Source organism: Metabacillus litoralis, assembly GCF_007994985.1.
Classification (GTDB): domain Bacteria; phylum Bacillota; class Bacilli; order Bacillales; family Bacillaceae; genus Metabacillus; species Metabacillus litoralis.
Genome location: NZ_VOQF01000001.1, coordinates 288,358 through 403,700 on the forward strand (window position 1 = coordinate 288,358; position 115,343 = coordinate 403,700).

At 32.9% G+C, this 115,343-nt stretch carries 114 protein-coding genes, 1 pseudogene and 2 riboswitches (2 of these 117 only partly in view); of the genes and pseudogenes, 26 read left to right on the forward strand and 89 right to left on the reverse strand.

Going from position 1 to position 115,343, the window contains the following annotated elements; genetic code table 11:
• Positions 1 to 1,514, reverse strand: partial view of a spore germination protein gene (locus tag FS935_RS01580; RefSeq protein ID WP_146945770.1) — the 5' portion only. It extends 70 nt beyond the left edge of the window; the window shows 1,514 of its 1,584 coding nt (coding positions 1-1,514); it begins with the start codon at positions 1,512 to 1,514; its stop codon lies off the left edge, out of view.
• A gap of 165 nt (positions 1,515 to 1,679) precedes the next feature.
• On the opposite strand from FS935_RS01580, the gene FS935_RS01585 reads away from it, so the two are divergent.
• Complete coding sequence (locus FS935_RS01585; RefSeq protein ID WP_240050783.1) at positions 1,680 to 2,840, forward strand: GerAB/ArcD/ProY family transporter; 1,161 nt, start codon at positions 1,680 to 1,682, stop codon at positions 2,838 to 2,840.
• A gap of 326 nt (positions 2,841 to 3,166) precedes the next feature.
• Here FS935_RS01585 and FS935_RS01590 read toward each other — a convergent pair whose 3' ends face one another.
• The 9 genes and pseudogenes from FS935_RS01590 to FS935_RS01625 all read right to left on the reverse strand — a co-directional run bounded on the left by FS935_RS01590 (position 3,167) and on the right by FS935_RS01625 (position 10,010).
• Complete coding sequence (locus FS935_RS01590; RefSeq protein ID WP_146945771.1) at positions 3,167 to 3,454, reverse strand: hypothetical protein; 288 nt, start codon at positions 3,452 to 3,454, stop codon at positions 3,167 to 3,169.
• A gap of 37 nt (positions 3,455 to 3,491) precedes the next feature.
• On the reverse strand, positions 3,492 to 4,532 hold the full coding sequence (locus FS935_RS01595) for a serine hydrolase domain-containing protein (RefSeq protein ID WP_146945772.1): 1,041 nt from the start codon (positions 4,530 to 4,532) through the stop codon (positions 3,492 to 3,494).
• Between the two features lie 889 nt (positions 4,533 to 5,421).
• Complete coding sequence (locus FS935_RS01600) at positions 5,422 to 6,126, reverse strand: hypothetical protein (protein ID WP_146945773.1); 705 nt, start codon at positions 6,124 to 6,126, stop codon at positions 5,422 to 5,424.
• Positions 6,127 to 6,174: 48 nt separating this feature from the next.
• Positions 6,175 to 6,726 (reverse strand): GNAT family N-acetyltransferase, encoded by a 552-nt coding sequence (locus tag FS935_RS01605; RefSeq protein ID WP_158638500.1) that lies wholly within the window; start codon positions 6,724 to 6,726, stop codon positions 6,175 to 6,177.
• Between the two features lie 157 nt (positions 6,727 to 6,883).
• A pseudogene (locus FS935_RS01610) lies at positions 6,884 to 7,204 on the reverse strand (DUF3997 domain-containing protein); the annotation flags it as partial.
• 164 nt (positions 7,205 to 7,368) lie between these two features.
• On the reverse strand, positions 7,369 to 7,530 hold the full coding sequence (locus tag FS935_RS23560) for a hypothetical protein (protein WP_168714452.1): 162 nt from the start codon (positions 7,528 to 7,530) through the stop codon (positions 7,369 to 7,371).
• 65 nt (positions 7,531 to 7,595) lie between these two features.
• Entirely contained in the window at positions 7,596 to 7,898 is a 303-nt protein-coding gene (locus FS935_RS01615) for a hypothetical protein (RefSeq protein WP_146945776.1), read from the reverse strand.
• A gap of 223 nt (positions 7,899 to 8,121) precedes the next feature.
• Positions 8,122 to 9,078, reverse strand: a complete 957-nt coding sequence (locus FS935_RS01620; protein WP_146945777.1) for a DUF2705 family protein — start codon at positions 9,076 to 9,078, stop codon at positions 8,122 to 8,124.
• Positions 9,075 to 10,010, reverse strand: a complete 936-nt coding sequence (locus FS935_RS01625; protein WP_146945778.1) for an ABC transporter ATP-binding protein — start codon at positions 10,008 to 10,010, stop codon at positions 9,075 to 9,077. Before FS935_RS01625 ends, FS935_RS01620 begins: the two co-directional genes overlap by 4 nt.
• A gap of 601 nt (positions 10,011 to 10,611) precedes the next feature.
• Here FS935_RS01625 and FS935_RS01630 point away from each other — a divergent pair.
• Complete coding sequence (locus FS935_RS01630) at positions 10,612 to 10,863, forward strand: SunI/YnzG family protein (protein WP_146945779.1); 252 nt, start codon at positions 10,612 to 10,614, stop codon at positions 10,861 to 10,863.
• A 424-nt stretch (positions 10,864 to 11,287) separates the two neighbouring features.
• Here FS935_RS01630 and FS935_RS01635 read toward each other — a convergent pair whose 3' ends face one another.
• From FS935_RS01635 to FS935_RS01660, 6 genes are all read right to left on the reverse strand, one after another.
• A complete protein-coding gene (locus FS935_RS01635) occupies positions 11,288 to 11,743 on the reverse strand; it encodes a GNAT family N-acetyltransferase (RefSeq protein WP_146945780.1) in 456 nt (151 codons plus the stop codon).
• An 82-nt stretch (positions 11,744 to 11,825) separates the two neighbouring features.
• Entirely contained in the window at positions 11,826 to 12,620 is a 795-nt protein-coding gene (locus FS935_RS01640) for a phosphotransferase (RefSeq protein WP_146945781.1), read from the reverse strand.
• Positions 12,621 to 12,658: 38 nt separating this feature from the next.
• Entirely contained in the window at positions 12,659 to 13,537 is an 879-nt protein-coding gene (locus FS935_RS01645; protein WP_146945782.1) for an alpha/beta fold hydrolase, read from the reverse strand.
• A gap of 232 nt (positions 13,538 to 13,769) precedes the next feature.
• Entirely contained in the window at positions 13,770 to 14,141 is a 372-nt protein-coding gene (locus tag FS935_RS01650) for a hypothetical protein (protein ID WP_146945783.1), read from the reverse strand.
• Between the two features lie 20 nt (positions 14,142 to 14,161).
• Positions 14,162 to 14,965 carry a GNAT family N-acetyltransferase gene (locus FS935_RS01655; RefSeq protein ID WP_146945784.1) on the reverse strand — a complete coding sequence of 268 codons (804 nt, stop codon included), beginning with the start codon at positions 14,963 to 14,965 and terminating at the stop codon, positions 14,162 to 14,164.
• Between the two features lie 164 nt (positions 14,966 to 15,129).
• Complete coding sequence (locus FS935_RS01660) at positions 15,130 to 16,137, reverse strand: DUF3231 family protein (RefSeq protein ID WP_158638501.1); 1,008 nt, start codon at positions 16,135 to 16,137, stop codon at positions 15,130 to 15,132.
• Positions 16,138 to 16,347: 210 nt separating this feature from the next.
• On the opposite strand from FS935_RS01660, the gene FS935_RS01665 reads away from it, so the two are divergent.
• Both FS935_RS01665 and FS935_RS01670 read left to right on the forward strand, forming a co-directional pair.
• Positions 16,348 to 17,367, forward strand: coding sequence for an STAS domain-containing protein (locus FS935_RS01665; protein WP_146945786.1), 1,020 nt, complete (start codon positions 16,348 to 16,350; stop codon positions 17,365 to 17,367).
• 286 nt (positions 17,368 to 17,653) lie between these two features.
• Positions 17,654 to 17,920 carry a hypothetical protein gene (locus FS935_RS01670; protein WP_158638502.1) on the forward strand — a complete coding sequence of 89 codons (267 nt, stop codon included), beginning with the start codon at positions 17,654 to 17,656 and terminating at the stop codon, positions 17,918 to 17,920.
• Positions 17,921 to 18,163: 243 nt separating this feature from the next.
• Here the strand turns inward: FS935_RS01670 and FS935_RS01675 are convergent, their stop codons facing one another.
• From FS935_RS01675 to dcuS, 5 genes are all read right to left on the reverse strand, one after another.
• Positions 18,164 to 19,066 (reverse strand): AEC family transporter, encoded by a 903-nt coding sequence (locus FS935_RS01675; RefSeq protein ID WP_146945788.1) that lies wholly within the window; start codon positions 19,064 to 19,066, stop codon positions 18,164 to 18,166.
• A gap of 310 nt (positions 19,067 to 19,376) precedes the next feature.
• Positions 19,377 to 20,171, reverse strand: coding sequence for a fumarylacetoacetate hydrolase family protein (locus FS935_RS01680; protein WP_146945789.1), 795 nt, complete (start codon positions 20,169 to 20,171; stop codon positions 19,377 to 19,379).
• A gap of 98 nt (positions 20,172 to 20,269) precedes the next feature.
• Entirely contained in the window at positions 20,270 to 21,610 is a 1,341-nt protein-coding gene (locus tag FS935_RS01685) for a 2-hydroxycarboxylate transporter family protein (protein ID WP_146945790.1), read from the reverse strand.
• 925 nt (positions 21,611 to 22,535) lie between these two features.
• Entirely contained in the window at positions 22,536 to 23,249 is a 714-nt protein-coding gene (locus FS935_RS01690) for a response regulator (RefSeq protein WP_146945791.1), read from the reverse strand.
• On the reverse strand, positions 23,242 to 24,846 hold the full coding sequence (gene dcuS / locus FS935_RS01695; RefSeq protein ID WP_338036891.1) for a DcuS/MalK family sensor histidine kinase: 1,605 nt from the start codon (positions 24,844 to 24,846) through the stop codon (positions 23,242 to 23,244). The genes FS935_RS01690 and dcuS overlap by 8 nt, the downstream gene beginning before the upstream one ends.
• Positions 24,847 to 25,020: 174 nt before the next feature.
• On the opposite strand from dcuS, the gene FS935_RS01700 reads away from it, so the two are divergent.
• Positions 25,021 to 25,812, forward strand: coding sequence for an SDR family oxidoreductase (locus tag FS935_RS01700; protein ID WP_146945793.1), 792 nt, complete (start codon positions 25,021 to 25,023; stop codon positions 25,810 to 25,812).
• A gap of 262 nt (positions 25,813 to 26,074) precedes the next feature.
• Positions 26,075 to 26,866: a histidinol-phosphatase HisJ family protein gene (locus tag FS935_RS01705; RefSeq protein ID WP_146945794.1), complete on the forward strand. Its 792-nt coding sequence runs from the start codon at positions 26,075 to 26,077 to the stop codon at positions 26,864 to 26,866.
• 127 nt (positions 26,867 to 26,993) lie between these two features.
• Here FS935_RS01705 and FS935_RS01710 read toward each other — a convergent pair whose 3' ends face one another.
• The 3 genes from FS935_RS01710 to FS935_RS01720 all read right to left on the reverse strand — a co-directional run bounded on the left by FS935_RS01710 (position 26,994) and on the right by FS935_RS01720 (position 32,006).
• The gene (locus FS935_RS01710; RefSeq protein ID WP_146945795.1) at positions 26,994 to 27,377 is read right to left on the reverse strand and encodes a MazG nucleotide pyrophosphohydrolase domain-containing protein; all 384 of its coding nucleotides are present in this window, start codon (positions 27,375 to 27,377) and stop codon (positions 26,994 to 26,996) included.
• Between the two features lie 64 nt (positions 27,378 to 27,441).
• Positions 27,442 to 28,215 (reverse strand): hypothetical protein, encoded by a 774-nt coding sequence (locus tag FS935_RS01715; RefSeq protein ID WP_146945796.1) that lies wholly within the window; start codon positions 28,213 to 28,215, stop codon positions 27,442 to 27,444.
• Entirely contained in the window at positions 28,212 to 32,006 is a 3,795-nt protein-coding gene (locus FS935_RS01720; protein ID WP_146945797.1) for a DEAD/DEAH box helicase, read from the reverse strand. Before FS935_RS01720 ends, FS935_RS01715 begins: the two co-directional genes overlap by 4 nt.
• A 458-nt stretch (positions 32,007 to 32,464) precedes the next feature.
• Here FS935_RS01720 and FS935_RS01725 point away from each other — a divergent pair, with 458 nt between their 5' ends.
• A complete protein-coding gene (locus FS935_RS01725; protein ID WP_146945798.1) occupies positions 32,465 to 33,316 on the forward strand; it encodes a DegV family protein in 852 nt (283 codons plus the stop codon).
• Between the two features lie 39 nt (positions 33,317 to 33,355).
• Here FS935_RS01725 and FS935_RS01730 read toward each other — a convergent pair whose 3' ends face one another.
• Positions 33,356 to 34,129 (reverse strand): halocarboxylic acid dehydrogenase DehI family protein, encoded by a 774-nt coding sequence (locus FS935_RS01730; protein ID WP_240050785.1) that lies wholly within the window; start codon positions 34,127 to 34,129, stop codon positions 33,356 to 33,358.
• 438 nt (positions 34,130 to 34,567) lie between these two features.
• On the opposite strand from FS935_RS01730, the gene FS935_RS24135 reads away from it, so the two are divergent.
• From FS935_RS24135 to FS935_RS01745, 3 genes are all read left to right on the forward strand, one after another.
• On the forward strand, positions 34,568 to 34,723 hold the full coding sequence (locus FS935_RS24135; RefSeq protein WP_275669563.1) for an ATP-binding protein: 156 nt from the start codon (positions 34,568 to 34,570) through the stop codon (positions 34,721 to 34,723).
• A 289-nt stretch (positions 34,724 to 35,012) separates the two neighbouring features.
• Positions 35,013 to 35,111 carry a YjcZ family sporulation protein gene (locus tag FS935_RS01740; RefSeq protein WP_146945800.1) on the forward strand — a complete coding sequence of 33 codons (99 nt, stop codon included), beginning with the start codon at positions 35,013 to 35,015 and terminating at the stop codon, positions 35,109 to 35,111.
• Between the two features lie 210 nt (positions 35,112 to 35,321).
• A complete protein-coding gene (locus FS935_RS01745; protein WP_146945801.1) occupies positions 35,322 to 36,641 on the forward strand; it encodes a sensor domain-containing protein in 1,320 nt (439 codons plus the stop codon).
• Positions 36,642 to 36,861: 220 nt separating this feature from the next.
• Here the strand turns inward: FS935_RS01745 and FS935_RS01750 are convergent, their stop codons facing one another.
• Positions 36,862 to 38,211, reverse strand: coding sequence for an L-cystine transporter (locus FS935_RS01750; RefSeq protein WP_146946312.1), 1,350 nt, complete (start codon positions 38,209 to 38,211; stop codon positions 36,862 to 36,864).
• Positions 38,212 to 38,518: 307 nt separating this feature from the next.
• On the opposite strand from FS935_RS01750, the gene FS935_RS01755 reads away from it, so the two are divergent.
• On the forward strand, positions 38,519 to 38,725 hold the full coding sequence (locus tag FS935_RS01755) for an aspartyl-phosphate phosphatase Spo0E family protein (protein WP_146945802.1): 207 nt from the start codon (positions 38,519 to 38,521) through the stop codon (positions 38,723 to 38,725).
• A gap of 58 nt (positions 38,726 to 38,783) precedes the next feature.
• Here FS935_RS01755 and nikE read toward each other — a convergent pair whose 3' ends face one another.
• The 5 genes from nikE to nikA are packed head-to-tail and all read right to left on the reverse strand — an operon-like array spanning position 38,784 to position 43,848.
• Positions 38,784 to 39,599, reverse strand: coding sequence for a nickel import ATP-binding protein NikE (gene nikE / locus FS935_RS01760; RefSeq protein ID WP_146945803.1), 816 nt, complete (start codon positions 39,597 to 39,599; stop codon positions 38,784 to 38,786).
• A 29-nt stretch (positions 39,600 to 39,628) separates the two neighbouring features.
• Positions 39,629 to 40,456: a nickel import ATP-binding protein NikD gene (gene nikD, locus FS935_RS01765; protein ID WP_146946313.1), complete on the reverse strand. Its 828-nt coding sequence runs from the start codon at positions 40,454 to 40,456 to the stop codon at positions 39,629 to 39,631.
• Positions 40,457 to 40,471: 15 nt separating this feature from the next.
• Complete coding sequence (gene nikC / locus FS935_RS01770; RefSeq protein WP_146945804.1) at positions 40,472 to 41,305, reverse strand: nickel ABC transporter permease subunit NikC; 834 nt, start codon at positions 41,303 to 41,305, stop codon at positions 40,472 to 40,474.
• The gene (gene nikB / locus FS935_RS01775) at positions 41,302 to 42,246 is read right to left on the reverse strand and encodes a nickel ABC transporter permease subunit NikB (protein WP_146945805.1); all 945 of its coding nucleotides are present in this window, start codon (positions 42,244 to 42,246) and stop codon (positions 41,302 to 41,304) included. The genes nikC and nikB overlap by 4 nt, the downstream gene beginning before the upstream one ends.
• Positions 42,247 to 42,264: 18 nt before the next feature.
• Entirely contained in the window at positions 42,265 to 43,848 is a 1,584-nt protein-coding gene (gene nikA / locus FS935_RS01780; protein ID WP_146946314.1) for a nickel ABC transporter substrate-binding protein, read from the reverse strand.
• 440 nt (positions 43,849 to 44,288) lie between these two features.
• Here nikA and FS935_RS01785 point away from each other — a divergent pair, with 440 nt between their 5' ends.
• A complete protein-coding gene (locus FS935_RS01785) occupies positions 44,289 to 45,350 on the forward strand; it encodes an NAD(P)/FAD-dependent oxidoreductase (protein ID WP_439116614.1) in 1,062 nt (353 codons plus the stop codon).
• Positions 45,351 to 45,570: 220 nt separating this feature from the next.
• On the opposite strand, the gene FS935_RS01790 is transcribed toward FS935_RS01785, so the two are convergent.
• From FS935_RS01790 to msrB, 7 genes are all read right to left on the reverse strand, one after another.
• Positions 45,571 to 46,995, reverse strand: coding sequence for a dihydrolipoyl dehydrogenase family protein (locus tag FS935_RS01790; protein WP_146945807.1), 1,425 nt, complete (start codon positions 46,993 to 46,995; stop codon positions 45,571 to 45,573).
• Positions 46,996 to 47,010: 15 nt separating this feature from the next.
• Complete coding sequence (locus FS935_RS01795) at positions 47,011 to 47,595, reverse strand: CDP-alcohol phosphatidyltransferase family protein (RefSeq protein WP_146945808.1); 585 nt, start codon at positions 47,593 to 47,595, stop codon at positions 47,011 to 47,013.
• Positions 47,596 to 47,605: 10 nt separating this feature from the next.
• On the reverse strand, positions 47,606 to 48,262 hold the full coding sequence (locus tag FS935_RS01800) for a TVP38/TMEM64 family protein (RefSeq protein WP_146945809.1): 657 nt from the start codon (positions 48,260 to 48,262) through the stop codon (positions 47,606 to 47,608).
• Positions 48,263 to 48,276: 14 nt separating this feature from the next.
• Complete coding sequence (locus tag FS935_RS01805; protein ID WP_146945810.1) at positions 48,277 to 49,221, reverse strand: ABC transporter ATP-binding protein; 945 nt, start codon at positions 49,219 to 49,221, stop codon at positions 48,277 to 48,279.
• A 1-nt stretch (position 49,222) separates the two neighbouring features.
• Positions 49,223 to 50,893 (reverse strand): ABC transporter permease subunit, encoded by a 1,671-nt coding sequence (locus FS935_RS01810; RefSeq protein ID WP_146945811.1) that lies wholly within the window; start codon positions 50,891 to 50,893, stop codon positions 49,223 to 49,225.
• The gene (locus FS935_RS01815; protein ID WP_146945812.1) at positions 50,871 to 52,118 is read right to left on the reverse strand and encodes an ABC transporter substrate-binding protein; all 1,248 of its coding nucleotides are present in this window, start codon (positions 52,116 to 52,118) and stop codon (positions 50,871 to 50,873) included. The genes FS935_RS01810 and FS935_RS01815 overlap by 23 nt, the downstream gene beginning before the upstream one ends.
• 606 nt (positions 52,119 to 52,724) lie before the next feature.
• A complete protein-coding gene (gene msrB, locus FS935_RS01820) occupies positions 52,725 to 53,849 on the reverse strand; it encodes a peptide-methionine (R)-S-oxide reductase MsrB (RefSeq protein ID WP_146945813.1) in 1,125 nt (374 codons plus the stop codon).
• Between the two features lie 211 nt (positions 53,850 to 54,060).
• Between msrB and FS935_RS01825 the strand changes: the two genes are divergently transcribed.
• Positions 54,061 to 55,341, forward strand: coding sequence for an MFS transporter (locus tag FS935_RS01825; protein ID WP_146945814.1), 1,281 nt, complete (start codon positions 54,061 to 54,063; stop codon positions 55,339 to 55,341).
• Between the two features lie 127 nt (positions 55,342 to 55,468).
• Here the strand turns inward: FS935_RS01825 and FS935_RS01830 are convergent, their stop codons facing one another.
• The 7 genes from FS935_RS01830 to FS935_RS01860 form a co-directional block, all read right to left on the reverse strand.
• Positions 55,469 to 56,212 carry an ABC transporter permease gene (locus FS935_RS01830; RefSeq protein WP_146945815.1) on the reverse strand — a complete coding sequence of 248 codons (744 nt, stop codon included), beginning with the start codon at positions 56,210 to 56,212 and terminating at the stop codon, positions 55,469 to 55,471.
• 15 nt (positions 56,213 to 56,227) lie between these two features.
• Complete coding sequence (locus FS935_RS01835) at positions 56,228 to 56,947, reverse strand: ABC transporter ATP-binding protein (protein WP_146945816.1); 720 nt, start codon at positions 56,945 to 56,947, stop codon at positions 56,228 to 56,230.
• Positions 56,948 to 57,355: 408 nt separating this feature from the next.
• Positions 57,356 to 57,757 carry a hypothetical protein gene (locus FS935_RS01840; RefSeq protein ID WP_146945817.1) on the reverse strand — a complete coding sequence of 134 codons (402 nt, stop codon included), beginning with the start codon at positions 57,755 to 57,757 and terminating at the stop codon, positions 57,356 to 57,358.
• Positions 57,758 to 57,881: 124 nt separating this feature from the next.
• Positions 57,882 to 59,105, reverse strand: coding sequence for a sensor histidine kinase (locus tag FS935_RS01845; protein ID WP_146945818.1), 1,224 nt, complete (start codon positions 59,103 to 59,105; stop codon positions 57,882 to 57,884).
• A gap of 78 nt (positions 59,106 to 59,183) precedes the next feature.
• Complete coding sequence (locus FS935_RS01850; protein ID WP_146945819.1) at positions 59,184 to 59,909, reverse strand: response regulator transcription factor; 726 nt, start codon at positions 59,907 to 59,909, stop codon at positions 59,184 to 59,186.
• Between the two features lie 176 nt (positions 59,910 to 60,085).
• Complete coding sequence (locus tag FS935_RS01855) at positions 60,086 to 60,304, reverse strand: YozQ family protein (protein WP_146945820.1); 219 nt, start codon at positions 60,302 to 60,304, stop codon at positions 60,086 to 60,088.
• Positions 60,305 to 60,615: 311 nt separating this feature from the next.
• Entirely contained in the window at positions 60,616 to 60,879 is a 264-nt protein-coding gene (locus tag FS935_RS01860; protein WP_158638503.1) for a hypothetical protein, read from the reverse strand.
• 108 nt (positions 60,880 to 60,987) lie between these two features.
• On the opposite strand from FS935_RS01860, the gene FS935_RS01865 reads away from it, so the two are divergent.
• Together FS935_RS01865 and FS935_RS01870 are read left to right on the forward strand one after the other, a co-directional pair.
• On the forward strand, positions 60,988 to 61,686 hold the full coding sequence (locus tag FS935_RS01865; RefSeq protein ID WP_146945822.1) for a DUF421 domain-containing protein: 699 nt from the start codon (positions 60,988 to 60,990) through the stop codon (positions 61,684 to 61,686).
• 22 nt (positions 61,687 to 61,708) lie between these two features.
• Positions 61,709 to 61,933 carry a hypothetical protein gene (locus FS935_RS01870; RefSeq protein WP_146945823.1) on the forward strand — a complete coding sequence of 75 codons (225 nt, stop codon included), beginning with the start codon at positions 61,709 to 61,711 and terminating at the stop codon, positions 61,931 to 61,933.
• Between the two features lie 268 nt (positions 61,934 to 62,201).
• Here FS935_RS01870 and FS935_RS23565 read toward each other — a convergent pair whose 3' ends face one another.
• The 4 genes from FS935_RS23565 to FS935_RS01885 all read right to left on the reverse strand — a co-directional run bounded on the left by FS935_RS23565 (position 62,202) and on the right by FS935_RS01885 (position 64,426).
• Positions 62,202 to 62,369, reverse strand: a complete 168-nt coding sequence (locus FS935_RS23565; protein ID WP_168714453.1) for a hypothetical protein — start codon at positions 62,367 to 62,369, stop codon at positions 62,202 to 62,204.
• 30 nt (positions 62,370 to 62,399) lie between these two features.
• Positions 62,400 to 62,693, reverse strand: coding sequence for a spore coat protein (locus tag FS935_RS01875; protein ID WP_146945824.1), 294 nt, complete (start codon positions 62,691 to 62,693; stop codon positions 62,400 to 62,402).
• Positions 62,694 to 62,706: 13 nt separating this feature from the next.
• A complete protein-coding gene (locus tag FS935_RS01880) occupies positions 62,707 to 62,910 on the reverse strand; it encodes a hypothetical protein (RefSeq protein ID WP_146945825.1) in 204 nt (67 codons plus the stop codon).
• Positions 62,911 to 63,376: 466 nt separating this feature from the next.
• Positions 63,377 to 64,426 carry an LLM class flavin-dependent oxidoreductase gene (locus tag FS935_RS01885; RefSeq protein ID WP_146945826.1) on the reverse strand — a complete coding sequence of 350 codons (1,050 nt, stop codon included), beginning with the start codon at positions 64,424 to 64,426 and terminating at the stop codon, positions 63,377 to 63,379.
• 239 nt (positions 64,427 to 64,665) lie between these two features.
• On the opposite strand from FS935_RS01885, the gene FS935_RS01890 reads away from it, so the two are divergent.
• Together FS935_RS01890 and FS935_RS01895 are read left to right on the forward strand one after the other, a co-directional pair.
• A complete protein-coding gene (locus tag FS935_RS01890) occupies positions 64,666 to 65,478 on the forward strand; it encodes an alpha/beta fold hydrolase (RefSeq protein ID WP_146945827.1) in 813 nt (270 codons plus the stop codon).
• Between the two features lie 34 nt (positions 65,479 to 65,512).
• Positions 65,513 to 66,724, forward strand: a complete 1,212-nt coding sequence (locus FS935_RS01895) for a SpoIIE family protein phosphatase (RefSeq protein ID WP_146945828.1) — start codon at positions 65,513 to 65,515, stop codon at positions 66,722 to 66,724.
• A 59-nt stretch (positions 66,725 to 66,783) separates the two neighbouring features.
• Here the strand turns inward: FS935_RS01895 and FS935_RS01900 are convergent, their stop codons facing one another.
• From FS935_RS01900 to FS935_RS01920, 5 genes are all read right to left on the reverse strand, one after another.
• Positions 66,784 to 67,785: an LLM class flavin-dependent oxidoreductase gene (locus FS935_RS01900; protein WP_146946315.1), complete on the reverse strand. Its 1,002-nt coding sequence runs from the start codon at positions 67,783 to 67,785 to the stop codon at positions 66,784 to 66,786.
• Positions 67,786 to 67,875: 90 nt separating this feature from the next.
• The gene (locus FS935_RS01905; protein WP_146945829.1) at positions 67,876 to 68,637 is read right to left on the reverse strand and encodes an NRDE family protein; all 762 of its coding nucleotides are present in this window, start codon (positions 68,635 to 68,637) and stop codon (positions 67,876 to 67,878) included.
• Positions 68,638 to 69,210: 573 nt separating this feature from the next.
• Positions 69,211 to 70,410 (reverse strand): phosphoglycerate dehydrogenase, encoded by a 1,200-nt coding sequence (locus FS935_RS01910; RefSeq protein WP_146945830.1) that lies wholly within the window; start codon positions 70,408 to 70,410, stop codon positions 69,211 to 69,213.
• A gap of 135 nt (positions 70,411 to 70,545) precedes the next feature.
• A riboswitch (ZMP/ZTP riboswitch) is annotated at positions 70,546 to 70,624 on the reverse strand.
• Positions 70,625 to 70,915: 291 nt separating this feature from the next.
• The gene (locus tag FS935_RS01915) at positions 70,916 to 71,413 is read right to left on the reverse strand and encodes a hypothetical protein (protein ID WP_146945831.1); all 498 of its coding nucleotides are present in this window, start codon (positions 71,411 to 71,413) and stop codon (positions 70,916 to 70,918) included.
• A 77-nt stretch (positions 71,414 to 71,490) separates the two neighbouring features.
• The gene (locus FS935_RS01920) at positions 71,491 to 71,769 is read right to left on the reverse strand and encodes a hypothetical protein (RefSeq protein WP_146945832.1); all 279 of its coding nucleotides are present in this window, start codon (positions 71,767 to 71,769) and stop codon (positions 71,491 to 71,493) included.
• Positions 71,770 to 72,148: 379 nt separating this feature from the next.
• On the opposite strand from FS935_RS01920, the gene hpf reads away from it, so the two are divergent.
• Complete coding sequence (gene hpf / locus FS935_RS01925; RefSeq protein ID WP_146945833.1) at positions 72,149 to 72,511, forward strand: ribosome hibernation-promoting factor, HPF/YfiA family; 363 nt, start codon at positions 72,149 to 72,151, stop codon at positions 72,509 to 72,511.
• Positions 72,512 to 72,744: 233 nt separating this feature from the next.
• On the opposite strand, the gene FS935_RS01930 is transcribed toward hpf, so the two are convergent.
• Both FS935_RS01930 and FS935_RS01935 read right to left on the reverse strand, forming a co-directional pair.
• Complete coding sequence (locus FS935_RS01930) at positions 72,745 to 73,026, reverse strand: hypothetical protein (protein WP_146945834.1); 282 nt, start codon at positions 73,024 to 73,026, stop codon at positions 72,745 to 72,747.
• A gap of 257 nt (positions 73,027 to 73,283) precedes the next feature.
• Complete coding sequence (locus tag FS935_RS01935) at positions 73,284 to 74,390, reverse strand: HD-GYP domain-containing protein (protein WP_146945835.1); 1,107 nt, start codon at positions 74,388 to 74,390, stop codon at positions 73,284 to 73,286.
• A 1,205-nt stretch (positions 74,391 to 75,595) separates the two neighbouring features.
• Between FS935_RS01935 and FS935_RS01945 the strand changes: the two genes are divergently transcribed.
• Positions 75,596 to 76,792 carry an L-lactate MFS transporter gene (locus tag FS935_RS01945; protein ID WP_146945837.1) on the forward strand — a complete coding sequence of 399 codons (1,197 nt, stop codon included), beginning with the start codon at positions 75,596 to 75,598 and terminating at the stop codon, positions 76,790 to 76,792.
• Between the two features lie 208 nt (positions 76,793 to 77,000).
• The gene (locus FS935_RS01950; RefSeq protein WP_146945838.1) at positions 77,001 to 78,479 is read left to right on the forward strand and encodes a methyl-accepting chemotaxis protein; all 1,479 of its coding nucleotides are present in this window, start codon (positions 77,001 to 77,003) and stop codon (positions 78,477 to 78,479) included.
• 87 nt (positions 78,480 to 78,566) lie between these two features.
• Here FS935_RS01950 and FS935_RS01955 read toward each other — a convergent pair whose 3' ends face one another.
• The 6 genes from FS935_RS01955 to FS935_RS01980 all read right to left on the reverse strand — a co-directional run bounded on the left by FS935_RS01955 (position 78,567) and on the right by FS935_RS01980 (position 83,816).
• Entirely contained in the window at positions 78,567 to 79,010 is a 444-nt protein-coding gene (locus FS935_RS01955) for a YhfM domain-containing protein (protein ID WP_146945839.1), read from the reverse strand.
• A gap of 256 nt (positions 79,011 to 79,266) precedes the next feature.
• The gene (locus FS935_RS01960; RefSeq protein WP_146945840.1) at positions 79,267 to 79,872 is read right to left on the reverse strand and encodes a cell wall hydrolase; all 606 of its coding nucleotides are present in this window, start codon (positions 79,870 to 79,872) and stop codon (positions 79,267 to 79,269) included.
• Between the two features lie 131 nt (positions 79,873 to 80,003).
• Positions 80,004 to 80,579 carry a hypothetical protein gene (locus FS935_RS01965; protein WP_158638504.1) on the reverse strand — a complete coding sequence of 192 codons (576 nt, stop codon included), beginning with the start codon at positions 80,577 to 80,579 and terminating at the stop codon, positions 80,004 to 80,006.
• A 294-nt stretch (positions 80,580 to 80,873) separates the two neighbouring features.
• Complete coding sequence (locus tag FS935_RS01970; protein WP_146945842.1) at positions 80,874 to 82,259, reverse strand: TrkH family potassium uptake protein; 1,386 nt, start codon at positions 82,257 to 82,259, stop codon at positions 80,874 to 80,876.
• Between the two features lie 199 nt (positions 82,260 to 82,458).
• On the reverse strand, positions 82,459 to 83,178 hold the full coding sequence (locus FS935_RS01975; RefSeq protein WP_146945843.1) for a DUF2161 domain-containing phosphodiesterase: 720 nt from the start codon (positions 83,176 to 83,178) through the stop codon (positions 82,459 to 82,461).
• A 65-nt stretch (positions 83,179 to 83,243) separates the two neighbouring features.
• Entirely contained in the window at positions 83,244 to 83,816 is a 573-nt protein-coding gene (locus FS935_RS01980; RefSeq protein WP_146945844.1) for a maltose acetyltransferase domain-containing protein, read from the reverse strand.
• A 142-nt stretch (positions 83,817 to 83,958) separates the two neighbouring features.
• Here FS935_RS01980 and FS935_RS01985 point away from each other — a divergent pair, with 142 nt between their 5' ends.
• Positions 83,959 to 84,339 (forward strand): GtrA family protein, encoded by a 381-nt coding sequence (locus tag FS935_RS01985; RefSeq protein ID WP_146945845.1) that lies wholly within the window; start codon positions 83,959 to 83,961, stop codon positions 84,337 to 84,339.
• Positions 84,340 to 84,362: 23 nt separating this feature from the next.
• Here the strand turns inward: FS935_RS01985 and FS935_RS01990 are convergent, their stop codons facing one another.
• From FS935_RS01990 to FS935_RS02010, 5 genes are all read right to left on the reverse strand, one after another.
• Positions 84,363 to 84,809 (reverse strand): hypothetical protein, encoded by a 447-nt coding sequence (locus tag FS935_RS01990; protein ID WP_146945846.1) that lies wholly within the window; start codon positions 84,807 to 84,809, stop codon positions 84,363 to 84,365.
• A 170-nt stretch (positions 84,810 to 84,979) separates the two neighbouring features.
• Complete coding sequence (locus FS935_RS01995) at positions 84,980 to 85,201, reverse strand: spore germination protein (protein WP_240050788.1); 222 nt, start codon at positions 85,199 to 85,201, stop codon at positions 84,980 to 84,982.
• A gap of 214 nt (positions 85,202 to 85,415) precedes the next feature.
• Positions 85,416 to 87,134: an assimilatory sulfite reductase (NADPH) hemoprotein subunit gene (gene cysI, locus FS935_RS02000; protein WP_146945847.1), complete on the reverse strand. Its 1,719-nt coding sequence runs from the start codon at positions 87,132 to 87,134 to the stop codon at positions 85,416 to 85,418.
• Positions 87,135 to 87,158: 24 nt separating this feature from the next.
• On the reverse strand, positions 87,159 to 88,985 hold the full coding sequence (locus FS935_RS02005; protein ID WP_146945848.1) for an assimilatory sulfite reductase (NADPH) flavoprotein subunit: 1,827 nt from the start codon (positions 88,983 to 88,985) through the stop codon (positions 87,159 to 87,161).
• A gap of 680 nt (positions 88,986 to 89,665) precedes the next feature.
• Positions 89,666 to 90,643: a ring-cleaving dioxygenase gene (locus FS935_RS02010; RefSeq protein ID WP_146945849.1), complete on the reverse strand. Its 978-nt coding sequence runs from the start codon at positions 90,641 to 90,643 to the stop codon at positions 89,666 to 89,668.
• A 202-nt stretch (positions 90,644 to 90,845) separates the two neighbouring features.
• Between FS935_RS02010 and FS935_RS02015 the strand changes: the two genes are divergently transcribed.
• Positions 90,846 to 91,007 (forward strand): DUF1540 domain-containing protein, encoded by a 162-nt coding sequence (locus FS935_RS02015; protein WP_146945850.1) that lies wholly within the window; start codon positions 90,846 to 90,848, stop codon positions 91,005 to 91,007.
• 119 nt (positions 91,008 to 91,126) lie between these two features.
• Here FS935_RS02015 and FS935_RS02020 read toward each other — a convergent pair whose 3' ends face one another.
• On the reverse strand, positions 91,127 to 91,705 hold the full coding sequence (locus FS935_RS02020; protein WP_240050789.1) for a helix-turn-helix domain-containing protein: 579 nt from the start codon (positions 91,703 to 91,705) through the stop codon (positions 91,127 to 91,129).
• Positions 91,706 to 91,917: 212 nt separating this feature from the next.
• Here FS935_RS02020 and FS935_RS02025 point away from each other — a divergent pair, with 212 nt between their 5' ends.
• The gene (locus tag FS935_RS02025; RefSeq protein WP_146945852.1) at positions 91,918 to 92,919 is read left to right on the forward strand and encodes a DMT family transporter; all 1,002 of its coding nucleotides are present in this window, start codon (positions 91,918 to 91,920) and stop codon (positions 92,917 to 92,919) included.
• Positions 92,920 to 92,978: 59 nt separating this feature from the next.
• On the opposite strand, the gene FS935_RS02030 is transcribed toward FS935_RS02025, so the two are convergent.
• Positions 92,979 to 93,491, reverse strand: a complete 513-nt coding sequence (locus FS935_RS02030) for a CBO0543 family protein (protein WP_146945853.1) — start codon at positions 93,489 to 93,491, stop codon at positions 92,979 to 92,981.
• Between the two features lie 149 nt (positions 93,492 to 93,640).
• Positions 93,641 to 94,516, reverse strand: a complete 876-nt coding sequence (locus FS935_RS02035; RefSeq protein WP_146945854.1) for a LysR family transcriptional regulator — start codon at positions 94,514 to 94,516, stop codon at positions 93,641 to 93,643.
• 276 nt (positions 94,517 to 94,792) lie between these two features.
• On the opposite strand from FS935_RS02035, the gene FS935_RS02040 reads away from it, so the two are divergent.
• Complete coding sequence (locus tag FS935_RS02040; protein ID WP_146945855.1) at positions 94,793 to 95,569, forward strand: class I SAM-dependent methyltransferase; 777 nt, start codon at positions 94,793 to 94,795, stop codon at positions 95,567 to 95,569.
• Positions 95,570 to 95,716: 147 nt separating this feature from the next.
• Here FS935_RS02040 and FS935_RS02045 read toward each other — a convergent pair whose 3' ends face one another.
• From FS935_RS02045 to FS935_RS02105, 13 genes are all read right to left on the reverse strand, one after another.
• A complete protein-coding gene (locus FS935_RS02045; protein ID WP_158638505.1) occupies positions 95,717 to 96,745 on the reverse strand; it encodes a GGDEF domain-containing protein in 1,029 nt (342 codons plus the stop codon).
• Between the two features lie 53 nt (positions 96,746 to 96,798).
• Positions 96,799 to 96,887: riboswitch (cyclic di-GMP riboswitch) on the reverse strand.
• 103 nt (positions 96,888 to 96,990) lie between these two features.
• Complete coding sequence (locus FS935_RS02050) at positions 96,991 to 97,593, reverse strand: dienelactone hydrolase family protein (RefSeq protein WP_146945857.1); 603 nt, start codon at positions 97,591 to 97,593, stop codon at positions 96,991 to 96,993.
• 24 nt (positions 97,594 to 97,617) lie between these two features.
• Positions 97,618 to 98,121 (reverse strand): GNAT family N-acetyltransferase, encoded by a 504-nt coding sequence (locus FS935_RS02055; RefSeq protein ID WP_146945858.1) that lies wholly within the window; start codon positions 98,119 to 98,121, stop codon positions 97,618 to 97,620.
• Positions 98,122 to 98,505: 384 nt separating this feature from the next.
• Positions 98,506 to 98,820 (reverse strand): YnfA family protein, encoded by a 315-nt coding sequence (locus tag FS935_RS02060; protein ID WP_146945859.1) that lies wholly within the window; start codon positions 98,818 to 98,820, stop codon positions 98,506 to 98,508.
• A gap of 70 nt (positions 98,821 to 98,890) precedes the next feature.
• Positions 98,891 to 99,367, reverse strand: a complete 477-nt coding sequence (locus tag FS935_RS02065; RefSeq protein WP_146945860.1) for a 2-thiouracil desulfurase family protein — start codon at positions 99,365 to 99,367, stop codon at positions 98,891 to 98,893.
• A gap of 44 nt (positions 99,368 to 99,411) precedes the next feature.
• Positions 99,412 to 99,642: a DUF3953 domain-containing protein gene (locus FS935_RS23815; RefSeq protein ID WP_240050810.1), complete on the reverse strand. Its 231-nt coding sequence runs from the start codon at positions 99,640 to 99,642 to the stop codon at positions 99,412 to 99,414.
• Between the two features lie 16 nt (positions 99,643 to 99,658).
• Complete coding sequence (locus tag FS935_RS02075) at positions 99,659 to 100,183, reverse strand: hypothetical protein (protein ID WP_146945861.1); 525 nt, start codon at positions 100,181 to 100,183, stop codon at positions 99,659 to 99,661.
• Positions 100,180 to 101,667 (reverse strand): FAD-binding oxidoreductase, encoded by a 1,488-nt coding sequence (locus FS935_RS02080; RefSeq protein WP_146945862.1) that lies wholly within the window; start codon positions 101,665 to 101,667, stop codon positions 100,180 to 100,182. Before FS935_RS02080 ends, FS935_RS02075 begins: the two co-directional genes overlap by 4 nt.
• 464 nt (positions 101,668 to 102,131) lie before the next feature.
• Complete coding sequence (locus tag FS935_RS02085) at positions 102,132 to 103,625, reverse strand: aldehyde dehydrogenase family protein (protein WP_146945863.1); 1,494 nt, start codon at positions 103,623 to 103,625, stop codon at positions 102,132 to 102,134.
• Positions 103,626 to 103,765: 140 nt separating this feature from the next.
• On the reverse strand, positions 103,766 to 104,779 hold the full coding sequence (gene adhP, locus FS935_RS02090) for an alcohol dehydrogenase AdhP (protein ID WP_146946318.1): 1,014 nt from the start codon (positions 104,777 to 104,779) through the stop codon (positions 103,766 to 103,768).
• A gap of 221 nt (positions 104,780 to 105,000) precedes the next feature.
• Positions 105,001 to 106,482 (reverse strand): sigma-54-dependent transcriptional regulator, encoded by a 1,482-nt coding sequence (locus tag FS935_RS02095; RefSeq protein WP_146945864.1) that lies wholly within the window; start codon positions 106,480 to 106,482, stop codon positions 105,001 to 105,003.
• Entirely contained in the window at positions 106,479 to 108,128 is a 1,650-nt protein-coding gene (locus FS935_RS02100) for a sensor histidine kinase (protein WP_146945865.1), read from the reverse strand. Before FS935_RS02100 ends, FS935_RS02095 begins: the two co-directional genes overlap by 4 nt.
• A gap of 18 nt (positions 108,129 to 108,146) precedes the next feature.
• Entirely contained in the window at positions 108,147 to 109,295 is a 1,149-nt protein-coding gene (locus FS935_RS02105; protein ID WP_146945866.1) for an iron-containing alcohol dehydrogenase, read from the reverse strand.
• Positions 109,296 to 109,690: 395 nt separating this feature from the next.
• Here FS935_RS02105 and FS935_RS02110 point away from each other — a divergent pair, with 395 nt between their 5' ends.
• Positions 109,691 to 109,882: an alpha/beta-type small acid-soluble spore protein gene (locus FS935_RS02110; RefSeq protein ID WP_146945867.1), complete on the forward strand. Its 192-nt coding sequence runs from the start codon at positions 109,691 to 109,693 to the stop codon at positions 109,880 to 109,882.
• Between the two features lie 167 nt (positions 109,883 to 110,049).
• Here FS935_RS02110 and FS935_RS02115 read toward each other — a convergent pair whose 3' ends face one another.
• The 6 genes from FS935_RS02115 to FS935_RS02140 form a co-directional block, all read right to left on the reverse strand.
• Complete coding sequence (locus FS935_RS02115) at positions 110,050 to 110,346, reverse strand: 4a-hydroxytetrahydrobiopterin dehydratase (RefSeq protein WP_146945868.1); 297 nt, start codon at positions 110,344 to 110,346, stop codon at positions 110,050 to 110,052.
• A gap of 161 nt (positions 110,347 to 110,507) precedes the next feature.
• Positions 110,508 to 111,752 (reverse strand): phenylacetate--CoA ligase family protein, encoded by a 1,245-nt coding sequence (locus FS935_RS02120; protein WP_146945869.1) that lies wholly within the window; start codon positions 111,750 to 111,752, stop codon positions 110,508 to 110,510.
• A gap of 41 nt (positions 111,753 to 111,793) precedes the next feature.
• Positions 111,794 to 113,131 carry a phenylacetate--CoA ligase family protein gene (locus FS935_RS02125; protein ID WP_146945870.1) on the reverse strand — a complete coding sequence of 446 codons (1,338 nt, stop codon included), beginning with the start codon at positions 113,129 to 113,131 and terminating at the stop codon, positions 111,794 to 111,796.
• Between the two features lie 165 nt (positions 113,132 to 113,296).
• The gene (locus FS935_RS02130) at positions 113,297 to 113,773 is read right to left on the reverse strand and encodes a hypothetical protein (protein ID WP_158638506.1); all 477 of its coding nucleotides are present in this window, start codon (positions 113,771 to 113,773) and stop codon (positions 113,297 to 113,299) included.
• 203 nt (positions 113,774 to 113,976) lie between these two features.
• Positions 113,977 to 114,231, reverse strand: coding sequence for a spore coat protein (locus tag FS935_RS02135; protein ID WP_146945872.1), 255 nt, complete (start codon positions 114,229 to 114,231; stop codon positions 113,977 to 113,979).
• Between the two features lie 12 nt (positions 114,232 to 114,243).
• Positions 114,244 to 114,429, reverse strand: a complete 186-nt coding sequence (locus FS935_RS02140) for a spore coat protein (protein ID WP_146945873.1) — start codon at positions 114,427 to 114,429, stop codon at positions 114,244 to 114,246.
• A gap of 248 nt (positions 114,430 to 114,677) precedes the next feature.
• On the opposite strand from FS935_RS02140, the gene FS935_RS02145 reads away from it, so the two are divergent.
• On the forward strand, positions 114,678 to 115,343 hold the 5' portion of the coding sequence (locus FS935_RS02145; protein ID WP_158638507.1) for an ATP-binding protein. The gene runs 564 nt beyond the window's last position; only the first 666 of its 1,230 coding nucleotides appear in the window; its start codon is at positions 114,678 to 114,680; its stop codon lies off the right edge, out of view.

The window sequence follows — 115,343 nt, forward strand, 5'->3', positions numbered from 1 at the left end:
CGTGTTTTTAAGCCCCAATGTGGAAAACGCAATAGTGAATCCTTTTGATCTTGAAGAATAAATGGCCCGAAAGGACTCATATATGGAATCCCAAATGAACGCAAACTACATAAATGTAAAATTAGTGCAATAAAAGCTGCTGTAATCCCAAATAATCCAAAGGATGCAGCAAGTCCCATAAATAAAAATCGGAGCATTCTTATAGAAATACTCATATTGTGAGCTGGGATAACAAAACTAGCAATGGCTGTTATCGCCACAACTATAATCATTGCAGCAGATATGAAACCTGCTTCAACAGCTGCAGTTCCAATAACTAACGTACCAACTATTGAAATCGCTTGACCAACTGACTTAGGCATTCTTATGCCACCTTCTCTCAAAATCTCAAAGGTTACTTCCATTAAGATCGCTTCCACAAAAGCAGGAAAAGGAACACCTTCCCTCTGTGAAGCTAAACTAATAAGAAGTGGAGTTGGTATCATTTCTTGATGGTAAGTAGTGATCGCGACAAAAAAAGATGGAGCTAATAAAGCAATGAAAAAGCATATGATTCGGAGAAATCGTATAAGTGTACTAAAATCCCACCGTTCGTAATGGTCTTCAGCAGCATGAAAGAACTCAATAAATAGTGAAGGAACTAAAAGGACAAAAGGTGTTCCATTTACTAAAATCGCTACACGACCTTCCAAAAGTCCTGCTGAAACAACATCAGGTCTTTCGGTATTATACATCGTAGGAAATGGAGAAAATGTTTTATCTTGAATAGATTCTTCAATATAATTACTTTCCAAGATCCCATCAATTTTTATTTGACTAAGGCGTTCTCTTACTTCTTTTAAGACCTTTTCATTAACAATCCCATTAATATACATAATTGATACAGGTGTTTGTGTAACTCTTCCAATTTTTTTTGTTTCTATCCAAAGATCTGGACTATTGATTTTACGACGAATCAATGCGGTATTCGTTCGTAATGTTTCCGTAAAGCCTTCCTTAGGTCCTCTTACGACAGATTCTTGAGTAGGTTCTGTGACGCTTCTATCATTCCCACCACTTATCCCTATAGTGAGCCCCTTGGTAACTCCGTCGATCAGGATAATAACATGTCCGGAAAATAAAGACGAATACAAGTTCTCATAATCCTCTAGATCTTTAATACTCCCTACTGCAACAGCTGAATCTTTAATAGAACCTAACAGATCACTCTTAGATGTATGGAGTGCATCATTGTGAAAATCAAACATTAAAGTTTCTATTATAAATTCATTTATTTGTTGGGTATCAACAAGACCATCAATATATATTATTCCAGATGATATATTTCCTTCTTGCCCTACTTTTACCTTTCTGATGATCACATCATCACTTTCACCTAGCGCTTCATTAATTAACTCTATATTTTTTTCTAAAGAAGAATACAGTGAATTTTTTATGGTTTCTTCCTTATTATCTGTAACCAATGATTTATAATCTTTTTCTGCCTTTTTAAAAAAACTTTTAAAAAGTTGCATCAACTCTCACCTTACTCTTTCATCTAAAAGACCAATATTTGCTATATATAATTTTATTGTTTGTTTTAATAACAAGATTATTCTTACTAACTACATTTAAATAGAATTTCAAGAAATTAATACATGCTCAGACCTAATTAAGAATTAAAGTATACGTTTGGGGTAATGATAAATTTATTCATAGTTTCAGCAATAGATGGTATGGAAAATATCGTTAAGGAGAAAGTGATGGATTATAGAAGGCAACAAATTAGTATTCACCAATTTACTGTATTACTTATTATTTATATTGTCGGAGATGCCATTTTAATCTTACCATCTATCATCGCAGCAGAAGCAAAAAAAGATGCATGGATAGCGGCTATTTTTAGTTTATTTATTGGAATGATTATTGTTTATTTCATATATGGTGTAAGTAAACTTTATCCTAATTTAACCATAATTGAATACAATAAAAAGGTGATGGGAAAGGTTATCGGAAGTTTGATTTCATTATTCTATTTATCTTATTCTTTTTTATATGCAGCGGTTGCTTTAAGAGAAGTTGGAGATTTTTTAACAACTGAAATATTACCCGACACACCTATTGAGGCTATACATATTTTATTTGCACTAATTGTCATTATGGCGACCCGACTTGGTTTGGAAAATATTGCACGATGTTTAGAAATTTTATATCCATATGTATTTCTGCTATTCTTCATTCTTGTAATATCTTTAATTCCTCAAATCAATTTCGAAAATGTTCAGCCAGTTTTAGAAGATGGCTTTAAACCCGTTGCTCGTGCTTCGTTAACATTCATCACCTACCCTTTTGTTGAACTTGTTATATTTATGATGTTTTTACCCTACATCAATGAAAAAGCTAGAATAAAGAAGTACTTTTTTGGGGGAGCTTTAATTGGAGGTCTTATTTTAGTTCTCTTTACAACCTTAACGATACTTGTTCTCGGATATGAACAGACATCAAGATATATGTATCCTGGTTATTCATTAGCGAAGAAAATTAATGTTGGCGCTTTTTTTTCAAGAGTAGAAGTGATCCTTGCAGGTATTTGGTTTATTACGATATTCCTTAGAATTACGATTTATTTTTATTTTACCTGTCTTGGTTTAGCTCAAGTATTAAATCTTAAAGATTACCGACCATTTGTATATCCGCTCGGAATGATTATGGTTGTCCTGTCGATTAGTATTTCACCAAACATCGTATACATAAGCGAGATGAGTTCAATCTGGCCTTTTTATGACTTAACTATTGGTGTGTTCTTGCCATTGTTATTGGTTTTAATAACTTTTATTAGGAAAAAGTCAAATAGTTTTTAACTTGTTTCTTAAGCTGTCAGAAATTCTTCAAATATACAAGGCTATTTTCGCAAACCTTGTTGCTTTTAAATATACGAGAAATCAGCACAGTATTAAGTCTAGTGGCATCTTTTCTTCATAAATAGTAGCTTTATATGCGAAAATACACTGTTTCTACTGTATATTTTGGTTACAAAGCAACAATCTTTCAGAAAAGAGCCATTTACAAACATTCTAAAAACTATCCAGCTAGTTATTGGTATTGTCAAACCGTTAATTGTTTTTAACGCTTTATCATCGATATTTAGTTTCTTTAAAAGTCTATCGGTAATAAACTTTAAACAGACTTATTTTTTCTTAATAGCTAATATAACAATAAAGTTAATCAAACAACCAAATATCAGTGAAAAAGAGAAATATACACTTATAATTCCGACACTGAAACCACCGTCAATCACATTAAAGAAAGCAAGAAGTAATGGTAAGATAAAAACTAAAATAGCCAAAACAATAAGTATAATAGTTGGTAGAAACTTTTTTGAATATGAAATTTTCATTGTCCAGTATACGGATGCTACAATGATGATTAGTGGTAACAAAAATGAAATGAAGATATTTAAGATTGATGTATCCAAGGAAAAATTCCCCCTTTTATTTCTAATTAGACACTATTTATAAAATAAGTGACCTATATATCTCTCCTATAATCCCCTCCAATTGATGAACTCCTAATTCTGAATTTGTCATAATAACGGCACCTCTACCTAAATATGGATTAGCAAACATCATACATTGGAACCCTACTCCCCAACCCAAAGAAGAAATTTCTAATTTTTTATCTGATCCTTCTAGAAACACACCTAGTCCAGTCCAGCTTTTATTATTTTGAGCTGTGATTAACTCTTTTGCTAGACTCTCTGATATACCAATGTCACTTTTCCCTTTTAAAGCATTCATGAGTTCGAGTACTAGCTTAGCTAAATCTAAAGAAGTGGTCCATAATCCTGAAGCTGCCGGATAAGGATAAATAGGATATTTCCCATCTACCACTTCACCCTTTTTGTTATGTCCACAAGAGAAGTTCTTTTTATTTATTTCTACTATTTTTGTTGTGTTTAAATAGCTGCTTTCCATTTTTAATGGAATGAAAATTAGCTCATTCACTACTAGATAAAAAGGTTTCTTTGTCACATCTTCAATTAGTTGCTGAATAATACAAAAACCAGCATCAGAGTAATGAAAATCGCTTTCCGGCTCATACCCTACGTCAATTCTAATCTTACAATAAGGTGTTTTTCCTGATAATAACTCAACCATTGAGGGTATATCTTCATATGAATTCTTTTTAGAAAAACTTCCTTCAGGGTCCAAAATTCCAGATTGATGACTAAGTAAATTTCTTAACGTTACTTTTTTACTTTTTGTATATTCATTATCAACCACTTTCCAACCTACCAGTTTTTCATTTACATTTTCATCTAAATTGAGAAGTTCTTCCTCAACTAACTTAATTACTACTATTCCTGTTAAAAATTTGCTAATGGAACATGCACTAAAAATGGAATGTTCAGTGACTTTTTGATCACTTTCCACCTCTAATAATCCATAGCTTTCTGCACCTGTAATTTGACTGTTTTCAATTGTAGCGATACTTAGACCGCTAACATTATAATGTTTCATTCGAGACTCAATATTGATATTTTTAATGTACATTTTCTTCCCCTATCTCAATTGATAGATAAATTATAACACGAATGTATGTTCTTTTGTATGTATTTGGAAATAAAAAAAAGACCAGGTATGAAAAATACCTGATATCATCTTCTTAAAATATCACCTTAAAGCTTAAAAAACTGCAGAACCCAAAATTTTTAATGTAACAATTAAGAGTTGGAATAGTTGAAGAACTGGCTAAGACTTATGAAAGAAGAAATAAAACTAATGCGATTGTTAAACCAAGACTAATCCCTACATCCTTTGTGACTTTATCATTGCTATTCATCCTTTCCCTGATTGTTATCAGCTTTCCGAGAATCACTAATAAAAACGGGATGATCACTAAGGTCTTTGAAAGAATTGGACTAACAATAGTCAAATCTGATATCAGTGGGATAAATGTCAGAAAAATTATGAAGAGTAAGGCTATTATATAGAAAGAGTATTTCAAGTGATAAATTTTGATTTTGGAATACCTCCTAATTTACAAATTTGAACATTGTCTCATATCTAAAATGTTATTTTTATAGTTTTTAATGTACTAAACTTTTAGGTTGATTGTAGCGAAAGGTGCGAAACTCCTGCGGGAGAAGCTCACCGCACTTTCCAAGGGAAAATCGTTCATTGAAAAAGCCGGTAATTTGGCTTTTAAATATCTTCCCCGCGGAAAGCGAGCATCCTGTAGGGCAGATCAGCCTCCGCTAAAACTTTTTAAATAACTGCAAAGTTTATGGAATAAACTTATTTCTAATATTCACTATTACCAATTTTAACATATATTGATTACAGTATTTAATACTATTATTTGATAGAAAATTCTCTTCAATCCGCGAAAGTACTCATTATTAACTCTAAGCAGGTAAAGTATTTGAATTCATCTATCATTCTATTTATTCTTAAAATAATAAGAATGTAAAATTAAAGCGACAATATGTTCTTGATTTGATTGTTTACTATCGATTACTTTAACATTACTCATCAAATTGTTCTGTTTTAAAGTTGCAAATAATTCTTCGTTATTAGTTAATGAAATCTTAGAAGTAAGAGTTGATGCAGATGAGGAGTATTCTATTTCATTAAATTTATATGTAATTGCTTCTTTTAATTTTGTTGTGTTAGTAACGTTAATTTGTGTAGTTGCATTCCCGATTTGTTTTCCATTTTTATAAATCTTCCACTGATCTTGATTAGATAGCCTTTTTTCACGGTACCAACGAACATCATAATTAGTTTGATCAATTTCGATATCTAAACATAAATACCAATTTTCACCGAAAATATCACCAAAAACATATTGCCATTTCTGTGGAAAATATCGTTTTATGTACCCTCTTTTGACTGTTGCCTCATAAAGTGGCTTTTTAATGAGCAATGATTTTTGCAAACTATAAAAAGACCAGCCAGCAATGTCTTTAGGAAAATAGGAACGTTCTTTATCCGCTAATTTTTTACTAATAAGAAACATAACTACCGCAGCAATTGGAAGTAAAAAAATCATAGTAAACGATAATGGCTCAAATGCACCATATATAAGGTATCGAGCTAGTGCTGTAAATAGTAACAAAACAAATAGTAATAGTAGCTCAAGCATGACATTTCACCTCGATCATAAATATCATTTTAAAACACGCTAATACTTCTAATTTCTTGCTTCACGAAATGATAGCCGGTGAAATGTATTAAAATACACAAATAACTCCTCACCAGTAACTTTTTTCGAATTTGTAATGAGTGGTATATACATAGCATGGTAGGTTTCCAGTACCCAAATGTAATGATGAATATACTCGGTTATCAAAAAACCACACGATCTCCAAAAATGGATACGTTTTTTATTTTCTTCTGTTTCTGCTGCCTCAGTTTCAACAATTAATTTATGAAACCCCTCAGCACTAGCTCTATCTCTAAGGTATTGAACAAATTGTTTACCAAGTCCTTGACCACGTTTGTTCCCTGTTATCGCTAAATAATCAATGATCATAATACGATTAGATGATAGTTTCCCTGTAAGTGCCATACCTACCGCTTCAGAATGGTTGTATCCCACATGAAGCTCAGCGAGACTTTGATTTAGCATATTTTTTATTACTTTAATCGGCTTTGCACCCTTATCTCCAAATGCCTCGAAATAAATCGGACTAACATCATGCCAGATTTCATCATTCCAAGAACAAACTGTTTTAATGTTCATCAAGATTACTCCTAACTTCTTAAAAATATAAGTATTTTTACCAAAGCTGGTATCGTAAACTTTGTTACGTCTAGACATATGAAGAAAACAGCACTGCAGAAAGTATAAGGTTAAATAGAAACAATCATTTAGAAAAGAGTATTTACTTCAAAACCGATTACCTTATCTCTTCAATTTTCCTCAAAACTAATTCTTCAGAAATACCTAACTCTTGCTTTTTTTCGATAAACATTGCTTTATTATAAGGACCGTACACTTCTCTAGAATCACATTTTAAAATCCAATAATAACTTTCACTTTTGTTAACAATTTGTATATCATTTTCGCCTTCCGGGTCATTCTTTAATCGAAATTGCTTTGCTAGTATATAATGATCATCCCAAGCCACTTCAGTTACTTTAGGTGGAATAACATAGCTTCCCCACATGTTTTCATTTTCTTTAGGTGCTATAAAAACTTGATCAGCTGATGTTCTTACAACAGAAAATTCAGGTCAACATTGTAATCTGAGATTCCTGGACAACCTGTTAGTATAAGTAACAGTAATGGTAAAAGTATAAAATAATAAATCGTTCGTTTTTTCACCTTCAACTCACCATTTTACCCATAGTTTATTATCATATTTTAGGCATTCTAAATTAGTTATTTATGTTGATTTTTTGTTAAAAAGTAACTACTACTTCCCATTATAAATCCCCCAAGAATACTTAATAATATACCGATAACAATCCAATGAGTTGATAAATATATACCTGACATCAACATCACTATTCCTATAATTGACAAAGCAATTGTTTTGTACATGACAATCCTCCACACAATTTTATTCTACTTAACTATTATACAAAACTAGTAAAAACAGACTTGATTTAGTTAAATAACCACTTCCCAAAGATTTCGTACCAAATATTCTCTATAGAAACCAAAATGATAACTGCTAATACAAAAGCTGAGGTCGATAGAAGTAACTTTACACGCAGTCTTGTTTTGAAATTTTTATATAAATTCCCAATTATACTTGCAATTAAAAGTACTAAAGGAATACTTATACAAATGACCAATAAATCATCAAGAGTAAATGGACTACCCATGTAGGAATCTGCAAAATAGTTAAGAAATAAAATAATGATAAATAATATGAGTTGATAACCACTAAATTTCAACCAGTTCATTTAAAAGCTCCATTCAAAATTCTTTACAATCATAAAATATAGATATAGACATTAATTTGCATCGTTAATGTAAACCAACTTAAAACTCACGCCTAATTTTAACATAATCTACTAAATCTTTAGTCTAAGATTTAAACAAAAAACAATCCCTTTAGATTTGTGTTGACCATCCAAAGGGATTTTCTTTTATGAGAGTGAGATTTTAAATAATACTTTACTATCTTTAATAAGAAACATCTTTCTTTTGAAAAAAGTAAAATGTTAATGTTAAGAAAATGATAAAGTAAACAGATAATATTGTTAGTGAAAACCCAAGTGTTGCTCCTTCAAACAATGGCAGTGATTCAGAAATATAGCCTCTAAGATCAAGATGCGGAAATAATATAAATTTCAACCATTGGTTTTTTTCAACAAATGATTGGATAAGTAAATTTAAAGTAGATGATGCAAATAAGATAAATATAGATACACCAACTGCAATTGATTGATTTTTAAATAAAGTGCTTAACATAAACGCTAATGTTGTAATAACCAAGAATCCAGGGATCCAATAAACAAACATATTAACTACATAATCTCCAACTATGATAGGTGTAAATTCAAAGGATGCTGGATCAATAATTTTATCAGTATAAGCACCATTACCAAAGAGCAATGTACCTATTAAAAAGCTTGATGCTAGTAATATGAGAATTAATAACCCTGCATATATAACAGAAACAATATATTTAGATAATAATATTTTCCATCTCTTATAAGGTCTAATAAGTAATTGTTTAATTGTTCCATCTGCAAACTCAGACGATACCGAGGAACTGCATACAATTACAACGAATAATGTAATAAACGATGTTAAAAGAGTTGTCCAATCTGCCATATATGTCCAGTTTGTACTTAAATTAGGATTCATATTAGCATCTAAAAGTTGTGTATTGTAGGCAATATTCTCCATCAGCATTGTTTTTTCTTCTTCATCAATATTTTCATCTTTTAATGCTTTCTCATTTTCTTGTATATTTGTCGTTAATTCTTCTTTCCAGTTTTCATTTGTATTTTCACCATTTATCTTCATTTCAATAAATGCCGTTCCGATTACTGCGATTAATATAAAGACGATGAATAAATAGGTAGACACCTTTTGGAATATTTTCATCCATTCATTTTTTAGTAAAGAGATCATACTGACTTCCTCATTTCTTGCTCAGTTATTTCAAAGAATTTATCTTCGAGTGACTTTTTCGTAACGTTTATTTCATAAACAGCTATATTATTTTTTATGAATGAACTGTTTATAGCAGCTGTTTCTTCACGTGTTGCTGACAAAGTAATTATATGCTGATCTTGTTTCAAAATTGGAGACGTAGTGAATTCTTCTTTAAGAATGTTCACTGCTGTTTCTACATCACTAACAGTAAAAACAACTTCATTGATCGCATCGACTATTTCTTCCGCTTTAGAATTTTCTTCATCATAAATGAGATGACCTTTTTCAATAATGGCAAATCGATCACACATTAATTGCATTTCTGATAAAAGATGTGAAGAAATTAAAATACCTACTCCTTCACTAGCTAATAATTTTAAATGATCTCGAAATTCACGAATTCCTTGAGGATCTAGTCCATTTGTTGGTTCATCAAAAATTAATAAAGCTGGTTTATGTAATATTGCTTGTGCCACACCAAGTCTTTGACGCATACCTAATGAGTAGGTTTTTACTTTTTTGTCAATGGCATGATCTAATTTTACTAATTTCACCACTTCATCTATTCGTTCAGGGGAAATCTTACTTGATGACATACGAGCATAGTGAAGAAGGTTTTTTCTACCTGTCATATATTTATAGAATTCAGGATTTTCTACAATTGCCCCTAATTGACTCATTGCTTTTTCAAAATCTTTATCAAGATCAAACCCATTTATCATGACTGATCCACCTGTACGATTAATTAGACCAGTAATCATCCGAATAATCGTCGTTTTCCCAGCTCCATTCGGACCAAGAAGACCAAAAATCTCATTTTTTTTAATCGTAAAATCCACATTATTAACAACGACAGTTTTCCCTATTTTTTTAGTTAAGGATTGTACTTTTAAAACAGCTTCAGACATAAATACATACCTACCTCTAGTTTATTTAAATGCTTTTATTCCATCTTCACTTATTTATCTTTTTATTATCGTAACTTTTTCATTTCTACTATGTTCTACAATATTGGTCAAATATCAAACTAGTAGATTAATAGTTTGGCCACACAGTATTCCCTAAAACCACAAGGGTAATATTACCATACCAACTATAAATTTCCAACCCTTAAAATTATTTCTGGATAACTCTTGCGATGTGTGGGGACTGTCCCTCAGTCTGGTAAAGGGTTAAAGTCTAGTGAAGAGTGATTTGTCGATTTTTGAAGAATCGATGATAAATCAGAAAAATCGAAGATAATTTCAAAAAATCGATGATAAATTCAAAGAATCGATGATAATTTTAAAAAATCGAAGATAAATTTTTTTATGTTCCTAAATACAAAGCTTAAAGTGCTATCAATCTCACCAGACAACGTGTTTTTTAATGTACCATCATCGATTATATGAAAATTCCAAATAATAATGAAATTGGACAATAATAAATCCAAATAAATGAAACTTTTTCATTGTACTTTCGTATTAGTTAAATAAAAATAGTACTTTTTTAATATTAGGAGCTGAAATTATGTTAGGGATAAGTGTAACAAAATCGTATGATACCGTTATAGTTAAATGGCAGCTATCAAAAGTGGAAATTGCTGTAGCTGATATTCTTGATGTATGTTTAGATGATACATATGGTGGTGAAGAAAAAGGTGCTATTCGTATTGGCACTCCATATGGAACAACTGATCGTGTTGTGATTAAAACAAAGATAAAAACCTATATTCTTTATACGACGAATCCTATCTCAATAAAAAACAAAATACTATCTTAGTAGATTAACTCAAGTAGTTATATTTCAGTGATAGTTTTGATTTAACATAATTTTACGTTTTCCACTAGTAGAGCTTACAAACTGACAATCAATTGAATGAGCGATTAAGAGGGAAAGTGTTTATAAAATGAGAAAGAAACAATTAAAAAATTGAAGTATCGAAGTGGGTAACATTTTACGAGGGAGCTGTGTAGATGTTTTAGCAAACGTTCTTTCATTAGCAGAACAAAAGATTATTACATATGACATACACTATAGTGACATATTGAATTACAATAATGAATAGAGCCATTTATTATGACGCATGAAACTATTTATAGTTCATCTTCTATTCAGTTAAATTAAATAAAACACTTGGATTAGCAAGTGTTTATCTTAAATTAGTTATAATTTGTTTCATTTCATGGATTTCACATTATAAAAATCACAGTTCTTTCTTCATAAATACGCTGTTTGGATCTTCAACATAATCTGAAAAGGGCTTACAATATTGAAATCCGAAACTTTCATATAACCTCTTAGCGGGCTCAAATGCATCCATTGATCCAGTTTCTAGACTTAACCTTTTGTAACCACGCTCTTTTGCTATATCTACCATGTGTTGAAGAAGTCTTTTTGCCACTCCTTTTCTAAGATGTGCTGAAGAAGTACGCATTGACTTGATTTCCGCATGTTGAGGATCAAGTTCTTTAAGAGCTCCACAGCCTAGTAAATCATTCCCCTCCCACGCACTCCAAAATGTTATGTCAGGTTTTTTTAATTGGGATAAATCTAATGCATGGATACTTTCTGGTGGAGAATGCTCCGTCATACCTTGAAGATGTTCGCTAATTAAAACTGCCACTTCATTTCCAGATAAATCATCAATTTTTATTTCCATAAAGACCACTCCAATTTCTTTCACTTTTTATCATTATGTAGTAAAGAATGATATATTTCCTTTTCCTTTTATGAATCTAGCCTTAAACCCACTCTTTTCCATGCTCACGTATGAATTTGATATCGTTTTGATAATGTTCAAGGTGTCCTTCATGTACCATCTTCTGAAAAGCAAGGTCACCTTCATCGGCTTTTCTTTTTATTGTTTTACATAGTCCTTCTAATCGAAGTAGAACCATTTCCAAATAATTTTCTTTGTCAATACCATCACCGTAGGATTCAAAAAAAGATGTAACTCTTTTCTTGATAAGGTTTGCATGCTGTGTTGATTGATAATGAATTTTCTCACCTGTTTCAGAAAGAGAAAATCTACTTAAAGGAATACAAGTATAAAGTGTATAAGCAATATCCCACAATCTAGGACCAGGCCCAGCAACATCAAAATCAATAATACCTACTGGCGTTCCGTTTTTAAAAATAAGATTGTACATCGCGAAATCATTATGACACAAAACCTCAAGTGGTTTAGGGGTGTTATCTATTGAATGCCAGCTATCATCAAAGGGAAAATCACATACAGAATCATGATACCTTCGTAGCATTTTTGCTATTTCTATTAAGTTATCATCAGACCACATATATTTCTTTAAAGGATAATGACCCGCTTCACCTTCAATAAAGGTTAAAACTTCTCTACCTTTTTCATCAATGCCCAGAAATTTTGGTGCAGCATCAAAGCCTTTGTTTTCTAAATGCTTTAATAGCTTATGAATGTTGGGACTGTCCGCCTTCATTTCTCGCCTAACAGTATCTCCCGATCGATAAACATTCGAAACATTTCCTCCTGCTAGCTTTTCTTCGTTTTTTTGGTTTGACACTAACTTCACCACCTTACTATTAGGTTTTCAAAATTATATTAATAATGTAATTTAAGAAATTCGTTTATTTTAATATTTATTTCTTCTACATGACCTTCTGATGGAAAATGCCCCATTTCATAGGTGATACATTCTTGTAAATTTGGAATAATCTCTTTTGCTACTTTGTTTACTTTATTTTCAGGAAAGAAAACATCATTTTTTCCTGCTATAACTAATGTTGGTGATTTATAATTTACTAGTTCATGCTTTTCAGTTAACTTTGGCATGTCTTGCTCTAATTTGACATACTTAAATACATCACCAATAATTTTCTTATCCATTTCCTTCATACTATGATCTGACATCACACCAGAAATTTTATCAAGATACTTATTGGATGAAGTGATAGTAAAGAGGATTAACGGAGTTAATATTTCTTTCATCATTTTCATTTTCGATCCTAAACGTAACCCTGCTGGTGAAACTAATATTGAACAATCAATTTTTTCCGGCATATATGTAGCTAATCTTAATATGATTCCTGCTCCATAAGAGGGTCCAACAAATGCACAGCTTTTTATAGAGAAATAATTCATTAATTCCTCAATCCATCGAGCAAAGCTATGATCTTTTGCTGAAATTCTATTTTCATCACTAAACCCTGGATGACCAATCGTATCTGGTGCATACACTCTATAATTTTCTGTCAAGGATGTAAACCAAGATAATGTCATTGGATTAATGCAGTTGCCCCCTTGGAAGATAAAGATTGGTTTCCCTTCCTTTGGACCAGCTACAAGTACATGTGTTTTTCCATAGCTTGTGTCAACATACACCCTCTCGACCTCAAAGTTAAAGGATTTAATATATTGATCGTAGTGTTGAAGAATCTCTTTTTTACCTATATGACTTTTATAAATCGTTTCTTGACCCATAATCCACCTCTAAATTTATTTAAACTCATTAAAGTAGACATATTAAACTATGAAAAAGTTTCAAGTTTTTTAAATTTACACTTAGTAAATACAGCTGAAATAAAAGCTAGATGAATCAGTAATGTTGCACTATTAACATCTCGGTCCATATTTTCTATACTATATATATTACTTTTAGCCTTCTAAGTTACTAATAATCGTTATTAATCAAATCAAATAAAATGTCTATTAATTATTTAACCCGACTATTTTCTTCTATGAAATCTATAGCTTCTTCAACATCATATGTTTTTAACTTCATTTTTTTCATTTCTCCACCATATTCAAATATAAAAACTACGGGTGCCTTTTGAATGTCATAATCAGGATATTTATCAATTGCTGATTTTAAATCGGTGATATATTCCACCTCCATAACAGAATACTCATTGCTCCCAAAATGACCAAACTTGCCACTTATGTTATTTTCCCCTTCTATAACTAGAATGGAATACTTGACATTTTCGTTTTCTTTAGAGGAGCAGCCTACTACCGTCAACATAGTAAAGATAGAGCCTAATACTAACCAAAGCTTCATAAATCTGATTCGTTTAAGGTTTATCATTTACACTCCCCCTGTTATCACTATTCTAATCCCTCATAACGAATCATTGTCCATAGCCCAATATCAGTAAAGCCTAATCGTTTATAAATTTTCCCTGCTGCTGGATTGTCGTAAAATAAACAAAGTGATTTCCCCTCTGCTAGTAATTCACTACATAGCTTTTCCATACATAGAGTTGCATAGCCTCTCCGTTCAAAGCCAGGTTTGGTTCCCACACCAACAATCATGGCAGATTGAGAATTTTCGGCTGTTGTAGATGCTGATGCAACCATTTCTCCTTCTTCATTTCGAACAATATAAGTACGTCCAGTTTTATATTTTTCGGCTCGTTCTCTTGACTCAATACTAAAATTCCCTAAAGCAAATTCAGGTATGGAACATAACATTTCAATATTTTCCTGATATTCTAAGGGCATTAAATAGGTTGCTTTTTTTATTTTTTCATCATCTACTTTGTAACTTAAACCTGTACATTTTGCGTAATATGTTTCACTATGTTTTCTAACACTGCGATTTATGTACCCCTTTATAGGCTCAACAACATGCTTTAAACCACTAAGCTCAAATCGAGTAGAATGATGATTGATGATTTCTGCAAAACCTTTTACATCATAATCTTTCTCACTAAATGGAATAAAATTTTTGTCATATCTTAATAAAATAGCAATCAATTCGTCATCTTGAAATTGTCCCCAAATTTCTTGAATGTCTGAATCATAACCATACGCTTCAATATCACCTAAAATAAATAAATTTTCTGCTGGTTTATGGCCAATAAGCATCATTACTGATTCATGATCTTCTTTATTTAACCTACGTATCATTTTATTTCTCCCTCTCTACTATAAATTCCAATCTTTTTTTATTATACATAGTAGAGATAGTAAGATGGGGAAAAAATGTATTTTTAAGAAATAAGCATTAAAAAAGGTCCCTACCCATGAGTAAGAAACCTTTGAAATAGCTTTTTTTATTTTCCTAAGAAGTACTAATTTTGCTTGATTATTTTTTGACGATCAACTGTATGAGGTGGTTTCTCCATCCATCCATGTGTAATCATGATTTCAGTTCCATCGTTTGCATAATTCCCGATCTCTCCAATAAATCGAACATAATGTAACCCTATATCTCTTCTTGGACTTCCTCCTAAAGAAGTTCCATAATTACCTAACGAAAGAGCGTTCATTGTTAATATTAATTGAAGCATTAATTTGTCCGAAAAAGGTGATACTGTAGATTCAGGTACACTGCCATCCCATGTTTGCGGTGAAGCTGTATTATCGTTTTTCAACACCGCTGCAAGGATTTCTATATGCTTCTTTCCTATCTCCAGTCCTTTAGAAAGATATTTTTTCACTTCTTTTGATGTAGCAACTTGTGCAAATCCCATTAAAAACGACGTACCCACTGCATTAGATTCAATATTTGTAGCAAGATGAGTGATCTCAATAGCAGTTAAAGGACGCTTTTCTCCTAAAAATCCTGCTAGAAAATTTTCTTTTTCAACATATTCATTTTTTGTTGGATATGCTATATAAGGAGAACGCACAAATATACCCTTCTTCAATAAAAGATCAGCTGCTTTATCAAAAAGTGTCGCTGACTCAAAAAGGTAAGAACGAAATAAATCACGAATATCTTTTCTAGCTGAAGTACTATGTGCCAATGAATAGGTAACCTCACCAGTTCTCCCCATGAATTCAATATATCTGCACAAAAAAGAATCAGAATAAAGACGCGGAGCATTTACATTTACATCTGAATCAGAAAATCCATAAGGAACAGGTATTTTTTCATTTTCAAAAATTGATTTTATTTGCATAATATTTTTATTAGATAAGTCAAATGCGTACTTGATCACTTCTTTGATTTCTACATCTTCTACGATAGATAAGCCATATTTTAAGAAACATTTTGAAGCAGTATTTTCAATAAAACTACTCCATAACATTCCTAATTCTGACGATGTTAATTTTTGTGTTTGTTTTTCTGTCATAAATAAAATTCCTTCCATTGTCGATCTTATTAACTATTATTAACATTTAAGTAAAAATTATGTAAAATACAATTTCATTTTTCATACGAATAAAGGTTTCATTTAGCGCTTCAGATTTATAATTGAATTGTAATGGATTTCTAAAAACATTTTATACATATAATAGTAAAATAGTAAAAATTAAGCTACTAAAAGGTGGGTACCTTTCTTATGGAGAAAGAAACAAAGATTAATGTAGACGGTTTACAATTTGATTGGAATATAGAGAAAGGCATCTTTCAGTTTGAAGGTCAAGACGCTGTCCTTTTTTGGATCTCAACTGCAATGAAGTCCTTTTTTGATACTATTGAAGAAATATCAGGAATTGAGGCATCAAGCTTAGTTTTTGAAACATCAGGATTTCGCCAAGGCTTAGTTGTTGGAGAGTATTTTGAAAAAATGAAGGAATTAAGTGTTGAGGAAGCCGCGAAGTCCATTACGAGTACATACGCTTCTGCTGGATGGGGGCAAATAGAAATTAAAGAATTGAACTATGAAACAAAAACACTAACAGCATACTTAAAGGATACGTGGGAATATAAAATCAATGTGGCACAAGGAAAAGATTATGGAAGTAACTTTCTATCTGCCCATTTTGCAGGAATTTTTTCAGGTTTATTAGGAACTAGTATATGGTATGAAGTTATTGAACAACAAATTGAAGGCCATGACCATACTATTATTAATTATTTTCCTTCCAATGTAACGATCACACATAATATACACCAGCTTGCGAGAAAAAAAGAATCAGAGCAAATACACCAATTAGAAGAACTTGTTGACGAGAAAACAAGAGAACTAAAAGATTTAATTAAAAAACTATCATCACCGATCATTCCAGTATTAGAAGGAATAGTTGTCGTTCCATTAATTGGTACATATGAAATAGATCGATCAGAAGAGCTTATTACCAATACATTAAACAACTTACCATCACACAAAGCAAACTACCTTATTCTTGATTTAACAGGACTTGATAAGGATATGAGTGAACACACTGCAAGCTTAATTGAAAATATTTGTTCTGCTTCCTCGCTTATTGGAACAAAAACAATACTTGTTGGCATTACACCCGAATTAAGTTTAGTCATTACTAAATCTACTATTAACTTTTCCAAGTTTGATTGCTTTCAATCATTACAGCATGGCATACATTTTGCACTTGGACAGATGGGAAGAAAGATATTATAAAGTTTAATGAAGGACCTTTTAATAGAGGTGCTTCTTTTTTTGAGTAGTTTTTTATGCAGTACCCTTCCAAAAGGTAGTCAGAAATAATCTAGTATGTAGCTTTAGAAGCTAATAACTTCTATGAATTGAAAAATTTAATAAGAAAAACTAGTAATTAGTATGTACCTTGCCCACTCCTTTCTACTTGTATATGAATAGAATACTAGCAAAGAGAGGAAAGGTAGAATTAATAGATTCCAAAATACACTTATCCCTCTCTTTAATTTAAACAAGGGAGATGATTATATTGGGTAAAAAGAAATATGATGACAAGAAAAGTTATGGAAAATGTTATTGCTGGGGTTACAAAAAATTTGATTTTGATTTCGACTGCAAAAAAGAAACTAAAAAGTACGACTACAAAAAGCACGACAAATACAATTATCACTATAAAAAAGAAGATAAACATAAAAAATGCTATCACGGATATAAAAAGCATGATAAGCATCATGGTTGGGAATATAAAAAATATGATAAATATTATGAGAAACACCATTGCTGTAAAAAGTACTAAGCCGTAACTTAAAGTCGAATATACTATTTAATAGAATAAAAGCTTTAACGAATTAGCATATGTTTTTTTATCCCAAAAATTCCAGAATCTCATATCTGTGTTAGATTTAAAAAAAGTCCTTCTGATACATCTGCAGCGTGAAGGACTTTTCACCATTCATAGAAGCTATAGTAATTAAATTGAAAAACAAGGTTAATTCGGAACCTATACATACACTATTTTTTGAAGCGTTCCTTTTATCTATTACAAAAACAACATCAACATAATAGGAACAGTCACAATGCTAAGTAAAGTTGTAATCAATGTACTATAAGAAACTAAATCAGGCTCAGTGTCGAATTGCACAGCATACATTGTTGTATTAGCAGCTGTCGGCATCGCTGATAATATAATTAACACCTGCGCAAGCATTCCATCAATTGATAATAAAGTGATAATTAGATAAGCAACAATCGGTGAAATAACAACTCTCATCATAATGATAAAGCTGATATCTTTAAGTCTTACATTTTTCTTTGTTATTGTAGCAAGCTGCATTCCTAGTACAAGCATGATTGTTGGAATTGTTGCATCAGCAATAAGGTCTGTTGCTTGCATGATAAATTCTGGAATACGAATTGAAGCTAGTTGGAATAATAATCCTGCAATAGAGCCATAAATAATAGGCATTTTTACAATAGTCAATACCGATTCTTTTATACTTCTATTTGCACTACTTCCTCTACCTGCATAATAAAGGCCTATGGTATTCATTAAGAACGACTGAATCACCATCATAATGACAGCATAATCAAAGCCAACCTCTCCAAAAGCAAACAAGATAACCGGCACACCATAATTTCCACTATTCATAAAAACACCTGATAATATGAAGGCTGCCCCTTTTGATAGATCTTCTCCTACAATTTTTATATAAATAAAAACAATGATAATCAAAAGAAAGCAGAGTAGTGAACAAAAAATCAAAATATAGAAATAATCTATGGTGAGCTCATTGCTATAAAATGTTCTGAATGCTAAAAAAGGATACATTAAATAAAGTGCTGAAACCGATATAGATTTTCGATCAAAGCCGATTATTTTTTGACCTATATATCCTACTGCAAAAATGATAAATGCTGGTAAAACGATTAAAATAAAGTTCATATCCACAAACTCCAATAGTTGATCTCTTTTTTTCTACTATACATTAATAAACTAAGAAAAGCCCGAAAAGCTATCTAGCGCTTAATCTGATTACCTTCCCTTGTTGATGAGTAAAACATTTCAATCTTGTTACCCGGATATACTGAGCGCGGAAGTTTGATAAATTTCTTTTTACAACAACAAAAAAAGAAAAAGCATTGAGGCATTTCCCCAATACTTATATTTTCACATATAAAGAAATTAACAGAAGTAGGAACTAAATTAGGCTTTGATTAAATGTATCGAATCGCTAAAATTTTTCATTTTATTCCTATTTAACATAATTAGTTAGCTTACCAATCTTCTCTACTTCAACAATGACTGTGTCTCCAGATCTCATTGGACAGCTGCCTGAAGGTGAACCAGTAGCTAAAACATCTCCTGGTTCGAGTGTCATGACTTGTGAAACCCAACTGATTAGATAAGGTATTGAAAGGGACATTTGATTCGTATTTCCGTCTTGGACCACTTTTCCGTTTAATGTTGTCTTGATACTTAAGCTTGAAGGATCTATTCCTGTAACAATATAAGGACCTAATGGACCAAATGTATCAAAGCCTTTACCTCTAGTAAACTGAGGATCTGATTTAGTAAGGTCTCTTGCTGTTACATCATTAAAAATCGTACAACCAAAAACATAATCCAACGCTTCTTCTTCTTTTATATTTTTACCACGTTTTCCAATAATAAGGGCAACTTCCCCCTCCAATTCTACCTGTTTGGTTAGGTGTGTGGATGGAAGAATGATTTCACCTTGATCTGGAATAAGCGAAGAAGGTGGTTTTAAAAACAGAAAAGGTTCAGCAAGATTAGCTTTTCCACCAGTTTCAGTCGCGTGTTCAGCATATGTCCAACCAAAATTCACAATTTTTGAAGGTGCAACTGGAGCTAAGATTTTCACTTCATTATATTTAATCCTTACTCCATCATAATTTAGTTCATTGTTAACTAGATCTGTAAAGTTACTGCACAGTTCTATAATTTCATCTTCCTCAACAAATCCATAATAAATGTGTTCGTGATACTGGTAGCGAACGATTGTTTTTGCTTGCTGCAGTGTTTTCATTTCTACAAAAACCCCTTTGATTACATGATAAACCATCGTTATTTTTATTTATGATTAGGAATGTTTTCCGTTAATTCCTGGAACTTTTATCAAGCTATTTAAGTAACTAACGGAATAAGCAATCCTACTAGTAATAATATCAATGCACCGCCTAAACGTGAAGATATTTGTGCAAAAGGCATAAGCTCCATTCGTTTTGAAGCAGAAAGAACAGCAACATCACCAGTACCTCCCATGTTCGCCATACATAATCCTGCTGTAATCGCCGCTTCGATTGGGTAAAAGCCTACAAGTCTCCCTAATAAACCTGCACCGATAACTGCTCCTAATACTACAGCAAATACAGTTAAAATATATTGTAATGTTAGAGCTTCCAAAACAGTCGCTAAATCTGTATAAGCTACACCAATACCGAATAATAAGGCAAACGTCCAATTACTAGCAACAAACTGATACCACTGACTTGCACCCTCAACAACTGAAGATGGAATCACATTTGCTATCTTAGAGATCGCAACAATAATAATCATGATTGCATAGGCATGTAATGGGATGAAAGAAGCTAACAGTGCTCCAACTGTGAAAAAGGTTAAAGCAGCAAGCATACCTGCACCCATTTTTTTAATATCATATGTCATTTTTGGTTTTTCATAATTAAATCCTTGTATTAACTGACCATTACCTGTTAAAGAAGGAAACCTAGTTCCTAACCGATCTAATAAACTTGCTAAAACGATGGCAAATACATTTCCAAGTGCTAATGCTGGAACAAGCATTGAAATATAATAGCTAGGTTCATTTCCAAGTAATTCAGAATAAATTTGACTCATCGGAACAGCACCTGCTCCCATTCCTCCACCCATAATCGGCATGGCCATGACGAGGATTGCTTCTTGAACTGTAAATCCAACGAAAGAACCAACGATACCAGTTAGCAATATAGCTCCTAAAATCGCTCCCCCAATTGGGATAAAATAGCGTAAACCAACTTTTAGAAGAATTTTAGAATTCATTCCTAAGATACTACCTGTAATCAGTGCAGCAATATAGAAATCTAAAAAGCCACCTGTTTTCATAAAATCTGTAACTGTTGTTGTAATGGTTTCAGGTAATAATCCACTATAGACCATATAAGCTGAGCCAAAAATGGCCACAATTGCTCCACCGCCAAGGAAGGTTTTGACGATTGGTAAACGATCTCCTACCCAACCAAATACTTCGCCTAAAACAATCATAACAAGTAAGGCTCCTATCATCCCACCAGGAAGATTACCTGTATACATACTTGTTAATGTGATGACTGCAAACAATAAAAACCAAGCAATTGGTATATTAAAAATATTCATATTATTTTCTGCTAGTGATTGAACTCTTAAATTTTTTGGTTTTTTTGTCTTATCTTCATTTTCGTTTGAATACTGTTTTGCTGGTTGTGACATAATTACTCCTCCTTTTATAGATCCAATAGATTAAGCACCTAACTTTTCACAGACAAACAAGTCTTAACTTTCAAAAGCACTTCTTCTCTGTAATCGTTTTCATTTTATATTTCTATCTTATTTAATTTTCAAAAAATTTAATAGATTATAAAATTAATGCATTTCTTTTGTAATTAAAAAAAGTAAAAAAAGAGGTTGTGATATTCGTGTTTAAGCTAATGATAAACCCGAATTATTAGGTGATATTCAATTATTTATTCGCTTAATAGTTCGGACTTTTATTTGCTATCATCATAGATTTTTTTAGAACTAGTGGAATGAAGCGGAAAACACTATGGCACCTAATTAGAATAGAGGAAAGGCTGAGACCTAAGCAGGAGTAGCCGAGGAGACTGGACTTCCTCCCCTGCGAATCTTGTGTCTGCAGAGAAATGAAACAGATTTTTTACTATCTAATAATTTATTAATCAATTGTCTTGTGTTTTCAGTTCCAATATAAAAATAACTCTAAACAGCTAAAAACAATTAACTAATAAATGAGTTGTTTTTTCTAAGAATATTTCTTTAGAAGCACACTATAGTGGAATGGAGCGGAAGACACTTGACTCCTGCGGGCGCAGAGGAAAGGTCGAGACCTCGCAGGCGTAGCTGAGGAGGCTTGACTTCCTCCCCGCGGAAAGCAAGTGTCTGCAGCGAAATGAAACGGATATTTTGCTACCAACATTAACTAACTATCTCACATTGTCTATTTCCTAATCTAACAATAGCTAAAAACAGTGATAAACAAGTAACTAATAAATGAGTATTTTTTTCAACATTATATCTATATGAAGTAAACCATAGTGGAATGGAGCGAAAGACACTTGACTCCTGCGGGCGCAGAGGAAAGGTCGAGACCTCGCAGGCGTAGCTTATTGTCCTAGTCTCATTTGATCTTATTTCTATATTCCATTAACACATCATCATTACCTTCATAAGTGTAATGATATACAGGTCTGCCAATTCCATACATTAACGTTTCTCTTAAAAAACCAATTTCTGATAAAAATAATAAATACTTTCGAACAGAAACTCGAGATATATTCGTGTACTCTGCAACATCATCAGTAGAAAATGAGATTAATTTTTTAGATGTATCAACAATTACATTCAATGTACTTAGTGTTAATCCTTTTGGTAAAGAACGATCTTCTTTTAGTGTCGAGTACTGTGGTTTTAATAATTGATTATCAAGCATTTGTTGATTTAAAGTATCATTTTTATGAAACAGATCAAATTTTTCTTTATATCTGAGAAGAGCTTGCTTGAACCTCTCAAATTCAAAGGGCTTTATTAAATAATCAATCACACCTAATCGTAATGCTGACTGAATTTTATCTACGTCTGAAGCTGCGGTAATTAAGATAACGTCTATGGATAATTCTTTTTCTCTAATACTACTAAGCAATTCCAGCCCATTTTGGCCAGGCATATAAACATCCAACAATATTAAGTCAATGCTATCAGATTGCATAACAGTAATAGCTTCTCCCACTGTATTGGCGATTTGAACTAAGGAAAAGCCCTCTATCTTACTAAGATATCTCTTGTTAAATTCCGCAACCATCGGATCATCTTCTACAATTAATACGTTAATCATGTTTTTTCACATCTTTCCTTGACACATATTCTACTGCAACCTTAAAGGTTGTTCCCTTTTCACTTGTGATTACGTTAAGTTTTCCATTTAATTTTTCAATGCTTTGTTTTGTTAAATAAAGTCCAATCCCTCTATTTGTACCTTTTGTTGAAAAACCTTTCTTGAAAATTGAATCCTGGTTCGTTTCTGTGATACCAGGCCCTGTATCTGATACTTCTATATGCAACATATCTCCTTCTTCTTTTAGCTTCAATTCTATTTTCTTTTCTTTGCTAGTTGATAGAGCTTCTATTGCATTATCAATTAAGTTTCCGATAATTGTAATTAACTCTTGGCTACTTTCTATGCTAAGTGGACGAGAAAACTCAGTATCATTAATCACTTTTAATTCTACTTTCTCTTCTCTGGCATAGCTTAGTTTACCAAGGATAAATCCAGCTAAAACAGGATCCTTAATAGAATTCGTGACCATTGCCACTTCTTGATTTTGATGATCAATAATCTGACGAATAAACGACTTTAATTCATCATAAGCTTCTAACTGAACCATTCCAAAGATCACATGAAGACGATTCATGAATTCATGTGATTGTGCACGAAGCGTTTCTACGTATGTTTGAATTCCTGTTAATTGATTTGCTAGTTGATTTACTTCTGTTTTATCTCTAAACGTTGAAATCGCACCTACTATTTTATTGTTAACAATCAGTGGTTCTCGATTAGCTAAAATGGACATACCTTTTATTAATTGTTCTACATCACGCTCTGATTCTCCAGTTTTAATAACCCGTTCAATTGTCGAATTTGACATATAATCTGAAATCTTCATTCCTACAGGGTTCTTCTCCAATCCTGCTTTTTCAAATAAAGCTAGAGCTGATTTATTTACTAATGTAATCGTTAAATTTTCATCTACAGCTAAAACCCCTTCATGAACAGACTGCAGCATCGTACTTCGCTCTTGAAGCAGCTTTGAGATCGCATACGGTTCTAACCCGAATAACATTCTTTTTATATATTTAGCTAATAAAAATGCTCCTAAGATCCCGACTAAAATGCCAAAAACAGAGCCGATGATAATATTCCGATGATTTTGTGTAAGAGACAATTGAACATCCTCTAAGGAAATACCAACAGCTACAGCTCCAATTTGATTGTCATTTGTATCATAAACTGGTGTAAATGCTCGTAATGAGTCACCGAGAGTTCCTTTCGACTTAGAAATATATTCTCTACCTTGAAGAACCTCTTTCTCATCTCCACCAACAAACTTCTTCCCTATCAAATTAGGGTTAGGGTGTGATTGTCGAACTCCCTCCATATTCATTACAACCACAAACATCATATCTGTTATTTCTTGTACTTCTAACGTATAGTCCTGAACTTCCTCTGTATTACCTTTTAAAAGCAAATGATCTTTGACAATCTTTGATTCTGCAACTGTTCTTGATACAATTTGTGCCTTTTCCTCTTGATTATCTATAATTCTTTCACTCGTTGTAAAATTAATCAATAAATCAGTAATTAACAATGATAACAACACAACTACACAACCAAAAATCGTAATAATGAAACTTAAACTAAATGGTCTTTTCAACAAAAAAATCACCTCATTCATATCAAGGATTATAGCAGAAGTTGAGGATTTATGGTTTTTTATCAGATAGATTCATACAATCACTTTGTTCGTTGATTATGCTCATAAACACTGTTTATCTTTACAAATTCTTGTGAAAGATAGTAAAAATATCACAGTTGGAGAGGATTAACTATGTTAAACAATCATAACCTTAAAGAAAAAGTAGCAGTCATTACAGGTGCAGGCTCAGGAATAGGACGTGCAGCTGCACTTCGCTTAGTGAGCGAAGGAGCAAATGTATGTTTGCTAGACATTCATGAAAATGATTTGAATACGGTAAAAAAGCAAATTGAGCAAGAAGGAGGCAATAGTATTGCTCAAAAATGTGATATTACTTCACCAACAGAAATACAAAAAGGAATGAAAGCTGCAAAAAACCATTGGGGAAAAATTGATATTGTGTTTGCTAATGCTGGGATAGCTGGTGAATTATCTCCGATAGAAACGATGGAAGAAAATGATTGGGACAAAACTATTAACACCAATCTAAGAGGTACTTTTTTAACGGTTAAATATGCCATTCCTTACATGAAAGATCATGGAGGTAGCATTATTATCACAAGCTCTGTTAGTGGAAGTCGCATTTTCTCCCAAGCCGGATTTAGTGCATATAGTACCTCAAAAGCTGGACAGCTTGCATTTATGAAAATGGCTGCATTAGAATTAGCCAACTATAAAATTCGTGTGAATGCGATTTGTCCTGGTGCAATAAAAACAAACATCCAACAGTCAATCCATCACTCATCTGATGTCAAGAATATTGAAATTCCTATCGTTTTTCCAAAAGGAGATCAACCTCTTGAACATGGACCAGGAACATCAGAGCAAGTTGCTCATTTAGTTACCTTTTTAGCATCTGACTTATCTTCACATATAACAGGAACAGAAATTTTTATTGATGGTGCAGAATCTTTACTGAAATAAAAAATGTTTACTTTGGTTGTATATGATTTTGTTGTGAAGTACAAAACCATTTAATTTACTAGTGGGATCAAACTCTCCATCAAAGAAACACTCCACGAGTAAAAACTCGGAAGTGTTTCTTTGATTGTACTAAACAATATTAGGCAAATAAGATTCCAACATAACATTCTTCATTTTGGAGATTAAAATAACTCCCTAGCATTGCATTTTTTATAAATAGTAGGAATAATAGATTAATAACCTACACTTAGGGAGGCATATTATGTATCTAATGGATTACCATCATCATACAAATCATTCTTTTGACTCAAAAGCTATTATGGAAGAGGTTTGTATGAAGGCGATCGAAAAGCAAATAAAAGAAATTTGCTTTACCGAGCATTTCTCTGTTAATCACCTAGCTCCGACATATGGGCACATGGATTTTGAAAAATACTTGAAGGATATAAACGATTGCAAAGATAAATTTCAAGATTACTTAACAATAAAAGCTGGTATTGAACTTTGTGAACCACATCTTTTAATGGAAAAATATAATGAAACTCTTCAACCACTTAACTTAGATTTCATTTTAGGATCAATTCATAATATAAATAACCAAAAATTACGATTGGTTCTCAAAGAACATGAGCAGCATGCGTATCAGCTTTATTTTGAAGAGCTTTACAAGATGGTGTGCCTAGCTGATATCGATGTTATTGCTCACTTAGATTTGATGAAGCGATATGCATTTAAAGAATATGGTAGCTATCAAATAGACGATCATCTTGAAATAATCGAACAGATTTTGAAGAAAGCCATTGACAGAAATATTGGAATTGAGATAAATACATCAGGTCTTAGCTGGGATTTTAACACACCACTACCTTCTATAGAAATAATTAAATTATATAGAAATTTAGGCGGTGAAATCTTAACAATCGGGTCAGATTCTCACAAAGCTACCTCTGTTGGATCTTATCTTGATACTGCTTATGAAATGGCAAAAGAATGTGGATTTAACTATATTTATTCTTTCGAAAAAAGAGAAGCTAAACCAATAAAATTAGTTTGATGAGTTTAACTCTTGAAGCATTTTTTATCAGCTATTAGTAAAAATAAAAACCCATCCCAAACATCGCTATAACAACGTTTGGGATGGGTTCTGTTTTGTTACTTATATAGCTTTTTTATATCTTTTTCTATTTATTCACCAAGCCAACATCTTTATTTTTTCTTTTTTTAACTTCGTCCATTTTATTATAAAAACTATCCTCTAAATCGATCTCAAAATAATTAGCAAACTTAGTCATATACGCTAAACAATCAGCTAATTCTTTTCCTAAATCTTCTTTAATAGAAGCTTTCGCCATCTCAAATGCTTTATCTTCATCTATACCATTATTTATAGCTGTATTTGTATTATTAAATGCTTTACGTAGTTCCTCTGCTATTTCCGCGACCTCCGTTGTTAATAACATATAATTATTTAATAAAGAAGCTTTCGTTCTCTCATAATCATCTGTTTTAATTTGCCAATTCATTTCATCTTGAAATTGTTTAGAGTACTCTTGAAGCTTTTTCACGTGCCTGTCACCACCCGGTTTTTGTTGAATTTTGTCAGAAGTTCAAACTAAGAGAAATATACTTTTACTTAGCAATTTCCTCTAGCTCTTCTGCTTTCCATTTTTCCCTCCATTCGACCATTTCCTTGTCTTCAATTTCTTTTTCTAGCTGCTCATCCCAGCGTTGTAGCTCTGTATTCCATACTCGTGCAAAGAATATGTCTTGTTCTTTATTGTACAATTGAAATTCTACGCAAGGTATGTGTTCAACTTTTTGCTCGGAGAAATTGGTCAAAACAGCCACTTCTGTTTGAAAGCCATCTTCTTCTATCACTTCTTCCTTTTCTTTTAGCACGTCTAATAATCTCGCTTCGGTCATTTTCTCCGAAGCTTCTTGCTTTGCATAACGGAAATCTGGAAAATCTCCAGTGGTTTCAATAGTTGCTGAGGTTTCAGGCCAAAACTCATCATGAGTGACACTGTATGAAACAGTTGTTGATTCTTCATCCATTTCTTCTGCAATGATTCCATCCTTAAGCTGTTTTTGGCCTTTTAATGTTAATCTATAAACCTGCTTTTCTAGTTTAATCAAGCCCATCCTCTGCATTTTCTTTAGTAAATCTTCAATAAACAGCTCTTCTACTAAAAGTAGTTCAGACAAATTAGCTGCTCGTCGGATTTCAGCTTGCTCAAAAGTGTGCAGCATCATTTTCATAAGAATGTCCATTTTAGATCTTTTTTCTCGCTTAAATGTTACATCATATGTGATGAGGGGTAAATGCCAGGTAACTGAGTTTTTTATAGTATTAGCTGGGTTTTCAAGTAAGGTCTTTTCCAGGTGCTTTTTTAATTTATTCATGATAAACTCACCTCTTTAAGTGTTCGTAGTCCATCTTGTTTTTTTGCCGCTTCTAATACATGGTTATACATCAATCTAGTATCTCGATGCTTTGTAGACTCGGTAAACATCTTTGTACTGCCAATCAGCACAAGTAGCTCTCTTGCTCTTGATAAAGCAACATTTAATCTGCGATAATCTTTAGCAAAGCCTATATCATCTTTTTTATTATCATGATTTCGCACCATACTTAACAAAATCACATCCATTTCCATCCCTTGAAATCTGTCAACTGTACCTGTGCGCACTGTTAAATTTGTTAAGCGCAGCTCCTGAGAAATCATCCGATCAATTCTCTTTACTTGTTCACCGTAAAAGCTTATAACACCAATGCTTTTCTTTTCTTCAGCATTCATTCTTCCCGCTTGCTTTGCTTCTCTTACCGCCTCATCTACTTCCTTGAGTAGTTCACCAATCTTAATTAATTCAGCAGGGTTATAGAGACTTTTTCCACCCTTCATTCTTTCTTCAAAAAACGAAGGTTCGTTAGGTATATCCAGCCATAGTAAATGATTTCCCCTCTTAATTAATGGCGATTCAAGACGATGATCTCGGTCTTTATCAGAATCTACTAACCCACATTGAAGTTGTTCATTTTCTTGCTCATAAAACTGAGATATCGTGGTCATAATGTTTTCATGCATACGATATTGTATCGCTAGCATCGTTTTATTGTTATTTGGTAGATTTTTAAACAAACGTTCAAATAACGACTCTTTTAACAGATTTTTCAATTCTGCTTTTCCTTCAAAGTCACTACTATCTTCAGCCATTTCCTGTAAAGTCTCCTCTAACGTATCATTTCCTAAAAGAGGTGGAAGCTGGTGATGATCACCAACTAAAATAATTTTCTTTCCCTTAAGCATTGGTAAAAGTAGCTCAGGTGGAGTTGCTTTTGATACTTCATCGATGATGACAACATCAAAGATTGGAAAGCTTTCAATAAAATCTTTACGTGCAGAAGCTACACATGTTGTTCCTATCACATTTGAATGCTTCACATAAAGCTTTCGAATTTCGTTTAAATCATGGTCATTAGCATCTTTTAACATGGATAGCCACTTGCCTTGGATAGATTGAAATAAAGGAAGCTTCTGCTTTTCTTGTTTTAAAGATTCTCGTTTAAAAGAAACACTTGCTAAACTTTTTAAAACATTTTCGTGCTCTTTTTCAGGTTCAGTTGAAAGTATTTCCTCTAAAGGTGTTCTTTCTTTTTCCCTATTAGTAAGGCTATTCTTCAATTCTAGTAATTTAGCTTGAATTTCTGTTTCATTTTTCTCTGCTTCTTGCATATCTAATACTTTTTTCTCTTGTGTTTGTTGATTTTGTTCAACGCGAAGCTTTGTTATATCATATTGCTCTTTCTTCTTTTGTAGCTCTAGTGCTTTTGTTTCGTTTTGTTGAAGAAGCTCTTTTGCATTTGGAATGATTTCTGCTGTTTCGCTCATTTTCTTTTGCTCTATTTTTAGAGAAGAAAGCTTTGTGTTTTGCTCGTCCATCACACTTTTCCACTTTTGATGTGTTTGTTTAGTTTCAATTAATCGATCCTGAAGCTGTTGTATTAGTTCCTGCTTCAGCTTTTGAAGTAATTGCTGTGCTAATTTTATATAAAAATCATATGATTTTAGCTGTTCAGCGCTTTTCCAAACAAATAGTCTTCTACTATATAAACCCTCCAAAATGATCCCAAGTCTTTGTGGAAGGATGTTAAGGTTTTCTTTTAAATCAATTCTCAAAGACTCTAAAAACTGATCAATTTCAGCAGCTGAAGTTGAAACTGCTTTCACATTCTTCACTCTTTGTTGTATTTGATTTATTGTGATATTTTGGCGCTGTAAAAGCTTTTCAACATGTGTAATCGCACGATTTAACGTATCATTATAGGTTTTTAGCTTTTCAATTTTACTTATTTTTCCACGGATATTATCAATTTCTTCAATACAAAGTTGAACTTGTTGAGTTCGATTCATATTTTGTTCTAAAATAATCCATTTTAAGTTATCAACTTTTTTAACGCTTGTTATTCTTTCAATTACTGCATCAATCTTTTTCATTACTTCTTTTGAGTTCCCAAATTCAGATGTTACTTGTTTGATCGTTTGCATTTTTTCTGAAATTTCGTCTTCAAGATTTTGCAGTGTGACACTTTTTCGCAATTTCACTATTTCTCGCTGAATATCATCGCTTTCTTTTTCTATCAAGCTACTATCCTGTTCTTTAGCTAAATACATTTCATCTTTTTCAATAGAGTCAGTAAGAGATTGTATTGATTTTTTAAGTTCCTGGAAATAGTTCTGCACACGCTCTTTGTGCTGTTCAACATCTTGTATGTCACTTTGAAGCTTATCAATGATAGATAGTAATTCGTTATATTGTTCAGTAGCTTTCTCTTTTGTTTCCAGCTCTTCTTCTATATTTTTTAGAGCTTGCTCTAGACGCTCTTGTTCTCTTTCATTTGCTGCCGCTTCTTCCTCGATATCAATTTCTCGTTGTTTACGAGTTTCAAATTGAGTTGAAACTTCCTGTAGTGTGTGTTCTTTCCAGTATTGTCCAACATTTTCTTCTATGAACTTCTTACCTTCTTCTTCGATACTTTCTGTACGTCCGACACGAAGAATTCTGATATCTTTGTTTACTAATAACCGACCTAATGCATTGTCAACAGCCAAATTTGACTGTGAAGCCACCAGTGTTCTTAATCCGGCCCTTGCATTTTGCAAACAAATCTCAGAAATTACTGTTGTTTTCCCTGTACCAGGAGGTCCTTGAATAACATATAGATCTTCTGCAGACATAGCTCCAATGACCGCTTCTTGCTGAAAATCATTCAAACGATTATGAAATTGAAGATTTTCTTTTCTCTTCACTTCTTTCACAGGTGGTTTGTTTTCAAATAAAAGCCGTTCAAGCTCAGGGTTCGCAGCAAGACCATTTTCTAATGTTTTAAATCCTTGTCTTAGTCTTTTCACCTGACTTAATGCTGCAAAATTACTAAAGGTTACTTCGTTTGATAAATTCTCAAGCTTCTGTTTTCGAGCTTGTTCTTCCATATAACCGTGTAATTCTACTTCAACAGTAGCTTGAGATTTATTCACTTTTAGTACCTTGCCAATATCCTTATCAATGCCTTTAAGCTTTACACTTAAATCCTTAATTGATTTCCATTCTTTTTCCTTAAGCTGGCATCCTGTAATTGTGACACGAGTAAAATTTTCATTATAAAGTAGTTTTGAATACCTAGATGTCATATCAGGAATATCAGCAGCTCGTTCTTGAATTTTCAAATATCCTTCCCAGCTTGCAATACGCTTTTTCACATACATTGAACTTTCCTGAGCAACAGGCATGCTGGAAATTAAATTCAACAATTCAATTGGTACTGAATCACTTCGATCTGAATTATAGTCAAAATCAAGATTTATTGCACTTCGCCAATTAGAATGCAATGGTATATGAGCTGCTCTTGTTGTTATGTTTGTTACAACAAAATGATCTTGCTTAACAATGCAATGCATGACAATCGCTAAATTCTTGGATTGTTCAGCAAGGTTTACATTTGTTACATTATCAAAAAACAATGCAATTGAAACAATGCGATCTGCCGACTGCGGATACTTTTCTATATATATGTGAAACGATTTCTCCAATAAAAAAAACGATCGCTCATCAAACCCGAGCTCCCGCATCTTTTCCTTCGCTTTATTCGTCAAAGTTATCGGACATCGATATGTTGATTGTAGAGTTTTTACCATGAATCCACCTGCTTTTTAAGTAACAGTAGTACGATTTATTTTATAAAATACGATTTTCAATAGATATTTGATTGGAGGTTAAGATATATAAAGAGTTTTATAACTGAATTATAGCATACAAGTAATAGGACTATTTGGGGAAACATCGTTAAATCATCCTAATTATAGAAGTAATTGAAGTTAAAGTAAGTGATGGAAGAAATCCCCCATCCAATTAAGACTATTTATAAAACTGGACGCAAAAAAAACAGCTAGCCTTATTAAATTGAGTAGCTGAAGGCAGAACTCTTTCACCGAAACAATCAATAGTAATAATAAAACATAAAATTGTCATCATTTTTTATCCATCTTTATGTTTCTAATTTTCCAATAACAACCTTTTTCATGTATAGTTAAGAAGAAGTTTTTAATTCATAACACAAAAAGTGACAGCATTTTATTATCAAGGGGGTAATATAGTGAGCAAAATTATTTTATCTACTGAAAGTGGAGCGGATTTACCAGAGGATTTAGTTAACAAACATTCTGTTAAAGTGGTACCCATGCATGTAATTATGGATGATAAAGATTATTTAGATGGCTCATTACCCGTTCAAGATATTTATGATTATTATGAGCGTACAAAGAAGATACCCTCAACAACTGCGACAAATGTTTATGAATACCAAACTTTTTTCACAAAGATAAAAGCCGAGTTTCCTAATTGCGTTATTATACATATTGGATATACATCTAGAGCATCTTCTTCTTTTCAAAATGCATTAATCGCAGCAGAAGATTTTGATAATCTATTCCTCATCGATGCTTTAAATGTGACTGGTGGCTTAGCAGCAGTTGTGCTTCATGCTGTTTCTTTATTAAAGCAGGAGCCTAAAATAAAACCAGAGTTTTTAATTGAACAAATTGAGAAAATCGTTCCTAAAACAAGACTTGCCTTTGTGCCAGGAAGCTTAGAATTTTTAAAAGCTGGTGGACGAGTAAGTAATATGGCTTATCTTGGAGGAGCTTTATTTAAAATAAAACCAAGAATAGAACTTATTGAAGGAAAGCTCATTTCAACAAAAAAATATCGCGGACAAATGAATGTTGTGGCAGAAAAACTTATTGAAGATTTTTTAAAAGAATACAAAATCGATCGAAAACAGCTTTATTTTCAATATTCCATTGGACTAGATGATTCGATCAAAACAAGGATGAATGATATTGCCCAAAAACAAGGTTTCAACAATATCACATGGATTCAAGCTGGAGCAATGATTTCAACTCATGCTGGACCAGGGGGCTTTGGTATTGCCGGAATAGAGGAATAAAAAATAAACCTAGTTGGGACATTACATCCCGCTAGGTTTTTACTGTATCATTTTTCTCATGTACTCTACCTCAAGTATTAAACCAGACAAAAAGTTCTGAAACATCGAGAGCAAACCCATTATTCCTGACAATTGTGTTGAAGTATAAACATTTGCTAATGACTCAATTTTCACAGTAACAGGATAAGGCATTTTCTGATGTACAAGATCCACTGAAGCATTTAGTAATTTAGACTTTAAAACAGAATATTCATCACCTCGAATATAAGTCTTCAAGTGCATCCAAGATACTGATAAAAATTGTGGATAATTGGCTAGTGCACGAAAATCACTTGCAACATCAAATGAGTGATGTTCTTTTGCTATATCAAGTAAAATTTGCTGTGTATCATAAGGAGCATCAGGAATATGCACTAAATTAATTTGCGGCATTCCTTTTATCACACCTGGTTGTATCATTCCCGTTACATTAGATTTCCCTATAATTGGACGATTACTTATGCTTTCAACCCAAGCACTTGCTATTAGCACCAATTTGGGATTTACATAATGAAAAACAGATAGCATTTTTTTAATCTTGTTTAAAGTTACAAGTGGATATTTCTTTGTAAAATCATACCTAGATATATTTGTTATATTTAGAAATCGTAGCTCATTGGAAGCAGCTTCAACATTTATTGCAAGCATATTTGGTCTCACCTGCTGCCAAGCATATGATAAAAATTCCGGATAATGTGCTAATGCCCGAAAAATAAAATTAACGATTGGTACTTTTAATACATATTTGATGTCTTCATAAACTTCTTTTATCAATCCATATGCTTGATGTTCAAAAACCTCTGGAATTCCCTATTGCATACCTTCACTTCTCCCCTATTTGTAATAAGTATGTAGAAGTCTACAATGAATGAATTTTATTTTGTGTTATATGATAAAAGCTTTTTTAGCATACTTAACACTTTTAACATGTATTTATTGGTCCTAATTTTCTTCCTTCCTTTCATTCTAAACATATACACGATGAAGGACATAAACATGGAAAAGCCTAAGTAAAAGGTCGTCATAAAGTCGTTGATGGACTTTTTCCAGGGGAAATTCCTATCAAATGTCCGTCATTGAGCTGAAGGACATGATTACCTATTTTATTAATGATAATGAACTTATCTTAAACTTTAAAAAACAAAGCTAAAAAACCGGTTAGAATCTCAATTAAAGCACTATGGAAAGTATAAATAATTAATTATTTATGAAATTGCTTACCTTCCAAATGACAAAGAAGATGCCAATCTACTTTGTCATTTAGTTGATTTAAGATGTGAAAAGAAAAGTACTATTTTAACTACAAATATTTACTTTAAAGAATGGGATGCGGTATTCCAGGATCCAGATAATCAAAGGCAATATTAGATTGTGTTCTTCACCATTCAACAGTCGTAAATATTGTTGGACCTTCTTTCAGAATTAAAGATCCTTAGAAAAAAGAAGATGTTGATTAATTTTTGTACAACATTCATAAACGATCAAAATTGTACATCGTTATCTTGACACATTTTAACACGAACTCTTTATTTCACTACTTATATCTGAACTAGTAAACCCTAATCCTATAGGAAAATACCCCAATATCCCCTATTACATGAACATATTTATTCCTTCTACATAGAGTAGTAGTGTAGAGCTAAGGAGGTGTTAAACAATGTCAGGTTATGCAGGCGGTAGCTTCGCGTTGATCGTTGTATTGTTTATCCTACTGATTATTGTTGGGTCAGCAGGTTTCTTCACACCAACTTACTAATTTTCATTCGTGAGAAATGCAAGTTACCTTAACTTGCATTTCTCTTTTTCATTTTATAAAGGTTTCCATTTCTATTGGTCATAGGCTTGTGATTACTTCACTATACTTCCCGCTAGTTGAAAATGATATGTTTAACAATCTTAATCACTCTATTATTTTACAAATGATTACTGTAAAATAGAATGATCTAGTTAGGAAAAAGGAGAACATATGGAACTTATTCAACAGCTATCTACCCTTACATCAAATGAACCGCAACTACGATTACTTATTGATATGATCCCCGAATTTATCGTCTTAAAAGATGGTGATGGTCGTTGGCTTGTTACGAATAAATTAGTGCTTACTTCTTATGAAATGGGTGAGGATTATTCTTACCATGGAAAAACAGATTCTGAACTAGCAGAGATTTTCCCAAAAAATCGAGATAATTTTATGTATAATGTTGAAACAGATAAAATGGCTTGGGATAAAGGTCAAACGATACAATTCGAAAAATCCTTTCACACTCCTGATGGTATACTTCGGACTTGGGAAGTTATTAAAACACCGATATTTGATAAAGATGGCAACAGGAGCCATTTAATGATCGTTAGTAGAGAAATTACAGCTCGAAAAAAAGCAGAAAAGGCATTAAAGTTAAGTGAGTTCAATTACCGTTTAATCGCAGAAAACATGAGAGATGTACTTATCACAATTGATCATGAAGGTATCATTACATTTCTATCTCCTTCTTTTGAAAAAGTAACAGGCTACTCAATTCATGATTATATGAATCATAAAGCTATTACACTTATGGAATATATTCATCAAAATGATTATGAGTATATCAAAAAATTCTATCAGGACTTAATTTATCATGGAAAGAAATTCAACAGTAATTTTGAGTATCAATTTCGAAAAAAAGATGGGCGATATATTTGGCTTGAAGCAAATGTAAATACCATTTATAACTCGGAAGGAAAATTTGAAAAATTAATTATTGTTGCAAGAGATATCATTCAACGCAAAAAATACCAAACACAGCTTGAAGCAATGGCTTATTATGATCATTTGACAGATATACCTAATCGTCGTCTATTCATGAATACACTTTCACTTGAACTCGAGAAAGCTGCAAGCTCTAATCAAGTATTAGCTTTAATGTATTTAGATATAGATTTTTTTAAAGAAGTGAATGATCGAAATGGGCATGAATTTGGTGATCAGCTACTCATACAGCTTACGAAAAGAATTCAACATACTCTAAGAGAATCAGATTTATTGGCTCGAATTGGTGGAGATGAATTTGTTGTTATCCTTCCCAATCTGTCTAGTGAAGATCAAGCCAAGATTATCGGAGAAAGAATTGTAAATAGATTAAAAGAGCCTTGGCATATTGAAGAGCAAATTTTCCAAACAACTTCTTCAATAGGAATCGCCATGTATCCTAAAGATGGAACTACACCACAAATGTTGATTCGCCGTTCTGATGAAGCTTTATATAACGCAAAAGCAAAAGGAAGAGCACTAGTCGAATTCTATCAATAATATCTAAGAATCTAACACACTTCCAGCCCATTATATAGAGAGAGGCTATTTTTTTCGATTTTTAAGGAAGTGTTGAATTTTATTATGAAATATTGTCTCTAACGATACCCACACGAACAAGTCTTTATTTAGGATAAACAATTAAGAAAAGCATTTCCTGCCCACTTATGACCAGAAAATGCTTTTCCAACGAGACTTTATATGAAACTTTAAATCTAATTTATTCTACAACACTACGACTTTGATCATTATATATGGTCGGATCTAATTCTTTCGTCGCTTTACTTGTGACAATACCTGCTGTCATACTACCACTTACATTTAGTGCTGTACGACCCATATCAATTAATGGTTCTACCGAAATTAATAATCCTGCTAAGCCAACAGGCAGATTTAAAGCTGACAATACGATTAAAGCTGCAAATGTTGCACCCCCACCAACTCCTGCAACTCCGAAAGAGCTAATAGCAACAACGGCTACCAATGTTAAAAGAAATGATGGTGAAAATATGTCTATACCAACTGTTGGTGCAATCATAATCGCTAGCATTGCAGGATATATTCCCGCACAACCATTTTGACCAATTGTTAATCCAAATGAGCCTGCAAAATTGGCTATTCCTTCTGGAACACCTAAATTATTCGTTTGTGCTTTAATATTTAGAGGTAAAGTTCCGGCGCTTGTTCTTGATGTAAAGGCGAAAGCAAGAACAGGAAATGACTTCTTCACATAAGTAATAGGATTTTGACCAACAATTGCTAAAATAAGTAAGTGAATAATAAACATAGCGATTAAAGCGACATAAGACGCCAACACAAACTTTCCTAATTTCCAAATAGCCGAATAATCACTAGTTGCAGTAACCTTTGTCATTAACGCTAAAACTCCATATGGTGTAAGCCTCAAGATCAATGTTACTACACGCATAATAATTTTATAAAATGTCTCAACAAGATCAGCAAATTTTTCTGCATATTGAGGTTCTTTTCGTTTTACACCCAGAAAAGCCATACCTATGATAGCTGCAAAAATAACGATTGATATTGTTGATGTTGGTCTAGCACCAGTTAAATCCAAAAAAGGATTAGTAGGAATAAGTGATAAAATTTGTTGAGGTATTGTTAGATTTTCCACTGTCCCCACTTGTTCTTCTAATTGAGCTGCTCTCCCCATTTCAGCTTCCCCTTGCTCAATTTGAATAGCTTCTAAATTAAATAACATTGCAGAAGATATCCCGACAACTGCAGCTATTGCTGTTGTTCCAATCAATGTACCTAGCACCCATCCACTTATTTTACCGATATTATTTGTCATCTTAAGTTTTGTAAAAGCTGATAAAATCGAAATAAATACAAGTGGCATGACAATCATTTTCAAGAAAGATACATAACCAGTTCCAACTATGTTAAACCATTCAACAGATGTTACAACAACCTCTGAACCAGTTCCATATATAAGTTGTAGCACGATCCCAAAGATGATACCTACGCCTAAGCCAATAAATACTCTCTTTGAAAAAGAAACATGCTTTTTCTGCAAAGTATATAAACCAATAATAAGTCCAAGCATGATGATGATATTAATAATTGTAAATATGGACACTCCTAACACTTCCTTCTTAAAAAATCAGTATTTCGGAATATTACCATCTTAATTCCTATAAGTAAAGTAGGATTAACTGAGAAATAAATAGTTTATATTATTCGTATAATCCTAATTTTCTAACTCTTCTTCATGTTTAGCTTTATTATAATTATTCATTCAGATTACTAGTGTCCAAATTATAAAAAAAGCACAAAATCGTTTACATCTCTGGTTTTATTTGGTAATATAATACTCTGAATCCAATTATCTTTAACTTGAAGGAGTTTTAAAGGTGAATAGTACGATCTCTAAATACTCTACTAATAAAACTGAATTGATAAACAAAATTAACTTTCATAAGCATGAATTAATAGCAGTAGGAAAATCACTCGGATTAAACCACCCTTTAACCATTTCTCAAAGTCAAAAATTAGATCAATTAATCTATCAATATCAAAGAATTATGACTATTTCTAGTGAAGATAATCTATCAAAGTAAAAAAGAATCCATCTTGAAAAATTCAAAATGGATTCTTTACTCTCATGTTAAGTAATTTTTAATGATTACTTCTAATTGTACGATACCTCGGATGCTCCGCTAATATCGAATTCCTCATTTCTTTTACAACATGATGCTCTGAACTAAAAAATTGATTTTTCGTATCGTAGAACTCGACTAACTTCCCTTTATCTAAAATACCTATTGTATCACTAATCGTATAAGCAGCTTTTATATCATGAGTAATAAAAAAATAGGATAATCCAAACTCATCCTTTAGCTCCATAAGTAGATCAAGAATTAAATTTTTATTAACCATATCGAGGCTACTAACAGATTCATCTAACACAATCAGTTTAGGCTTTAATGAAATAGCTCTTGCTATATTGATTCTCTGCAATTGACCACCGCTAAATTGATGGGGGTATTTTTTTAAGTCAGTTTCATTTAATCCTACTCTTTCCAATAAATGAATAATGGTTCGCTTTTGCTCAGCAACTGTTAGCTTCTCATAATTCTCCAATGGTTCTGCAATGATATGTTCTGCTGTTAAACGGGGATTTACGGAAGAATAAGAGTCCTGGAAAACAACCTGAAGATCTCGACGAATTTTATGGCGAATTTGCTTATCTGCCGTATAAAAATTATGTCCTTGAAAAAGAACTTTTCCGCTTTCTGGCTTTTCTAACCCCAGAATTACTTTTGCTAATGTACTCTTACCAGCCCCACTTGAACCAAGCATTCCGAAACAAGTTCCTTCATCTATAGAAAAAGTAATATTATCCAGAACTTTTTGCGACTCATTTTTCTTCCAATTAAAAAAATTTCGAGATCTATAGCTATGAGATATTTCTTTCACTTGTAATAAACTCATTTATTCACCCCTATAAAAGTCCAGCAGCATTAAGATAAATGATTAAATTGTTCTTCAACTTGCAGTATTGGCCGAGCTTCTAATAATGTTTTTGTGTAGGCATGCTTGGGATTGTCAAATAACTGAAAAACATCGGCTTTTTCGACAATTCTACCACTTTGCATAACAGCTACTTCATCTGCCATCTCTGATATCACACCAAGATCATGAGAGATTAATAAAATGGCAGATCCATGTTCGGCTCGAATTTTATCTAAGTGAAAAAGTACTGTTTTCTGGTTTTTCACATCTAGTGCTGTTGTTGGTTCATCAGCAATGATCACAGCTGGATGTGTACAAGCAGCAATAGCAATCATAACCCGCTGAAGCATTCCACCACTTAATTGAAAAGGATATGATTTTAATAGCTTAGCAGGTTCAGGTAAATTAACATCATGCATAGCCTCAATTGCAATTTCTGTTGCTTTTTTTTTACTACATGATATATGAGATCGGATCGTTTCTATAAATTGATGACCAATCGTTAAAACAGGTGTAAAAGCATTCATCGGGTTTTGCATAATAAAGGCAATGTCCTTACCACGAATTTTCCTCATCTGTTTAGGGTCCAATCCGTTTAATTCTTGTCCATTCAATTTAATGCTTCCTTCAATTGTTGTTGTTTTTTTATCAAGCAACTGAAGAATAGACATACTTGTCACAGTTTTACCGCATCCACTTTCTCCAACTAGACCAAGTACACCTCCCTGCTTCACATCAAAATTGATATTTTGAACAAGTGTAAGTACATCTCTTTTAGTAGAAACCTTCACTTGCAAATCCCTAACTTCTAGGACACTCGATTGGTTTATTTCCAACATGATCATTCCTTTTTAAGATCTTCGTTTCACTCCATATTTCTCTGACAATGCTTCACCTAATAAATTGAACGTAACAATGACAAGCATAATGATTAGACCAGGGTATATCATTAATTCTGGATTTGTCCGAATATATGTTTTTCCTTCGTGAATCATTGCTCCCCATTCTGGTGTTGGAGCCTGAACACCAAGTCCTAGAAATGACATAGCAGATATGTCCATAATCGCCCAACCCATTTCTAATGTTCCCATAACAGCAAGCGGAGGAAGTACATTTGGAACAATATGTTTTCGAATAATTTTCCAGCCTGAGGATCCACTTATTTTTGCAGCTGCAATAAAGTTTTGCTCTTTCAAACTTAGAACCATTCCCCTAAACATTCTTGCATAATAAACCCACTGCACTAGCATGATCGCTACTATAACTTGCTTAAGACCAGGCCCAAAGATTCCTACAAGTCCTAAGATAAGAATTAGACTTGGAAAGGCCATCACTCCATCACAAAATCTCATCAGCAAATGATCAATTAAACCACCTTTATAACCAGAAAAAGTACCGATAATTAAACCAATAACTATTGAGGAAATAAAAATAAGCATCGCAAAGCCTAATGAAATGCGTGCTCCATATAATATACGTGACAACGTACACCTTCCAAGATGATCTGTACCTAGTGGATAATCCCAAGAAGGAGGCTGTAATTTAAGAGCTAAATTTACAGCAATTGGATCGTTTGGCACGATCCATGGTGCAATAAAAGCAATGATAAAAAGCATACTTAAAATAATCGTACAGATGGGAATAATTTTTTGATTTATGAATATCTGACGTATATTTCTTATCATTGCTTGTACCCTTCTTTCCTAGAAATACGCGGATCTATATACATTTGAATCAAGTCAACAAGTAAATTACTAATAATAAATAAACTTGCACCAATAAGAACATAGCATTGGATAACAGGTATATCACGATTGAAAATAGCATCTATAAAATAACGTCCAAATCCAGGCCATGAGAAAACTGCTTCAACGATGATTGTACCAGTAAGTAATTTCCCTAGATTCATTCCCAGTCCAGTAATCATTGGCGAGATCGCAATTCTCAAAACATGCTTCGCCATAATACTTTTCTCACTAATTCCTCGTGTGCGAGCATAAAGAACATATGGTTCCTCTAAATTTTCAAGAACACTAGCACGTAACAATCTCGTATAAATCGCAATCAATGGGAAAGCAAGTGTTACCGATGGAAGAACAAGATGCTGCCAAGTTCCTATTCCCTCAACCGGAAAAAGATCAAGTTTCACAGAAAAGAACAAAATCAGAAGATATCCTAACCAAAAAGATGGAATAGATGCCCCTAAAAAGGCAAGAACTCGACTAAAGTGATCAATTGCGGTATTTTTCTTTACTCCAGCAAGAAAACCTAGAGGAATACTAACAAATACTGCAATAAATAAACTTCCTAGAGCTAGTTGAATCGTAGCTGGTATCCGAGAGATAACCTCATCCCAAACAGGCTTATTCGAAACATAAGATATGCCAAAATCAAATTGGCATATCTTTTTAATAGAATTTAGATATTGGATAAAAAATGGTTGATCTAAACCAAACTCCTGTCGTTTCTGTGCCAGATTCTCATCTGTCGGTTGAATATGGGCAGCCGTTAGATAGGCCTCAGCCGGGTCGACCGGTGAAAGGTGTATCATCCCAGTTGTAAGAAGTGTTGCTAAAAGAAAAACCGGAATAATAGATAATATTCTTTTCAAAATAAAGGTGCCCATAAAAAACCTCCTGCTACCTTACTCCTTAATGCTAATTCCTGTAAATGGATGTTCATCACGATTAGCAGGGAAAGTGAAATTTGTCACTTCTTTTTGATGAATTGCTATTTTCTTAATATATGAGATCGGGATAATTGCTCCCTGATCTTGTATTGATGTCAAAATCGATGAGTAAAGCTTTTGTCTCTCATTCTCATCTGTTGTTTGCGTAAGCATAGAAATTTGTTGCAATAAGTCTTCCTTATTTGGATACGCTGAAATAGCTTCATTAAATCCAAATCCTTCTGATGCGACAATATTTAAGAATGTATGTGGATCATAAGGTGCTCCGTAGTTACTAAAGAAATTTATATCAAATTTATTATCTTTAAATCGTTGAACTTGCTCTGCTAGTTCAACACCAACAATGTTTAATTTAACACCAATTGCTGCCCACTCTGATTGAAGAGCTTCTGCCATTGTTTTCTGAATCATTTCTGCTGAATCATACATTAACTCAATTTCCAGTAGCTGTCCATCTTTTTCGCGTACTTCTTGACCATCAGAAAGCTTCCACCCTGCCTCGTCTAACAGGGATTTTGCTTTCTCTACATTATAATCAACTACTGCTGCATCAATATCTTTCGTATACGGAAGATTTGTTGGTAAAATATAGTCTGCTTTTTCTTCATAACCAGACGTAACTCCTTCAACTAATGCTTCTTTATTAAAAGCGTAATGTAATGCTTGACGTACTTTTTCATCGGAAAGCTGTTTCTTCTTTGAATTGATCACAAGCTGTCTTGTTGCAACTGGCTCTGAAATACTAGTTTCATATTTTCCAGTTGAATCTAACTGTTTAAACGCATCTAAGCTAATTGTACCTTCTCCATAAATAAGATCGATCTCACCTTTTTCAAATGCAAGAACTCTTGTTTCAGCATCAGGAATAACTTTCACTTTAATGCTTTCCTCTTCTGGGAGTTCACCCCAATAATTTTCATTACGTTTGAAAGTAGCATATTCGTCTACTTTGTACTCATCCAATATCCAAGGACCTGTTCCAACTGGTTTGGCAACACCTTTTGATGTATCACCATCTTCAGGAAAACCTGCTTCTCCTAAGAAACGAACTGGTCGTACAACTGCCAACTCCTGAATTGTAGGATAATATGGCTCTGTTAATGTTAATTTGAACGTAAATTCATCAACTGCTTCTGTTTTTTCTATTTTTGAAAGAAAACCTAACCAACCATGCATATCAATCTTATTTAAAATTGTATCAAAGTTTCTTTTTACAATTTCGGCATTAAAGCCAGTTCCATCTGAAAACTTTACATTTTCCCGCAAATGAAATGTATATTCTTTTCCATCCCCCGAAATGTCCCAAGACTCTGCTAAATGAGGTTTTAGCTCTCCACCTTCTTGGTAGCTTACTAACGGTTCATACACCATTGACTGAGCAAATAATTGGGATGGATTATAAACATGTGGATTCATTTCCCCTACGTCTCTAGGCCAAGCAAATGTAAGCATGTTGCTGTTCTCTTTATTCTCTGAAGATTTAACATCATTGCTACTAGTATTCGTACATCCAAGTAATATTGTTGATAAAATAAACATGAATGTTAATAGAATAATCGTTTTCTGTTTATGTAATCTATTAAACAATTTTTCTTCCCCCTACATCTTATTGATAATCATTTTCAATGATAATTGTAGTGTCGAAAGTTGTCAATATTATAATAGGAATTTTCTTTAAATTATGCTCTTTTCTAATAGATTGCTGCTATTTAACATCTAGATCTATTGGAAACAGTGTTTTATCGCATTAAAGGGCGATTTGTAGAAGAAAAGATGCCACTAGACTTTATACAGAGTTGTTATCATAAGGATTCTAAAAACAACAAAATTTACGAAAACAGCCTTTAATTACAACAATATTCTCCTATGATTTACTTTCATTTTTCTTTCTTGATCTGTTTAAAAATTTTTATCGATTATTTAACAATCATAAGGGTATGTATTACTATAATAGAAAGATAAGAACAGGAGTGATCATTTTGAGTCATATTTTACTAGTTGGTGGTGGTCATGCCCATCTTACAATTCTTCGATCACTACTTAACGAAAAGATTTCACACAAAATTACTCTTATTTCCGCATCTACCTATCAATATTATTCTGGTATGTTTTCAGGATTTACTGAAGGAATATATCAAGAGGATGAAATCCGTATAAATTTACAACAGCTTTGTGAACGTGCATCAATCGAGTTTATTGAGGACACTATTGATAAAATTGATCCAATTACAAAAACTGTGATCGGAAAATCTGGTACAACTTATACCTTTGATCTTATTTCATTTGATATTGGTTCCAAATCAAAAGCTTTTAATCAGAATACGATCAAGCCCAATTACCTGTTTACTGAAGAAATTTCAATGTTCCGTTCTTCAGAAGCACCAACTGTTGTTGGTGGAGGTGCCGCTGGAGTTGAACTTGCTCTTTCTACATTAGCGTGGCGAAAAGCTCAAAACATTAAAGGTGATGTGATATTAGTTAGTTCTTCACCATTACTTACCTCATACGGGTATAAAGCGTCTAAAAAGATAACAAGCATAGCAAAGCTAAAAGGAATAAAGATGGTTGAAAATGAAAGGGTAGAACATGTAAAAGCTACGACCATTGTAACGAAAAATGGAATGAAAGTTCCTTATACACATGTTCTGTCTTTAACTGGTCCTACCGGTCATCAGCTTTTTCAAAGTCTTTCAGCAAACGAGAACGGATTTTTAAAAGTAACGGACTATCTTCAACATCGAAAATACGCGTTTATTTTTGGTGCAGGAGATTGCATCACATTAGAAAGTAATCCAACATTACCGAAAAATGGTGTGTATGCAGTAAGACAAGGCAAGGTACTATGGAAAAATATTAAACATTATTTAAGTGCAGAGATATTAACAACCTTTAAACCTCAAAAGAAGTTTCTTTCCATTATGTCGACTGGAAATAAAGAAGCGTTGCTTTCGTATGGGAATATCGTCCTTCATGGCAAGCTACCATGGAGATTGAAACATTTTATAGATAAAAAGTTTATAAAACAGCACGAACTAAAATAATGAAGAATTGTCAGGGTAATTTTGATCTTTATTAAATAAATATTCTTTATGAAGAGAGTAATAATAAATTTAATACATTCACATCACATATTTTTGCACAGGAAGCCTACTTAAAATCCTCTAGACCTATGCAGACGTAGCCGAGGGATTCACAGCTCCCTCGGCTACGAATTTATTAGATTTAAACTCTAAAAATATATACTCTTATTCATGCGAAATATTATCTAAACCATTTAATATATTTCTTTGTTACTTTAGGAAGTAAACCGTTAAATAATTTATCACGCCAATATATATCGGCTGTTCGTTGTATCGCTGCAGCATGATTAGGATACGGATAAATCATTTGAGATAAATCACCAATCTTTTTTCCATGCTTGATTGCGTAAATAACCGTCTGCATCCAATCCCCCGCACCTTTACCAATAGCATGTGCTCCAATTATTTTTCCTTTTGAATTTGTCAGTATTTTAATGATTCCATCCGATTGATGATCTGCTACAAAACGATCTACATCAGTAAGAGGTACTTCATATGAAGAATACGTTATCCCTTTTTCTTTTATCTCCTGCTCTGTTAAACCAATATGAAAAATTTCAGGATCTGTATAAATAATCCATGGTATTTGTTCATAATTCATTTTTTTCGGTATGCCCAGCACTGCGTTTTGTACGACCGTTTTTCCTTCTTCACCTGCCACATGTGTAAAAGCAAATTTTCCGTTTACATCTCCAATGGCATAAATATGTGACACATTTGTTTGCAACTTAGCATTCGTTGTGATGTAACCCTTCTCATTCTTCGTAACTCCGGCATTTGTTAAACTAAGGTTATCACTGTTTGGTGTTCGTCCAACAGCTACTAAAATTTCATCCACTTCTAGCTTTGTCAGCGTATCATTTTTCTTAACAGAGACTATTTTTTTACCGTTACGTTTTTCAACATGTATAACATCTGAATCTAGTAAAAAAGTTAATTCTTTTTCTAGCAGTTTTCCTGCAACATTTCTAATTGATTGATCTTCTTTACTTAGCATTGTTTTACTTCTTTCAACAACCGTTACATTTGCTCCAAACCGAGCCATTGCTTGAGACAGCTCTAATCCAATAGCTCCTGATCCAATAACGAGTAAATCTTTTGGAAGCTTTTCTTGGTTGAAAATTGTTTCATTCGTTAGATAACCCACTTCCTTTAGTCCTTTTATAGAAGGAATAAATGCTCTCGAACCTGTAGCAATGACAATTCTTTTTCCATATATTTCATCATCATTGATCTTGACTGTATGATCTGAAGTAAATACACCTAAGCCTTTATACAAATCAATTCCCATGTTTATAAAGCGTTCATCAGAATCATGATGTTGAATCACATCAATGGAGCTTCTAACACGCTCATTTATTTTCTTTAATGATACTTCGCCACTTACCTCTAACCCTAATTTTGTTGCTTTTTCTTTCGCTGAGTGGATCTCTTTTGCAGCTTGAATAAACGATTTAGAAGGAACACACCCTACATGAAGACAATCTCCACCAAGATGCTTTTCCTTTTCTATCAGCGCTACTTTCGCTCCTAATGAACGAGCACCAGAGGCTACGGTTAAACCGCCAGCTCCACCACCAATCACAATCACATCATACTTTTTCAAGTCTACTCCTCCTTCCTATTTTGTTAACAATCTTTTCGCTTCAGCTAATCGTTGAAATGCAGTGTATAGTTCAACTACGAAGAATACCAGTGTTAAGATCGTTAAATATGGATGAAATAGAATCATTAGAGAAAATAATATAAAACCCTCTGTTCGTTCTGCGAGTCCTGCTTGATAATAGAATGATTTCATTCCATGCTTTTCTGTTACTGCTCCAACTGTCAAAAAAATCGTCATTGAGACAATAATTGACACACTTAACAATAATAAAGCCCATTGTGATTCCGGAAATGCAAATGCTAACCCAAGAATCACGCTAATTTCCACAACACGATCAAATGTAATATCAAGAACCGTTCCCCAAGCTGATGGTTTTGTAAGTCGAGCCATCGTTCCATCAACTGCATCTAAAAACCCTGAAAACCATAAAACAACTACCGCTAAAACTGGTTGATTAAAATAAATAAATAAACCTGATGTTGAGCCTATCAGGAAAGCAATCCACGTTAATTGATTTGCAGATAAACCGAATTTCAGTAAACTTTTTGCTGTTTTCTCAATTGTTGGTTGTACATATTTTCTTCCATGCGTGTCTAGCAAAATTTTCACCTCATTTTGTTTCTTGTTTATCTAAAAAATTCTTAAATTTATTTTTAAATAAAGCTGGCGTAACCATCACTAGTAAAAACAGCGTTATCGCCATTATAATTGTTAACAAATTGTTTGATGTCGCACTAGCTCCTAGAAAGTTATAAGCAAATGTTCCTGGAATTATACCTACGATTGTGGCTAACACAAAGTGACTTGTTCGTACTTTTGACAATCCAGCTGCATAACTGACTAAATCAAAAGGAAAAATCGGTAATAGTCGAACTAATAATACAGAAACAAAGCCATTTTTTTCTAATAAATTCTTCACTTTTTCAATTCGTGCACCCGATTTTTTCTCTATCCATCGCCCCCCTACTTTCCGTGAAAGTAAAAAAGCGAAATAGGCTCCTATTGTTGCACCGATAATGGTTAACAATGTTCCGTAAAATGGTCCAAATGCCAACCCACCTGCAAGTGATAAAACAGATGAAGGAAATAAAATGAAAGGACGTACCGAATACAAACCAATATATATAATTGGAGCGAGAACTCCTATTGAGAGAATCCATTGCTTAATGATTTCAGGACTAAAATCGATCACATGTTGATTTAAATAATAAAATGTTGGTATAAAAATGATTAGCAGTCCTATTGAGATACTTCTCTTCTTTTTCATTCACTCCCCACCTTCTAGCTATCCTTTTTGTATAGATACAATACTTTACCTTCTTGTTGGTTTTCTTTTCCCACCATTGTTAGCTTTTCCTTTGTTTCGTTAACAGAAACAACAAGCTGAACATTTCCAGTTTGAAAATAGCTTTCTATGATTTCTGCTGTCCAAAATTTCTCATTTGCCTGAGGCTTCCTTTCCGATAACACTAATTGCTCACTAGCTATAAATCGATCATGCTCCCATAATCCACTTTGCAAAAAGCTAGAAACAAAACGATTGATCGGATGATGATAAAGCTCCTTTGGAGATGCAACTTGTTGAAGTGTTTTTTCTCCTAATATCGCAACACGATCACTTATTGCCATCGCTTCCTCTAGATCATGAGTGACGAATAATACAGTCATTTCTTCTTCCTTTAATAAGTGCTTCATCCACCTTCTCGTATCTTTACGAAGCTCGGAGTCAAGGTTTGAAAAGGGTTCGTCCAATAATAAAACTTTTGGTTTGACAATTAACGAACGTCCTAAAGCAACTCTTTGCTTTTGACCTCCTGAAATTTCATGCGGGAAGCGTTTTTCTAAGTTTACTAGCCCTACCTTTTCTAGCATCAACTTACCCAATTTTTCACGTTCTTTTCGGTTTATACCTAGCATCTTTAAACCAAACGTGACATTTTCCAATAAATTCATATGTGGAAAAAGTAGTGAATCTTGAAACATGTAAACAGCAGGTCGTTTTTGTGGTGGTATTCCTTTCATTGATATATGATCAATCAGGATTTCACCTGAATCAGCATCATTGAGTCCAGCAATCAATCGCAATAACGTAGACTTCCCAACCCCAGATGGACCAATTATCGATAAAATTTCACCTTTATTTATAGACAGCTCGGAAATTGATAAAATTAGTTGTTTTTCAAAACACTTTGATATATTTTTTAAAACTATATAGGAATCTGACATATTACCACCTAGTTCTTTTTGTTGTTAGTTTTAAAAAGAGTTCAATTATAAACCATATGACAATTGGAACAAAAATAAATAGAAGTGAAAAGCTAGCGATCATTGCATCGTCAGCTGATTGAAAAAAGGGAAAGTATAGAATTGCTAATGTTGTGACATTCCCTCCACCTATTAAGGCTGTTAATAGATACTGACCTAATGAAATGACTGTTACTAAAAATACAGTGCTTCTATAACTTGGAAGAAGCTGTGGTAGATAAATAGAATAAAAACTTTTAAACGTCTTTGCTCCCAGTGAAATCGCAATCTCTTCTTGTTTTTTACCTATTCTCTCGAAAGCTGCCCGTAGGATTTTAATTGTGTAAGGTAATGTAGGCAATAAATGAACGATTACCACACCAATTATGGTATTAGCAAGTCCCAAACGGATAAAGCTTAGGTGGAGCCCCATTGCTACTAATAACGTTGGAATTAAAATCGGTGCTAATAAAATCGATGCGATCGTAGTTTTGCCTTTGAATTCATAAAACGCCATGATTTTAGCAGCAGGAGTTCCAATTACAATATTAAGTAAAACAACACATAAACCTATACCTATTGACGTGAAAATGGCTTGAGCTATTTGGGTTTCATGAGATAGCAGTAGCTCCCAAGCTCTTAAAGAAAATTCAGTTGGGATTAGCTCGCCATAATTCCATGTTTTAACGAAGCTCGTTACGATTAGTAATAAGATTGGTAATATAGTGGTGAAGCATAAAAGAACAAATATAATTGCTGAACTTTTTCTTATTTTAGGAATAACATTATTCGATCCTTCTGTTTGACTCAAATGTCTTCTATGCTTTTTTGTTAAAAATAAAACAATCAACACAATTAACAAAATGGTAATTGTTGTTAGTGTCATCAAAGCAAAAGCATAGGGCTGCTGAGTCCAATCTGATCCGTAAAACCAATCATAACTTAAAACAGACAGCATTTTAGGATAGGTGACACCTAGTAAAGCTGGTACTTCATAAGAAGATAAGATGAAAGAAAAGAGAATAAAAAATATTTCAATTATTACAGGAAACACATATGGCCATTCCACATGTTGAAATACAGCCCACCTACTACCACCTAATGTATAAACAAGCTCTTTTTGATTATAAGAAAGCTGTTCATACACAGGCTGCAGCATTAAAATAACAAAAGGAACTTCTTTTCCTATATATGTTAAGATGATTCCGAGTCCATAGGAATCTTTCATTATAATTGGAAAGTCATTAGATCCATTTATTAATCCAATCATACTTAAAACTGAAGAAAAAAACCCTGTTTGAGATAATAATAGATACACCATATAACCCCAAATAAAATGTGGAAACAACATTGGAAGCCATGCTATAAGCCTCGGGACAAATTTCTTTAACAGAGGATAACTAACCTTAACAGCACCTAATCCTATTAAAATAGATACTAGTGTTGAGATTAAAGTAATACGTACACTATAGAAAAAAGAATCAATAAACTGAGCGTCTGTCAAAAGCTCCTTATAAAGTCGAAAACTAGGAGTCTCCTTATATTGAATACTCTCTAAAAAAGCCATCACTAACCCAAATCCTGTTAAAGATATCGCGATAAGCAATGCCGGTGTTAACAAAAGATAATGCTTACTTCGTTTGAACCACTTCATTCACCCAGTTCTCCTTTAGCCATGTCACATATTCAGCATGTATCTCAGGTTTTATGTATTTTTTTAACGTGTCTGCTGGTAAAACCGAGTCACCACGATCAATTTCTCTTAGTTTTTCTTGATCCTCTTGTGAAAGTGCTCCTGGATCTAGAGCTATATTGTCTCCCCAAAAGGCCGAATCCAACTTAGTTAACTGTGCTTCAGGAGAAAGCAAGTAATTAATCGCCACCATCGCGCCTTGTTTATTAGGACTGTTAAAAGGAATAGCTAAAAAATGCGTATTGCCAATCGAACCCGATTCTAAAACAAACGATTTTGTTGTTTTAGGAAAAATTCCTTTGTCAATGAACTTTTCAGCACGAGCTTCGTTATAGCCCATTGTCATCCAAACTTCTCCCTCACTATACAATCGATCTAATTCATTCAAATCATTCGGATATGTTTGACCTTCTCGCCATAAAAATGGTTCTATTTCATTTAAGTAATCCCACATCATTCCACTATTTTCACTTGCGAACTGTTCATCATATCCTTTATCAAGAATCTTTTGAACATCACCTACAGACTCATAAAATAACTGTCGTAAAAAAGCATTTCCTGTGAAGTCATTTGCATCAGGGTACGTAAATTTCCCTGGATTTTCTTTCACCCAATCCAATAATTCCTTATATGTTTTTGGAGGATTCTCCACTTTTGACTCATCATATTGAAAAACAAATTGCACTTTACCCCAAGGAGCTTCAAATCCGTCAACTTTTGTTCCAAAATCGTATGTAACATCTAATGCTTCTTTATCAACGAATTCTTGTACATTTGGTAGTTGATTTGAAAATGGCCCATATAAAAGTTCATTTTCCTTTGCATTCTTGAAATTCTCTCCATTAATCCAAATGATGTCCATATTGCCTTTCATTTGGTTTGCTTTTCTCTCATTCATCAGTTTTTTTAATTGCTCTGGTGTATCCATAGCAATACGATCTAAATTGAGATCATATTGCTCTTTCATTCGTGGAGCCACCCATTCATCTATATATCGGTTAATTCCTTCATCTCCACCCCACATATAAATCCTAACTGTTGTATCTTTTGACTCTTGCTCTATTTCAGACCAATCCATATTCTTCAATACATCAGGAGATTGAGAAATAGTCGACATTTCATTTGAACAAGAAGAAAAGATAACTAAACATAAAACACTCATAATAAACAAACAGATTTTTTTCATGGACGGACCTCCTTTTTTTAAATAAAATCATAGCAACTCTTTACACTTTATCTGTAAGTAGGATTACATTACAAATTTAAAAATAACGCAAGAGTTAACCACAAATTAATTAAAATTAATATATTAGCTTGGTAAGACACAACCATGGGAACGCAATTAAAAGGCTAGATTTCTGTATAGATATTGCTTCGCGGAATTTATATACCCTTAGCTTATTAATGTTGAAACATACCTGAAAATATCACGAAGAATACTTGAGCTGAACAAAGCTCTTTGGTTCAATAGGTTTTAATCTGCCTAATGACAGACATTAGTGTTCTCTTTTGGTATCGTTTTGTTCTTCATCTGCCTTATGACGGACATCGGCGCTCGCTTTTGTCGCTCTTAAGTCCCACATCTGCCTTACAAACAAAGGACATAAGAGCTCTCTTTTGGAACTGTATTAAGTCCTTCATCTACCTTAGGACGACCTCTACCTCTACCGCTCTCTTTTGTCATCAATTAAGTCCTTCATTTTTTTTTATTTTCACTAAAAGTAACAAACACTGTATAAAAGCAGGCCGTATTATATCCTATCTTCCTAGCTTGATAGCAAAAAAGTTCTACCTACTCAACAAACTCATCAAGAAACTCTCCATACCCTTGCTGTTCTAATTCATCTTTTGGAATAAAATTTAATGCTGCAGAGTTTAGACAATAACGAAGCCCTGTAGGCTGTGGACCATCATTAAATACATGACCTAAATGAGAATCAGCATGTTTGCTTCTTACTTCTATCCTTTTTGTAAATAATGTATGATCCTCTAGCTCAACGATATTTTCTTCTACTAAAGGTTTTGTAAAACTAGGCCATCCTGTCCCGCTTTCATATTTATCTTTTGAACTAAAAAGTGGTTCACCTGAAACGATATCAACATATATACCTTCATCTTTATTATCCCAATATTCATTATCAAACGCCTTTTCCGTATCATCTTCTTGGGTAACACGATATTGTATATCTGTTAACTTCTCTTTAAGTTCTTCATCTGTAAAACTCCGGTATCGTGAGTTCGTTTTAGGTGTATACTTCCTGTCTTCTCCCCATGTCTTGTCTTGAAAATCATCTCTTCCTGAGTTATTTCGATAATATTTATAGCGAAGCTCATTTTTCTTATAATAATCCTGGTGGTATTCTTCTGCTTTGTAAAAGGTTTTAGCAGGTACAATATCTGTTACAATTTTTTCATCAAAACGCCCAGAGTCAGCTAACTTTTGTTTTGATTTTTCAGCGATATTTTTTTGCTCATTATTATGGTAGAAAATTTCACTAACATATTGGGGTCCTCTATCAACAAATTGACCACCAGCATCTGTTGGGTTAATTTGTCGCCAAAAAACCTCTAACAATTGTTCATAAGAAATCACATCAGGATCATATTCAATTTGAACAGCTTCTACATGACTCGTCTGCTTTGTTGATACCTCATCATACGTGGGATTTACTTCCTCACCACCTGTATAACCAGAAATAACTGAATAAACTCCGTCAAGCTTCTCAAAAGGTGGCTCCATACACCAAAAACACCCTCCTGCAAACGTGGCAAGCTCGTGATTTTGACTTATCTCATCTGTTTGAATGGCTTCACTGCCTATCGATTTCTGAGTTAAGCTTTCATATACTTTTGGTCCAATAAAAGCACCAAGACCTATTATGAAAACAAGACCAATTAATAAAAATAATTTTTTCATTGTTTACCTCCTTCGTCACGTTACACACAAAGATGTTAAGTTCATCTTAACGTATCTACCTATTATTATCTTGTTTTAACACTCTCTGGGGACTGACCCCCACCCATTTAATGCACGAAAGCAATATAAAATTCACACTGCCTCATCTCATTATTTAAAAGTTTTAGAGTATAATAGTGAGTGTTATTAAAGTATGTAGGAGCAGGTGTAAATGGATAAACAGAATAGCAGCTACAGATGGATTGTTTTTACAGTGGTTTTGTTTACGTATTTCCTTATTGTAAGTCAACGGACAGCACCTGGTTTAATTACAGATCAGCTCATGAAGGATTTTAACGTAACAGCTTCTACAATTGGACTTTTAACAAGTATTCAATTTTTAGCTTATGCCGGTTTGCAAATTCCGATTGGGATCTTATCTGATCGATTCGGCCCTAACTTTTTTCTTATTTTTGGAACATTGCTTAATGGAATTGGAACGATAATTTACAGTGTTGCATCAAGTGAGGTTTTGTTAATTGCTGCTCGGTCACTAGTAGGTATTGGAGACGCAACAATTTGGATTAACTTAGTGCTCATCTTAAGTCAGTGGTTTAAAGCTGGAGAATTTCTTAAATTGCTTGGTCTCGCAGGAATGACTGGAAGTCTTGGTTTTTTAATGGCGACTGTTCCTTTTTCTACTTGGATTGGAATGTTTGGATGGAGAGCCCTATTTTTCACCGTCGGCCTGATTTTATGCGCAACTAGTTTGTTGCTTTTCTTTGTTCTTGTCAAAATTCCAAAGAAAAAGCTATTACTGAAGTCTCAACCAAATAATTCTGTCATTAAAGGTGAACCAAAACGTGAGAAAACACTTGCAATATTAAGGCGGATTTTTTCAAGCCGTCAAGCATGGGCTACCTTTTTATGTCATTTTGGGCTTGTTGGTACATATGTTGGGTTTATCGGTACATGGGCTGTTCCTTATGGAATGCATGTTTATGATATGACTCGTTCTGGTGCAAGTCAGTTGGTGATGGTCGGTCTTTTCGGAGCACTTATTGGAGCATCGTTAACAAGCTGGTTTTCTGCGAAATTTAATTCGATAAAGCGTCCATACATTGTTGTTCATCTGTTCGTTTTTTTAAGCTGGATGACCTTTCTTTTATTAGGAGGAAAGCCGCCGTTTTTTATGTTGCTTGTTCTTTTCTTTTTTATCGGCTATGGAAACGGAGCTAGTGCGATGACATTTGCGGTTGTTCGCCAATCATTTGATGTGAAAGAAGTTGGAGTTGTTTCAGGATTTGCAAATATGGGTGGATTTTTAAGTGCGGTTTTATTACCGAGTGCATTCGGAAGAGTGTTAGATCATTTTCATTTGAGCTCAAGTAGCACGGGATATAGCTTTGGATTTATCATTCCGATTTTTTTCTCAATTATTGGTATTATTGGCGGAATGATGATAAAGGAGCAATTTCAAGAAGTAAAACAACAAAGAGAATTAACAAGTTAATAAAAAAAGGAGAAAGAAGGGGTACTCGATTTCCTCCCTCACTTTCTCCTTTTATCTTTCTGATTTTAAGTCGATAACCATCTTCGATATATAAAGGCTCCTTACAATAACTTATAGTTTTTGAAAATCAGTCCGTCCATCGGAAAAACCTCGTTCCAATAACCGTAGATATAACTAATATTCCCGCTAAAATACTACTGTCTACTAAAGCACCTGATGTAAAAAGGGTCCCATTCCATCCGTCTCGTAAAATATTTACAACATATGTTAATGGAATAAATAAGGTCACTTTTTGCAGCACCTCTGGTAAAGCTTCAACTGGCAGTGTTGCACCAGATAAGAACATCATTGGATACATTGCTATTAAGGCAATGCCTAATGCTGTTTGCATCTTTTTTGCTAAGCTTGAAACAATAAAGCCGAGTGCAAAAAATGTTATGGAACAAAATGTTAGTGCCAAGAAAAACTCGAACGGAGAGCTTGTTAAACTTGATCCGAAAACTAATTTAGAGATAAGTAAAATTTCAATTGCTCCAACATAGATTGCAAAAAAACCTTTTAAAATTGTTGCTGTAAATATCGCATTTTGATTTAACGGTGTGCCTTTTAGCCTTTTATACACACCCTTTTCCCTATCAATAACAACCTGAAGTCCCATTGAAAAGAATGCTGTTGTAAAAATAATAATCGCGATCATACCCGGTATATATGCTTGAAAGTAATCTAAGCCTTCATCATACGAATTTTCCTGAAACATTAAGGCAAAAACAATAAAACTAACTGCAGGCACAATAAATGTAAATAATACTGGTAGTGCTTCGCGAAAAAATAATGTTAATTCCATCTTTGTATGAACATAAATTGATTGCATAATATTCCCCCCTTTTTATGACCCTACCGCAAATTGTAGGTATACATCCTCCATTGATCCCTCTCCATCATTTAGAGATCGTATTAAATTCTTTGGCACATCACATGCGACAAGCTTACCTTTTTTTATTATGGCAATTCTGTCACAATGCCTTTGTGCTTCATCCATATAATGTGTAGATAAAATCAATGTTTTTCCTTCAGAACGATATTTATTTAAACAATTCCACAATTCGAGACGTGCCTGTGGATCCAAACCAGTTGTTGGTTCATCTAAGAAAATGATGTCTGGATCATTTACTAAAGCAAGAGCGAGCGAAGTTCTCTGCTGCCATCCTCCTGATAGATTTTTTACATATTTATTCAAGTATGGCTCTAAACCAAGTGTTTGGATAATTTCCTTTTGGTCTCTTTTTTTATCATAGTAAGAAGAAAATAAAGTAAGAGCCTCTTTCACCTTGATGCGATCATATAGGGATGTTTGCTGCAGCTGAATTCCTATTTTTTGCTTTATTTCATCTGCAGAATGCTTCATATCCAGTCCAAGAACTGTTACTGATCCCGAATCTGGTTTTCTTAAGCCCATCATCATTTCTAATGTTGTTGATTTTCCCGCTCCGTTTGCACCAATAATCCCTAGAATTTCACCTTTGTTTACAGAAAGAGAAATTCCATCAACAGCCTTAACACTTCCATAGTTTTTTACAATATGTTCAACCTCAATAACTGTATTCATCAACATAACTCCAATCTTCTTTGTGTCTACTTACCATCTACTACTATCTTACTAACACATTCTTAACTAAATCTTAACTCAGTCATATTTATCTATTAACAACTCAAGCTTCTACGAATTCTAGGGCGAAAATATTCAAAATAATAAAAACGCATGAATCATATATGATCCATACGTTTTAAAATTCATTACTTATACATACTTGATGAAGGAAACAAACCCATTCAATCTATAAAGTCTAGTGGCATTAAATCGAACCTTTTATGCGATAACACACTGGTACAACAGAAAATGACGTCTATTAGCACCAATCTTTCAGAAAAGCTTTACAGAGTTGTTTTCATCATGATTCTAAAAACAACAAAGTTAATCAAAACAGCATTTATGTAAAATTCTCTTTAATATTAACTATCTTTTTTCAACTGCCATACGTAAGTTTGACATAACACCAAGAAACAATAGTGGTGAACAAATGATTTTCTCAAAAGGTGTGCCAAACAATTGTTGAATAAATCCAAAAGTCCAAAGGAAAACAAATAACCAGCAGATAATGGTTATACCCCTTTTAAATTTCAATAACGTATTTGTACGGTACATTGATGTAAATAGCACTCCACTAATAGAAATCATAATATTCAAGATGGAAATTGGTAGCTGAGTAGCAAAGGATCCAGATCGGCCACCATTAACCCAATTTAATGGGATCCAGCCACTTACAATAAGAATATGAATGAAAATGGTCAAAAAGTAAAAATAAATCCCTGTAATTATAGCTGTCTTCAAATTAATTTTTCTAACCATTTCAAACATACTACACCTCATTTCATTACTTTTACACCATTTGAATTAGTTTGCATATCGGAGTTCTCCTATTTTACCTATTTAAGGTCCATTCTCTTAAATATCATTTTTCTTTAGCATCAAGATATCGGATTTAATTAATCGGCATTACTATCTTAAAATTCGTCTTCCCTCTTAATGGCTTCGTCTCTAAAATTAATTTACCTTGATGTTTTTCTACGATCTTCCTTGAAATTGTTAATCCTAAACCTGATCCACCATCATCCATCCTACTTTTATCTCCCCTAGTAAAAGGATCAAATAATGATGAAGCAATATCCTCAGGTATCCCAATACCATTATCACCAATATCAAGAATGATTGAGTGTAACGATTTTTCTAGTGTTAAATATACTTTCGTTTGTTCTGGATTATACTTTATTGTATTTTCTAAAATATTAGATATTGCTCGATACATAAGTTTTTTGTCAAAATGATACAAGATCTTAACTGATGGAATCGTAATGTCCAATTCCATTTCTTTTTCTGCAAAAACCTCGTAGTACTCAACGATGATTTCTCTAAAAAACTCACATATATCTCTTTTTTCTTTATACAAATTAAAATCAGGATTATCTAATTTAGAAAACATAAACAGTTCATCGATAAGTGATGTTACTCTAACTGATTTATCATGGATATATTTCAAATATTTTCTCTTTTGTTCTTCATTATCAATAAGATCCTCATAAAGCACTTTAGAATATCCTTGAATGGTTGTCATTGGTGTTTTTAAATCATGTGACAAATCGGACAGCATCCTTTTTTTACTATCCTCAAGTAACATCATTTCTTTATTTTTCTGCTGTAGTTCATCCGCAGTACGTTTCAAATCTTCGCTTAATTCTTTATAATTTAAAGAAGCTTTTATAATGAATGGAAGAATACACCCACCAAATACAGTTGGTAATAACATATACACTAAATAAAGCTGGTCAGGATAAATTGTTTTGTATATTAAATATAAGCTTAATGCCCCAAAGACCCCACTTAAGTAATACAACCATTTGATCGGTAATCGAACTGCTTGGTATACAAAAACAAACACCATATACAAATACATCGGATGATACATATAAGCAAATAATAAGGTAATGACAAATTCAGCTGCTATAAATATGGTAATAAATCGTTTGGTCCAATAAACTTGTCTATATAAAAAAATGAAGGTAATCAACAATAAAAGTCCGAGCATTAATTTTACAGATGTTTCCTTTAATAAAAAGTAGAAAGGAAAACATATATTCACCAAATAAAGATACGGTAAATATCCTTCTTCCCGCGGAAAAATTTTAAATAAAAATAACTTCACAATCATCTCTTCCCTAATTTTAAAATAGTGGTTATGGACTATCATAAACTCTTAATCTTAAATTTAACTTAAATTTATATTAATCTAATAATTTGTATCTTTTTCGAATTTATAACCTAAGCCCCTTACAGTTTTGATGTATATAGGTTTCTTCGGATTTCCTTCAATTTTTTCTCTAATTTTAGAAATGTGTACATTGATTGTGTTATCTTCCTCTCCACCCATGTAATATTCATTCCATGCTTTTTCAAAAATTTGCTGTTTTGTAAAAACTCTTCCTGGTTTATCCATTAGTAAATCAAGGATGTAGAACTCGATTTTAGTTAGGGCAATCACATCATCTTTATGAATGAGCGAAAATGTATCTTCATCTAGAATTAATTCCCCTACTACTTTTCTACGAGATTCTGTTACGTTATTTTGTTCTACTAATAAGCTTTTGTATTGATAACTTCTTCGTAAAAGTGCCTGAACTCTTGCTACAACTTCTAACGGATTAAAAGGTTTTTGTACAAAATCATCTGCTCCTAAACCAAGTCCAAGAATTTTATCATGATCTTCATTTTTTGCTGAAATAATGATTATCGGAAGTTCAAGTGCTTCTCTTACTTTTTTAATCAACTGATATCCATCAATAATCGGCATCATTAGGTCAACTAAAAGTAAATCGATTTTATGTGTGTTGATTATGTTCATAGCCTCACTGCCATCGTGCGCTTCAAATATGTAAAAGCCCTCTTTTTCTAAATATAGCTTTAATAATTCAGCTATTTCAGGTTGATCATCAACTATTAAAATGTTTTTGGTCAAGTAAAATCCTTCTTTCTATATAAAAATCAATATTATTACGTATGTAAATAACCAGAACTTAATTATCATAAGTATATCAACTGAAATCAATTCATAATAGAAAATTTATACAAATAAAAAGCCCAAGAGTTGAGATCTTGAGCTAATTGCAAATTAGAAATACTTATTTATTCTGCTTATTTGTCAAACCCTTTTCTTTCAATCTTGATATCTTCACCATCTACATGATCAACCACAGGTTTAATTTCACCTTCCATATATGCGTCTGATACTTGTTCATGACTAGTCGCTAAACCTGAAGATAATGTGTCTTCTCCCTTATAGTCCTTTACATCGTAAACACGACCAGCAATATCTTTAGATTCCACGTTATGATTTTTATTTTTTTCTGACATTACTTCCAACTCCTTAAGTTTTATCTAGGCTCTTTTCTGAAAGATTGTTGCTAGGTAAGCAAAATATGCATACTAAACAGTCTATTTTCGTATCTAGAGCTACCATTTATGAAGAAAAGATGCCACTAGACTTATTACTGTGCTGATTTCTTCGGAATTTTAAAGCAACAAAGTTTGCGAATACAGCCCTTATCAATAAGTACTACCATTTAATCTTCTCAACGATATCTTTCCTTTTTTTTTAATGTTTTATGTAATTGAAAAAATGAGATGTAAAAACAACCTGGATTTAAACATCTCAAATTTTTCAGTTAATCTTGAACACTTTGGGTAGCTAGATTGCTCGGTACAAAATTTGTTGTTGCCTCCTGAAAGCCTTCAATAATACTATTACCTTCTGTTACAAAATCAGCTGTTATGCGTAACGGCATATTTCTTGTCATTTGGTATTTGATTTGCGTAGCTCGCACCCATTGAAAAAATTCTTCTTTTCGCATATGATGTGCAGTTGGATTTACAATAGTATATGGATCCCCATATGGTTCGACAATTGGTAACAACAATGTTGGTAGCAAAATTTTATCACCTGCTTTTTTTATATTTTATGCTCCCTTTTATAAATCGTGTTTTTTAGGTTATTTCACTGACTTTATACACAAAATAAAGATAAGGAGGGATCTTATATGTCAACTTTAGACTTAGGTATACGGGTCCTTGTAGCATTTTTAACGTTATTAATTGTCACCAGAATCATTGGACGAAAAGAAATTAGTCAAATGACTTTCTTTAATTTTATTTCAGCCATTGCTTTAGGATCACTTGGAGCAAATGTTGCTGTAAATTCAAATTTAAGCTTACTAAATGGAATCCTTTCTATTGTTGGTTGGGGATTAATAACAATCGTAATTGGTCTTGTTGATATCAAGTCAAAAAAAGCACGAGTCATGATTGAGGGTGAACCAATCATTGTTATTAAAAATGGTCAAATTATGGAGCAAAAGCTTCGTCAACTTCGAATGGATACTGAGGAGCTTATATCGATGGTAAGAAAGAAAAATGTCTTTTCGTTGAAAGATGTTGATTATGCAATTATGGAGGTTGATGGTCAATTATCCGTGATGAAGAAAGAGCAAAAACAAAGTGTAACAAAAAGTGATTTAAATATTAGATCAACTACTCCACAAATATATCCTATATCAACAACAATCATCTCTGATGGACAAATTATTAATGAAAATTTATCAAAAGTAAATCTTAGTGAAGAATGGTTAAATTCACAACTACAATCATTTGGCATCACATCTTCATCAGAAGTATTTATAGCTGAGCTTCAAAAGGATGGATCTTTGTATATCGATAAGCGAAATGATACTGTTCACTAAGAAAAATGGAGGGTTTTATCTTATGAGGAATTACAGATATTTATTATGTAACAAATATAACGCTGAAACAATAGCTAAAGACTTAAAAGTACAATTAGGTATCAATCGTTTTCAAGATGTTCATGTTAAAGCAGTTGATAACAGAAACGAAGTACTGGTTCAAGTACCATCAGCTGGACCATTATCACTTGAAGAAACAGTTGATAGCTTTATGGCAGAGTATAAAACTGGTGTAATACTTGAGTGAAAATTACATACTAAGAAAGGACTTAGTTTAAAAGCTAGGTCCTTTTTTAATAAGACTCTTTTCTGAAAGATTGTTGCTAATTGACATCTTTATCTTTTGAAACAAGTGTTTTATCGGATTAAAGGTACAATTTGTAGAAGAAAAGATGCCACTAAACTTTATACAGAGTTGTTTTCAATAAGAACAACAAAGTTTACGAAAACAGCCTTTAATAAAAATAACATAAAAAATAACACCGCTTGATCAATGGTGTTATTTTCTATAAACATTAATTTTTCTTATCAATATCATGATTTGGTGATGTGCTGTTACAAGTTGTTGCTTCATAGCCAACATTATAAGTTGCCTTAGGAGCTTTTTTTAAAGCATCAGGCATTTTATATTGCTCTAGATCATCTTGGAATTGTCTAGTAGAGGGATTTTGGTTATCTGTCATTTTTCCCCACCTCTTTTCTTCTGTGAATGATTAAAATTGATTATCTGGATGTAAATTATTTTGCATATAGCCTTGGACTTGTTTGATTTGATCCGCGCTTGCAAGCTCTGTTTTATACCAGCCTTTTTCTTCGAGCATTTCATATAATTCATATTGATTGTTATTTGCATTTTCGAGCATACTTTCATAAATATCTCGTAATTCTTTATGACTTGTTTCTATCATTGTGTTAGAAATACCTCGACATCTACCTTTTTCTAACTCTAGACAAAGTTGAACCATTTCTCGATCTGTTAAGCCACGTCCCTCAATATTATTAGGCAAATTCGTCCACTCCTTACTGTATGTTTTCAGATCTGTTGAAGTATTGTGATAGATCAGCAATTTTCAACTGATGATTCTCGGCAATTTGTTCTAATTGTTTTTTTAATTGTTGATCTTCACATAAAGAAGCACACCAATTTATTGTTTTTGCTGTTATCGCTTCAGCTCTTATTTCATCTTCTATAAAAGCGAGTTCCTTAGTTGTGATTTTATTCATTCTTCCACCCCCAATATGTAAAAGCTTTTCTTATGTAGTATTTATTATTCAGATCTTTTTTATCCTTCGTTACCTACTCACTTTAAGTTTAAAAATTCAAAATAAAAACATACAACCCCCCTAGAAGAACGCAAAACATGAGGAAAGTTAGAAAGAAATGCAATCCCATTTACTAAAGGCTCACTGCTGAAAATTTGTTGCAAATTAACTTAATTAACTGTAAAACACAATTTCTTAATTGACCTTATTATCCTGCTAGGAACAATGTTTTATTGGATAAAAGATGCGTTTACCAGAAGAAAAGATGCCTCTAGACTTTTTACAGTGCTGTTTCCCTCAGATTATAAAAGCAACAAAGTTTACGAAAACAGCCTTAATGAATGAACTATCCTAAGAAGAGCCAAAATAAAAAGGACTAACTTTAATGTATTTACCCTACTTAAAGTTAGTCTTTTTTTTCATTTCTTTATATGTTTTCTTCCCATTTTGCTACTTCTTCTCTTACCTTTGGCGCTACTTCTTTTCCAAGTAATTCAATAGCCTTCATCACATCATCATGTGGCATTGATCCGACCGGTACATGAAGCATAAACCTTGTGATACCTACATTTTTTCTAAGGTAAATGATTTTATCAGCAACTGTACTTGAATCACCTACATACAAAGCACCTTCAAAGCTTCGTGCAGCATCAAAGCTCTCTCTTGTGTATGGGCCCCATCCTCGTTCTTTTCCTAATTTGTTCATGACATATTGTGTTGATGGGAAAAATTTATCAGCGGCTACCTCTGTATTTTCGGCAATAAAGCCATGTGAATGAGAGCCTACCTGGAACTTGTTCACATCATGGCCTGCATGTGCTAAAGCTTTTTTATAAAGTTGAACTAATGGAGCAAATTGAGTTGGCTGACCACCAATTATAGCTAAAACAAGCGGTAAACCAAGAATACCTGCGCGGATAACTGAGTCTGAATTTCCACCACTACCAATCCACACTGGTAAAGGCTCTTGAACTGGTCTTGGATAAACTCCCCGATTTTGAATAGCAGGTCTGTGACCGCCTTTCCAATTGACAATCTCCGAATCACGAATGTTTAACAAAAGTTCCAGTTTTTCTTCAAATAGCTCATCATAATCTTTTAAATCATATCCAAATAACGGAAAAGATTCAATAAACGATCCTCTACCAGCCATAATTTCTGCTCGACCGTTTGAAATACCATCTACTGTAGCAAAATCTTGAAAAACACGAACTGGATCTGCAGAGGAAAGAACTATTACGGCACTCGTCAACCGAATGTTTTTTGTTTGAGAAGCTGCAGCTGCTAGAATTATCGCAGGGTTCGATGCTGCAAAATCTTCCCTATGGTGTTCCCCTACTCCAAATACATCTAAACCCACTGAATCTGCTAAGACGATTTCCTCAACAACCTCGCGAATTCTTTGTGCATGACTTATCACTTCACCAGTTTTTGGATCTGGAGTTGTTTCAACAAAAGTACTTATTCCAATTTCCATTATTCATTCTCCTTCAATCATTTCTGCAATCAAAAAGCATATTTTTATGTATCTAAGTTTATTTTAAAATAAAAAAAGTTTTTTCTCCATTAAACCGTACTTCACAACGAAAATCCTCATATTAGACAAACTACCAATGATCATCTAAAGTGAAATCTTAACAAAAAACAGTTGAAAAATGCTATTATATTTATATTAGAAAAATTTACAATTCAGCTTAAAACAGAGAGGATTCTGTTATGAACAAAGATGTATTATTGCGTAACAATGTAAAAATTATCGGCAATGGCCCTAAGACAATATGTTTTGCTCATGGTTTTGGTTGTGACCAGAATGTTTGGAGTTTAATGACAAAGGACTTCGTCGATGAATATCGCGTAGTTTTATTTGATTATGTAGGATCAGGCAATTCAGATAAAGATGCATATGATAGTAATCGCTACCGAACACTTGATGGTTATGTAAAAGACGTTATAGAGATATACGAAACTCTTGATTTAAAAGATTCCATTTTTATTGGGCATTCTGTTAGTAGTATGATTGGAATGCTTGCCTCAATAAAGAAGCCTGACTATTTTTCACATTTAATTATGATTGGTCCCTCACCTCGTTATTTAAACGATCCACCTACGTATCATGGTGGTTTTGAGAAAGAAGATATTAAAGGGCTTCTCGATATGATGGAAAAAAATTATAAAAATTGGGCTCACGAATTTGCAAATATTGCTGTCGGACATCCCGATCAACCTGATTTAAAGCAAACTCTTGAAAAAAGCTTTTGTGCCATGGACCCCGATATATCTAAGCAATTTGCCGAAGCAACATTTTATTCAGATTGCCGAAAATACTTGGCTGAGGTGACAGTTTCATCTCTTATTTTACAATGTTCAGCAGACATTATAGCCCCTGATGAAATTGGTGACTATCTATCTGCAAATTTGCCAAACAGTACATTATACAAGATGGAAGCAACTTTTCACTGTCCACACCTAAGTCATCCAGAAGAAACTATTTTGTTAATTAAAAAATACTTACAAGATGTTCTACATTAAAAAGAACATAGCAGGATTGAGGTGAACGTTTTAAATGGAAGATCAATTAAATCACGCCCCTTTTGGATTTATGACGTTATCAGAAGATGGACTGATCTTATCAATAAATAAAACGTTACTTGACATACTAAATTTTTCTCAAGAACAGTTAATAGAGAAACATGTTAATGATATTTTCACTGTGCCCACAAAGCTTTTTTATCAGTTTTATGTAATTCCTTTAATAAAAGTGAACAAAAAAGTGGAAGAAATGTATATTACATTAAAATCATTTGGAAATAATGAAGTTCCTGTGATTATGAATGCGAAATTTAGAACATCTGATAATAAATCTTCTATTGATTTTGCATTAATTCCAATACAAAAAAGAAGTGAGTATGAAAACGAACTTCTTACAGCAAAAAAGGATGCAGAATCAGCTCTACATGCAAAACATAAAGCAAATGCAGAATTAAAAATTGCTCTGGAGCATTTAAAAGCAAAACAAGAAGAATTAATCGAATTAAACAATCAAAACCATCAATACAAAGTTGATACAATAACAAAGCTTGAATTTGCTAGAAAAATTCAAGAAACATCGCTTGCAGACTCGATACAAAATGAACATATACAAATCGAATCTTATTACCGAGCTTCTAGTGAGTTATCAGGTGATATGTATGGGTTTTATAGAATAGATCAAGACCGATACGGCATTATCATACTAGATGTGATGGGTCATGGAGTTTCTTCCGCTTTAATTACGATGTCTCTTCACTCATTATTTCAACGATTAATTTCTTTTGGAAATAGCACAGAAATGGTTATGCAAGAATTAGACAATCATCTTCATCGATTATTTCATAATAATGAAGATGCAAGACATTATTGTACAGCTATCTATCTGTTAATCAATACAGCTTCACAACAAATAGAGTTTATCAATGCAGGGCATCCCCCTGCACTATTGCAAAAAAAAGACGGTCAGCAGCTTGAATTAAACACAACATCTCTACCACTTGGTATCTTCGAAAGTACAAAATTCAAAGCTAAATCTTTTACATATAATAAAGGTGACCGAATATTACTTTATACAGATGGTGTCACAGATCCATTAGGATTCAACCATCTTAAGCCACTGCTCTTAATTAATAAAGATTTACCAAACACACGACTAAAAGAACTGATCGTTCATTCACTAAATAACGAACAAAATCTTCAGCATAAAAGTGATGATCAATGCTTTCTTATTGTTGATGTGAATTAGCTTGGGGTCATACGCAAAAAAGCAAACCTATCAAACAGGTTTGCTTTTTTTAGATGCCTTTATTTTCCTTCAACAACTTCTTTTAATATTTCATAGGCACGCTTTTGTTTACCTTCATCATACATATAAGAAACAGCCATAATCTCATCTACTGCATATTTTTCTTGGAAGCTTGTTAGCTGTTCGCGAATTGTTTCTTTACTTCCTTGTAATGATACACTTGTCATCGATTTTGCCATCTCTTTTTCAGATGGTGACCAAATTCCTTCCATACTATCAACAGGTTGACGCAATGGGTTTGACGTGCCACGAACAACATTTAAGAAAAATTGCTGCATAGTTGTTGCTTCACGATTTGCTTCCTCATCACTTTCTGCTGCTATTAGATTCACACATACCATCATATAAGGTTTATCTAAATATGGAGAGGGCTGGAATTTACTTCTGTAAATTGAAATGGCTTCTTCCATAAATCTTGGGGCAAAATGTGATGCAAAGACATAAGGCAATCCTAATTTTGCTGCTAAATAAGCAGAATCAGTTGAAGATCCTAATATATAAATTGGTACATGTGTATTAACACCAGGATAAGCTTTTACATAATCCTGATTCTCTTCTGGACCGAAATATGTGAGCAATTGTTTCACATCATCGGGAAAAGTGTAAACTGAATCATTTTGAGAACGTCTTAATGCATTTGCAGTATTCATATCAGTACCTGGTGCACGACCTAATCCTAAATCTAATCGATCAGGATAAATCGCTGCCATTGTTCCAAATTGTTCAGCTACAACTAATGGTGAATGATTAGGAAGCATAATTCCACCAGATCCAACACGTATTTTTTCAGTATGTTCTAAAGTATGCTTTATTAAAATTGAAGTTGCCGAACTAACAAGTGTTTTCGTATTATGATGCTCAGCTATCCAATATCTGCTATAGCCCATATCTTCTGTTGCTTTTGCAAGATCAATCATTGACTCAATCGCTTCTTTTGTACCCTGCCCTTCACGAATAGGAGCAAGATTCAAAACGGAAACGGGAATTTTTATATTTGGCATTATAATTTGTCCTTTCATCTTCAAGTATCGATTCTATCGTAACAATTTCTGCAAAGAAAACAAATTAATATGCTTGTAAAATAATATGTACTATACTTTTTCTATTGAGAATTCAAATTCTCTCTCGTTATAAGTTTTACCAGTAAACGTTCTTTCTATAAACTCTACTTTTTCTCTATTCATACACAGTACAGTAGATGATCTAGTCCCATAATTCTCTGTAGAAATAAATAAGGGTGAAAGCCATCTTTCCCATTCTAAAGTAACACCTGTTCGAGGTAATTCATCATCCTCTGCTTGCTCAGCATTAAACAAAATCCTAAAAAGACAATCCTTTAAATCACCTTTGTTTTTCAAACACTTTTCAAGACCCTTTTTACCTTTTTGAACTTTTGGCCAATTTGTATTTAAAAGATGATTGCTTAAACCATAAATTCCTGGTTGAAGATGGTAGAGTTTATTTTCTATATTAGAATAATAATAAAGAGCATTTTTATCACCAACTAGTAAATTAAAACCTGGATATTGGGATGAATCACGTTTGATGATCTCTAAATAACTTTCTGGTGAGCAATCACCTTTTAAAAATCCACTTACTAATTCTCCACGTGATCTCTTATAATCCTTACTTTCGGCATGATCACGATAATTTGTAAGTGCCGCAAAGCGACCCTGTTTTGTAACCCCCATCCATGTTCCCATCTTTTCTAAATCTCTACCAGCCAGAACATGTGGAGCTTCTTCCCAAAAATCAGCTTGTGCAGTTCCTCTTTTATAAAACTCATCCCGATTGGCTGCAATAACCAAATCAAAATTTGAATCAACTTTATAAGCAAAATTAATTAAACACATGATAAATGCCTACTTTCTTTTATAACTAAAATATTTAAATGGTTTATCACATACGAAAATATGTTGAAGACTTAACTATGAATTCAATTGAAGTTAATCAGCTCAATAATGATCCTATTCAAATCATTTTAAAGGGATCAAGTTAATTCAATAACACGAGGAACTAACTATAAGCTAAAATATATTGGTTAATATCTGTTCATTTATATTGAATATGCACATTATGCAGTGAAAAAAGCAATTGAATAAAAAAAACTTATAAGTGTTTATACAAAGGGCTATATCGGGGAATTGCAACAGATACTGTAATGGAAGCGGAAGGTACGAGACTCCTGAGAGCAGCGGGAAGCGAGCAACAGTCTTAAAATCTACGTTTCAAGAATCCCTGGTGCGAAAATTAACCATCACAATATTTGTTTAACAGCTAAAAAGTTTAAATAAATATCTTAAACAAAAAAACTCTATTGCTATCATAGCAACAGAGTTTTTTATTATTTTACTTTATAATTTCCAAAGAAAACCAATAAGTATTTTTGTTGATTGTATTCCTAACTATAGAACTTGTAATAGATATTAGATTAAACGAGTTGTTACAATTCCTTCAATTTGTTTAATTTGATCTTCTAATTGAGGAATAATATCCCCATTTACTTTGTTATCAATATCAATCATTGTGTACGCATAATCTCCACGGCTTCTGTTTACCATGTCAGCAATGTTTAAGTTGTAGCTTGAAATTGCCTGTGTAATTTGACCAACCATGTTTGGTACGTTTTTGTGGAAAGTCGCCACACGTCGCTTACCTGTGAAAGGAAGAGATGCATTTGGAAAATTCACTGAATTTTTAATGTTTCCAGTTTCCAAGAAGTCTTTAACTTGACGAGCTGCCATAATTGCACAGTTTTCCTCAGATTCTTTTGTAGAAGCACCAAGATGTGGAATAGGAACAACATTTTTCATCTTTAATACATTTTCATTTGGGAAATCAGTAATATACTTACCAACTTTTCCACTTTCAAGAGCAGCTTTCATATCAGCTTCGTTCACAAGCTCACCACGAGAAAAGTTTAAAATATGAACATCGTCCTTCATAATTCCGAATGTTTCTTCATTGAAAAGTCCTTTTGTTTCAGGTGTTAAAGGAACGTGAACTGTAATATAATCTGAGTTTGCAAATAACTGTTCTAGAGACATAGCACGTTGAACTTTACGAGATAAGCTCCATGCAGTATCAACGGAAATAAATGGATCAAATCCGATTACATCCATATCTAATTCAAGTGCATCATTTGCTACAAGTGCACCGATTGCACCTAAACCAATAACGCCAAGTGTCTTGCCTTTAATTTCTTTTCCAACAAATTGTTTTTTCCCAGCTTCAACAAGCTTTGGAATTTGATCTCCTTCATCAACAAGTGTCTTCGTCCAAGCTACACCAGCAAAAAGATTACGTGAAGAAGCCATTATTGTTGTAAGTACCATTTCTTTAACAGCATTTGCATTAGCACCAGGTGTATTAAAAACAACAATACCTTGTTCAGTACATTTTTCAACAGGAATATTATTAACACCAGCACCAGCACGTGCAATCGCTTTTAACCGATTTGAAAATTCCATAGAATGCATGTTATAGCTACGTAAAACAATTGCATCAGGATTTTCACTTTCATTATCAATTGTAAAGTTATCATTGTTGAATACATTTAACCCTACCTCTGCGATATTGTTAAGGGTTTTAATTGTTTTTACTTTGTCTAAAAGAATTGTACTCATCATGATCTCCTCTTTCCAAATATGTTTTTAATTTTAAGAATATTTGTATTTTACTAGAATAATTGAATCTAAGCAGAATTTCAACTTAAATATCACGATCTAATAAACAGAAAAAGGTAAGGGAGAAATTTCCCTTACCTCTGCCCAGGCGAACGGCTACGACACTATATGCTCCCTCACGGTAATCCGCGTTTCGCCAGTTACATATAGTCTTTAGATTTATTTATATTCTACCATATTTCGTTGTAACTTCAAGTTAATTTTATAGAATTTTCTATTTTTAGTGAATCTCGCTGTTGGTAAATGACAATCGGTCGGAATTTGTATGTTTACCACTGAGAATAAATAAAATCTAACACAGTTAAATTGGATCATATCAGCTTGAACTGAAGTATTTATATTTACAGAACACACAGCTTCTTTGCTTAAACGTGTATAATTCTGTCAGTTTATGCGCTTGCCTAGGAAATAATTTAATTTATCTTCTATATATTTCTCTTTATTTTTATCTTAGATTATAAAAAAACACTTCTCGCTTCAACACCACCTTACCTCTTCCTCTAACAATAATTTCATATGTTTCTTTTTCCGTAAGCAAGTGTGGAAGATTTTTCGAAGTAATTACAGAATTAGCATCATCTATTAATTCACCTAGAATTATGTCCTGATCATTTACTTTAGCTATTTTCGATAGAGATGTATTCAAATAATAGATAATTGTTTGATCTTCGTAATCAATTGAAATTGATTTATAGCTTGGATAATTCGCTTTCAACTTTTCATCTATCTCAAATGTGATATTCATCAATTGATCTTCTACAGTAAAAATAATTGGTTCTCCAACATTACCAGTTACCCGATATTTTTCGTCATAATACACAAACATAACGAAAACTATAATAACGCACAAAACTTCTAGCGTATATTTAGTTTTATACTTTTTCATTGCTATTTTCTCTTTATATTTTTCCTGTAATACTCTCCTTTTTGAATTAGTATTCATATGTACTCCTTCATAAGCATTTGTTTTGTTCTGTTTCTAAACACCAATTAAAACAAATCACGATAATTTGGAGCAATTTAGTTAACTGTTTTATTTTTTGTTTTTAAAGCTGATCGACTAATAATAAAAAACCCGCCTCCTATCGCAAGAAAGCTAGCGATGAAGAATCCTATTGCATATTTGGGTATTTCTTTTGCTTGAACTGAATCATTTATTTTTAAACCAAAAAAATCGATACCAATACCGTTACCATTAACATTAGTAGCAACAAGCCACAATTCTGTTGCTTTGCTTATAAGTAAAATAGCAAGAACTGAAAGCATACTAAAAAATAGTAATCTGTAAAAAAAATTCATGATCATATTCCCACCTTTTCTATTAAACAAGCAATTCATATAACTTTTAAACATGTTAAATGGAACGTTTATAACTATATTTTAACATAATTATCCATATAAGAATAATTTTCCCTAAAATATGTTTATTAAAATGTTACATTAAATTTAAGTCCACGTATTCATTTTTCTAAACGGATAAAAGAAGAATTTAAAGGATTAACATTATTCCAATGTTGAACGTTGAACATTCTATGAAAACAGTATGGTTTCACAAAATTGTCACGAAACTTTTTTAAGAATAATTGATTACGGGACATACTAGTAGAGAAAAAGAAAGGAGGAAAGAAGTATTAAGTGGTAAGCCTCTTCTTATTTTAAGTACTTGGGAGGAATTGAGATGAGATTTATTGTACACTGTCAAAACTTCGTGATGTCAGAAGCTTTACAAACTTATCTTGAACAAAAAATCGTTTCTAGTCTTAATCTTCATTTATCAGAATCTACCGCTTCCCCTATTATCATTTCTTTAGAAACTCGAAAAAAACAACATATTATTGAAGTGACCATTTTATCTAAACATTCAACAATTAGAGCTACACAACAATCTGATAACATGTATAAATCAATTGATATAGTTTCCATGAAGCTGAAAAAACAGGTTTTAACATATAAAAATAAAAAATTGACGAAAAGAAATAATAGACGTGACAAAATATTATTAAACAAACAGTACTTTAATGATGATTTATTTATAAGCTAGTGAGGAAATTATTTTTAAATGTCAAACTTAATTAGTATGAAATCAAGAGATTGGAAAATTATAAGGACAACATAAGAAAACGAAGTGGTAACTATCTTCACTTCGTTTTCTTATGTCTTGAGAATTTATGATTTCTCAACATGAACCCATCGCTGAAAAACTTTGATATCTGCTGCATATAAAATTGCCTAGTGAACAAACAAAAAGCTCCTTAATAAGGAGCTCTTAGTATATTATCTTTTTAATTCAAATTCGTACTTTTTGTTAATTTTATCAGCAATACCTTCTAGGAAACCTGCGACTGTTAATTTTTCAATTTTACTTGAATACCAAGCAAGCTTTGCACCTTGATTCTTACCATTGTAATTAACTTCTAAAGGCCAATATTTTGCTGTAGCGTAAGTATAATCAAAATGAATATATAAATCTTTGCCTTCAGGACACTCAAGCAAAACCTTATAATTCGGATTTTTTCCTTCTTTGTTCAGTTTTACTTTTTTAATTTTTGCAAGCATAAAAGAGTCAGTCCCCTTATTTCATAGTAGTGTACTACCTATAATCATAACTCAAGTTACTATAATTTGCTAAAAAGATTTCAAATTTTAACTAACAACCTTGATACTCCTAATAAATAAGCTTATTAGAGAGTCACTTAAAATAGAATACTTTTTTAAAATAGATCTAATTTTTATCATTTCAGTACAAGCATTCGGTTTTTTATGATTTTTTATGTTTATGGAAATAATTATATCACATTACATTAAACTCTGTATCACAGCAAAGCATCAGCTTCAACAATCTCTAATGTTAAATTTCCATTTTTAGATAAATCAATTTCATATGGAGTTACCCTTTGACCTTCTTCATCCTGAATAATACGGATTTCTGGTCGACCTACTGAGCTGAAATTGTATTTAGTAACAATTCCTGTTCTGCCATCATTCAACTTGACTGTTAAGCCTTGAGGATAAATGGCAATACAATTTTTGAATAATTTTAACTGCTCTGTATCAAATTGTGTGCCACTACCAGAGTATAGAAGTTCCATCCCTTGATGTGGCAGCATTGCTGGGCGGTATACTCTATGACTTGTTACAGCATCAAAAACATCGGCTACACTTAAAATTTTTGCGTAAGGATGTATACGACTTCCTGTAATACCTCTTGGATAACCAGTACCATCTAAACGCTCATGGTGTTGAAGTGCACAGTGAGCAACAACTAATGGAACACTATGGACTTTTCGTAAAATATCAAAACCTAACTCAGAGTGTGATTTCATTTGCTCAAATTCTTCTCTTGTTAGTCTACCAGGTTTATTTAGAACTTCTGGAGAAACAAAGATTTTACCAAGATCATGTAATAAAGCTCCTAGTCCAATTTCTTCAATTTGATTTTGTGGTAAATCATTTTCGATTGCAAGCTGACATGCATAGATTGTCACATTTAGACTATGTGTATAAACATGATTTTCATGGATTTTTGTCGTTGCTAATAAATTAAGCACTGTAGGATTTTCAGTTAAACATGTAAGAATATCCTTAAAGATTTTTTGGAAACCGTTAACTGCCTTTTCAGTTTTAATCATTCCCTGAATACTTGGTTTCATAGTATTTATTTCAACAATTGTATTCAAGCCCTCTGTAATCGTATTGGTAGCTTCATTAAGTAATTGGGCCGGAATAGATTCAACAATATCAATACCTTCTGAATCATTATCTTCTATGTACACTGTATAAATATTTAAATTTTGTAATCTTTTTATAAAGCTGTTTGTGAGTTCAGTTCCCTTTGATAAAAGGATTTTTCCATTCTCACTATATATTGTTCTACCTAATTTAATTCCAGATTGACACTTATTTAATCTAACTAAACGCATCTTATTTCTTTCTCCTGTCTTAACAAGTATTCTTGAAGGTTTTATATATTACAATAAGAAATGCGTTTACAATCTTGTGCATTCTTTAACAATAAAGATTTTGTTGCTTTGAGTCGATTATAGTCAAATAATGTTACTATTTCAATCATATCAATAAAATTCCTTTTATAAATTTTATGGAAAGGCAGATAGACTAAACAATTATTTCTTTGGCTCTGTTAAACTTTGTTGTTGATTTCCGTTACAGGCATTCGCTTTCCCGGGAAAAAATGCAGTTCGTTTTTTCCTAGGGAACAATAATGAAAAAGCCTAACTGCCGGCTTTTTCAAAGGGCAATTCTTCCTAAGTCCGGGAGCCTCCTCGTAAGCTGCGCGCCTGTGGGGTCTCCCTTTGACACGCTTCTCTAAGCAGGAGTCTCATATATTCACCTCCAATCAACAATGTGCTAAAAATCAACATTAACCTTTAACATAGCCCTTTCTTTAAAAGGATCAACAATTCACCTTTGTTCCCCAGGGCTTAAATCTATGGCTAAAAGTTCCGACATAATTGCTTTTAGGTTAATCTAATTTAGGTAAGTATAATCCTCTTACAATTAACATTATTTGCGTATAAAAACCCAAAAGGTTTTGTAAGGGATTACATATGAATTAGTGATTGACACTCAAAAAAATTATGGCATAATTGTAATAGTTCAAATTAAAAAGGTTTTGCTTCTTTATGTTTTAGACTGATAGCTTATGGAAATGTCTACTAGACAAGTTCATAAGAAATCACACCGTTTTTCAATTTCTGAAGTGCCTTTTTACGATGAGGATAAATTTGAACATATAAGTAAAATTTTCAAAAATCAACGATTTAATAAGGCTGTTTTCGTAAACTTTGTTGCTTTAACAACTCCAAGTAAAGAGCACTATATAAAGCATAGTGGCATCTTTTCTTCATAGGATAGTACCTATTTTGCTATAAGGAACAATGTTTCTACTGCATAATTAGATCAATAAGCAACAATAATTCAGAAAAGAGCCTTTAATAATGAAATTCTATAAATTGGTAGCTTTAATAAACACTTAATGTGAGTATATAAAGAGACCAACGATGATGTGTGTTTACACGATCTTCGTTGGTCTCTTTCTTATGTCATCCTAACTTACATTAGTAATTATTATTTTATTGGTGATATTAAATTTTAAGGGGGTTTTACCATGAATAGATGGTTTGTTGTTCTTGGTGCAGTATTAATACAAATTAACTTAGGAGCTGTATATGCTTGGAGTTTATTTAATCAGCCACTAATAGATAAGTTTGGATGGTCTCGTGAGGATGTAGTTGTAACCTTCTCTATTACAATTGCAGTTTTTGCTTTTACAACGATTTTCGCTGGTAGACTTCAAGATCGGATTGGACCAAGATGGGTTGCAACAATTGGCGGTCTGTTACTTGGTCTTGGATTAATTTTATCAAGCTCTGCAACAACTTTGTTCCAATTATATTTCTTTTATGGAGTTGTCGGCGGAATTGGTATTGGTATGACATATGTAAGTCCTTTATCCGCATGTGTTAAGTGGTTTCCTGATAAACGTGGCTTTATCAGTGGAGTAGCAGTAGCCGGTTTTGGTCTGGGTGGATTAATTTATAAACCTGTTATTGGGTATTTTATAGGAGAATTTGGTGTTTCATCCGCTTTCCTTTATCTTGGTCTTATATATATGATATTAGTTGTTGCAGGAGCACAGCTTTTAAAAAATCCACCAGTAGTTGAAGATGAAGCTTCAGGAACTGGCGCAAAAAAGGCACAATTTTCTCCAATTCAAATGTTAAAAACGTCACAATTCTATGTACTGTGGATTGTATTTTTATTTGGTAGTGTCTCTGGCTTATTAGTCATAAGTTTTGCAGTTGATATTGGTGTAGAGCTTGCAAATTTAAGCGTTGAAAAAGCTGCTAATGCTGTTATGGTCATCGCTTTATTTAATGCGGCAGGAAGAATTGTTTTAGGAAAGGTTTCTGACATTTTCGGGCGTAAAAACACACTTATGATGATTTATGCTTTAACAGCTCTTACTATGTTTTATATGAGTACAGGGATGATGAATTATTCTCTTTATTTAATTGCTGTTTCTATTGTTGGTTTTTGCTTTGGAGGTTACCTTGCCCTCTTCCCTTCAGTTACAGCAGATTATTATGGCACCAAAAATATTGGAACAAATTACGGGTTTATGTACCAAGCTTACGGAATATCTGCATTTGCAGGTCCGTTCATTATTAAAGTTATTTCTTTTACACAGGCATTTTTAATCTCAGGGTTTATTTGTATCATCGCAATTGTTTTAGTAAAGTTCATTAAAACACCAAAGCTTGTATCATCAGAAGAGAAAATGGTTGGAAACGAAGTACTATAATCTCAGAACTAGTTGTGTGTACTTGGGCAAATACTCAAGTACACATTTTTTTGTCTTACTTTTGTAGAGTTAGTATTTAATTAATCACATCAACAACAAAGATAATATACTTTTTGCATAAAAAAGCTAAATTTCCACACTTTTCTACCGATATTAAACGTATAAACTGTCGATATATGTCGACAAATGGAATCGGGGATGATACATATTGTCTATTCAAGAAATGATGAATAAGGATTTAAACACAAAAAACAAGTTTTTATTTGGTGTCTATTTATTAACAATGCTTTTAGGATTGCTAAATGCTATTGGTAGTGGTGATCAAGCAACGATCATCTTATTCGGTATTGAACTATTTATTGTCGTATTACTTTATGTTGTCGTGATTCATTTTCTAAAGAAATCATATGTCTATCCTTATGCTAGTGTATTTATTGTAGCTGCATTTTCAGTTTATAGTATTGCAACGGCTGGTGGGAATATGAATATTACACTTATTGCGTTTTTCACCCTTGTATTCTCAGTTGTTCCACTTAATCGTAAAGTATTTGGCTTTGGCGCTAGTTTAGGATTGTTTGTATTAATTTTTAATAAATTCAATGCTCAAGCTGATTCTCTAGAAATCTTAACAAGCACTTTTCAGTATGCTATTTTAGTTTACCTTCTAATGTGTGTGCTACTAAGTGTCGTTATTATCTTAAATACGAAAAACACAAAAATTGTATACGAGCTATTAACTCAAGCTGAAAATCAAGCTAATGAAAAAGAAGCTGAAAAAAATCTCTTAAAAAATAACATTGATGCAATTATCAATCATTTAGTTAACTCTAATGACTTAATTCAATCGAATTTACAATCGCAATCAGAAATGGTCAATGCCATTCAAGAGGTTGCTTCTGGTACAGAAGTACAAATAAAAGAAGTAAATGAAATAAAAAGTCAATCAACTAAAACACTTGAAAAAATGATTGAGTTAGGGAGTTTATCTTCTGTTCTTTTGGAAAAATCAAATGAATCTACCTCTTTACTGAATTCTGGAGAAGAAAAAATGAATTTTCTAGTAGATAACACTCAGGGACTTCAAGCTGTTATTCATGGATTACAGAAGAACTTTGACGTTCTTTCACATAAGATTGAAGAAACAAATAGTTTTGCTAATGATATTAGGCAAATTACAGAACAAACAAATCTTCTTGCTCTTAACGCATCAATTGAAGCAGCTCGAGCTGGGGAAGCTGGGAAAGGTTTCTCAGTCGTTGCTGGGGAAATTCGCAAGTTAGCTGAGCATACAAATACAATTACAGAAAAGATTTCTTCAAATCTTTTGGAAGTTAATCAAAGTAATAAATTAGCTCTCCAAAGTATGAATGAAAGCGGAGAAAAAATTAATCATAATTTACAGTCAACAGACTCTGTTTCAAAAGTGTTTTTTAGCTTAGCTACGAATATTAAACAGCTTGCAAATGAATTAAGTAAGTTAGACAAATTATCTAACGTTGTCACTGACGGCTCTCACTCTGTAGATCGCGCAACAAATGAGTTAGCATCAGTAATTGATGAAGCAAGTGCAAGTCTTGAAGAATTAAGTGCTACAGTTGAAACACTTAATTTAGACAACGAAAAAATAGCCAAAAATATGGCTAGTACGGTAGAAAAAGCGGAACTTCTTCAATCAAAACAGGATTAAATGAAATTCAAAAACCCTCTAAGTTATTAGGATAATCCTTATAACATAGAGGGCTTTTTTTATTGAGCTGAATGGAAATCATGGGAGCTACGATGATTGAGCCGGGAGAATAATTTTTCTTAATTTATTAGTCATGTTAATTGTTGTAAAGTAAGACACATCTTCATCATCAATCGTATACATCAAAGTACTTGTTTCACCTTCTTCCCCTAGCCATAGGTGAATAGCATGAGTGGGGTATCCTTCACTATACTGTACTTGAATATCATAATCAGGTTTTCCTAATGTATGGGATACATTTTGTTTAGTTGTTGCTGTTTTAATCGCTTTTTCAAAAATGTTAATACATTCATTATCCTCAAATGATTTCAGTTCCTTAAGGTTTATATCACCTTTACCTAGTGAATTAGAAAGTATTATTTTCGATATCTCTTCATCTAATAAAACCATTGTTTCTTCTTGCTTATTTGAACAAGCCGTTACTATGCTTACAGCTACTACTGTAAATACTAGTAAGAATATCTTTTTCATTTTAATGCTCCTTTTTTCAGAAATCGAACTATTTAAATGATACATATTCGCAACAAAATATTTTGAAAGCTAGTAAAAATCCTGATAATATTTACACATTGATTGAATGCTTCGTTTTACATCCTATTTTAATATAAATTTAAATAGTAACAAGCCAAATTCCTTTAAAAAATACAAACTCTACTAAAAAAAACCAAATCATTACTGATCTGGTCTCATACAACAGATTATTTAACTAAAATCGAGGTACACCACTTTATATAGCAAAAACATGATTACCAATTACCTTTGTAACATCACGAGTTCTAATCCACTCATCTGTTGCAGTATCAGGATTATAAAAATACAACGATTTATCCTCAGATTTATTTAACGCCAATGCTTCAGTCACTGCGTTTTCTGCTTCATCATCAGCAGCTTCATCAATCGATTCATTTTGTACAGGCTGAAAGGCATTCTTTTGATAAATAACCTCTCTTACTGTATCAGGAAATTGCTCATGCTCCACACGATTTATTACTACATTTGCTACCGCTACTTTTCCAACATAAGGCTCACCTTTTGCTTCAGCATGAACAAGACGAGCAAGTAATGCTTTTTCTTCTTTTGAGATTGATAAAGCTTGATCCGTTTTATTTAACGCTGCTCTAAAATCAACAGCTTCTTTATTACCCAAACTCAATTCAATAGAATTCTGTCCAACCTTATAGTTACCATAGTGTTCTATTGATAAAGCTACTGTATCACCCGTTTCAAACGATTTGGCAGTTTTGGCATTTATTTGTAGTGTTGGAGAAATGGTATAAAAAGCTATCATCAACATTGATAAAATGATCGTTATTGTTTTATTAAGATTTTTCATGTAAACCCTCCTGTATTCTAAATTAATATAGTAACAGGCCTAATTAGGCTAAGAAGTTTACAAGTCTATCATACTAGTACGTAATAGGAAAGATAAATAAAGAAAAAGGATTAAATTGGCACCTAATTGAATTATTCTATTTCCCATTTAATTTTAAAGCTACCTTTTACTCGATCACCAGTAACAACCAGCCTATATACACCAGACTTTGCTACATCTAATTTTAGTGTATGATCATCTATTTCTGTCATTCCAACCAAATCATCATAATCATCTTTAACAAGAAATCCATGTCCGCCACCATTTTCATTACCAAATTCTCTTGATAATATTATTGATTGATCTTCAGTTAGTGTAAGTGGAACTTCATGCTCACCAATAAAATACTGAAAGCTTGCAGTAAAGGAAGAATCAGTCCTCATTTCTTTCCATTGCTTTTTTTCGGTGAAATCAATATTTGCTAGTAAGATAAAAGATAATGGAATTACAATTGAAAATAAATAATTAAATAAAGTTGATTTACGTGAAATATAAGTTCCTAAATAAAATAATAAAGCACATAAAATGCCAATAAAACCAGCAATCAATGTGTAAACACTAAATCCATAAACTAAAAAGATCGCAAACCCAAAAAAAGTATAAAGTAATAATTTTATTACTCCTAGTTTCAACGTTAAATATTTTTTCTTCAATTTTCCTGTAATCAAATCAATGAGCACTGAACAGAACAAACCATAGCCAAACAATATCAGCCAAATATATTTATTTGATATCGCTTCAGAAAACTTATATAAATCAGGCTCTACTATAAATTAAAAACCAAATATTAAAAATAAAGCAAAACCAGCACCAGCCAGCTTATTAACTAAATATATAGTTATCTTTGATACATCTCGTTTATTCTGTATGATATATTTTAACCTCCTTACACTTAATCCCTTTCAAATCTTATTCAATACAAAAGAGCGAATTTCCTATTAGAAAATACGCTCTTTTGTGAATTACCCGATTATCACTTTCTCTTTTGGAAATTTAAAGTTCTCTTTAACGGTTTTTCCTCGAATTAAAAATAAGAAAGAAAAAATCCCTATTCTACCGACAAACATAAGTATGATGATAACTAGTTTTCCAACCGTACTAAGCTCTGGGGTGATTCCCATAGATAGGCCTGTTGTACCGAATGCCGATGAAACCTCAAAGATAATTTCAATCAACTCAAATGTAGGCTCTAATATACTCATTAATATAATGGAAGTACTACAAATCATGACTGCAGTTGTGATCACGATAAATGACTTACGAACATCTTCGGGATCTACTTCACGACCAAACACTTTAATTGAATCCTTCCCTTTTGCGTAGAAATATATGCTTAATATCATGATGGCAAAGGTTGTTGTTCTTATTCCTCCCCCAACACTGCTAGGAGATGCTCCAATAAACATTAACCCACTTATAAATAGTAAAGTAGGATCAGTAAATTGACTTACATCCATTGTAGCCAATCCACCATTTCTTGTAGAGGTTGATTGAAATAACGAATAAAAAAGTGACTCATGCCAAGTTTTATCTGCGAAAAAGTGATTTTTCTCAAATAAAAATATGAAAAGAGTTCCTAAAACAATTAAAATAAAAAATGTAGTTGTTGTTAATTTTGTAAAAAGTGAAAACCTATGTCGAATTGTACTTTTTTTCGTAATAAAATCCTTCACCTCTATAAGAACAGGAAACCCGATAGCTCCGAGAATAAGCAAAATAATATTGATTGTTTGAACAAAATAATCGTTTGCAAATGGAATAAGTGATGTACCCGTAATATCAAATCCAGCATTTGTTGTTGCACTTACTGAAGCAAAAAAACCTTGTAAAAATGCTTCTTGCCAGGTTGGAAAATACTGAAGAAAATGTACCCCTAATATCACTGCACCGATTAATTCAATGGCAATTATAATGACTAAAATTTGCTTCATTAATTGAACTAAACCAGAAAAAGTTGACCGATTTTGATCTGTCATAATAAGCTGTCGATCTTTTAGGCCAATTTTTTTCCCGAACAATATCCAAATAAAGGTTCCTAAAGTCATAATTCCGATTCCACCAAATTGAAGAATAAAAACTAAAATAAAGTATCCTACTTCATTAAATGTTTCGACTGTTGATACGACTGTAAGTCCTGTTACACTTATTGCACTAACAGCTGTAAATACAGTATCAATCAAAGATAGCTCAACATTTTCTCTATGAGCAAACGGAAGACTTAACAATACAGTTGATACCAAAACTGCTAGCAAATAAAATAAAACAATTAATTGTACAGATGAAAGTCTTCTTGTTAATTTAGATGAACTTTTCGACAAATCCAAAAATCTCACAACCCTAATCTTCATACTAATTAACTTAGTATAACAAAATAAATAATAATTAAAACCTATCTTCCCTATTTAAATGAAGATAAGTCAATTCTACTTAATATAGTAATTTTAGTAAAATTTAACTTCAATGACCTAAAATAATTTTTTTCTAATACACATTGCTGAAACCGTAAAGATTCTTTGTACACATACTTTAATTAACCGATAGAGTCATTTAATCTAACTTTTCTAAATAGTAACTCACAAGATCTTGATACTCTTTAAGTTCATTTATACCTTTTTCACTTATTGTATAAACTCCTCTTTTCACCCGTTTAAACCAGCCGTAAAAGTTTTTTGTTAAAATTGAGGATGTTTTATCTCCTGTGCCTTTTTGTTTTAAGATTCGAGGTGAAAGCTCACCAAAATGATTAAGATAAGCCGCAATTTGAATGCAGTTTTCCTTATAAGCTGTCATTATTTTTGTTCTGTTACTTCCACCTATATTATAATCAGCACTTCGACCACTAATTTCTTTTAGCAAGGCTTCTCTTTTTCTTTTGTTTCGAAGATTACTTTTGTTACGGTCAAAGCTTGTTGGATGGTTAATGACCTCCATTCTTCTTCTGTTACCTGTGAAGGATACAAGAATTAATCCCAATTCTAACCTTTGAACTAAATGACAAACGTCTCTCCATCGCTTAGATCTTAAATTATAGCTAGGCTTTGGAATAGCAATGTACACAGCATTAGTTAGACGCTGTCGTTTGGTTGCTTGTAATAAGAGATCAACAGTTAAATTAAGCTTTAACTCTATTACGATTAGCTCATCTTCCTTAACGACCGCCATGTCGCAATCCTTCACTTCACCATAAACCTCATAGCCTTCACCAATAAAGTAATTCTGAATTGGTTTATATAAATCTGATTCCTGTCGCTTTTTCTTTTCTTCCATTAATGTATACACCATCCATGCTGTTGGTTTTCACGAGAAATAAATAGAGTAAGCCCTTATGAAAACTATCTTGTATCTTCTAAATCAATCATTTTTATTATTTTAGCAGGATTTCCACCTACAACTGTATTAGCTAACACATCTTTTGTGACAACTGCACCTGAAGCGATAACAGCATTATCACCTATGGTTACGCCTGGATTTATTACTGCTCTTCCTCCAATCCAAACATTGTTTCCAATTGTAACAGGTTTTCCATATTCTAATCCTTTGTTACGTTCAATAGGATTTATCGGGTGTGTTGCAGTATATATATGAACACCAGGAGCAAGCATACAGTTCTCTCCAAAACGAATTTCACAAACATCTAGCATAACACAATCAAAATTAGCGAAGAAATTATTTCCAACATGGATGTTATACCCATAATCACACCTGAAATTAGGTTCCATATACACTATTTCTCCAGTTGAACCAAAAAGATTTTTAATTGCCAGTACTTTATTATCAACATCAGATTCTAACGTATGATTAAACATTCGAGTAAGATATCTTGCTTGCTCTCTATCTTTTACTAATTGCTCATCCCACGGTTTATATAAACTGCCATCTAGCATTTTTTGCTTTTCGGTTCTCATAATGCTACCACCCCGGTTCTAAATTCGGTACTTTCCTCTTTAAATTTACTTCAATAACATATTATAATGTAAATCTACTAGTTATAAAGAGTACACAATTGACGATACTAGAATAGATCACTATTTAGTAAAGGATATCATTATGACCATAAATAACTTAACTTTTAAGTTTATAAAATATAGCTTTGTCGGCATAATTTGCACCTTAATCTACTTCATTTCTATGTTTCTATTTGTTGAACTTTTTAAAAAAGATCCTGTTATAAGTGCCACAACCTCTTTTATTATTATGACAGTCTTTTCTTTTCTTTTAAACAAAAAGTATACTTTTGGCGGGGTGTATTCACATCAACAACTGCTGCGCTTTTCAATTGTGGCAGGAATTGGGTTCACGCTTAATTTAATCATTATGTATGGTGTTGTTCATCTTCTATCATTACATTATATTGTTGGAGAAATAACAACATTATTAATTATTCCGATCGTTAATTTTACTTTAAATAATATCTGGACCTTTAAATAAAACTGAAATAAATAAGCCTAGGATTAATTCTTTCTAATTTTTATAAACCCACTTATAAAAGATATAACACCTGCTGTAAAGAATAAAAAACTAGCAAATATGTAATTTAAAGTAAATAGTAAAGCACCTACACTACTAAACATAAAACCATTTGTTAAAAATAAAACTGATGAAGCTTTTTTCTTTTTCAAAGATAACCACTCTCCACTGTTTAACTTAAAACATACTAAGACATAATTAAAGAAGTCATAAAAAAGACGAATAAATATAAATTCAGTTAAGCTGAAAGAAACAAGTTCGTTCCATTGCGCTGCAGACACTCGCGTTCCACGGGGAGGAAGCTGAGCCTCCTCGGCAAGCCTGAGGGGTCTCAGCTCTTCCTTAATTCTAAATAGGAGTCGATTGTCTTCCGCTCCATTGCACTTGTTTTTAGAATTAGTATGCAAAATCAAAAAATCTAATTCAATCAACAACGTCCTACAAAATCAATATGAATCTAATATAAAGATATTATAGCATTCCCTTAACTCTTTTTACATATTTATACAAATGATGTCTTTGTTGATATTCTACCTTAATAATAAAAACCAATCTGCATTAGATTGGTTGGTAAATTTTATAAATTTGTATAGGTAAAAATTTAATCATCAATTACATTTTGATTAGATAAACCTGTATCTGTTCCATTTGTCACACTTGATCCGTTAGAAATGACTTGATTATCTCCTACCCCACCACCACCTGAGCCTGAAACTGTTTTACTAATGTTAATAGGAGAAATTTTAATAACATCTCCAAAATTTATCACTCCACCACTAATACTATCAACCTTTATTTTTCCAACTAAACTAGGAATAGCCATCATCCCTTTCAACTTCGAATATTTATGAATTTATATTACTATATGCAATTGTTTTGTAGCTTGTATAGTAGAATTGCTGAGGAAAAGTGAGGATAGATATATATTATAGAAAGAAACATTCATTAAAATTCTGCTTAGTTGTGCGTTCTTGTTTATTCACCTTTTCGTTCTCAATAAAAATAGAGACAGGAATGATCCTGTCTCTATTTGATGATTAATTATGAAAATTTGTACCATCTGTTGTTGCCTCAATAACACCTGCACGAACAACAAAGTCTCCAAAATGTTCGTTATCATTTCGCTCTTTTGCATAACGAGGGATAAGAACATTAAGCTCTTTTAAGATCTCATCTTCACCGATGTTTTCACGATACATTTTGCTTAAACGGCTTCCATCATGTGCTGCACCAAGATACATATTGTATTTACCTGGAGCTTTACCGATAAATCCGATTTCACCAAGTGCATGACGAGCACATCCATTTGGGCAACCAGTCATACGGATTGTGATTTCTTTATCACTAAGACCATTTTGATCAACGATTTCATCGATTTTATCGATTAATTGCGGTAAATAACGTTCAGCCTCTGCCATCGCTAAGCCACATGTAGGTAATGCAACACATGCTAGTGCACTTCGACGCAATGCAGAATAATGTTTGCCATCTGTTAATCCATATTTTTCGATAATTTCATTGATTTTTTTCTTTTTCTGACTTGATACATTACCAATGATAAGATTTTGATTAGCTGTTAGACGGAAATCACCTGTATGAATTTTAGCAATTTCTCTAATTCCAGTCATTAGCTTGTAATCGTCATAATCTGTTATACGTCCGCCTTCAACAAATAACGTGAAGTTCCATTTACCTTTAGTCCCTTTTACCCAACCATAACGGTCACCGTTATGATCAAATTGAAATTCCTTTGCTTCTTCAAGACTCCAGCCAAGGCGTTTTTCTAATTCTTCAACAACGTTTTCTAGACCAAGGCGATCAACTGTATATTTGAAACGAGCATTTTTACGAACAGAACGATTTCCATAGTCACGTTGAATCGTAATGATTTTTTCTGCTACATCATATGCTTGTTCTGGTTTAATGAAACCAATGACTTTAGCTAACTGTGGATATGTTTCTTTATCACCATGTGACATACCCATCCCCCCACCGATTGCAACGTTAAATCCAACTAATTTGTCGTTCTCAACAATTGCAATAAAGCCTAAGTCTTGTGAAAAAATATCCACATCGTTTGATGGTGGAACAGCAATCCCAATCTTAAACTTTCTTGGTAAATAAAGCGGACCATACATTGGTTCTAGCTCTTCTGTATCAGGTGTACCTGCTACTTTTTCTTCATCAAGCCAAATTTCATGATATGCTCTTGTGCGTGGTAATAAATCATCGCTCAATTTTTTCGACCATTCGTAAACCTCTTGGTGAACATCAGATTGATACGGATTTGCTACACACATTACATTACGATTTACGTCACCACATGCAGCGATTGTATCTAATAATGCAGCATCGATACCTTGAATCGTTTTTTTCATATTCCACTTTAAAATCCCGTGCATCTGGAATGTCATTCGAGTTGTTAGCTTTAATGTTCCATTTCCGTACTTATCAGCTAAATCATCCATTACAAGCCATTGATTAGGGGTTGCTACACCACCAGGTAAACGAACACGTAACATGAATTGATATGCTGGTTCTAGCTTTTGTTTTTGACGCTCATTTCGAAGATCACGGTCGTCTTGTAAATAGCTTCCATGATGTTTCATTAAGCGATTATCATCATCTGAAATACCAGAACTTAAAGGCTCAAGCATCGATTCTTTAAGTGTACCACGTAAGTAATCACTTCTTTCTTTAATGCCTTCAACATCACTTGGTGCGCCTTCTGGTGCTTTTAATATATTGTTAGCCATGTGAAATCTCCTTTCAATCAAAAATCAATATACATCGCGTTGATAGCGTTTATTTTGTTGCATGTCAGCAAGGTAGCTTTCCGCTTTTTCACGGCTTAACCCGCCTTCTTTTTCTATAATGTCAATAAGTGTTTGATGTACATCATGTGCCATATGCTTTTCATCACCACAAATGTAAACTACAGCTCCTTCTTGAAGCCATTCAAACAATTCCTTGCTATGATCCTGCATACGATGCTGTACATATACCTTCTCTTCTTGATCGCGTGAGAAAGCAACATCCATTCTAGTTAACACTCCATCTTTAATCCACTTTTGCCATTCTGTTTGGTAAAGAAAATCTGTAACAAAATGCTGATCACCGAAGAACATCCATGATTTTCCTTCTGCTCCAGTTTCTTCACGCTCTTGCATGAAAGAACGGAATGGTGCTACACCCGTTCCAGGACCAACCATAATAATTGGAGTGTCTGGGTTTTGTGGCAATTTAAAGTTTTGGTTATTTTGGATATAAATTGGCAGCGTGTCCCCAGGCTGTAATCGTTCAGAACAAAGAATAGAACATACGCCATTTCTTTCACGACCATGTGTTTCATAACGTACTGCACCAATTGTTAAATGGACTTCCTCAGGATTTGCTTCTAAACTACTTGCAATCGAATAAAGTCTCGCTGGCATTTTTCTCAAAATTGAGATGAATTCTTGTGGCGAAACACCCCAAGGGCCAAAGTCTCGAACCAAATCTAGTAAATCGCGACCATTAATATATGCTTTTAACGTTTCACTATCCTCTAATAACTTCTTCAAGTCTTCATTAGCTGATAATTTTGATGCTTGTTCTAATAATGGTTTCGTTAAAACAGTTATTTCAAAATGTAATTGTAAAGCTTCTTTAAGTGGTGATACATCACCCTGTTTATTTAATGTAACAATCTCTTCGGCATCCCAGTTCATTTCTTCAAGAAGTAAATCTACTAATACTGGATCATTTTCAGGGTAAATTCCTAAACTATCACCAGGTTGGTATGTAAGACCTGAACCTTCAAGCGAAATCTCTAAATGACGTGTTTCTTTATTAGATCCACGACCATTTAAATTTAAGTTATCAAGAACTTCCGCTTTAAATGGGTTTGTTCTTGAATAAGCAGATTCTGCTAATTGTGGTGTAGCTGTGGTTTCACCTACAACAGAACCAGAACCTTGAGATTGTTGTGCATCACTTAATCCCGCTAATACACCTTCAACCCATTCTGCTGCTGGTTCATCAAAATCAAGATCACAATCAACACGATTAAATATCCGAGTGCCACCAAGTTCTTCTAGCTTTTGATCAAACTCTTTACCTGTTTGACAGAAAAATTCATACGAACTATCTCCAAGTGACAAAACAGAGAAGCGTAAATCTTCAAGTTTTGGAGCACGGCGTCCATGAAGGAATTCATGAAAAGAGATCGCATTATCAGGTGGCTCACCTTCACCATGAGTACTTGCGATAATTAGGAGGTTTTTAACTTTTTTTAAGTTGTTAGGTTTAAACTCACTCATTGAAGATACTGTAACTTCAAAGCCTCTATCTTTTAATGTTTTACCAGTACTGTTAGCAAGTGACTGAGCATTTCCAGTTTGTGATCCAAAAAGAATTGTCACTTCTTTTGATATTGGCTCCACATTTGTTTCTACTTTAGCTTGTGCTTGTGTTTCTCCAACTACTGGAGAGGCTGCAGCTGTTTGGTTTGCAGCTAAATATCCACTAAGCCAGATTTTTTGTGATTCTGTTAATGTTGGCAGTAATTTATTAAGTAGCTCTGCCTGCTCCTGACTAAAAGGACTGTTCATTACCTGAAGTTGCAACGATATCCACCTCACATAGGAATAAAACTATTTTTATACGATTTCAAAAATTTGATCAAACTTTTCAGTAAATTTATGAATACTACTATAATAGATTCACTATTCCTATAAGTCAAATAGGATTTAGTTATTATAACGATTAAATATAGTTATAGTACTTTATATCGTTATTTTACCATTCTAAGGAGAAGTATTCATGTAGTTTATTGTTGCATTTTCAATATATCTGTAATTTTAGCGAATATAATAATAGAAAAGATCATAATAATAGAAACGGAGCAAAGATATTTCTTTTCAGCCAATATAACCATCTTTTAGCAGAGAACACTCAGATTTTAATATTTATAAATAAAAAGTTAAAATAAAGGGTTATTTTCTAAACTTGGGTTAAGATACATTTTATGTTATAATTTAATTATTCAATTTCTAATATTAAACCGGTATCACCTGTATTTATTTTCTAGATTTTGAAAATAAAAATTAAGGATGATCCTTATTAAAATGGGACAAAAAGTAATTTATAGTAGTAGAATCCATTACTTTTTCTTTGATCATGGAAACGCATTTTGCGAAATCCAAGATGGTGAAACTCAAGCAATTATGTTAGTTAACTATAATGATCTCATTCATCGGATTAAGTAAAAAAGTCAACAGTATTTGTTGACTTTTTTTGTGGGGAATTATTCCTTTATAAAGGTTTTCGTACTTCTCATAGTATCAATCGGTCTGACTAATTTTTCAATTGATTCACGCTTTGGTTCTAAAAATGGAGGCAATGATAATTTTTCACCTAATGTTTCATAAGGTTCGTCACCCATAAACCCTGGACCATCTGTTGCAAACTCAAACAGTATTTGTGGTGCAACTCTTGTATATAGTGATTCAAAGAAGTGACGATCAACATAACCAGATGTTGAAAATCCTATTGTGCTTAGACGGTTTATCCATTCATCTAATGCAGCACGATCTTCTACACGAAAAGCTACATGATGAACTGTTCCAAATCCTTGACGACTTTGTGGTAAAGACTCGTTATGCTCAACAATTACTTGTGCACCATTTCCTCCTTCACCCACTTCAAATAAATGGAAACGACCATTCTGATCAATTTCTCTAAAAAATAGAGCTTTTTCAAGTACTTCTTTAAGCTGTTCAAAATTTGCTATTCGAATAAAAATCGGCCCTAGTCCTGTTATTGCATGTTCAAGTGGAATTGGTCCATTTTCCCATGGTGTTCCTGAAGAAATACCTTTATTAAATTCATCCGAAATCAATTGATATTGTTGATCATCAAAATCTACAAATGATAATGTCTTTTTCCCAAATTGTGTTTGAATCCCCTCATGTTTTACTTGAAGGCGATCAAAACGTTTTACCCAATAGTTTAATGAAGAATCAGTTGGTACACGAAATGATGATTTTGATATTTCATTTGTGCCATGTGTCCCTTTTGGAATTCCTGGAAAATCAAAGAACGTCATATCTGTTCCCGCACTTCCTGTATCGTCAGCAAAAAATAAATGATACGTTTGAATGTCATCTTGATTTACTGTTTTTTTTACAAGACGCATCCCTAATACATATGTGAAAAACTCATAATTTTTTTCAGCACTACTTGTGATAGCTGTAACATGGTGGATTCCTTTTAAATGGTTCATTTATTGTTCCCCCTATTTGAATACCTTATTATCTCAGTATGAAGTATCTTTAATTCGAGATAAATATAACACAGAGATAAAAACCGTGTCAAATTCTATATAATAATGAACCTCTAAATAAGCTTCATCATGATAAATCTATACTGATTGAATAGGAACACCTAAAATTGTTCATCCTAATCATGAAGGAGGTGTTTAAACAATGGCATTAGACGTATTATGTGAAGTAAACAGCTGTGTTCATAATATTAGCAACGAAAACAAATGTGGTGCAAGTCAAATTTATGTAGTTAATCATAAAGAAAAAAATGCTTCATCTAGCGCTGAAACTGATTGCAAAACATTCGAACCATCTGATCTTTAATTTCCCAACTGAGGCAACCACTACCATGGTTGTCTCTTTATAAGTTTAGTATTGAAAATAATTATCATTATTATTCATTTAGAAAGAAATTTCTTCAAAAAAACTACAAATTTTCAATTTTATCGTTTCGTGTATGTCATAACAAAGTGGATTACTGTTTCAGAATTTGTTGGATTGATATAAGTATGTTCGAAGTCACCATTAAACTTTATTGAATCATATTCATAAAGATGATACTTCTCGTCTTGAACTTTAATCATAATTTCACCCTTCATGACTGTTACATATTCTACTACACCTAATTGATGTGAACCTGGACAATACTCACTATTAGGCTTCAAAAATGCACGATGAATCTCCATTGATCCGTATGAAGATGTATCAAAAATTGGTTCTAATGTACACGCTTCATTTGCACTAACAACTTTATTCCCTTCATTCTTCCGTGAAATAACTACCTCATTACTTTCGTTAAGTAATGTCGAAATAGGTATAGTAAGACCATTGGCAATTTTCCAAATAACAGCAAGAGAAGGATTTGCTTCACCTCTTTCAATATTACCCAAAGTTAATTTACTTACTTCTGTTAGTTCCGCTAATTCTTGCAGACTTATTTTTCTTTCAAGTCTTATTTTTCTTAGTGTTTCTCCGATTTGCTTCGCTAGTTTTTCAACGTTATTTATTTTATGATGATCCACAACCATTTTCTCCTTTTATACATAAATTGTTATTTCAGGGTACAAAAAATGAACATTGGAATGTTCTTTTCAAAAAAAGAGCCTTTAGAAACGACTAGAAATATAAAGAATTAAAATTATCATTAACACATTTGCACAGCATAAGGTATAATATATTTAATTATAAGTATATTATACTATACATAAATACAAGTATAAAGGTTGGGTGTTTGATGAGAGAAATACTAATAGGGATTTTTGCTTCCATGTTTTTTGCTGTAACGTTTATTTTAAATCGTTCAATGGAACTCGCAGGTGGAAGTTGGATATGGAGCTCTTCTTTGCGTTTTATGTTTATGATTCCTTTTCTATTTCTCATTGTACTTGCAAGAAAGAATATTAAACAAGTGTTGCTTGAAATAAAAAAACACCCTTTTCAATGGGTATGCTGGAGCTTTGTTGGCTTTGTTTTATTTTATGCACCATTAACATTTGCTGCTTCATATGGACCAGGATGGCTTGTTGCCGGATCATGGCAGCTAACAATTGTTGCTGGCACACTGTTAGGGCCTTTATTCTTTCATACTGTACAAACAAAAGAAGGTACAATAAGCGTAAGAAATACCTTACAACTAAAGTCTTTTTTAATATCCCTTGTTATTTTACTTGGTGTAGGTTTGATTCAGCTTCAAAAAGCTAGTCAACTATCATTTCATGAACTAGTTCTTGGCGTATTACCTGTCCTGATTGCTTCAGTTGCTTATCCTTTAGGAAATCGAAAAATGATGGAAGTATGCGGTGGAAGATTAGATACTTTTCAAAGAGTATTTGGGATGACATTAGTTAGCCTGCCATTTTGGTTCATTTTAAGTGGATTCGGGATCTTTAGTGTTGGGCTTCCTTCTAGCGAACAAATCCTACAGTCCTTTATTGTGGCAATTTGTTCAGGTGTTATTGCAACAACACTCTTTTTCATAGCAACAGATTGTTCGAAAAATCATCAAGGTAAATTAGCAGCGGTAGAAGCAACTCAATCAACTCAAGTAATCTTCGTCATTATCGGTGAGACATTATTATTATCATCTCCATTACCAAAAGGCTGGACTTTTATCGGACTATTATTAATCATAATTGGAATGCTATTACATAGCTATTTCACTCACAAAAACCATTCACAATCAGACATGAAGATACTTGGAAAGAAATTAAATAGTGAGGCTCCTATTAAAGGTTAATGAATATACACTGAGGCCAATTTTAGTAAATAGCCTCAGTTTTACTATGAATTCTATTCTTAAAACCTTTTTCTATCTAGCCTTCTGATTAATTTGATATTTGCTAATAATAGAAAATACAAAAAAGGATAAATGAAAGCTGAATACCATAATTCCCATTTTTTATAATTAAAAAAAGATGTATAAGTAACAGCAAACCATTCCCATGCAATAGCATAAACACACCAGATAAAGATATATAAACATTTCTTTAGAGTCGAAGAATGAAATGGATAGTAATTTAAAAAGACAATGTTTGTCAGTATATATAATGGAATGACTGTTATAGGAGTCCAAATATCTCCACCAGTGTCGTAATAGTCATAAAAATTAAATGTCATTCCAAGTAGATAATCTGTAATGATAGAAAGATATAGTGCAAAAAGGCTCGAAACATATATCTCTAACTTAGTTAGATTCATCGTTTTTTTGTAACTCAGAATTAAAATATAACCGAATATAGTTAATAATGGGTACCAAGCGCTTAAATGATAATGGTTTAATTGAATCGCTTCTCTAACAGCTTCTGACATTTCTTACATCCCTCAAAATCTTTTTGTTTATTGAGACCTATTGCCATTATTCACATTAAGAAGTCCGTCTATTCAATATACGTTCAGGATATGAGATGAGATGATTAATGACCAAAACCACATTTGCTTTTAAAACCTACTTCTCTTACCTAATACTTTTCTATTTCCTGCTTAAAATATTTTACAAATGAACATACCTCACTCGTTTTCACTTTCGTTAATACAAAAGTTGATGATGTAGGAAGACTAATTTTTTCTGATTTAATTTCTATTAACTTTTGTGACTTAATCTCCTCCTTCACCATTGTCAAAGGTAAGTAGGATACCCCAAGTCCCTCCTCAATCAATCGTTTTGTAATTTCTATTTGATTTACCTTCATTGTTTTAATATGAGGGAAATTTCTTTTTAGATCATGAACAAGTTGATCCCAATACTCAGGGTGGTTATGTGTAATAACTCTGTATTTCTCAAACAATTGTTGCTCATTAGTCTCCTTAAAACTTTCCGAGTTCCATGGTCCCACTAACATAACAGGCTCTTTATGTACTTCTTCACAATTCAAATTACCTTGTATTGGTTGTATTTTCGTTAACCCTAGACTTGCTCTACCTTCATTAACTTCTAAACCTATTTCATAGGAATTCAAAATATTTAATAACACTTCTATATCTGGGTGGATTTCCATAAATCTTCTTAAAATGACTGGAAGTACAGATGCTGCTATTTGTGGGGATGTTGCAATCACTAATTTTCTTTTATATCCTTGTTTCCATAAATCGAAATCGCTTAAACCTTGTTCATATTTCGATACAATTTCCTTAGCGTGCGGAAGAAAATGATATCCCGCAGAGGTAAGTGTAATTTTCTTTCCAATTCTTTCAAACAGCTTAATATCTAAGTAATCCTCAAGTTTCTTTATATGCTTTGTTATAGCTGGCTGAGTTAAAAATAATTGTTCAGATGTTTTACGGAAATTTTCATATTTCGCTGCAATAATAAAGGTTCTTAACCATTTAATCTCCATATTTACCACTCTCTAATAACAGAACGTTATTGATTTTAATTAATTTTGTTAATTCCTATTATATTTAACATCAATTATACTAAATTTAACAAATATATACAGTTTTAATTCAGGCTCTATTTTGTTGATTTCACCTACAGACATTCACTTTTATGGGAGACTTAGTCAAGCTACTTTGGGATCTCCCTTTACAAGCAATCCATCAGAAGACTTACTTGCTTAAGATCAACATTTATTTAACCAGCCTTAAATTAAAACAAAGGAGAGAAAATCAATATGACAAAAATCCAAATATCCAATGATACATGGAACGCTCTTTTGTATGATGGCAACCATTCATTTGTTTCTAAGTTCGGCAATGATTTAGTTGATTTATTAGATCCAAAAGAAGGTGAAAAAATTCTTGATTTAGGCTGTGGCACAGGAGATCTAGCGAAGAGCTTATCTGATAAACGAGTAAAAGTTATTGGTGTTGATAAATCGGAGAATATGATTAAACAAGCCAAATTAAAATACCCTAAGATAGAGTTTAATGTTTGCGATGCAACAGAATTAACCTATTATGAAGAGTTTGACGCCGTTTTTTCAAATGCAACACTCCACTGGATAAAAACACCTAAAATCGCACTAGAATGTATTTTTAATAGTTTAAAACAAAACGGAAGATTTATTGCGGAATTTGGCGGTAAAGGAAATATTAAAATAATTGCTGATGAAATTATTAAGACAATGAAGGAATTTGGATACGAGTTTAACATGGAAATATTCCCTTGGTATTTCCCGAGTATTGGTGAATATACTTCTTTAATGGAACAAATTGGGTTTAGAGTTACCTTTTCACACCACTTTGATAGGCCCACACCATTAGAAGGTGAAAATGGTATAAAAAATTGGATTAATATGTTCGCTAGTCAAATGTTTACTGGTATTACTCCTGAAATGAAAGACTTAATGATATCTAAAGTGCAATTAAACTTAAAAGAACAATTATATAAGGAGGATAAGTGGTTAGCTGATTATAAAAGAATTCGTGTGATTGGAATGAAGAATTAAAACATTTCGTTTAAACTTAAACTTCATGCTATCGATAACAAGCTTTAGTTTCCTTTAGCAAACACTATCTACTACAAATCTTATAAAAAGAGTCTTGGTCGTTATCACCAAGACTCGACAAAACTATAAACATGTAGACTACCCATATTAAATTTCTTTGTATTGAACCTGATTTCGGCCATTATTCTTTGCTATATACAAAGCATCATCTGCTCTATTTACTATTGTTTCAGCTGTATCTGTACTATGGACTACAGCAACACCGAAACTAGATGTGACTTGATCTACTCCTGGGAAATCGTGAGTTTCAATTGCCTTTCTCAACAGTTCAGCAAAATCAATCGTTTCTTGTTTATTTCTTTTAAATGACAAAATTATAAACTCTTCTCCACCCCAACGTCCAAAATAATCACTTTCTTTAAGCATACTTTTCACTAGTAAAGTTACCTCAACTAAAGCTTTATCTCCAATAAGGTGTCCGTGCTCATCATTTATTCTTTTAAAATGATCTAAATCAAAAAATATAATAGAAAACTGTTGGTCCTTTTTCAATGCTCTTTCTAACCATAGGTAAACCATCCGTCTATTTGCAATAGATGTAAGAGAATCCTCATAAGCTATCTTTTCTAGCATCTCAGCTTTTGTGAAAGCGCTAATAATATGGCGTGAAAAAAATAGAAATATAAAATAAACGAAATTTGACAGAAAATAATGAACAAGTGATTCACGAGCATAATAAGGAATATCAATCCAATAATACAATCCTATTGCTAAGGTTAAACACCAAAGTGCAAAAGAATAGACTACGCTACTCCTACTTTTAAGAGTAACAAAGACAAATGCAAATACAAGTGGTGTCCAATAGGTAGCACTACCAGTAGAAATACTTTGTCCAACAACCATGTCGTTGTAGACAATATCAAAGAACTTAAGTAGATGTAACACACTTATTAAAAGCACATTAAAGTATTCTACATAATGAAACCATTTTCTCATGTAGATTAAAAACCATGAAATACTATAAACAACCAAAAGTGATGGTACAGCAAAATTGTTAAAGTTATGTGTATCATCACTATAGAATATACTTATCGCTAATGCAGTAATGATAACAGGCAAAATCAATACATATAATTTACGCTTCATTTCTTCGAATTTGGTTAATTGATTGACCATTTGTTTCATCTCCTAATTAAAAAAACTAATCATATTGACTAATTTTTATCTCAATCGGTAACTGGCTAGCTTATTCTTATAAAAGAACTTAGCCCCTCTAGTTTTGCGTACTCACCTTTCAATGAGATTGCCTTTAACAACTTTATTAGGTTTTTTACTCATTTAATTATCTATTATATGCATTAGGTCTATTATCCTATTAATTGAGAATTAATACAAGTAACACAACACGATTATTTTCCCCTCTATATACTAGAGTTCATCAAAAAGATAAGGGTTTGATTATACGCTTGATGAGTTGATTCACAATGATATTTGTTACTATACGGATCACTAAATCCATGCTCTCCTTTTAGCTGCATTGTTGTTATATCTTTTTCAATTAAACTTTCAATTAAATTCTCAACGGTAAAAGAACTCTCTATCTCAGGATAAAATAATAGAACAGGACATTTTGGCAAAATATGTAGATGATCTCTAATTCTAGAGCCATAATATCCAACAACACCGTCAATATGTTTTTCTTCACTACACATCCAAGCTACTGTTGCGCCAACACTAAACCCTAATAAAAACATTTTTTCGTACTTATTTCTATTAGTAATAACTATTTGTTGAATTTGTTCAACAGCTTGTTCATACCCAACGCAATCTCTAAAATAGGTGTATGCATCATGTTCTTGTTTATAATCAAAAGTTTTTTCTGTTTTCAATAAATTTGGACAAATAATATCAAAATTTTGTTTAGATAACTTGCTACATATGTACCTCATATGATCATTTATACCATAAATTTCATGAATAATAATAATTGCTGTTGTAGCTGTTTCATTACATATTGTTATCATTCTATCGTCCTTTAAAAATATTGTTTAATTAATTCCAACCTTGTGACTTCTTCTTTCTAATAAAATGACATCTCTCCATTTATCATCTAACTTAGCAATCTTCTCACGTTTTCCTACTTCTCGAAAACCGTATTTCTTATGTATGTATAAACTAGAGTAGTTTTCTTTGAAAATACTCGATTGTAGCATCCAAAATCCACTACCTTCACTTTGTTCAATTAATGACTGCAAAAGTAGGCTTCCAATACCCTTTCCTTTCCACCTTTGACTAACGTAAAGACTTACTTCCGCAACTCCAGAATACACTGATCTTGATGATACTGGACTTAAAGCGGCCCATCCTAAAATAACATGATCTTCTTGAGCAACAAATCTACAATTAACAATATGTTCTAAATCCCACTGTTCCCAAGAGGGAGCGTGTTTCTGAAAGGTGGCATTTTTTGTAGCAATTCCTTCTATATAAATATTCCTAACATAATCCCAATCCTTAGAACACATTTGTCTAATAACTATTTCATTACTCATAACAGCTCACTCACTTCTTAATACTTCCTAACATATTGAATAAAATAATTAAAAAATAAAAACTTTAAGAAAGCAGGATAAACGATGTTAATAAAACCAGTGAGAAGGATAATTTAACCTTCTTATAATGACTCTATTAAATTCATATATATGTTCAATATCCTATAAATTACAAATATGTATTAAACTAATTATTTTAATTAATAAGATACTTCTACTAGATGAAGACCATTTCCTCACTACTCCACATGCGTTATGTCCTTCATCGCCGTTTTAATGACCTTCTAATGGTGCTAATTCACTTTCAATGCCCCATTTATGATTAACAATATCAATATTTTAATTATGACACCTATCAACTCATAACTCTATTTAGTTATTTAATTATTGACGAGGAGAAAATAACATCACGGAAACACCAATAAGACAAATACTAGCCCCAACCCAATCATATAAATCTGGTGTTTTGCGATCAACACCCCATCCCCATAAAACAGATAAAATAATAAAAACCCCACCATAAGCAGCATAAACTCTACCGAATGATGGGAAAGTTTGAAATGTGGCAACAATTCCATATAAAGCTAGTAATATTGCTCCACCAATCCCCAAATAATACGGTTTCCCCTCTCTTAACCATAACCAAATAAGATAACCTCCACCGATCTCGGCTATCCCTGCTAACAAAAACATGATCATTGTATATAAATTTTAAATCACATCCTCTTTTTTAAAACTATTTTTCACAATCTAAACCAACATAATTAAATTAACCTAGTTCTATACTATCTATTAAACCTTCAATCAAGTTTTCTTCACTAAAAACTTCTATTCCATTTCTCATTAATAAAGCTGTTGTTACACCATTTCCTACAATTCTTTGATTTTTAAATTCACCATTGTAAATCATCGAACTTCCACAAGAGGGACTATACTCTTTAAGTATGACCATTGTTGCTTTAACTTCTATTGCTTTTTCAAGAGTTAAATAAGCTCCTTTTATATAAAGATCAGTAACATCACTACCTGAATCATCAATCACTTTAGCATTTCCATCGAGAACATCATACCCATTACCACCTAATATTTCAGCAGGCTGTCTTGGCGTTGAAAAACCCCCTAATAATTCAGGGCAAACCGCTGTCGCTTTGTTTTCATCAAGTAATTGTTTCACCGTTTTATTTAAACTATGTGAACCATTATATCGAACTTCGTAACCTGCTAAACAGGAGCTTACTAAAATCATATGTTTCACCTGCTATTCCGAAATTAGTGTTATTTATAAATCTACTATTTTAGTAAGAAACTTTCGATTGATACATAAAAACTTAAAACACTAACACCAACCATTATCACTCCAAGCGCTTTACGTTTTCTTCTGAATTCTTCGATTCCCATTACGGTCATCAATAACCCTATTAAAAACATCAAAATTGGAGTTAACGCAAAGTAACTATTTAGCAAACTGTATCCTGCTAAGATAACAATAATGATTGATAATAGCTTTCTTAGAAAAATCATATTCAAATAATTTCACCTAATTTCTAAAGTGTTTTTCAGCAACTTTCTCATAAAATTCCCTAATACTAACCAAACATAGCAGCCATCCAAAAGCTCTTATAAATAAAACCGGTGAAATAATATGAATAAATGAGAGAGTAATCATTGATACACCAACAAGCAAATAATGATGAACGGCATGAATGGAATAAGATTTTTGGTGTACATGCCAGGAACGAAAATATCCTTGTAAATATCCAATTATCACTTGAAGTAAAAGAGTCAAGTATGAAAGAGCATCTGAAATTTCGTTAGAGTATCCTACTATAAGATAAACAATTGCCATACCAAAATAAATAAGGTAAAGGTGATGTTTTTCTTTATCTTTTTTCTTTTGAAATACACTATAACCCCATGCTGCAGAAAAGGAAAATACGGCAAATAACAAAGCAAATAAGGTGAAGGTTAAAGAAGCTTCTTTTAACCAAATAATATAATATGGAAAGATCACTACCTGCCCAACTGTTACAAAAAGTGGAAGATATTTTTCAGATTTATTCATCTTACTTTCCCTCTTGAGGTAAGATAATTTTCATAAAAAACATTTTGAAATACTTCATTAGGATCTCTTCTTCTCTTTTCTATTCGGAAACTCTTTAATTCAGGATATGACTTATTAAATTGTTCCTTTGACTGATAAGGATAATAAGGAAGATAATATGTTCCACTGTGCTCAAGAGTTAAATCTGTCCATTTTTTTATAATTTCTTTAGCACGATCCATGCTTTTTTTCTTTACCCCATGCTGAATTAATACAACTAAGCCTAACATATCTTCACGAGCATAATTTAAGCTAGTTTTGTTGTCTTTCATCACATAGCGAACAGTAATATTATGAATTTTGAAATCCTCATTTTTATCGTTTGAAGGAAGTAATTTCTTCAAACTAGTCATATATTCGTCGAAATTTTCAACAGGAATAAAAAACTCTTGTAATACTTCAACAGAATCTGTTTTCGTATATTCCATAAATGTTGATTCTGAACGCATAGCATTATTTCGTGTGATTTTCTTCCCATCAAGTGATTGAATATAATGTTTTTGGCTTGACCAAAAAAGATCCTCTAATAATCCACCTTGCCTTCCAACATCAAGAGCTAGCTTACTAAGCCTAATAGCTTGATCTTTCTTTAGCGGAGTTTTATTGTCTGTTTTCCCTGTCTCGTTGTAGTCAATAACATACATTTCATCTAAGAAGCTTTTAGGAGCAACACTGATTCTTGCATAATGCATGGCTGTCTTTTCACTGTCTAAAATGTTTCTAAAATAACTCTCATATTCATCGGATTTTAAACTCTTTGTTTGAATGGTATAGACATTATTATCAGTAAGTTCTACTGTTACATCTAAAATAACTCCGAATAATCCATACCCACCTAAAACATATTTCATCCATTCTTCTTGATCATTTCGGTTGAGTTTTATTATTTCACCAGTAGGTGTTAAAAGTGTCATTTCCTTTACAGTGCTTGCCATCGATCCAAAGTGAATGTCTCTTCCATGAGCATTAACAGATAAAGAGCCGCCAATTGTAAATATGGATTGTGATTGAGTTACTTTTAGTGCTAACCCGTAAGGAATGATTGCCTCTTGCACATCCTCCCAAGTTGCTCCACTTTCAACGCGTACTGTTTTGTTTTTTTCATCTACCTCTAGCACTTTATTAAATGTTTTCATATCTATGACAATACCATCTTTGTAGTAGGTGTGACCTCCTTGTGAATGTTGGAGGCCAGCAATAGAAATTTTCTTACCTGTTGCGTTAGCTTCCTTTACAATTTCTTGTATTTCATTACGATTTTTCGTTTGTACAACACGATGTATCTTTTCAGGAAGAAGTCCTGTATAGTCTGTTGTTAAATTGCTTTGTGAAAGGCCATATTTCCTCTTCTCAATTGGAATATTCAAAAAAACAACTGCTGTAAAAAGCAAAACGAGCATTCCTAAAAACCATGGATTTTGTGCAATTTTTGTTAGTAGCGGCATATATTCTCCTAAGTTTCCTATAGTTAATTCACCTCTAAATTTTACACTAATTTGGTTTTTTTTGCCTATCTATTTAATAAATTGGCTCTGTTAAACTTTGTTGTTGATTTCCGTTACAGGCATTCGCTTTCCTGGGAAAAAATGCAGTTCGTTTTTTCCCAGGGAAGAATAATGAAAAATCCCAACTGCCGGCTTTTTCAAAGAACAATTCTTCCTAGGTCCGGGAGCCTCCTCGTAAGCTGCGCGCCTGTGGGGTCTCCCTTTGACACGCTTCTCTAAGCAGGAGTCTCATATATTCACCTCCAATCAACAAAGTGCTAAAAATCAACATTAAGCTTTAACATAGCTAATAAATTAGACAACAAAAAAAGATCATAACCAGTGGCTATGATCTAAAAACTTTATCTCAAGTCTGACATACATGTTTTGGTACACAAAATGAAGAGACCTTCTTATAGATTTTTTTACTCCATATTCATCCAAATACTTTTCACTTCTGTGTAATTTTCTAATGCATAGCTACCCATTTCGCGACCAATACCTGATTGTTTGTATCCGCCGAAAGGACTTGCTGCATCAAATACATTATAACAATTTACCCATACTGTACCTGCTTGTATACGATGTGCAATATTATGAGCTTTTTTGAGATCTTGTGTCCATACTCCTGCAGCTAATCCATAGGTAGAATCGTTCGCTTTATCAACAAGATCATCTAAATCATCAAATGGCATGGCTGCTACTACAGGTCCGAAAATCTCTTCTTTTGCTATCGTCATAGAATTATTAACATCTGCAAAAATAGTAGGAGAAACGAAGTATCCTTGATCATAAGGAATAGTTCCACCAGCTAACACTTCTGCACCTTCTTCAATTCCTTTATCAATATATCCTTTAACTCTGGTTTGCTGCTGTGCAGAAATTAAAGGACCCATTGTTGTTGCTTCAACTAAACCATTACCTTGTGAAATTTCTTTTGTTAAAGAAACAAGATCTGCTACTACATTATCATATTGTTTTTTCTGCACGTATAAACGACTACCAGCACAGCAAACTTGACCTTGATTAAACATAATTCCCATTAATGAACCTGGAACCGCTTTCGAAAGATCCGCATCTGGAAGAATAATATTAGGTGATTTTCCACCTAATTCAAGAGTCACTCGTTTTAATGATTCACTTGCTTGTTTCATGATTGCTTTTCCTACAGCAGTAGAACCAGTAAATGCAATTTTATCTACTAATGGATGGTTTACAAGCGGTGATCCTGCTGTTTGACCAAAACCAGGCACAATATTTACAACACCTTTTGGGAAACCAGCTTCATTGATTAATTTTCCTAAGTATAAAGCGGAAAGTGGTGTTTGCTCTGCTGGTTTTAAGACAATTGTACAGCCTGAAGCTAGTGCAGCACCAAGCTTCCAAGCAGCCATTAACAGTGGGAAGTTCCAAGGAATAATTTGCCCAACAACACCTACTGCTTCATGGCGGGTATAGTTAAAGAAGTTTCCTTGAACAGGAATGGTTTGTCCAACGATCTTTGTTGCCCATCCAGCGAAATAACGGAAATGCTCAATCGCTAATGGAATATCTGCATTTGACGTTTCACGATATGGTTTTCCATTATCTAATGTTTCAAGCTGTGCAAGCTCTACTTTATGCTCTTCTATTAAATCTGCTAGTTTATAAATAAGTCGGCTTCTTTCAGCAGTTCCCATCTTTGACCATGGTCCATTATCAAATGCTTCTCTAGCTGCTTTAACCGCTAAATCTATATCCCCTTCACCAGCTTCTGCTACTGATGCAAGTTTTTCCCCTGTTGCGGGATTTAATGTATCAAAAGTTTTACCTGTAAGAGAAGCAACAAATTCTCCATTAATAAATAATTTTTTCTCTTCTTTTAAAAACTCTACTAATCTAGGACTTAAATCAATTTGCTTAGCTGTTACATTTTGCATACGCTTACACTCCCTAACATAATTAATTGATTTACATCTATTACAGACAAGAAGATTTTTCATGGAGTTAGCTAATAGAACTAAAATAGGAGTAATAAACTACTATTTTAGTTCGTAAATCTATTTTTAGTATATTTCTTTTAAGACATTGTTAGAACTACACGTCCATTAATTTGTCCTTTTTCCATACGATTGAAAACATCATTTATAGAATCAAGAGGTTGTGTTTCAATATTTGTTCTAACTAGCCCTCTTGCTGCAAAATCAATCGCTTCTTGTAAATCTTTTCGTGTACCTACGATCGACCCTTTTACCGTCACACCATTTAAAACTGTATCAAAAATAGGAATCGGTAATTCATCATTAGGTAAACCTACAACAACTAGAGTACCGCCTCTTTTTACGGAACCGTACGCTTGTTCAAATGCTTTTTTCGTGACAGCAACACTTACAGCTGCTTGTACTCCACCAACTTTATCTTTAATTTCTTGTACAGGATCTACATTAAATCCATTAATTGTTAGATCTGCACCTAACTCACTAGCTAATTGTAGTTTATCATCTTGAATATCAACAGCAATAACATTGAATCCCATAGCTTTTGCATATTGAAGTGCAACATGGCCTAGACCACCAATTCCATAAATTGCTACCCAATCGCCTGGTTTTGCATCAGAGATTTTTAATGCTTTGTATGTTGTGACTCCCGCACAAAAAATTGGAGAAACTTCAGCAAAATCAAGATGATCAGGAATTTTCACGACATATTGAGCTGGTGCTTTACAATAATCTGCGTATGCGCCATCAATTGAATAACCTGAATTCAATTGATCTGGACATAATGTTTCACGACCTGTTAAACAATATTCACACTCACCACATGCGGAATAAAGCCAAGGAATACCTACACGATCACCTACTTTAAGAGATGTAACGCCTTCAGCAATTTCCTCAATGATTCCAACACCTTCATGACCTGGTATAAGTGGAAGTTTAGGTTTAACAGGCCAATCACCATGTGCTGCATGTAAATCTGTATGACACACACCACAAGCTTTAATTTTTACTAAGATTTCCCCGTACCCTAATGTTGGAACTGGTACATCCTTTATTTCTAATTTTTGATTAAATTCATTAACAACTGCTGCTTTCATCATTTTAGTCATTTTAAAATCTCCCCCTCATAATGGTATACATTAAATATCTAGCAATAATCGTGCCAACTTTAAAAACGCTTTCATTTCACGAAATTCATAAATAATCTCATAAAAGAGCCAAAAAAACGGCATGAATTTGCCGATATTCTGCTTAAATGACCAAAAATATGTAAGTCTGAATTTTTTTGATTTTTCCATAAATAAAAGAAAAAAACTCTTCATCTTGAAGAGCTTTCTTCTCGTTTATTTAAACAACCACCTTTTTCATTTAAAAGATAACGTAATTTTCGCATTGTTATTTGTAAACGTTTGGCAGCTTCTTTGCGATTACCATGTGTTTCTTGTAAAGTTCTCAATATAAAGGACCTACCTACTTGTGACTCCAACTCTCTCACCTGCTGAAGAACTTCCTCTAAGCTAATTCCATCATTCTGTTCAAAAACTAAAAGTGTTTCATTTAACCAATTTTCTAAATATCTTTCCAAATAAGTATCTTGTTTTGTATCATTTAATGCTGAATTTATCCTCTTAGGAGGAGAAGATTTAGTGTTGCCTTTTAGAAAAGGGATATCTTCTACAGTTATATATGTTGAATTCCCTTCTGATAAAGTGACAATTCTTGTAATAAAGTTCGATAGTTCGCGTATGTTGCCTGGCCACTCATAATTTATAAGTTCATTTATTGCGTTATCAGAAAACCTAATATGGTCATTTGGATAACGCTGTAGGCAATGATCGATTAATAAAGGTATATCCTCTTTTCGCTCTCGAAGTGCGGGAATTTTTAAATGAACAACATTTAAGCGATAATACAAATCTTCTCTAAATTTCTTTTGCAATACAGCTTCTTGAATATCTTCATTTGTGGCTGCAATGACACGAGCATTTGTACGTAAAATACTTTCACTTCCAACTCGCATATATTCTCTTGTTTCAAGAACACGGAGAAGCTTAACTTGAATGGAATGAGAAGCTTCAGCAATTTCGTCTAGAAAAAGAGTCCCTTTATTAGCAATTTCAAATAAGCCTTTTCTCATCTGAGTGGCACCCGTAAACGCACCTTTTTCATGACCAAAAAGCTCACTTTCTAAAAGAGATTCAGAGATTGCACCACAGTTAACTCCAATAAATGACTCTTCTCGCTGTGTACTTGCGTGATGGAAAAAGCGCGATAATACCTCTTTTCCAGTACCTGTCTCACCCTCAATTAATACATTCACATTCTTCTTCGCCACTTTATATGAAGTTTCAATCAATTGATTCATTTTTTGATTTTTACCTATTATAAGTCCAACTTCACTAGCTATTTTAGAGATATGGTCTGATATCGAATGTTGAGCTGAGCTTAATAAGTGGTCGATTTGTTTTTCTAATAAATCTATATCATCAAATGGTTTTTCTATATAATCACTTGCCCCTAACTTAATGGCCTCAACTGCTGTTTTCACAGTACTGTAGCCAGTCATAATAATAGCTTTACAAGTAGGTTGCAATTCTTTTAATTGATGTAATAATGAAAGTCCATTTGCATCAGGCAATTTAAGGTCAATCATTGCTACATGAAATTTTTGATTAAAATTTACTCTCGAAAATTCACTGCCGCTATTTACTACTACAACATTGAAGCCTTTAGATCCAAATAGATGTGATAAAAAGTTACCAATCTCCTTTTCATCATCAATAATTAACATGTTAATCATTTGCTCACCTCAACATTCTTATCTTGCTGAATAGGTAATACTAATGTAAATATACTACCTTTATTAACTTGGCTCTCCACATGAATAGTACCTCCATGTGCTTTGGCAATGCCGATACTTACTGATAAACCTAAACCAGTGCCTTTTCCAAATTCCTTTGTTGTATGAAATGGGTGGAAGATTTCTGTCAATCTATTTTCCTCAATACCAATTCCATTGTCACGAACTGAAATGTGAATTTCCTCTATGTGAAGAGAGGTTTCAATATAGATTTCCTTGTTCTCAAATACACAACTCTCCAATGCATCTTTTGCATTTAATATAAGATTAATAATGATTTGTTCAATTTGTTGTTGATTTGCTTCAATATCGGGCAAATCAACGACTAAGCTCGTTATGATATCAATATTCTTCTCCTTAAATTGATATTTAAGTAAGTTGAGAACTTCTTTGATTGCATCATTGACAGAGCAAGTAGAAAAAACATATTCATCTTGGCGAGAAAAGGTAAGTAAGCTTTTAATTATTTGTTTACAGCGATCACCACAATTTTTAATATCTTGTAGAAGAGTAAATGCAGAATCTTCTTTGTCAGAACTTCTTAAAAGAAGCTGAGAATTTCCTAATATCGCAGTTAATGGACTATTTAATTCATGAGCAACTCCAGCAGCCATTTCGCCGATTGCAGCAAGCTTTCCAGCATGTATCAATTGAGCTTCCATTTTACGCTTTTCAGTTACATCCTTTATATAAACGATAACTCCATAAATGATTTGGTCATTATTATTTAAAGGGTAAGTAGAAAGTTCATAAGTCGATTGATTAGATAGATTTATCTCTTTATAACCTGTTTTCTGGAATGAATAGGTATTATTTGCCAAAACCTTGAATTCTCTTTCTAATAATAAATAATGAAAATTTTCATAATTTTTTTTAAAAGTATTTACAGCATCATTATATTGCATGATGTTCATATCTTTATCAAGTATAAAAATCATGTCATCAACAGCTTTAAATGTGTCTTCCCATTCTTGCTTTGAATGAAAAACCTCACGATATAATTGTACATTTTCTATACTAACCGCTAAATGATCTGTAAGGTTTTCTAAAAACGCAAGATCATCAAAGCTCCATTCTGTGTTATTACATCTACCAATACTAAGAACACCTATTCTTTTGTTTTTGCTATAGATTGGTAGAACTAATATAGTTTGTAAATATTTATCCGTAAAGTAATTTTTTTCAATGAAGTAATCTTCATCTTTTTGCAAGCGCTTTAAAATAACTTGACGATTATTTATCACTTGCCAGTAGAGAGAACCTTCTATAGGCAAAACTGTACCAACTTTTATTGAATAACTTTTTTCTGGAACAATATTTGTTAATACCAGAGAATTGCCTTTTAATAGAAAAAAGCTGATTTGATCAAATCTTATGATCTCTCTAAGTTTATCTAACATATTTTTTAGTGTTTCATCTAAGGACATGTCGATCTTAAAACTTTGCATTAATTCATTCATAATCTCCAATTGCATATTCTTCTTTTTAAGTTGATCAACGGTTTTTTTCAACTCAGTATAATAGTTTTTCTTAGATGACTCAACTCCAGTTAATAATGCGATTGCTTCATGTTTATCTTCTAGCATAAAGATCCACCACCAGGATTATAATACATTCTTCAGTAAGGTTTTCACTTGTTCTAGGTTCATATCACGTGGGTTTGTAATCATACAAGCATCTTCCAATGCCTTTTGACTAATGGAATTGATCAATTCATTAGAGATATCGATTTTTTGTAGTTGCTTAGGAATACCGATATCAACTGATAGTTCTTTCACAAATGAGATTGCTGCATTTCCTGCTTCTCTTTGAGTAAGCGTTCGTGTATCAATTCCCATACATTCCGCAATTTCTGTAAAGCGTTTTGGTGCCGCGATGAAATTAAAATCCATTACATAAGGAAGTAAAATTGCATTTATTTCACCATGTGATAAAGAATAGTTACCACCGATTGCGTGGGAGATAGCATGTGCTGCACCTAATATAGCATTTGAAAAAGCTAACCCCGCTTGTAAACTAGCCATCGCCATAGCTTCTTTTGCTTCTTCATTCGTCTTTGATGCAACAGAAGGTCGCAGATAAGCAGATACTAGATTTAGTGCATTTTTTGCCTGTACATCTGTTAATGGCGTTGCAGCAATACTTACATAAGATTCAATAGCATGGGTAAGAACGTCCATCCCAGTAATAGCTGTTAAGCTACTATCTTTTGTACTCAGTGTCATCGGATCAACAATAGCAATATCAGGTACTAAAGACTTTGAAATAATCGTCATTTTCTTTTTTCGTTTAGAATCCACAATAACTGAGAATTGAGATACCTCTGATCCAGATCCAGCGGTTGTCATAATCATGAGCAATGGTGGCAAAGGAAAATCAATCTTATCTATTCCTTCATAATCACAAATAGAGCCGCCGTTCGTAGCAAGAATGGCAATGGCCTTTGCTACATCTAAGACACTACCACCACCAACTCCTATTATTGCATCACATTCATTATGTAAATAAGTACGGCATCCATCAATAACTTCTGTATCTTTTGGATTTATCGTTACATCAGTAAAAGTTGCAAAAGGTAAATTTGAATCAGAACAATGCTTCATTACCTTTTCTAACCACCCAGCATTTGCAACACCTTGATCACTTACTATTAAGACCTTTTTAGCACCGAGCCGTAAACAAGCTTCCCCTGCCTGTTTAATTGAATATTTTCCAAAGATAATTTCAGGAGTGACAAATTTTGATATATTCATATTGATCACCTTTTTTTCGAAAAGTTTTATATTATTACCTTTCGACAAAAGTTTAAAATTCCTTCTTCTATGGGAATGATTAATTTTACTTCGTCCTATAAGTCTTTTCCTAACACTTGTTAAGTTTCTTGATATGTATTAAAATCCCTATTGTTTGTCATGCTTTCCTCTTTCACTTTTCTTAGAAAATTAAGACAATACCTAATAATTTCTGTGAAGTATTAAAACTGTTGTATTATATTTACTATTAATATAGTTACATACCCAGGAATGTGGAAGACTGGAACACGTAAAAATTAGGATTTATAAAAAACTAACTGTTGGGCATTCTAAATCATGAGCATCTCATCGGTGCTCACAGTTCCTAAAAAATCATTCAAAAGGGGTGTTGTACGATGGCAAGACAAAAATTGTTAGTGCCTGGTGCAGAAAATGCTCTAAATTCCATGAAAGAGGAAATTGCGAATGAATTAGGAGTTGAACTAGGTGCCGATACGACAGCTCGCGCTAATGGATCTGTTGGTGGAGAAATGACCAAACGCTTAGTTGCGTTAGGTGAAAGCCAGCTGCAGAATCAGAAGCAATAAATGAAAAACCAGGAAGCTAAATAAAGCTCCTGGTTTTTCTTTCGGTTTAGTTTTTTAAAGCATTTTTTTAAAATAATATTAATCAACTTAAATTCCGAGTTATTACTGAACAACAGACCCGATACTGACTTTGTCGTGCATATTTTCTGTAGAATACTACAACAATTTTAAGGCATCAGTTCTTTGTAAACTTCATCATATTTTTTAACTAATTCAAAATCGAGTTCCGTTATCCCTTTTGCTCTCCACGAAAATAATCTAATGGTGACAAGTTTATAGTCAATTGATATAAATGGATGGTGGTTTAGTTCTTCAGAAAGATTTGCTATTTTCTGTACAAATTCTACTCCTATTAAATAATCCTGAAATCGATATTTCTTCTCCAGCCACTTATCATTAGCGAGCTTCCACCCCTCTATTAACTTCAAGAGTTCATCAATTTGTATATCTGATAATTTTTGCATAAAATACATCATCTCCTAAGATAGATTGTTCAACCATCAGTTCTTGTATAATAAATACAACAGCTTTATTGTTTTCCCTTTTTTGATTATGTCAACTATTACAACCAATTTTATCATAAAAAAAAACCTCTGAACCTAATCGTATCCAGAGGCTGTAACTTTTAGTCTAAACTATTAAGAATATAATCAAGCTCTAGTTCAGTTAACATATAATTTGGTTTCCCTTTCATACCAAATGACAAAGGTTCCTGACGATCATAAAGTGCACCTTTCTGAATATAATAAATCTTAATTTCTACACCATATTGATCTTGAAGAAAATCTAAATATTCACAAGCTACTTTATCAGTTGTACTCTCTCTTTCTATTACAATATACAAAACATGATCACGAGCTCTAGCAGCCCAGAATTTACGACTAGAAAGCGGTGAGATTATTTCTTCTAAATCCCATATATCAAATTGGCGATTTTTCACCCTCCATTGGAGCTCTTTTCTTCCATGAATCTCGTATATTGATTTACCACATCTACATAGATCTTCAGAAACCCTTACAGTATCACCAGTAAGATATCTGATCATTGGTGTAGCAGGTTTATTTAATGTTGTGATCACTAAATTTCCAATTTCACCTGGCTTTGTTGATGTTGTTAAATCCTCGTTCAACACCTCTATATAAAAATCTTCATGTGCAGGGTGAAGATGATGATATTCACAATCGACCATAATCGTACCTGTTTCAGTCATACCATAGTTGTCAAAAACCGGTACACCCCATAGTTCCTCTATTAAATTTCTTCTAAAAGAGGTTATTGGCTCACCTGCTGTACAGATAGCTCGAAGGTTAGGAAAACTCACTTTAGGATCTAAACCTTGAGAAACTGCAACCTCTGCAAGCATGATAGCATGAAGTGACATACAGGCAAGGATTGTTGTTTCACATTTTATTAATAATTCAATAACACGAGACATCGGCGTTATACTTGTTCTACTATCTGCCGGGATAATACATGTTTTATTGCTTTTTCCTGTTTCATGCATCGTATGAGCAATAATTGACATAGCATAAGGAAATCTCACAATCATTGTATCGTACCTTGAAAATAATACAGCTGTTTCATTTGTTCGATTAACAATACGATTTAAATCTCCTTCAGAAAACCATATAGATATAGGGTTGCCCGTCGTACCTGATGATTCATGATATTGAACAATCTCTTCCTTTGCTGCAGCTAAGAGGCCAAAAGGAGAATGATTCCGCAAATCATTTTTTGTTAAAAAAGGAATCTCTTTAAAATCCTCTAACTTCTCTATCCGTTTCTGTAATAGGTGGTTATGATAAAATGTGGATGTTTTTGCGTGTTCAATCGCCTCTTGTAGTTTCATAATAAGTTCTTGTTCTGCCATTACAAACACCCTTTTATTTAAACTTAGAGCTTTGTTAATACTTATTCATAAACAACGCGAATTGTCTTACCTTGTGGACGTGGTAATTTTTCCATAAATTCAAATGTGAAAGGAATACCAGTTGAATATTCCATCTTACTAGCTAGAGAATCAGCTAGCTCTTCAGATGGCTCAACATCACTAGCTAATTCACATCGAACATGAATTTCTTCGTTATCTTCCTCTGGATCAATAACGAACTCATACCAGTTTCCTACTTCTGGCTGACTCATCAAAAATTCTTCAAGATAAAAAGGAGAAAACGATGTTCCATTATACTTAATTTGATCCCGTACTCTACCTCTTAAATGGAATTTAGGTAATGTTACACCACATTCACATTGTTCTGTTTCAATATAGCCTAAGTCACCTGTTCGAAAGCGAATAATTGGAGCATCATAACGTAGCATACTAGTAATGACTATTTCGCCAATTTCACCTGGCTCTAGTACTTCACCTGTGTTCGGATCAATAATCTCCATATAAACATGTGCTTCAGTAAGATGGTAACCACTATGATCATCACATTCGATTCCAAGTACACCACATTCTAATGAACCATAGAAAAAGTTTGCAGTAGCACCGAATATCTTTTCAACTCTTCTACGAAAAGCCGGTGAGCACCCTTCACCTGTTAAATAAACATATTTTAAATTTAAGCTTTTAAAATCGAAATTCTGTTTTTCTGCTTCTTCAGCAAGCATGATTGCCCATGATGGACTTGTAATGATAACATTAGGTTGTAAGTCTCTAATCATTTTTAGTGTTTTTTCCGGTGTTGAATATGCCCCACCTTTACCAGCAGGAATAACCGTTGCATTACAACCTTCCATAAATGTTTTATGAAAAGCTAACCCAGCAGCACTCATTTCATAAGGTAAGCCATTTAAACAAACATCTGGGGGATCTATTGGAAAAAGCTTAGGATATCTTGGAGCTAAATCATGTAAATAGTAATCATTCCACGTGTAAAGCATATAAATTTCTTCTCCGCCAGTTGTGCCAGTAGATACCTGAACCAGTGCAATTTCTTCTTTTTCACATGTTAATAAAACATAGGGATTTCCTCGAAGATCTTCCTTTGTTAAAAAGGGCATGTTTTGAATATCTTCTAATGTTTTGAAAGTATTAGGTGTTAATTCTGCTTCATCCATTTTTGCCCGGTACATTTCATTATTTGTATAAGCACGTTTTAATATTTCCTTTAATGAATCTAACTGATATTGTCTAACCTTCTCTGGTGTCATAGAATCTGGATGGAGTGAATTAGAGGCGAAATATCTTGAAATTGGCATTGGCTTTTTTAACTTGCTAATCTTTTCTTCAAATTTAGATGTCATACTTTTTCTTCCTCCTGATATTCTCTTAATTTCAAAATAAGCACACTAGATAAGCAAAAATAACTAACTTTTAGATAAAATATGTGATAATAGAGTAAAAAGTGATAGAGATCATGAAAATCTAGTAAAAAGCCTAATAGACTATAAAACTACTTCACTTTAAAATCAATTCTTTCCGCTAAATATTTCGGGATTAAAATACTCAATAATACTGAATCCTGGTACTGCAAAATTATCAAAATAAATATCATATTTCTTAAAAGGGATAGGGAGATTTTTTGAATGAAACAGTATACGAACTGATTTTTGAAAATGATTTGTCATCTCAGCATCTTTTGTAAACCCACAGCTTGTGATCAATCGACTAGTTTTGATGTTTAGTTGATTTAAATAATGACCTATACCCTTCCTTTTCCATATCATGTTGTAATAAAAAGATCTTGGAATATACTTAGGAAAAAGACGGACAAAATTTTGTGATACAATTAGATTTTTTTGAGGATCAATCATGACACTTTCTCTGTACAAAGTGATATCTTCTATCTCTTTATCAATTTCGTATCTCTGACATAAAACTTTAATTGATAGCGGATTCCCTAGTAATTCCTCTAGCATATCTGTCGTTTTCTCATTAGATTCCAATAACCGATCCACATGATAATCAAATTCCATGCTTTGGTCTTTATTTATATATTTACAATCTATCCCGTTCACCTCCTTGTAAGCCACACACTGGTATATATATGTGTTCAATTGAACTCGGCTTGGATAATTCAACACTTTTTATAAAAATTAAGTCATCATCCTATCAAAAAATCCCCTCCAAAATTTCGGAGGGGATTTTTTTAGCTACGTTGTGAAAATTGTTGTTTCACTTGTTGAATATCTTGTTCTTCTGCTTGAGAAGCTGGTGTATAGTAATTATGCAAAAGAGCTGCTTGATAAAGCTCCCATTGCTTTTGTTCGTCAGCGTTGCGGATTTGAATAAGTGTATTTCTTAATGCCTGATTATCACATTGTGAGATAATTTGAGCATATGTAGCTAAGCTAGAGTTCAAATCTGATAAATAATCTGACACCATATCTTTTTCTGTTAACATCCAAAAAACCTCCTATCCTAAATATGTCATTAGTTGTTGTTTCGTTTGTCTTGCACTATTTGCATGGTTTTGTAACATAGATTTAATTTGTGGATCTGTACATTGCTGTGCAAATGTATCTAATTTAGTTGCACATGTTTCATGTCCTCCTATTAAATGACGAAGGTTTTGTAGTTCTAGTTCGTTTAAATTTGCCAATAGAATTCCCTCCTTTCTTATACAAACAATACTATTTGTTCAACTGTAATTTTTTATCCTTTTCTTATGACGGTATTCTATTTGTTTTTTGTTAAGTATTTGTAAATAGAAAGGATTTTTAGATTTTGTGTCGAATTATATTTCATTAACCATAAATGGTTTTATATTGTGTAAAGCTACTGAACCTCCAAACAACTATTTATAGATACCTAACTAATATATTTCTCAATGAAAGTCAGGTTGAATATATGTTATATGAATTAATTCTAAATTTACTATTTATTTTAGTCGGTATTTTTGTACACCATATATGGGCAGAGAAAACAGGTCATTATCAAAGCAAAATGATCATCTCTGTCGTTTTCTCAATTACGATTGGCCTTTGTATAATATTTCGTTTTCATGAATCATTTTTACATGATTTAAAATTTATTCCATTTATTATAGGTGGACTATATGGTGGGATATTTGTAGCAGCTATATTATTTTCATTTATCGTCTTATTTACAATTTTCATCTATGGATTCACTGGCTCTATTGGAACGATAATGATCATTTTCGTCATACTTGGGTTAGCATGTGGACTTATCTCCAAGAAGTTTATAGACTCAAAATTATCTGAAAAACTTACCATCATGACATGCATTGCCTTTATTTTCACAGTCATAATGTTTTTATGGAGGCAAAATGAAGAAACTAGCATAGTTCATACTCTCTTATATTTAAATTTCCCAGCGTTATCTATGTTTGTTATAGGATATATAATGGAATCTATAAGGGGGACAATTCTATTAAGACAACAGATCGCTAAATCCGAGAAATCAGAAATCGTTAGCCAACTGGCTGCCAGTGTATCTCATGAAGTGCGAAATCCCCTTACTGTAACAAGGGGTTTTCTTCAACTTGTGTTAGAG

Excerpts from the sequence above, each read along its gene's own strand:
- FS935_RS01585 (WP_240050783.1), top strand. The coding sequence starts at position 1,680 with ATGATAAATTTATTCATAGTTTCAGCAATAGATGGTATGGAAAATATC.
- FS935_RS01595 (WP_146945772.1), bottom strand. The coding sequence starts at position 4,532 with ATGTACATTAAAAATATCAATATTGAGTCTCGAATGAAACATTATAAT.
- FS935_RS01600 (WP_146945773.1), bottom strand. The coding sequence starts at position 6,126 with ATGCTTGAGCTACTATTACTATTTGTTTTGTTACTATTTACAGCACTA.
- FS935_RS01605 (WP_158638500.1), bottom strand. The coding sequence starts at position 6,726 with ATGAACATTAAAACAGTTTGTTCTTGGAATGATGAAATCTGGCATGAT.
- FS935_RS23560 (WP_168714452.1), bottom strand. The coding sequence starts at position 7,530 with ATGTACAAAACAATTGCTTTGTCAATTATAGGAATAGTGATGTTGATG.
- FS935_RS01615 (WP_146945776.1), bottom strand. The coding sequence starts at position 7,898 with ATGAACTGGTTGAAATTTAGTGGTTATCAACTCATATTATTTATCATT.
- FS935_RS01620 (WP_146945777.1), bottom strand. The coding sequence starts at position 9,078 with ATGATCTCTTTACTAAAAAATGAATGGATGAAAATATTCCAAAAGGTG.
- FS935_RS01625 (WP_146945778.1), bottom strand. The coding sequence starts at position 10,010 with ATGTCTGAAGCTGTTTTAAAAGTACAATCCTTAACTAAAAAAATAGGG.
- FS935_RS01630 (WP_146945779.1), top strand. The coding sequence starts at position 10,612 with ATGTTAGGGATAAGTGTAACAAAATCGTATGATACCGTTATAGTTAAA.
- FS935_RS01635 (WP_146945780.1), bottom strand. The coding sequence starts at position 11,743 with ATGGAAATAAAAATTGATGATTTATCTGGAAATGAAGTGGCAGTTTTA.
- FS935_RS01645 (WP_146945782.1), bottom strand. The coding sequence starts at position 13,537 with ATGGGTCAAGAAACGATTTATAAAAGTCATATAGGTAAAAAAGAGATT.
- FS935_RS01650 (WP_146945783.1), bottom strand. The coding sequence starts at position 14,141 with ATGATAAACCTTAAACGAATCAGATTTATGAAGCTTTGGTTAGTATTA.
- FS935_RS01655 (WP_146945784.1), bottom strand. The coding sequence starts at position 14,965 with ATGATACGTAGGTTAAATAAAGAAGATCATGAATCAGTAATGATGCTT.
- FS935_RS01660 (WP_158638501.1), bottom strand. The coding sequence starts at position 16,137 with ATGACAGAAAAACAAACACAAAAATTAACATCGTCAGAATTAGGAATG.
- FS935_RS01665 (WP_146945786.1), top strand. The coding sequence starts at position 16,348 with ATGGAGAAAGAAACAAAGATTAATGTAGACGGTTTACAATTTGATTGG.
- FS935_RS01675 (WP_146945788.1), bottom strand. The coding sequence starts at position 19,066 with ATGAACTTTATTTTAATCGTTTTACCAGCATTTATCATTTTTGCAGTA.
- FS935_RS01680 (WP_146945789.1), bottom strand. The coding sequence starts at position 20,171 with ATGAAAACACTGCAGCAAGCAAAAACAATCGTTCGCTACCAGTATCAC.
- FS935_RS01685 (WP_146945790.1), bottom strand. The coding sequence starts at position 21,610 with ATGTCACAACCAGCAAAACAGTATTCAAACGAAAATGAAGATAAGACA.
- FS935_RS01690 (WP_146945791.1), bottom strand. The coding sequence starts at position 23,249 with ATGATTAACGTATTAATTGTAGAAGATGATCCGATGGTTGCGGAATTT.
- FS935_RS01700 (WP_146945793.1), top strand. The coding sequence starts at position 25,021 with ATGTTAAACAATCATAACCTTAAAGAAAAAGTAGCAGTCATTACAGGT.
- FS935_RS01705 (WP_146945794.1), top strand. The coding sequence starts at position 26,075 with ATGTATCTAATGGATTACCATCATCATACAAATCATTCTTTTGACTCA.
- FS935_RS01715 (WP_146945796.1), bottom strand. The coding sequence starts at position 28,215 with ATGAATAAATTAAAAAAGCACCTGGAAAAGACCTTACTTGAAAACCCA.
- FS935_RS01720 (WP_146945797.1), bottom strand. The coding sequence starts at position 32,006 with ATGGTAAAAACTCTACAATCAACATATCGATGTCCGATAACTTTGACG.
- FS935_RS01740 (WP_146945800.1), top strand. The coding sequence starts at position 35,013 with ATGTCAGGTTATGCAGGCGGTAGCTTCGCGTTGATCGTTGTATTGTTT.
- FS935_RS01745 (WP_146945801.1), top strand. The coding sequence starts at position 35,322 with ATGGAACTTATTCAACAGCTATCTACCCTTACATCAAATGAACCGCAA.
- FS935_RS01750 (WP_146946312.1), bottom strand. The coding sequence starts at position 38,211 with ATGCTTGGACTTATTATTGGTTTATATACTTTGCAGAAAAAGCATGTT.
- nikE (WP_146945803.1), bottom strand. The coding sequence starts at position 39,599 with ATGAGTTTATTACAAGTGAAAGAAATATCTCATAGCTATAGATCTCGA.
- nikC (WP_146945804.1), bottom strand. The coding sequence starts at position 41,305 with ATGATAAGAAATATACGTCAGATATTCATAAATCAAAAAATTATTCCC.
- nikB (WP_146945805.1), bottom strand. The coding sequence starts at position 42,246 with ATGGGCACCTTTATTTTGAAAAGAATATTATCTATTATTCCGGTTTTT.
- nikA (WP_146946314.1), bottom strand. The coding sequence starts at position 43,848 with ATGTTTATTTTATCAACAATATTACTTGGATGTACGAATACTAGTAGC.
- FS935_RS01800 (WP_146945809.1), bottom strand. The coding sequence starts at position 48,262 with ATGAAAAAGAAGAGAAGTATCTCAATAGGACTGCTAATCATTTTTATA.
- FS935_RS01805 (WP_146945810.1), bottom strand. The coding sequence starts at position 49,221 with ATGTCAGATTCCTATATAGTTTTAAAAAATATATCAAAGTGTTTTGAA.
- FS935_RS01810 (WP_146945811.1), bottom strand. The coding sequence starts at position 50,893 with ATGAAGTGGTTCAAACGAAGTAAGCATTATCTTTTGTTAACACCGGCA.
- FS935_RS01815 (WP_146945812.1), bottom strand. The coding sequence starts at position 52,118 with ATGAAAAAAATCTGTTTGTTTATTATGAGTGTTTTATGTTTAGTTATC.
- msrB (WP_146945813.1), bottom strand. The coding sequence starts at position 53,849 with ATGAAAAAATTATTTTTATTAATTGGTCTTGTTTTCATAATAGGTCTT.
- FS935_RS01825 (WP_146945814.1), top strand. The coding sequence starts at position 54,061 with ATGGATAAACAGAATAGCAGCTACAGATGGATTGTTTTTACAGTGGTT.
- FS935_RS01830 (WP_146945815.1), bottom strand. The coding sequence starts at position 56,212 with ATGCAATCAATTTATGTTCATACAAAGATGGAATTAACATTATTTTTT.
- FS935_RS01835 (WP_146945816.1), bottom strand. The coding sequence starts at position 56,947 with ATGAATACAGTTATTGAGGTTGAACATATTGTAAAAAACTATGGAAGT.
- FS935_RS01840 (WP_146945817.1), bottom strand. The coding sequence starts at position 57,757 with ATGTTTGAAATGGTTAGAAAAATTAATTTGAAGACAGCTATAATTACA.
- FS935_RS01845 (WP_146945818.1), bottom strand. The coding sequence starts at position 59,105 with ATGATTGTGAAGTTATTTTTATTTAAAATTTTTCCGCGGGAAGAAGGA.
- FS935_RS01855 (WP_146945820.1), bottom strand. The coding sequence starts at position 60,304 with ATGTCAGAAAAAAATAAAAATCATAACGTGGAATCTAAAGATATTGCT.
- FS935_RS01865 (WP_146945822.1), top strand. The coding sequence starts at position 60,988 with ATGTCAACTTTAGACTTAGGTATACGGGTCCTTGTAGCATTTTTAACG.
- FS935_RS01870 (WP_146945823.1), top strand. The coding sequence starts at position 61,709 with ATGAGGAATTACAGATATTTATTATGTAACAAATATAACGCTGAAACA.
- FS935_RS23565 (WP_168714453.1), bottom strand. The coding sequence starts at position 62,369 with ATGACAGATAACCAAAATCCCTCTACTAGACAATTCCAAGATGATCTA.
- FS935_RS01880 (WP_146945825.1), bottom strand. The coding sequence starts at position 62,910 with ATGAATAAAATCACAACTAAGGAACTCGCTTTTATAGAAGATGAAATA.
- FS935_RS01885 (WP_146945826.1), bottom strand. The coding sequence starts at position 64,426 with ATGGAAATTGGAATAAGTACTTTTGTTGAAACAACTCCAGATCCAAAA.
- FS935_RS01890 (WP_146945827.1), top strand. The coding sequence starts at position 64,666 with ATGAACAAAGATGTATTATTGCGTAACAATGTAAAAATTATCGGCAAT.
- FS935_RS01895 (WP_146945828.1), top strand. The coding sequence starts at position 65,513 with ATGGAAGATCAATTAAATCACGCCCCTTTTGGATTTATGACGTTATCA.
- FS935_RS01900 (WP_146946315.1), bottom strand. The coding sequence starts at position 67,785 with ATGCCAAATATAAAAATTCCCGTTTCCGTTTTGAATCTTGCTCCTATT.
- FS935_RS01905 (WP_146945829.1), bottom strand. The coding sequence starts at position 68,637 with ATGTGTTTAATTAATTTTGCTTATAAAGTTGATTCAAATTTTGATTTG.
- FS935_RS01910 (WP_146945830.1), bottom strand. The coding sequence starts at position 70,410 with ATGAGTACAATTCTTTTAGACAAAGTAAAAACAATTAAAACCCTTAAC.
- FS935_RS01915 (WP_146945831.1), bottom strand. The coding sequence starts at position 71,413 with ATGAATACTAATTCAAAAAGGAGAGTATTACAGGAAAAATATAAAGAG.
- FS935_RS01920 (WP_146945832.1), bottom strand. The coding sequence starts at position 71,769 with ATGAATTTTTTTTACAGATTACTATTTTTTAGTATGCTTTCAGTTCTT.
- hpf (WP_146945833.1), top strand. The coding sequence starts at position 72,149 with ATGAGATTTATTGTACACTGTCAAAACTTCGTGATGTCAGAAGCTTTA.
- FS935_RS01930 (WP_146945834.1), bottom strand. The coding sequence starts at position 73,026 with ATGCTTGCAAAAATTAAAAAAGTAAAACTGAACAAAGAAGGAAAAAAT.
- FS935_RS01935 (WP_146945835.1), bottom strand. The coding sequence starts at position 74,390 with ATGCGTTTAGTTAGATTAAATAAGTGTCAATCTGGAATTAAATTAGGT.
- FS935_RS01945 (WP_146945837.1), top strand. The coding sequence starts at position 75,596 with ATGAATAGATGGTTTGTTGTTCTTGGTGCAGTATTAATACAAATTAAC.
- FS935_RS01955 (WP_146945839.1), bottom strand. The coding sequence starts at position 79,010 with ATGAAAAAGATATTCTTACTAGTATTTACAGTAGTAGCTGTAAGCATA.
- FS935_RS01960 (WP_146945840.1), bottom strand. The coding sequence starts at position 79,872 with ATGAAAAATCTTAATAAAACAATAACGATCATTTTATCAATGTTGATG.
- FS935_RS01970 (WP_146945842.1), bottom strand. The coding sequence starts at position 82,259 with ATGAAGATTAGGGTTGTGAGATTTTTGGATTTGTCGAAAAGTTCATCT.
- FS935_RS01975 (WP_146945843.1), bottom strand. The coding sequence starts at position 83,178 with ATGGAAGAAAAGAAAAAGCGACAGGAATCAGATTTATATAAACCAATT.
- FS935_RS01980 (WP_146945844.1), bottom strand. The coding sequence starts at position 83,816 with ATGAGAACCGAAAAGCAAAAAATGCTAGATGGCAGTTTATATAAACCG.
- FS935_RS01985 (WP_146945845.1), top strand. The coding sequence starts at position 83,959 with ATGACCATAAATAACTTAACTTTTAAGTTTATAAAATATAGCTTTGTC.
- FS935_RS01995 (WP_240050788.1), bottom strand. The coding sequence starts at position 85,201 with ATGGCTATTCCTAGTTTAGTTGGAAAAATAAAGGTTGATAGTATTAGT.
- cysI (WP_146945847.1), bottom strand. The coding sequence starts at position 87,134 with ATGGCTAACAATATATTAAAAGCACCAGAAGGCGCACCAAGTGATGTT.
- FS935_RS02010 (WP_146945849.1), bottom strand. The coding sequence starts at position 90,643 with ATGAACCATTTAAAAGGAATCCACCATGTTACAGCTATCACAAGTAGT.
- FS935_RS02015 (WP_146945850.1), top strand. The coding sequence starts at position 90,846 with ATGGCATTAGACGTATTATGTGAAGTAAACAGCTGTGTTCATAATATT.
- FS935_RS02025 (WP_146945852.1), top strand. The coding sequence starts at position 91,918 with ATGAGAGAAATACTAATAGGGATTTTTGCTTCCATGTTTTTTGCTGTA.
- FS935_RS02030 (WP_146945853.1), bottom strand. The coding sequence starts at position 93,491 with ATGTCAGAAGCTGTTAGAGAAGCGATTCAATTAAACCATTATCATTTA.
- FS935_RS02035 (WP_146945854.1), bottom strand. The coding sequence starts at position 94,516 with ATGGAGATTAAATGGTTAAGAACCTTTATTATTGCAGCGAAATATGAA.
- FS935_RS02040 (WP_146945855.1), top strand. The coding sequence starts at position 94,793 with ATGACAAAAATCCAAATATCCAATGATACATGGAACGCTCTTTTGTAT.
- FS935_RS02045 (WP_158638505.1), bottom strand. The coding sequence starts at position 96,745 with ATGGTCAATCAATTAACCAAATTCGAAGAAATGAAGCGTAAATTATAT.
- FS935_RS02050 (WP_146945857.1), bottom strand. The coding sequence starts at position 97,593 with ATGATAACAATATGTAATGAAACAGCTACAACAGCAATTATTATTATT.
- FS935_RS02055 (WP_146945858.1), bottom strand. The coding sequence starts at position 98,121 with ATGAGTAATGAAATAGTTATTAGACAAATGTGTTCTAAGGATTGGGAT.
- FS935_RS02060 (WP_146945859.1), bottom strand. The coding sequence starts at position 98,820 with ATGATCATGTTTTTGTTAGCAGGGATAGCCGAGATCGGTGGAGGTTAT.
- FS935_RS02065 (WP_146945860.1), bottom strand. The coding sequence starts at position 99,367 with ATGATTTTAGTAAGCTCCTGTTTAGCAGGTTACGAAGTTCGATATAAT.
- FS935_RS23815 (WP_240050810.1), bottom strand. The coding sequence starts at position 99,642 with ATGATTTTTCTAAGAAAGCTATTATCAATCATTATTGTTATCTTAGCA.
- FS935_RS02075 (WP_146945861.1), bottom strand. The coding sequence starts at position 100,183 with ATGAATAAATCTGAAAAATATCTTCCACTTTTTGTAACAGTTGGGCAG.
- FS935_RS02080 (WP_146945862.1), bottom strand. The coding sequence starts at position 101,667 with ATGCCGCTACTAACAAAAATTGCACAAAATCCATGGTTTTTAGGAATG.
- FS935_RS02085 (WP_146945863.1), bottom strand. The coding sequence starts at position 103,625 with ATGCAAAATGTAACAGCTAAGCAAATTGATTTAAGTCCTAGATTAGTA.
- adhP (WP_146946318.1), bottom strand. The coding sequence starts at position 104,779 with ATGAAAGCAGCAGTTGTTAATGAATTTAATCAAAAATTAGAAATAAAG.
- FS935_RS02095 (WP_146945864.1), bottom strand. The coding sequence starts at position 106,482 with ATGATTAACATGTTAATTATTGATGATGAAAAGGAGATTGGTAACTTT.
- FS935_RS02100 (WP_146945865.1), bottom strand. The coding sequence starts at position 108,128 with ATGCTAGAAGATAAACATGAAGCAATCGCATTATTAACTGGAGTTGAG.
- FS935_RS02105 (WP_146945866.1), bottom strand. The coding sequence starts at position 109,295 with ATGAATATATCAAAATTTGTCACTCCTGAAATTATCTTTGGAAAATAT.
- FS935_RS02110 (WP_146945867.1), top strand. The coding sequence starts at position 109,691 with ATGGCAAGACAAAAATTGTTAGTGCCTGGTGCAGAAAATGCTCTAAAT.
- FS935_RS02115 (WP_146945868.1), bottom strand. The coding sequence starts at position 110,346 with ATGCAAAAATTATCAGATATACAAATTGATGAACTCTTGAAGTTAATA.
- FS935_RS02120 (WP_146945869.1), bottom strand. The coding sequence starts at position 111,752 with ATGGCAGAACAAGAACTTATTATGAAACTACAAGAGGCGATTGAACAC.
- FS935_RS02125 (WP_146945870.1), bottom strand. The coding sequence starts at position 113,131 with ATGACATCTAAATTTGAAGAAAAGATTAGCAAGTTAAAAAAGCCAATG.
- FS935_RS02135 (WP_146945872.1), bottom strand. The coding sequence starts at position 114,231 with ATGTTAACAGAAAAAGATATGGTGTCAGATTATTTATCAGATTTGAAC.